This is a genomic window from Mycobacterium ahvazicum, assembly GCF_900176255.2.
In the GTDB taxonomy this organism is placed as follows: Bacteria; Actinomycetota; Actinomycetes; order Mycobacteriales; family Mycobacteriaceae; genus Mycobacterium; species Mycobacterium ahvazicum.
This window is the reverse complement of sequence record NZ_FXEG02000003.1, coordinates 1,022,448-1,136,203: the sequence shown is the minus strand read 5'-3', so window position 1 is coordinate 1,136,203 and position 113,756 is coordinate 1,022,448. Positions and strand designations below refer to the sequence as shown.

Here is a 113,756-nt window from a genome sequence, read left to right as displayed (position 1 = left end):
GCCGTGGCAGGATTTCGCCGGGCAGGAGGATGCCGGGCTGGCGACCATCCTCGACAACGTCACACATCAACGCTGGGCCAGCACGATTCTGTGCGCGGGCGCGGTCATCTCGATTTTCACCGTCACCCTGATCACGATGTACGGCCAAACCCGCATCTTGTACGCGATGGCCCGCGACGGGCTGCTGCCGTCGCGATTCGCATTGATCAACAGGCGCACGTTGACTCCGGTGTCGAACACGGTGATCGTCGCCGTCGCCACCGGGACATTGGGTGGCCTCGTCCCGCTGGACAAGCTGGCGGACATGGTGTCCATCGGCACGCTGACCGCGTTCATAGTCGTCGGGGTCGGCGTGATCATTCTGCGGGTGCGCGAGCCGGACCTGCCCCGCGCGTTCAAAGTGCCCTTTTACCCTGTCACGCCGGTGCTTTCGGTGCTGGCCTGCGGCTACATCCTGTCCAGCCTGCACTGGTACACCTGGATCGCGTTCAGCGGCTGGATCTTCGTGGCGTTGATCTTCTACTTCGGGTGGGGCCGCCACCACAGCGCGCTCAACGAAACCGACTAGCGGTGCGCGGCGGCATTGGCCGCTGCCTGTGCCTGCCGCAGCGTGGTTGCGACGTTGCCGCGGCCGAGGAACATCTCGTCGAAATAGCTTTGCAGCGCGGCGTCTCCGGCCGCGAAGCCCGGACCACCCGGCGCCGGGATGCGCGGGCCCTGCAGGACGGAGAAGAAGGGCTGGACGTCGACGCCGCGCGCCGCCCAGTACTTGAAGTACACCTGCTGGGCCGAGCGCACCGCGGGGATCGCCGCACCCTGATTGCCCAGATAGGCATTGCCTTCGCTGCTGCCCATCCAGGCCAGCACCTGACGCACCGCGTCGGGATGCTTGGTAGCCGAATTACCAGCCGCGGCAATGCCATTGGTGACGCTGATCCGGCCCGCGGGTCCGATCGGCAGCATCGCGATGCCCCAGCGGAATTGGGTGTCACGCGCGATCGCCGCCAGGTTATAGGTGCCGGACTGGAACAGCGCCATCCTGCCGGCGAGGAATTGGTTGCGGGAGAAGTCGCCGTTGGTGTTGGTGTCCGAGGCCGGTGGCGCGACGTGGTCGTTGTTGATCAGGCCGACCACGTAACGGAAGGCCGCGACGGCTTGAGGATTGTCGAACGCGAACTCGTCACCGCGCTGGAACACCCCGCCCGCCGAGCCGATGTAGTTGAGGTAGATCGCCTGGGCGTCATTGGCCGCGTTGTAGCCCCACTGCCGGATCCGGCCGGGGTCGAAACCCGGTGTACCCGCAGCCTTTCCGCCGGCGTCGACGGTGAGGCGGGCCGCGGTCGGGCGCAGGGTGTCGTCGCCGTCGGGATCCCACCGCAGGCTGTTCAGCTGGCCGGGATCGATGCCGGCGGCGGCAAGCAGGTCCGCGTTGTAGTACACCGCGATACCACCGTCGGTCAGCTGCGGCACGCCCCACAGCGAGCCGTTGCGGGTGAACTGGTCGACCACCGCCGGTTCCCAATCCGAAATCGCGTCCGGGCTAAAGGTTTTGCTGATGTTCAGTAACCGGCCGTTGTCGGCGTAGCCGGCGAAGTAGGCATTGGACAGCCAGAAGATGTCGTCGGCGCTGCCGCCCGCGACGTCGGTGCGCAGCGTGTTGAAGTACGTCGCGTAGGCCACCAGGTCGACGCGCACCTCGATATCGGGATGCGTGCGGTTGAACTCCGCGAACGACTGCCGGTAGGCGTCGGCGATCGGCGTGCCCCAGACCCGCACGCGCACCACGATCTTGTTGCCGTGGGGATCGCCGGAATAGTTCAGCAGCATGGCGATGGCGGCCAACAGCACCGCGACCAGTCCCAGCGCACCGGCGGCCAGTGTGGAGGAGCGCGGCCTGTTCACTTGACACCCGAGAGGACGATCGAGGAGACGATGTGTCGCTGGGAAGCGATGAACAGCAGGGCCAGCGGGACGATCGCGATCGTGGTCGCCGCCATCACCAGCGTCCACTGCGCGTTGAAGCGGGACTGCAGTTCGGCGGTCGCCACGGTGAGCACCCGCCACTTGTGGCCGCTGGTGATCACCAACGGCCACATGAAGTTGTTCCATTGCGAGACCACGGTGATCAGCGTCAGCGTCGCCAGCACCGAGCGGCTGGACGGAACAACGACGTGGGTGATGACGTCGAGGGTGTTGGCGCCGTCGAGGCGTGCGGCGTTGACCAAGTCGTTGGGGATCAGGCGAAAGTGCTCGCGCAGCAAGAAGATCGCGTATGGGGAGCCGAACATGAACGGCAGCACCAACGCCCAGAACGTGTTGCGCAGACCCGCCTCGGCCATCATCAGATACATCGGCACCACGGTGACCGTCCCGGGCACCATCAACGTCGCGAGGTACACCCAGAACAACACGTCGCGCCCGGGGAACTCCAGCCGAGCGAACGCGTAGCCGGCCAGCACCGAGAACGTCATCTGGCCGACCAGGATCACCGCCGTCATCAACGCCGTCACCGCCGCGGCGCGCCCGAATCCGGCACCGGCCAGGTCGCCGTAGTTGGCCAGCGTGGGCGGGTGCGGCAGCTGCAGCGGTGTGCCCGTCGCGAACTGGTGCGCCGAGGTGAACGAGGTCAGTAGGCCAAGTGCGAACGGCAGCAACGTGATCAGCGCACCGACGAGCATGCCGGCGTAGATCAGCGCGTTGGCGACGCGGCTAGACGAGGTCATAGGTGATCCGCCGCCGGAAATACAGATGCTGAACGACCGTGACGCCGATCAGGATCACAAACAGCACCACCGCCATCACCGAAGCCCGGCCAATGGCCGCCGAACCGAACGCTTCGGCGTAGATGCGGTGGGCCACCAGGTCGGTGCTGCCGCCCGGCCCGCCGTCGGTCAACGCGTACACGGTGTCGAAAACCTGTGCGGTGCTGACGATCCCGGTCACCAGCACGAAGAACATCGTCGGGCGCAGCATCGGCAGGGTGATGCGCCAGAACCGCTGCCAGGCGTTGGCGCCGTCGGTGCGCGCGGCGGCGTGGATGTCATTGGGAATGGCCAGCAGGCCCGCCAAAAAGGACAGCGAGTTGTAGCCCACATTCATCCAGACGACGACCGCCGACACCAGGGGCAGAGCGAAGGTGGGATCGGAAAGCCACTCGATGCTGTGCCCGAGCATGGTCGCGATCGCGCCGTCGGTGGGCGCCAGGATCCAGCGCCACAGCACCGCGATCGCCAGCGGTGCGCAGATCCACGGCAGCACGAACACCGTCCGGAAAAAGCCGGTGCCAGGCAGCAGCCGGGCCAGCATCGAGGCGACAACCAAGCCCAGCACGGTCTGGGTGGGGACCACGATCGCCACGAAGATCGCGGTGACGAACAGCGAGTGCCCGAAGTCGGAGTCGGTCAGCACCGAGCGCCAGTTGGCCAGGCCGACGAAGCGCAGCGGACCCAGCAAGTCCCACCGGTACAGGCTGAGCCAGATCACCACCAGGATGGGCAGCAGCAGAAAGGTGATGACCCCGAACAGGCTCGGGGCCAGCAACCCATAGGCCAGCACGCTGGATCGCGGCTGACTCCGGCTGGCCATGCAGCTAATTAAAGCGGGCGCTGCCGGGGTTTGGAGTGCACAGTCGTTACGGTGGGAGCCGTGACACCGAATCGGGGGATCGATGCCGACTTCCTCGGCCTGCCGCGACACGAGCTCGCCGAGGCCGCGTTGTCGGCGGCCACGACGGCCGGGGCCAGCTACGCGGACCTGCGAATTCATCGCATCAACACCGAGATCATCCAGCTGCGCGACGGTGAACTCGAGACCGCGGTCGTCAGCCGTGAGGTGGGGTTGGCGGTGCGGGTCATCGTCGACGGCACCTGGGGGTTCGCCTCGCACGCCGAGCTGGCGCCCTCGGTCGCGGCTGAGACGGCGCGGCGCGCGGTGCACGTGGCCACCACGCTGGCGGCGCTGAACACCGAGCGCGTCGAGCTGGCGGCCGAGCCGGTCTACGCCGACGCCACCTGGGTGTCGAACTACCGGATCGACCCGTTCGACATCCCCGCGGCCGACAAGATCGGCGTGCTCGAGGAGTACTCCGGGCGGCTGCTGAGCGCCGACGGCATCGACCACGTCTCGGCGGGACTGACCGCGGTCAAGGAGCAGACGTTCTACGCCGACACCTTCGGATCGGAGATCACCCAGCAGCGGGTGCGGGTGATGCCGTCGCTGGAGGCGGTGACGGTCGATCCCGCGGCGGGCAGCTTCGACTCGATGCGCACACTGGCCCCGCCGATGGGACGCGGCTGGGAGGTGCTTGTCGGCGACGAGGTGTGGAACTGGACCGACGAGCTCGCGCAGCTGCCGGCGCTGCTGGCCGAGAAGGTCAAGTCGCCCAGCGTGACCGCAGGGCCCACCGACCTGGTGATCGATCCGACCAACCTGTGGCTGACCATTCACGAATCCATCGGCCACGCAACCGAATACGACCGCGCGATCGGCTACGAAGCCGCATATGCCGGAACGTCGTTCGCGACTCCGGACAAACTCGGCACCATGCGCTACGGCTCGCCGGTGATGAACGTGACCGCCGACCGCACCGTCGAATTCGGTTTGGCCACTATCGGTTACGACGACGAGGGGGTGGCCGCCCAGAGCTGGGACCTGGTGCGCGACGGCATGTTCGTCGGCTACCAGCTCGACCGGGTGTTCGCGCCGCGGCTGGGACAGTCGCGCTCCAACGGCTGCTCGTATGCCGACTCGCCGCATCACGTGCCCATCCAGCGGATGGCCAACGTGTCGCTGCAGCCCAGTCCCGACGACCTTTCCACCGACGATCTGATCGGCCGGGTGCAGGACGGCATCTACATCGTCGGCGACAAATCGTGGTCAATCGACATGCAGCGCTACAACTTTCAGTTCACCGGACAGCGGTTCTTTCGAATCCGCGACGGCCGGCTGGACGGCCAGCTGCGCGACGTGGCCTATCAGGCCACCACGACGGATTTCTGGAATTCGATGGAAGCCGTGGGCGGGCAGTCGACGTGGCGGCTCGGCGGCGCGTTCAACTGCGGCAAGGCGCAGCCGGGGCAGGTCGCCGCGGTCAGCCACGGCTGCCCGTCGGCGTTGTTCCGGGGTGTCAACGTGCTCAACACCCGGACCGAGGGCGGCCGATGATCACACCGCAACACGTCGTCAACATCGTCTTGGACGAGGCGGCCAAACTGGGCCGCGCCGACGAGACGATGGTGCTGGTCACCGAGAAGGTCGAAGCGACGCTGCGGTGGGCCGGCAATTCGATGACCACCAATGGGCTTTCGCACAGCCGAACGGTCACGGTCATTTCGATTGTGCGCAAGGGCGATAGCGCGTCTTTGGGCACGGTGACGTCCGCCGAGGTTGACCCGCGGGTGATCCCGAGTCTGGTGGCGGCGTCCCAGGACGCGGCCGCCGCCGCGCCGGAAGCCGGCGATGCCGCGCCGCTGCTGGCCGATACCGGGGTGCCCGTCGATTGGGATGCGCCGGTGCCCGGCACCGGGGCCGAGGTGTTCACCGATGTGGCCGCTTCGCTGAGCCGCGGGTTCGCCGGCACCGACCGGCTGTACGGCTTTGCACACCATAGTGTTTCGACGACGTTCCTGGCGTCCTCGACGGGGCTGCGGCGGCGTTACACCCAGCCGACCGGCGCGGTGGAGATCAACGGCAAGCGCGGCGACGCGAGCGCCTGGGCCGGTGTCGGGACGCACGATTTCGTTGGTGTGCAGACGGATTCGCTGCTCGAGGACCTGGCGCTGCGGCTGGGCTGGGCCGAGCGTACCGTGGCGTTGCCGGCCGGGCGGTACGAGACGCTCATGCCGCCGTCGACGGTGGCCGACATGATGATCTACCTGGGCTGGTCGATGGCCGGCCGCGGCGCGCAGGAGGGGCGGACCGCGTTCTCCGCGCCCGGCGGCGGAACGCGGGTGGGGGAGCGGCTCACCGACCTGCCGTTGACGTTGTTCTCCGATCCGATGGCGCCCGGGCTGGCATGCACGCCGTTCGTGATGGCAAGCAGTTCCTCGGAGACGGTGTCGGTGTTCGACAACGGCATGGAGATCAGCCAGGTCGACTGGATCCGCGAGGGGGTGATCAACGCACTGGCCTACCCGCGCGCCTCCGCCGCGAAGTTCGACGCGCCGGTGGCCGTCGCGGCGGACAACCTGGTGATGACTGGAGGGGACAAGGACCTTGCCGACATGATCGCGGGCACCGAGCGCGGTCTGCTGCTGACCACGCTGTGGTACATCCGCGAGGTCGATCCCACCACGCTGTTGCTCACCGGGCTGACCCGTGACGGGGTGTACCTGATCGAGGATGGCGAGGTCACCGCGGCGGTCAACAACTTCCGCTTCAACGAGAGCCCGCTGGACCTGCTGCGGCGCGCGACCGAGGCCGGCGTCAGCGAGAAGACGCTGCCGCGCGAGTGGGGCGACTGGGCGACCCGGGCGGCGATGCCGACGCTGCGGATCCCGGATTTCCATATGTCCTCGGTGAGCCAGGCGCAGTAGTCGTAACGTATCGGGCATGGTGGTTCCCGCTACGGTTCGAAACGGACAGCTGACGCGGTTGGTTTCGCTGGCGTCGCCCGATGGCCGTCTGGTGGGCCTGGTGCGGCGGGTGTGTGCGCAGACGATGTCGTTGCCGCCGCTGCCGGTCGAGGTCTCGGTTTCCGAGCCGGTGTCCGACGTTGAGGCCGTCGTCGCCGAGTTCGCGGAGCAGTTCAGCGCCGACGTGTCCGCGATCACCGTCGAGCAGCGGACGCGGTTGTTCAAGGCGTTGGGGGACAACACCTTTGGTGTCGTGGTGGCGATGTACATCGCTGACCTGGTGCCGCGGGTGCGGGCCGGACTCGAAGCGTTGGATGTCGGTTCGAGCTTGTTGGGTTGGACAAGCGGGCCGATCGAGTGGGATCACGCCACCGACCCGTCCGGTGAGGTGTTCAACGAGTTCCTGCCCTCGGTGGGACGGATGCGCTCGCTTGACCCGGTGACCTCCGAGCTGGTTCGGCTGCGCGGGGCGGCCGCGCACAACTGCCGGCTGTGCAAGTCGGTGCGGGAGAGCAGGGCGCTGGATGCCGGGGGCTCGGAGACGCTGTACGACGACATCGGGCGGTTCGAGCAGTCGGAGCTGATCGACGATCGCGCAAAAGCCGCGCTGCGGTATGTAGATGGGTTAATTTGGACGCCGGCGCACCTCGACGCCGACGTTGTCGCCGAGGTGCGCGCCCGGTTTTCCGAGGCCGAGGCCGTCGAGATCGCCCTCGATGTGATGCGCAATGCCAGCAATAAAATCGCGGTGTCGCTGGGTGGGGACGCTCCCCGAGTTGAGTCCGGAACCGAGACCTACCTGCTCGATGTCGACGGTCAGACGGTCTTCAGCTGAATGTTTCGAACGCATGTGCGATGGATATTCGGTCGTCCATGACAAACAACACGCAAGCCGCACCGCAAGAGACTCCTGAGAAAGACACGTCGGAATGGGTGACCGGCGACGAGCCGATGACCGGGCCGCAGCGCAGTTACCTGCACACGCTGGCTCAGGAGGCCGGCCGGGATGTTCCCGACGATCTGACGAAAGCCCAAGCCTCGGAGCTCATCGATGAGCTGCAGCAAGCGACGGGGCGAGGCGCGGACTAAGCACCACGGCTTCGCCGGGAGTGCGAGCTGGGGCTAAGGTCGAACCCGTTGAATACCAGGGGCGGTAGCTCAGTTGGTTAGAGCCGCGGACTCATAATCCGTTGGTCGCGGGTTCGAGCCCCGCCCGCCCTACTTCAGAGGAGGGCTGTATGACCTCGGCTGATGCTTGACGTTTCGATTCCGGGTGATGCCTGACAGTGTTTCGGTTGATCCTTTACAGCGGTTTCGGCTGATCCTTGACACTCCCTAGATGAGGGAGTTGGGCGTGGCCGACGCGCACCCTCAGCAACCCGCTGGCGGATATTGATCAGCTGGATCTCGTAGGCGTCGACAACGTCGATATCCGGGTGCGCGGACGTTAACGGAGCGATCGGTTCACGGCTGCGCTCGGCCTGCGCCAACTCGGCCGCTAACCGGATGCGTATTTGGTTGCTAAGCATCGGAAGTGGATTCCTGGTGACTGGGTGCTGCGGCCATGGCCTTGGCGTCCATTCCGCCCAGCGAGCCGATGCCGATTTCGGCGTTGTGGGCGTGCGCGAAGTGGTGCAGTCCGAAGACAGCGTCCATGCCGTTACGTAATCCCATGTGGTCTTCGCATTGGTTGACCGCGCGCTTGGTCAGGGCGAGTCCAAATGGTGGCATCGTCGCGATACGTGTTGCCAGGCTGAGGGTTTCGTGTCTCAGCTGTGAGCGGGGGATGACGCGGCTGACCATTCCGATCTCGTAGGCGCGGCGCGCACTGAACCTGTCGCCGGTGTAAAGGATTTCTTTGGCGAAGCGGGGCCCGAGCACCCAGGGGTGGGCAAAGTATTCCACGCCCGGAATGCCCATGCGTACAACGGGATCGCTGAAGAACGCATCCTCAGCCGCCACGATGAGGTCACAGACCCAGGCCAGCATTAAACCGCCGGCGACGCAGGCGCCGTGCACCATCGCGATGGTGGGTTTGGGAATCTCGCGCCAGCGGCGGCACATCCCCAGGTACACCTCCATCTCGCGGGCGAAACGCTGGTCCCCGCCTGGCTTGTCGACGTGGTCCCACCACAACACGGCACGATTGTCATAGCTCACGTCATGGTCGCGGCCCGGGGTGCCGATGTCGTGACCGGCACTGAAATGCTCACCCGCACCGGCCAACACGATCACCTTGACGTCGTCATCGGCGACCGCTCGTTGGAACGCGGCATCGAGAGCGTAGGTCATCACCGAGTTCTGCGCGTTGCGGTAACGCGGACGGTTCATGGTGACCAGAGCCACCCCGGTGATCACTTCATAGGTGACCACGTCGTCTCCGTCTGGCGTATCCATATCGATGCCTTCCGTCATACGCATTGCGGTTCTGATCATCATCAGCTCAGTCCGCAGGCAGATAGGTGCGAGTGTCCATACACCGGGAGTCGTCTCGATCACAGCTGGTGGATTCAGCCACGGCGCGGCACGGTTCACCGAACCTGAAGCATCCCGATTGTTGGGGACGAGGATTTCGGCGCACACGGCGCTGACGTAGCTTCAACGCTATGCGCTTTTCCTGCCGCTTCGAGCGGGCGTGTGCCGCGCCCGTACACGACGTTTACGACTTGCTCATTGACGTAGCGCGATGGCCGGAATGGTTACCGGGTGTGCGGGCCGCTGGCTGGGAGGACCCCGGACCCGCCAGTTCGAGAGAGGGGGCTATCCGCCGAATTACGGTGAGTGGCTTAGTGATGCGTGAAACGATTTTGATCGCCAACCGGCCACACCATCATGCCTACACGATTGTGTCTGGAATCCCTGTCATCGATCATCGCGCCGACGTTCGCATATCCGCTACGCCTAGCGGTTCTCGTATCGTGTGGGAGGCGACGTTTCGTTCGCGGATCCCGTTCGCTGGGCCGCTGATCTGGGCGATGTTGCGCGTCAGTATGCCTCAGATGGTGACAGCTCTGGCCCGGGGAGCCGAATCCGAACCGACGTGACCGTTGTACCGGCAGACCGTGAGGATCAGCCTGGGGAGCTTTGGAACTCGGTGCGGGCGGGCCGAGATTCAGCGGCGTGACCTACATCCGCGCCAGCGTGAAGGGATATGTATAGGTCCCCCCGGGCGACCCGTTACAGCCGGAGGAAAACGACGATTCCAACGAGCCGGCCAGTGTGGACGCATCCCATGAGTAGATGTCGTGGGTGGGCACGACGGGTCCGTAGTAGACGTCACCACAGCGCAGTCCGTCGGGCACGTCGACAGTCAACGTGTAGCGCCCCGCGGTGAACTGCGCGGCACCGTCGTACTCGAATGCCTTGGCCACGGGTTGGGGTATGGCATGCACGCTCACACAGTCACCGGTGCAGGACGAAATCGCCCAGATCCAGGTATGGAAGTCGTATCTACCCTCGATGAGGAGTTGGTAGTTGCCGGTTCGCATCTCGGCGCGGGCCACGGGAGCCAGCGCCAAGGCAGCCAGGGCGAAGACGGCACTCACAATGAGGGTCTTCAAGTTCGCTCCATTCGGCTTGAGGGGCAGGGTCGCAGAACATGTTGCACGAAAAGGCAATTGGCCCGACAGTTCCGGCAGCGACTCGTACCTGCCGCCAGGCGACGGCTCACATATGGGAGCCGCCGTCGACGCGCACTTCGGTGCCGGTGACGAAATAAGCGTCGGGGGAACCGAGCATGGCCACCACGGCAGCCACCGCATCCGGTGCGGCGAAGAGTGATCCGTCGGCCAGCGGCAGGACCGGCTGAACCTTGCCGAATAGGGAAAAGTCCACATCAGCGGGGAGCCCAGGGCCGACGCTCTGCTTGGATTCGCCTGTGCCATCGGTCATTCCGGAGGAAATCGACCCCGGTTGCACGCAATTGAACCGGATACCCTCTTTGCTGAACTCCATGGCCAACGCGTGCGTCATCGCCTGGATGCCGCCTTTGGACGCGGCATAGGCCGACATATAGGGGTGAGCGAAGACCGCCGAGGTGGAGCTGAAGTTCACCACCGCTGGACCGACGCCGTGGCGGAGCGCAGGGATCGCCGCGCGGGTCATTAGGAACGTGCCGATGAGGTTGATGCGGACGACCTGTTCGAAGTCGGTCAGTGTGGTCTCCAAGAAATGAGCCGAGCGCAGGATTCCCGCCGCGTTCACCAGGGTGTCGAGGCCTCCGAGGCTGGTAGTCGCCTGGGCCACGCCGTCGCGGACGGACTGTTCGTCGCCGATATCGACCTGCACCGTCGTGAGCCGGCCATCACAGGGATCAGCTTTGGCCACGGTGTCCTTCAACCCCGACTCGCTGATATCGGCTGCGACAACTCGCCCCCCTTCCTCCAAGATGCGAAGCACAGTTGCCTGTCCGATCCCTGACCCTGCGCCTGTGATGAGAACCCGACGATCCACGTATCTCTGATGACTGTTCACAAGGGGATAGTGCGCGGCGAGACCGGCGATGTCAGGTGGGTGTCCCGGTGGGTGGTCCTCTGTCGGTGACGACGGCAGGCAGGCGCGCGACGCCGGCGTCCCTAACGCGAGGTCGCTGTGGCGATGGAAGGCCTCCCGGTAAGCGGGAGGTTATGTGGCCCACGTCTCAGCAGACTGAGAGGGTTGCTCCTCGACGCAGCTCCGATTGGGTGTCTTGAGGCATCAGCGTGAGCTGCGGTGATCAGCTATTAACGAATGCGAGGAGCCCAAACCGGTGGTAAGTAAAGTGTCTGGCGCTTGGTCGCCGGGGCTTTCGCTGGTCGGCGCGAAGCTGGCCGGTCCCATGCAAGCCATCGGTGGCTTGGTCGCGATGGCGGCGGACGCGGCTAAGTTCCTGATGCGCAGGCCGTTTCAGGGCCGGGAGTTTTTGAACCAATCATGGTTTGTCGCGCGAGTCTCGCTGATGCCCACCTTGCTGGTGGCTATCCCGTTCACCGTGCTGGTTAGCTTCACGCTCAACATTTTGCTGCGTGAACTGGGCGCGGCCGACCTGTCTGGGGCGGGTGCCGCCTTCGGTGCCGTCACCCAGGTCGGCCCGTTGGTCACGGTGCTGATTGTGGCTGGCGCGGGTGCCACGGCGATGTGCGCAGACCTCGGTTCGCGCACCATTCGTGACGAGATCGACGCGTTGGAAGTGTTGGGAATCAATCCCGTTCAGCGATTGGTGGCGCCGCGCATGCTGGCGTCCGGAGTGGTCGCGCTACTGCTCAACAGCCTGGTGTGCATCATCGGCATTTTAGGCGGCTACTTGTTCTCGGTGTTCGTTCAGGATGTCAACCCCGGGGCCTTCGCAGCTGGCATCACCTTGTTGACCGGGGTGCCCGAATTGATTATTTCGTCGGTGAAGGCGCTGCTGTTCGGTCTCATCGCCGGCCTGGTGGCCTGCTATCGCGGCCTGACGATTACCGGCGGCGGCGCAAAAGCGGTAGGCAACGCCGTCAACGAGACGGTGGTGTACGCGTTTATGTCGTTGTTCGTCATCAACGTTGTGGTGACCGCCATCGGTATTCAGATGACGGCGAAGTAGGCAGCACGATGACGTTTCGAGCAGCGTATCCCGGACTGGTCCGTGAAATCACCCGGCCAGTCAGCGCACTGGGCGTCATGGGTGATCACATCATGTTTTACGGAAAAGCCATCTCGGGCGCTCCGTTTGCGGCCACCCGCTACCGGCGAGAGATCGTGCGCTTGTTCGCCGAAATCAGCATGGGCGCAGGCACTTTGGCAATGATCGGGGGCACCGTCGTCATCGTCGGGTTTCTCACCTTGGCCACGGGCGGGACGCTGGCCATTCAGGGATACAGCTCGTTGGGCAACATCGGTATTGAGGCGCTGACCGGCTTTTTGGCGGCGTTCATTAACGTGCGCATCTCGGCGCCAATTGTGGCCGGCATCGGCCTGGCGGCCACCTTTGGCGCCGGCGTCACCGCGCAGCTAGGTGCCATGCGGATCAACGAGGAAATCGATGCGCTCGAAAGCATGGGCATGCGCCCAATTTCGTACCTGGTGAGCACGCGGATCATTGCCGGCATGTTGGCGATCACGCCGCTGTACTCGATCGCGGTCATTTTGTCGTTCGTGGCCAGCCAATTCACCACCGTCGTCGTCCTCGGCCAATCCGGCGGCCTGTATGACCACTATTTCTCCACGTTTTTGAATCCCACCGACTTGTTGTGGTCTTTTCTGCAAGCCATCCTGATGGCCCTGGCCATCCTATTCATCCACACCTATTACGGCTATTTCGCCAGCGGGGGGCCCGCGGGTGTCGGGGTTGCGGTGGGGACCGCGGTGCGAACGTCGCTGATCATTGTCGTCTCGGTGACCTTGCTGGTCTCGTTGGCCATCTACGGCGCTAACGGCAACTTCAACTTGTCGGGCTGAAGGGGACAAAAGCAGATGTCGAACTCCGCTGTGCGCCCATTGCTGGGTCTGGCTGCCCTCGGCGTGATCGGCGTGATCATCGCCGCGACCGCCGTGTTGTTTGAGGGCGGTGCCATCGAATCCGTTCCAGTCACCGTGGTATCGCCTCGCGCGGGTTTAGTCATGAACCCCGATGCCAAGGTGAAGTTGCACGGCGCACAAGTAGGCAAGGTCTCCTCGATCGAGAGTCTGCCGGACGGTCGGGCCGCGATTCACCTGGCAATCAATCCGTCCTGGTTGCACCTGATTCCGGCCAACACCGGCGTCGACATCGAATCGACGACCGTCTTCGGGTCGAAATTCGTGCAGCTGATACCGCCGCGGAACCCCTCCCCGCAGTCGCTGAAGGCCGGGCAAGTACTTGACTCCGACCATGTCACCGTTGAGATCAACACGGTATTTGAGCAACTGGTGTCGGTGCTATCCCAGATTGAGCCGGAAAAGCTCAACGAGACCCTCGGCGCGCTCGCCCAAGCGTTCAGTGGCCGGGGGGACAAGTTCGGCCACACACTTGCCGACCTGGACTCGGTGCTGGCCAAGATCGACCCCAGTCTTCCCACGCTGAGCCATGAATTGGCGGTCGCCCCGCAGGTGATCAATGCCTACGCCGACGCGGCCCCCGATCTGGTCAACACCATCCAGAACTCGACCCGGCTCAGCGACACGGTCGTGGACCGGCAGCGCGATCTGGACACCGCGCTCGTCAGCGCGATCGCGTTAGCCGACATCGGAAACGACGTACTTGCCAGCAACGCACAGCATTTCACTGCCGCCCTTCATCTGCTGGTCCCCACCACCAACTTGACCAACACCTATAACCAGGCCCTCACCTGCGCACTGGGCGGTCTCAAGCCGCTGGCCACCGGCCCGCCCCTACCGGTGCCCGGTGTCTTATTGCTGGATTCATTTCTGCTGGGCACCGAGCGCTACCGCTATCCCCAGAACCTCCCCAAGGTCGCGGCCACCGGGGGTCCGCAGTGTATGGGCCTGCCGGACGTGGGATTTGGGCACCGCCCGCCGTACTTGGTCACCGACATCGACGCGAACCAAGCGCAGTACGGAAACCAAGGAATTCTGTTGAACTCCGACCGTCTCAAGCAGATGCTGTACGGCCCGATCGACGGGCCACCGCGCAACACCCCGCAGCTGGGGCAGCCCGGATGAAGCACGCCGGTGGGACTGCGCTGAAGTTCGGGGTGTTCGCGGTGGTGACCTTGGTCTTGACCGCTGCGCTGTTCGCCATCCTCGGCCAATACCGCACGGGCTCCACGAATGGCTATTCCGCGGTGTTCAGCGATGCCTCTAGCCTCAAATCCGGCGACTCGGTGCGCGCCGCCGGAATTCGCGTCGGAACAGTCAACGGCGTTGCGCTGCAACCGAATAACACCGTGATGGTGAGGTTCGACGCCAACCGCGAAATCGTGCTCACCACAAGCACCCGAGTCGTGGTGCGCTATTTGAACCTGGTGGGGGATCGGTACCTCGAACTGCTCGATGCCCCCGGATCGTCCGGGATTCAGCCACCTGGATCACAGATCCCCATCAACCGCACCGCGCCGGCACTGGACCTCGATTTGCTGTTGGGTGGCCTCAAACCCGTCGTTCAGGGTCTCAATCCCCAAGCGGTCAATGCGCTGACCAACTCGCTGATCCAGATTCTGCAAGGCAGCAGCGGCGACGTGGAGTCGTTGTTCGCTAAGACGTCGTCGTTCTCCAACGCGCTGGCAGACAACGGGCACGTGGTGCAGCAACTGATCGACAACCTCAATGAGGTGGTCGCAACGGTGGCCCAAGACGGCAACAAATTCTCCGGCACCATCGATCGCCTCGAGCAGCTCATCACCGGCCTGGCGCGCGACCGCGATCCCATCGCAGACGCCATTACCGCGCTGGACCACGGAACCGCATCCTTGTCGGATCTGCTTACCCAGGCTCGTCCCCCACTGGCCGGCACCGTTGACCAACTCAACCGTCTGGCGCCACTGCTCGACAACGACAAAGCGCTGCTCGACCTTTCACTGCAGAAGGCACCCGAAAACTACCGCAAACTGGTGCGACTGGGCGCCTACGGCAGCTTCATCAATCAGTACCTCTGCGGGATCTCCCTGCGGGTCACCGACCTTCAGGGCCGCACGGCAGTCTTCCCGTGGATCGTCCAAAACACCGGAAGGTGCGGGGAGCCCTGATGCTGAAATACCGTGGTGCTCAACTTATCCGGTCTGGTTTCATCGGTTTCGTGCTCGTCGTGTTGGTCATCATCATCGGGCTGCAGCCTCGACAGTTGTTGTCGATGGCGACCTCCATCCGATACCAGGCGCTGTTTAGCGAGGCCGGTGGCCTGACGGCCGGCAATGACGTGCGGGTCTCGGGTGTGAAAATGGGAGCGGTCTCTGATGTCGCGCTTAGCCAGGGCAAAGCGTTGGTGACCTTCAGCCTCGACGCGACGGTGCACCTGGGAACGGCCACCACCGCCCATATCAGGACGGGCACACTGCTGGGGGCACGGATGCTCGCCATCGAGCCCACAGGCTCGGGCACCATGCACGGCTCCGACGTCATCCCGCTGAACCGGACGTCGTCGCCGTACTCGTTGACCGATGCCGTCAGCGACTTCACCGCCAACACCGCCGCCACCGACACCGCCACGCTCAACGAGTCATTGGACACCTTGGCCGAAACGATCGAGCGGATCACGCCCCGATTAGGGCCCACCTTTGAAGGACTGAGCCGACTCTCACAATCGTTGAACAGCAGGAATGAATCGTTGGCCCATCTGCTCAAGAGCGCCGCCGACCTCACCGGAATCCTGTCGGTCCGCAGCCAGCAGGTCAACACCCTGCTGCTCAACGCCAACGACTTGTTGGGCGTGCTCAACCAACGTCGCTACGCGATCGTCAACCTGCTCGCCAACACCTCTGCGCTTGCCCAACAACTGTCGGGCCTGGTCGCAGACAACGAAAAAGAACTCGCGCCGACGCTGACCAAACTCAACTCGGTGACCGCGATGCTGGAAAAGAACCGCGACAACATTGCCAAAGCGATCGTCGGCCTGGCGAAATACCAAGTCACGCAGGGAGAATCGGTCAACAACGGCTTCTACTACAACGCTTTTGTCGGCAATCTGATCCCGGCACAAGCCCTGCAGCCGTTCTTGGACTACGCTTTTGGATTCCGCCGAGGCGTCAACGCAGGACAACCGCCCGACAACGCCGGGCCGCGGGCCGAATTCCCCTGGCCGCACAACGCTATTCCCGGAGGACGATGACCGTGAAGGCGAATAAGGCACTGTTCACCAAGACGCTACTGACGGCGTTGGTGGGACTTCTGGTGGCCGGCACCGCATTTCTGGTGCATCACAATGTGTTCGGACCCAAGACCATTACCGCCTATTTCAGTTCAGCCACGGCCATCTATCCCGGCGACGAGGTACGTGTCGTCGGGGTCAAGGTGGGCACCATCACATCCATTGAACCGCAGGGAACCCAGGCCAAGATGACACTCGCCGTCGACGACGACGTGCCGATCCCGGCCGACGCCAAAGCCGTGATCGTAGCGCAGAACCTGGTCGCGGCCCGTTATGTGCAGCTAACGCCGGCCTACGAAGCCAACCGAACCAGCGGGCCCACTATGGCCGACGGGGCCGTGATCGGCGTGGAGCGTACTGCGGTGCCCGTCGAGTGGGACCAGGTCAAAACACAACTGATGCGCCTTGCCACCGAGTTGGGCCCCGCCAACGGATTTTCCACCACCTCGCTAGGACACTTCATCGACAGCGCCGCCAACGCCATGTCCGGCAACGGCGACAAACTTCGCCAGGCCATCACCCAACTGTCCAAGGTAGGCCGCATCCTCGCCAACGGCAGCGGCAACATCGTCGACATCATCAAAAATCTTCAAGTGTTCGTCACCGCGCTGCGGGACAGCAACGTGCAGATTGTCGAATTTCAGGACCGCCTCGCCACCTTGACCAGCGTTGTGGACGGCAATCGCGCCGATCTCGATGCTGCGTTGACCAACCTGTCGTCGGCGGTCGACGAGGTGCGCCGATTCATCGCCGGAAGCAGAGACCAGACCGCAGAACAGCTGCAGCGACTGGCCAACGTTACCCAGAACCTTACCGACAACCGCATGGCGGTGGAAAACCTTCTGCACGTGGCGCCCAACGCAATCGCCAACGGCTACAACATCTATAGCCCTGACTCAGGAACGGCTCGGGGCGCCTTTGCGCTGTCGAACTTCGCCAATCCGGTGGCCCTGGTGTGCTCGGCGATCGGCGCCGTCAAGAACGCCACCGCAACCGAAACGGCCAAACTGTGCGCACAGTACCTCGGCCCGGCGCTGAAGGTAATCAACTTCAACTACCTGCCGATCCCCTTCAATGCGTACCTAGCCAAGTCGCCGAGCCCGCAAAATCTGTTGTATTCCGATCCGAACCTGGCCCCCGGCGGCCCCGGCGGGATCCCTCCGATACCGACCGACCCGCCGGCGGTGTCGGCCTACACCGGCGCCGGCGACATCCCGCCACCCCCAGGATGGGGTATGCCGCCAGGCCCGCCAGGAGCCTACGCGCCCAACGGATTACCCGCAGTCCCCTCCCCGGCACTATTCCCGGGCGCGCCGATCCCCCCCGGGGCGGCCCCGGTTGCGCCACCACTGCCCGGAGCGGCCAACCTGCGCGACATGTTGCTGCCCGCCGGAGGGACACCGTGATCGGATCTGCACCGATGTACCGCCTTGCGGCGATCACGTCGTGGCTTGTGGTCACCGCGACGGGATGCGCGTTCGACGGCCTGAATTCGCTGCCCCTGCCAGGGACTGCCGGACGCGGTCCGGACGCGGTGACCTACCACGTCGAGATCGCCAACGTCGGTACCCTTGAGTCCAATTCGCCGGTGATGATCAACGACGTCGTCGTCGGCAGCGTTGGCACGATGAAGCTGCGCGACTGGCACGCGGACATCGACATCTCGGTACACCCCGATGCCGTTGTGCCCGCCAATGCAGTCGCCAGGATCGGTCAGACCAGCTTGTTGGGCTCGATGCATCTGGAACTCAACCCGCCGCCAGGCCAATCGCCCACCGGCAGACTTGCCCCCGGGGCGACTATTGGTCTGCAACGCTCCACCACCTACCCGTCCACCGAGCAGACGCTGTCCTCGCTGTCGGTTGTGGTCAATGGCGGGGGACTGGGCAAAGTCGGCGGGCTCATCAACGAGTTCAACGCGGCACTGGGTGGCCGCGAAGACAAGATCCGCGATCTGCTCACCCATCTCAACGACTTCGTCGGTGTGTTGGACACCCAACGTGACGACATCAACGCGTCCATCACCGCGTTGAACACCTTGGCCGGCACCTTGTCCGGGCAAAGCCCAGTCATAACCCAAGCGCTGCAACGGATTCCGCCCGCGCTGGATGTCCTGATCAAAGAGCGGCCGCGAATCACGACCGCGCTGGATAAATTCCGGGTGTTCAGCAACACGGCCACCGGCTTAATCAACGCCACGCAAGCTGATTTGGTCACCAACCTCAAAAACCTGGAGCCCACCGTACGTGCGCTCGCTGACGTCGGACCCAGCCTCGACACCGTTTTGGCGTTCGTGCCCCACTATCCGTACCCACAAAACTTCATCGACCGCGCGATCCGGGGCGACTATTTGAACGAGTTCATCACCTTCGACTTCACGATCCCGCGACTCAAAAGAGGTTTGTTGCTGGGCACCCGATGGGGGCAAGAGGGCGCCACGCTGGTGCCCGCGCCGGGAGACCCCTGGTACAGCACCTTCACCAAGGATCCGCTCAACGCCCCGCTCACGGCGCCGCCGACGGCGGTGGCGACGCCTGCGAACGCCGGCCCGCCCGGTCGCGCCGGCACACCAGCGATCCCTGCACAGCACACCGCAGCAGCTATTCCGGCGCCGAGTGACTTCGTGCCCCAAGACGTGGGGGACCGCTGATGTTGACCCGTTTAGTTCGAACCCAGCTGATCATCTTCACGATCGCCTCGATCATCGGCATGACCGTCATGATCGTCGACTACTTGCAGGTGCCCACCCTGCTGGGCGTCGGACGCATGACCGTCACGCTGGAATTGCCGGGAACCGGTGGGCTCTACCGGTTTTCCAACGTGACCTACCGAGGGGTGGAGGTCGGAAAAGTCACCGACGTACAGCCCACGCGTGCCGGCGCGGTGGCCATACTGTCGTTGAACACCAACCCGAAAATCCCCGCCGACCTACGCGCGGCAGTGCTCAGCGTGTCGGCGGTCGGCGAACAGTATGTCGACTTGCAGCCTGTCACCGCCGCAGGGCCCTACCTGCACGACGGCTCAGTCATTCCCGCGGCGCACACGTCAATCCCGCAGGCGGTCGGACCGATGTTGGATCAAGTCAGCACGCTCGTCAACAGCGTGCCCAAGACCAAGATCAGCGGATTACTCGACGAAACGTTCAAAGCATTCAACGGATCCGGCTACGACGTCGGATCCTTGCTCGACTCCTCCGCACAGCTGATCGGCGACATGAACGCCAACGCTGAGCGGTCGCGAGACCTCATCGACGACAGCCGGCCCCTGCTGGACGGACAGGCGCAGTCCGGCGACGCGATCCGCACATGGGCGCGCCGCCTCGCCGGGATCACCCAGCAACTGGTCACCAACGACCCCCAGATACGGACACTGCTGCGCACCGCGCCCGGGGCCGCTGACGAAGCGTCGCGGCTGTTCAACGAGGTCAAACCGACGCTGCCGCTGCTGTTGGCGAACCTGACCACCCTGGGCCAGGTCGGCGTCACCTATCACCCCTCGATCGAGCAACTGCTGGTGTTGCTGCCGCCGACGATCGCGTCCACCCAGTCCTACGGCGCGCCCAAAAACAATCCCACCGGTTACTCGCTGGGCGACTTCACTCTCACCGTCGGTGACCCGCCAGCATGCACCGTGGGATTCCTGCCACCGTCTGCCTGGCGATCACCGGAGGACACCACCGTGATCGACACCCCGGACGGCCTGTACTGCAAACTGCCCCAGGATTCACCCATCGGCGTTCGGGGCGCCCGTAACTACCCGTGCATGGGGCATCCCGGCAAGCGCGCGCCGACCGTCGAAATCTGCGACAGCGACCAGCCTTTCGAGCCATTGTCGATCCGCCAGCACATCCTGGGCCCCTACCCGACCGATCCGAACCTCATCGCACAAGGCATTCCGCCCGATGATCGCGTGAGCTTCGGAGACCAGATCTTTGGACCGCTCGCTGGCACACCTCTAGCGCCTGCACCACCACCTGGCAGCATCCCAGTACCGACTTCTGTTGCAGTGCAACCGAATCCAGCCCCCGGACCGCTGGCCCAAACCGGTCCTTCGCCGGAGTCCAGCCCCGACGCAACGGTGCCCGGCGCAGCGCCGAGCGCATTCACACGCCATGGATCTGGCCCGTCGGTGGCCATCGCGACCTACGACCCACGCACGGGTCGGTATGCCGCCCCCGATGGCACGGTGTATCGGCAGTCGGATCTGGCCACAACCACCGCAACGCGATCATGGAAGGATCTTTTCCCGACATGAGCACGCGCCCACCCGAGGGTAATCGAACCAAACATTATGAGCCGCAAACGATCCGCACGTTGCGGGGAGTAACGATTTTCTCACTGTGGTCCGTCACCATCGTCACACTCGGCGGGATTGTGCCGCAAGCCTGCGCGGCCGACGGCTGGGGCCTCAACGGCACCTACACCGCGACGTCCAACGGAGAGTGGGCCAAGACCAACGAAATCTTCCATAACGAGGCCAGCATCAGAAGCATCTGGACTATCAGCACAACCTGCAGCTATCCCACTGAATGCACCGGCACGGTGGTCAGTGACTGGGGCTGGCGCGCCCCGATCTATCAGACCGGCGGTGTGTGGTTCGTCAAGCACATCGTCGAGAACTGGCAGCCGTGCCCGGATGGCAGCGCGTCGCAAGGGTTGCAGGTCTTCAGGTTTGCCCCCACCAACCCCGACGGCGATGCCGTCGATCCGGCGTCACCGGTGTTGACCGGCGCCGACGAGACGACCGGCATCAGTGGTGCCTGCGGGCGCAGCAAAACATGGTTCATCACCATGCCGTTCAAACTCATCAAGACAGGTTGAGACCAGCAGATGAAGTTGCCCATGCAGCGGGAATATCCGGACTCGTCCGGGCCCAGGGCCGCTGGCCGTCACGTGGTCCGATCGATCCCAGCAGCGGTGCTGACGGTGATGATCGTCGGGGCGTGCCCTGGTGCGCGCGCCTGGGCCGAACCGTCGGCGTGTAACGACCCGTTCTGCGCTCCAGGCATCACCGGAGGGGTGGTGCTGGGCGCGCCCTGCTCGGATACCACCCACTTCGTGTTCGGCACCACCTCGTGGGGGCGGCTGGTGTTTTGCGGGTCTCCGCGCCGTTATGAGCCCAGATACTTCCGTTCGCCGCCGATGTGGGGGGTTAAGGATGAGAACTCCAACTGCGAGGGCTTCGAGAATTCGGTCGCGCAGGCACCCGACGGCCTGTTCCTCACGTGCCTGTCGGTTGACGGTGCCCCCCGCTGGGTCCGTGGCGACACCTAGACCGTCTGGCATGGCGATGGTGAAAGGTGCGGGCGGGCGCCTGGCGCAGTGCGGGCTAGGGGCGACATTGTTCGTGGCGATGGCCTCAGCGGCGACACCGGCTACGCATGCTGATCCGCCGGCTCTGCACCGGGTCACCTACACCGTCAGCGCGGAGCGATCCGCCGCCGCAGACATCTATTTCCGCGACGCTGACCCAGCCAGCTGGGCCGAATACAGCCACAATCCTTACCAATTCAGCCCGAAGGTCGAGGCCAATGTGGGTCCCAGCGCGCGGTGGACCCGTGATGTCTGGCTGGCCACCCCTGACCAGTGGGCGATGGTCAGTGCGACCAGTGGGTTGGCGCCAGTCACGCCAAACTTTCACTGCGAACTTGCCGTGGACGGTGCAGTGGTGGCTACCAACAACGGTGCCAAAGGCGCGTTGTGTTCGCTGCGCCACTGGTGAGCCGCCGAACGACGGGCTCAAGTGACGGCTCACTGAGTGGGAACCTCAGCCGAGGATCGCCTCAAAAGAAATTACCTTGTTTCCTGTCCGCCGCTCAGATCAACCCAACGACCGGGCAGCGCCCATTGCAGCCAGCGGAAACGGAGAGAGGACGGCATATGCCCCCGGCGAATTCGTCTCCGACTCGTGGCGTGAGCCCTGTCGATCTCGACTCGAAGCGGCCCGACGAAGCCCACCTCATTGAAGCCGCCGAGGCGCAAGCTGTCGAAGCCGAAGCGCTCGCTGCCGCCGCGCGTGCCCGCGTCCGGGCCATCCGGGAACGCCAACGCGCTGAGACCACCGACACCGCCTCGCCGCCAATTGCTGAGGCCGGCGCCGACGAGAAGTCGGCACACCCCGAGGCCGAAGAGAGCGCTGACGCCCCCTGTGCCGCAGCCGAAGTCGCCGACCTAGAAATCAGCCCCACCGCCGGGGTGGCCGGTGATAAAAGCCGCAGGCGTGCCGCATCAAAGTGGAAGAGCCGTCGGCTGGCGCGTCCGAAACTAACCACAGTGCTAGGCGGGATCGGAATAGTTTGTGCCGCAGCGCTTCTGGCTATGAGCGCTGTGATGGTCCACCATCACGATCAGCTAGTCGGTAAACGACAACGAGCCGCGGAGTTCGCCGCAGCGGCGCGACAAGTCGTCGTCACCCTGATGTCGATCAACGCTGACACCGCCAAAGCCGACGTGCAGCACATCATCGACAGTTCCACCGGCCAGTTCAGAGACGAATTCCGTGGCGCAGCCGACGATTTCATAAAAGTTGCCCAGAGCGCGAAGGTCTCGACCAAGACGACCGTGCAAGACGCCGCCGTCGAGGCAATGACTGACGACACAGCGGTCGTGCTCGTCGCCGCCCGCTCGACCCTGATCAATACCGCCGGCGCCTCCGAGCAGCCGCGCTCGTGGCGGCTGAGCCTCAAGCTGGCCCGCGACGACGGGAAGATCAAGATGTCGAGCATGGAGTTCATTCCGTGACTATCAGAGACGTCGAGGACCACGACATCACCCCCGTTGAGCAGACGGTAACGGATTCCGGCGACCCAGAAGCCGGCGACGCCGTCTGCGGCGGTTCGAAGGGGTCCTCGGCGGATGCGCCGGTTGACGTGCGCCGCAGTTGGTTACGTCGGGCAATGTCGCATTGGCCGCTGCTCATCATCGGGTCGGTTTTGGTGGCTGCCGCCGCGGTCACCGCCGAGCTGTACTTCGGCCAATTTCGCAGCGACCAGCACGCCGACGATGCCGCCGCGGCGTCGGCGATCCGCGCGGCAACCGACGGCACCGTCGCGCTTTTGTCCTACACGCCGGACAAACTAGACGGCGACCTGGCTGCGGCGAAATCACGCCTGACCGGTGACTTCTTGACCTATTACAGCAAGTTTTCCGAACAGATTGTGGCCCCCGCGGCCAAAACGAAGGCCGTCAACACCCAGGCCACGGTAAAGCGCGCAGCCATTACCGAACTGCACCCAGACTCGGCCAGGGTGCTGGTTTTCCTCGATCAGACCACAACGAGCAAAGACGCGCCCGAACCCGTCCAGACTGCCAGCAGCGTGATGGTGGGTCTGACCAAAGTCCATGGCGTCTGGCTTATTTCGGCGTTCGATCCGACTTAGACCGGCATCGCTTGAATCAGCAAATCCGGCGACCCGGTGCTTCGGCTTCGCTGATGCCGCCCAGAGGGCCGAGAGGTGCGCGGCCGGCGTGTTCGCGGCGCATAGCCACCCATCGATTCAGGTGGAGCCGGGCATCCGTGATCCCGCTGAACGAAACATTCGTCGGCGTAGAGCCGCTCGGCGGAGGACGATGAGCGGTATCACATTTCTCATCGAGGAGAGATTCATGACCGTTTCCGAGACCGCTTCGCGCTACACCGTCATCTCGACGGACACTCATGCTGGAGCTGACCTCCTAGCGTACAGGTCGTATCTGCCGCAAGCCCTGCATGATGATTTTGATTCATGGGCTCAGGACTATGCGAGTCCGTTCGATGACTTGATCGTCGCCACCGCGAAGCGCAACTGGGATCACGAGTTGCGCATCGCAGAGATGGACAGCGACGGGGTTGCAGCAGAGCTGTTGCTGCCCAACACCGTTCCCCCCTTCTTCCCGACATCTCCCAACATCACCATCTCTTTGCCGCAGACTCGAGAAGAGTTTGAACACCGCTGGGCCGGGGTGCAGGCCCACAACCGATGGCAGGTCGACTTCTGCTCGTTGGTACCTGCGCGGCGACGAGGGTTGATCCAAGTGTTCCCCAACGATGTTGACGTGGCACTAGGCGAAATCCGTTGGGGCAACCAGCAAGACTGTTTTGGAGGGGTGTTGCTGCCCCCGGTATCGCCAGGAGACCCCAATGTCGCTCCGCTGTTTCACACGCGCTATGAGCCGATCTGGCAGTTGTGCAGTGAGCTCGATCTGACCATTGTGCAGCATGGCGGTCCGGGAAGTCCGGTGATGCCGATGGATCAGCCGGCATCCAACGCCGTGCTCGTTACGGAGATGGCGCTGTGGGCCCAGCGCACCCTCGGACACCTGATATTGGCCGGGGTTTTCGAACGCTATCCCACGTTGCGGTTCGCTCCCACCGAGCAGGGCACCCTGTGGGTGCAGCAGCAGCTGGCGGTACTTGACGCGATGGTCCCGACGATGAAAACCGCAGCGGGCAACCGCACCTATGGCATGTTCGGCGGATCCTCGGTCGATCAGCTGACCCTGACCCCCAGTCAGTACGTTCAGCGCAACTGCTACCTCGCCAGCGAATTGGGCCCCTTTGACGCACCGATGATCGACTATCTCGGCGCTGACCACATCCTGTGGGGAAGCGACTACCCGCACGAAGAGGGATTTGCGCCCCAATCGACGCTCGCCTTACGGTGGGCTCTGCACGACCGGTCTGAGCAGGAATGCCGAAAGATTCTGGCCGAGAACGCCGCTCGACTCTATCGCTTCGACCTCGACGCGCTGGCACCCATCGCAGCGGAAATCGGGCCGACTGTGGCAGAGGTGCATACGTCGCTGGGAGAAACCGGATATCGCGCCCCGGCCGCGTTCGGCTACCGGCCCTTTGAAGGTGGACTTGCGCTCAAACGCCTTGCCCCTCAACGCGGGTAGTCGTTGTGGTTGGACAAACAAGGATGCCGAGACCCCGATGATCGAGATGCCCGACCGGCCACACTCCTCGAAGCTGTTTGAGCTCGGCTGATGTTTGACACTCCCTGGATAGGGGAGTTGAGCGTGGCCGACTGAAGGTATGCCGCTATGTCGGCGGCGCTTGCCGATGGGGCGTCGATGCAGCACTTCGGCGAGAAGGCGGGAATGCCAACGCGGACGATGAGGCGTCCGGCTCCTGGTCGAGCAGCGAACACTCGTGCTTGCACAGCCGCGGCAGGGGGTACAGACCTGAGCACGATGACACAAACGCCCTACAGCAGCACAGACGACGTCGACCCCTGCGTGCGGGTTTACGGAACCCGGGTCCACAACCTGCGGGGCGTCGACGTCGTAGCGCCCCGCGACGCGCTGGTCGCCTTCACCGGAATCTCCGGATCAGGCAAATCGTCGTTGGCCTTCGGGACCATCTACGCCGAGGCCCAGCGCCGCTACTTCGAATCCGTCGCTCCGTACGCCCGACGCCTGCTCTTGCCCTCTGGGGCGCCGAAGGTCGATGACATCACCGGACTACCGCCCGCCGTCGCGCTACAGCAGCGCCGCGGTTCGGCGACGTCGCGGTCGACGGTCGGCACCGTCACCACGCTGTCGAACCTGCTCAGGATGTTGTTCTCCCGCGCCGGAACTTACCCGCCGGGAACCACGGAACGACTGGACTCCGACGCGTTCTCCCCGAACACCGCGGTCGGTGCGTGTCCCGAATGCCACGGGCTGGGACGAATCCATCGGGTGACCGAAGAGACGCTGGTGCCAGACCCGTCGCTGACTATCCGCGAAGGCGCCGTTGCCGCATGGCCGGGGGCGTGGCAGGGCCAAAACCTACGGGACATCCTGGTCACGCTGGGGTACGACATCGATAGGCCATGGCGGAAACTGCCTAAGCGGCAACGTGATTGGATTCTGTTCACCGATGAGCAGCCAACGGTCGAAATCGATCCCAGCCAGCACCCTGTGCAGGCCGACTATTACTACAACGGCACGTTCTCCAGCGCCGAACGCCATGTCCGCCACACGCTGGCCAACTCCCAGAGCGCGATGATGCGTCGCCGCGTACTGCAGTTCGTCGACAGCGTCGAGTGCCCGACATGTGGCGGTTCCGGGCTTCGGCCGGAGGCGTTGCAGGTGACTTTCGCCGGGCGCACGATCGCCGACTACGTGGCGATTCCGTTGACCGACCTCGCTGATACATTGCGCCCGACGGCTTCTCGGACCGATGCCGCCGCTGCATACGAGTCAACAAACTCCGGTGAGCTGACGGACGTAGCGACCATGATCGCGGCCGATCTCGTGGCACGCCTGCAGGTGCTCATCGATCTCGGCCTCGGCTATCTCACGCTCGGTCGCCGCACTCCGACGGTGTCGCCGGGCGAACTGCAGCGGTTACGGCTGGCCACGCAGCTGCGTGCCGGCCTGTTCGGTGTGCTCTATGTGCTCGACGAGCCGTCGGCCGGACTGCACCCCGCAGACGCCGAGCCGCTCCTCGATGTGCTGGATCGCCTGCGGCGCGCGGGCAATTCGCTCTTCGTCGTCGAGCACGACATGGACGTGGTACGCCGTGCCGACTGGGTCGTCGACGTGGGGCCCGGGGCGGGGGAGTGTGGCGGGGACGTGCTGTACAGCGGGCCGGTGCCGGGCCTCGCCGACATCGAGGAGTCGGTCACTCGTAGGTACCTATTCGAGGAGGCAAGGCCGCTGGCTCGTCAAACTCGGACGCCGTCCGGGTGGCTGCGGCTGCGCGGGATCTCCTTTCACAATCTCAAAGATCTCGACGTGGACCTGCCACTTGGTGCGTACAGCGCGGTCACCGGAGTGTCCGGTTCGGGCAAGTCGACGCTCGTCGTCAAGGTCCTCGGCGACGTCGTGAACAGCCATCACGGCAACGGACGCGCAGCCGAACCGGCCGCAAGCGACGACGACGAAACCGACACCGAGATCGCCGATCTCGATCGTGACGCGAGCATCGGCGTGACGGCAGAAGGTGTCGAGCAGATCAATCGGCTGGTTGCTGTCGACCAGCGTCCGATTGGGCGCACGCCGCGCTCGACACTGGCGACCTACACCGGTTTGTTCGACGCCGTTCGTCACGAATTCGCCGCGACCCCAAAGGCTCGTCGCCGCGGGTGGACGGCGGGCAGGTTTTCCTTCAACGTGGCCGAAGGTCGGTGTCCCACTTGTCAGGGAGAGGGGTTCGTTTCGGTCGAATTGCTTTTTCTGCCAGGCACATACGCCACCTGCCCGGCGTGTCGAGGAGCGCGTTACTCCGACGAGACACTCGAAGTGCGATACCGCGATCGGACGATCGCCGACGTGCTCGCGATGACCGTCGACGAGGCCTCGGACTTTCTTGCCGACGTCACGAAGGCTGCGCGCAGCCTGACCACGTTGCGAGAGGTCGGATTGGGATATCTCCGACTCGGACAGCCCGCGACCGAGCTGTCAGGTGGTGAGGCGCAGCGGATCAAGCTGGCCTCCGAATTGCAGAGGCCGCGGCGAGGACACACCCTCTACGTCCTCGACGAGCCGACCACCGGGCTTCACCCCGCCGATGTGGATTTGCTCGATCGTCAACTGCATCGCCTGGTCGACGCGGGCAATACCGTCGTGGTGGCCGAACACGACATGCGGATGGTCGCGGGCGCGGACTGGGTGATCGACTTGGGGCCAGGAGCCGGCGGCGACGGCGGTCGCGTCGTTGCGGCGGGTCCGCCTACGGAGGTGGCTCGCGCTAAGGACAGCCGCACGGCCCCGTACCTGGCAAAGCGGTTGGTGCCATCCGCTACTCGCTGAATTCTGCCCGGACGAATAAGGCGGTGGCCGTCACGAGGCCTCGGCGTCGGCTCGTTCTTCCCGCAGTCGATCCGTGCTCCGCAGCAGTCGCAACAGAGTGACAAACAGCAACCCGCCCAACATGTTTCCAGCGACGGTGTAGCCGAACCAGGTCAGCCAGTCGAAATAGCCGAACGGTGCGCGACCGGTAATCAATGCGCCGAAAATCAGTAGGGAGTCCAGGATTGAATGAAACAACTGCAGACCAGCGAGCAGGAAAGCAACAGCAACGGCCGCGGCGATCTTTCCCGTCATCGAGTCCGTGCCGTGCTGCATCCGGGTCATCAACGTGATCGCCATACCACCGAGCACGGCCAGCGACATAGTTTGCGCCGACATCGGCGCGGTGGCGAAGTGGGTCGCCGATTCAACGGTCTGGGCGCGCAGCTGAGGAAATCCGACCATGATCAGACACATCACTACCCAGCCGCCAACGAGATTCGCGAACAGGGTCCCTCCCCACAGCTTGAATAGCTGAACGAAGCTGGCGCGCTTGGCCGCCACGGTCGTGACTGGCACCAGGAAACCCTCGGTAAACAACTCACTGTGGCCCAACAGCAGGGCCAAGAAGCCAATCGAAAACGCCAAGCCCGCCAGCAGCGGCCGGTGGGTGGCATCTAGGACCGCCAGGTAGGCAAGCACGCCCAGCGCGACCTCGGTGCCGCCGAAGAAGCCGGTGACCAAAAGACCGCGCCAGGTTCGGTGCAGGCGCTGCGCTCCCTCACTCAGCATCCTGGTGAAAGCATCTTCGAGCTTGTCTTCGATCGGGCTGTTGTGCGAGCCGAGTTGGCGTTGCGTTTCCTCGCTCATTGCGTGTCCTCCAAGTTCGCCGAGATGCAGCAATACCCGCCCAGCGAGGGCAGCGGCCCGCGCGCGCCTGTGAGCCGCCCCACCCGCGAGTGCAGGAGCACCGGGTGGGGCGGCCTCGCTAGAGTCAACGTGCGCCCAAAGGCCGGGAAGCTAAGTACGGCGTTCGCGCATCACACTCATAATTCACAACATGAGGCCCGGACCATCGCGGTGTAGGTTAGAGCGTCTAAGCTTACTCTTAGCTAAGCAATCCGAGTAGCCTTCGTCCCTGGTTAGGAAAGCGCCCATGACGACCACCAAGCCATGGACAGAGTCGCGAGATCCCAAGGCTGCGCCACGCGGCGAGGAAGAACCCCGTCCACCGCGCGCCCAGAAAAAAGGCCTGTTCAGCCGGTTCTGGCTCGTCCTCACTATTGTGGCCGTCGTCGCTCTCTCGGGTTTCATGGTGTACCGACTGCACGGAATCTTCGGGGTCCACGCCGGTTCGTTCGGTGGTGGCACGTCGGGCGAGGTCCTCGACCAGTTCAACGCCAAGACCATCACCCTCCAGGTCTGGGGCTCACCGGGCAGCACGGCGACCGTCAACTACTTAGATGAAAACTCCCATCCGCAGCAGGCCCTCAACGTCACCTTGCCCTGGAGCACAGTCTTGAGTTCAACCAAGCCCGGTATCCCGGCAAACCTGGTAGCGCAAGGAGACGGGAGTTGGATTGCCTGCCAATTCGTTGTGGACAACCATGACGGGCGCGGTGCTGTGATCAAGGGCGCTAATCACTCGCCCCCCAACGAAACGGTGAATGCCTTCGTCTACTGCCTGGACAAGTCCGCATGAGCGAGACCACCGAGGCACCCGCGCCGCGCGTCGATCAGCCACTGATCCCGCCGTTCCTGCCGCGGATGATCCATCGGCTTGCGCTGCCGATCGTCCTGGTGTGGTTGGGCATCGTCTTTGTCACCAACACCATTTCCCCGCAGCTCGAGGTTGTCTCCAAGAGCCAATCGGTGTCGCAGAGCCCCAAGGACGCGGTGTCCTTCCAGTCGATGATGCGCGTCGGATCGACGTTCAAAGAGTTCAATACCGACAGCTCTGCCATGATCCTGCTGGAGGGCGACAAGCCGCTGGGGGCGGACGCCCACCGCTACTACGACGAGATCGTCAAGCGACTCGAGCAGGACAAGAAGCATGTCCAGCACATCCAGGATTTCTGGAGTGATCCGCTGACCGCTGCGGGCTCCCAGAGCCACGACCAGAAGGCCGCGTACGTCCAGGTTTACCTCGCCGGCAACATGGGCAGCGCCATGTCCGGCGAATCCACGGACGCCGTCCGCAAGATCATCGAATCGGTACCCGCGCCGCCGGGGATCAAGGCTTATGTCACCGGGGCGGGTCCGCTGTTTGCCGATCAGTCGCACGCGGGTGAGAAGGGCGTTGCGACAGTCACCATGATCACCTTCCTGGTGATTATCGTGATGCTGCTGTGGGTCTATCGGTCGGTGATCACCATGCTGGTCATGCTGGTCATGGTCTTCATCGAATTGGCCGCGGCCCGCGGTGTCGTCGCGACGCTGGGCAATTACGGCATCATGGGGCTTTCGACGTTCGCCAACAACATGCTCGTGCTAATGGCGATCGCCGCCGGAACGGACTACGCGATCTTTGTGGTCGGCCGGTACCACGAGGCCCGCGGTCAGGGCGAAGACCGCGTGAAAGCGTTCTACACGATGTTCCACAGCACGGCGCATGTCGTGCTGGGTTCGGGGCTAACCATCGCCGGGGCGATGTACTGCCTGAGCTTCTGCCGGTTGCCCTATTTTTCCTCCCTCGGCATACCCTGCGCCGTCGGCATGCTGGTCGCGGTCCTCGCGGCCTTGACTCTGGCACCGGCGATCCTGACCGTGGCGTCGTTCTTCAAGCTCTTGGACCCGAAGCGACAGCTGCAGACCCGGGGGTGGCGACGCATCGGCACCGCCATCGTCCGCTGGCCCGCGCCGGTTCTCGCGGTGACGATTGCCGCCGCATTGGTCGGCCTGCTCGCGCTGCCCGGTTACAAGACGGACTACGACACCCGCCACTTCCTGCCGGCGGACACCCCGGCCAATGTCGGTTACGCGGCTGCCGACCGGCACTTCAACCAGGCTCGGCTGAATCCCGAGCTGTTGATGATCGAGACCGATCACGACCTGCGTAACCCGGCCGACTTCATCGTCCTGGACAAGGTCGCCAAGGCGATCTTCCACATCCCCGGTATCGGCCGAGTGCAGACCATCACCCGGCCGTTGGGCACGCCGCTCGACCACAGCACCCTCGGTTTTCAGATGGGCGCACAATCCGCGGCGCGGCTACAGACGCAGCACTATCAGGAAGAGCAGGCGAGCAACCTGCTGAACCAGGCCGACGAGCTCAAGAAGACGATGGCAACGCTGCATGAGCAGATGCAGGTCACCCAGGATCTGAGCAACACCACGCACGAAACCACCAGGCTCACCAAGCAAACAGTGGAGATCACCGAGAAGTTGCGTGACGACATCGCGAACTTCGACGACTTCCTCCGGCCGATCCGTAGCTACTTCTACTGGGAGAAGCACTGTTACGACATCCCGGTCTGCTGGGCAATCCGGTCGGTCTTCAACGCGCTCGACGGCATCGACCAGGTGGCTGAGAACATCGTGAACCTCAGCGCGAATCTGGACAAGCTGGATCAGATCCAACCGAAGCTGGTGGCGCTGATCCCGCCGCAGATCGAGAGCCAGCAGCACAACCTCGACACGATCATGTCGAACTACGCGATCACCAAGGGTCTCAACGACCAGGCGAAAGCGCAGGCCGACAACGCCACCGCGCAGGGCGACGCCTTCGACAAATCCAAGAACGACGACACGTTCTACCTGCCGCCGGAGGCGTTCAAGAGCCCGGACTTTGCGCGGGGTCTCAAACAGTTCATCTCGCCGGACGGGCACGCTGTCCGGTTGATCATCTCGCATGAAGGCGACCCGGCGACCCCTGAGGGCGTCAGCCACATCGAACCGATCAAGCAGGCCGTGCACGAGGCGATCAAGGGCACACCCTGGGAGGGCGCCAACGTCTACCTCGGCGGTACCGCCGCGACGTACAAGGACATGCACGACGGCTCCAACATCGACTTGTTGATCGCCGGAATTGCCGCGGCCACACTGATTTTCGTCATCATGTTGATAATCACCCGAAGCGCCGTTGCGGCATGCGTGATCGTCGGCACGGTGTTGCTGTCGCTGGGCGCCTCGTTCGGACTCTCCGTGCTCCTGTGGCAGTACATCCTGGGGATCAAGTTGCACTGGATGGTGCTGGCGATGGCGGTCATCCTGCTGCTGGCGGTGGGCTCGGACTACAACCTGCTGCTGATATCGCGGTTCAAGGAGGAAATCCACGCCGGGCTCAAGACGGGGACGATCCGCGCGATGGCCGGTTCGGGCTCCGTGGTCACCGCCGCCGGACTGGTGTTCGCCGCCACCATGGCCACGTTCGCGTTCAGCCCGCTGCGGGTGATGGCCCAGGTGGGTACGACGATCGCGCTGGGCCTGTTGTTCGACACCTTGATCGTGCGGTCGTTCATGACACCGTCGCTGGCCACCTTGCTCGGGCGCTGGTTCTGGTGGCCGCAGCACGTGCGCCCGCGGCCGGCCAGCAGCATGCTGCGACCGTACGGAACACGTACCTCGGTGCGTGAGCTGATCCTCAAGGACGTGGACGAAAACCCACCGGGCGGACTGGTCACAAAGCGCTAAAAGGGTTGACGACAACCTAATTCGGGCTACGGCTCTAATACCTTGCGGCGTTCCCACCAGGGAGCCGATTGCCAAGCATCAGTTCCCTTTTCGACGGTCGCCGCGCGGAAGCGTTCGTCGAGTCTTGCGACAGCCACTCTCAGCCGATGAGCGCGCCGCCCACCGTTGCGCATCATGCTTTCGAGCTGTCCGCGGCCGTCCTCGTGCGCGAGTTCGTCGCAACATGGACAGCCTGCGTGGGGGTTGAATTCGCCTCTACGGGCTCGGTGTTCAGTGAGTTCGACGTATTTGCGCCACTGGGCCAGGTAGCGCAGCGCAGCGCCGTCGTGGCGGGGCCGGCGTCGACGGTGCGGGTTCATCCGCGAGAAATGGCTGTGGCCTCTTCCGGAAATTTATTCACGTCTGAGCGCCGTGACGTGGCGCGGTCGGTGATTGGACAGCCCTGATGCCGTCGAAACGACTTTACCTTGCGACCGGTGATGACGGGAGCAGGTCACGCGGCGGTGAGATGCCTTGCCGTCCGTAGGGGTATGGAGATGGCGAGTTCGGTTCCGGGAGAGGTCGAACGCACGTCGAACTGTCCACCGGAGGCAAGCACTCTCGCGCGCATCGAGGTCATTCCGATGTGGCCTTCGTCAGCTTTTCGCGCCATGGCCGCCTCCGAGATGCCCACGCCGTCGTCGGCCACACGCAGCGAGGCCAGCCCGTCCCAGTGTTGTAACTCGATCCGAACATTTTGCGCCCGTGCATGTTTGATGACATTGTTCGACGCCTCACGCGCAGCGTTGTACAGCACGTCATCGGCCTCGGTGCGCAAGCCATCGGGCCAACTCGACGCGTCGAAATCGACGGTGAGCCCTGCCCGGGAACCGAGGCTTTCGGCGAGAGCGGCCAGGGCTGATTTCAATCCCATCCGCACGAGAACGTCTGGGTGCAGTTCCCGGACCACGTCGCGCAGCAGGCCCGAACATTCGGCGAGCGCCGATGCCACCCGGTCCGCGGCATCGGCCGAACCTTCGCGCACATCCTCGATGTCTTGGCGCGCGACCAGGATGTACTGCAGGGCGCCATCGTGCAGACGCTCTGAGATTGCCTGCCGCTCATGCCGTTCCACTTCGAGTAACTCTTCCAGCAGCTGGCGCCGTTGCCGCGCCAGGTCCGCGATCATGTCCACTCTGGACCGCTGGATGAACGATAAGACAACCGATCCGCCGGCCAGCGCGGCCAAGACGAACGAGCTCAGCAGGATCGACGCCCACGGCTCCTGGTTGGCCGACCTGGTGATCCAGCACGTCAGAACGAATACCGACAAAGTCGGAATCGCCACCGCCGCACTGATCTTGGGATCCAGTTGGGCGGCCGCGATCAACGGAATCAGGAAGAAGCCATTCCTCATCACGTCCGATGTCCAGTCCTGCGGCGACGTCACGCCGGCGAGTATCGACAGGACAGAGACCATCGCGACGTCGGCGGTCAGCATGAGCAGTGGTACCACCGTCCGGGTGGACGTTGTCGTGGGCGCCCGACGTCGCAGCGCCCACGCGGTCCAGCATCCGAGGACGATCACGTACACCATCGGGATGGACACACAGACCCACTCGTAGTGGTCCGGAGGCTCCAGCAACAAGGTCGCAACGACCAACACGATCAGCACCGAGCGCAATCCGAACTGCAGCAGAGTGCCTAGCCACAACGTCCGCCCGACGTCCGGGACAACCTGTTGCGCGCGCAGGTCGACCACACGCTGCTGGTCTCCGGGCATGGGCGGCTCCTGTCGTCTCGCGATGGCGAGATCATAACCGCCGATTACCGGCAAAAATGGACTCTGCGGCAAACGGATTCGGTGCCGGCCAAGGCCCCGGCTCGGGGTGGGCCGGAAGGCTAAGGCCGCGGTGCAGCGGGGGCAGCCGCAGTTCCGCGCATGCAGTCCTGAAACTCAGGACTAGCCGGCGCGAAGTCGAAGCCGCAGTTGCACTCATGAGCTTGCTGCGGGTTGCCCAGCGAATCGCAATACGGGGTGCCGGCCGACGCCGGAGACGCTGTCCACATCACACCAGCGGCCAAGGCCGCCGATGCGGCGCCAAAGGCGGCCATCAATGCTCTCGTCTTCATGCTGGGATTCCTTTTCGTCGAAGACGACGGTATTGCCGCCCCGGGTTCCAGCGGTGACTACATCCGTAGCACCCCGCTAGCCGAATAGTAGGGGCCGCAAGGCCTGCCCGCGATTCGAGATACCTCCCGGCATCGGGGGCGGGCCGCCCGACACGAGAAAATGCCTCCTCCACAGCGCGCTATCGTCTGCTGGTGGCTATACCTCCGCCCATCCGCGCAGCGGTTGCGACAATGCTGGCGATGACGGCGTGCGCGACGGCGCCCGTCGGCAACGCCGACCCGACGGCCCAGCAGTCGCCGTTTCCGACCGGCAAGTCCGGCACGTCGATCCATGTCACGGAGTACAGCACCGCGACCGCCGACGTCACGCTCAACAACGCGACCTGGGTCTCGTCGGGATGCACCAGTCTCGGTGGGGGAGGCTGCAACGTCATCGAGCTCACCATCGTCGGTAAGTCCGATGCACCCTTCAGCTATAGCGAAAGGTCCATCACCGCCGCCTCCACCCCGTGGCGGCAAGACCCCTACCGGGACATCCAGGGCGGCTCGTCCATGGTCGATTACCAGACGATCGGCAAGACGCCGCCGCTGCGCTCGGGCACCGTCACCAACGGCCAAACCGCGCACGGATTCATCGCCTACGACAGCAATGTGAAACAGGGCGATTTTTACATCGAGTTCAACGATCCCAACGCTCCGGCTGCACCGACCCCATTGGCTGGCTGGAAAGTGCACACCTAGCGGGGTATCGGTGAAGCGTTGACGCACATACACATTGGGTCCGCCGGTCCGCGCCAGACCATACTCCAAGAGACCGATCGTCTCATTTTTGCCACCCGAGCCTGAACCAAAGCGATAATGTTCGCTGGCTCGGTGGGATCGTAGACAGTTGCACACCGGAAAAGCACGGGGAGGACGGATGAAGTTTCGTGTGCTTATTGCCGCGGCGGTGATGCTGCTCGCGGCGGCATGCGGTTCGAACTCGACAGGCGGTTCAGGCAGCGCCGGGTCCACCTCCCGCAATCTGGCCACCGCGCCCCCCACGTCGGACGTGACCTTGTCCGAGACCGGTTCCAACAATCTCTACCCGCTGATGAGCTCGTGGGCCGGGGTTTTTCACTCGAGATACCCCAACGTCACGATCAATACCCAAAGCGCGCTATCCGGCGTCGGGATCGCCGAAGCGGCTGCGGGCGCAGTCAACATCGGCGCCTCTGACGCCTACTTGTCCGACGCTGACATCGCCGCGCACCAGGGCCTGATGAACATCGCGATGGCGGTTTCCTCGGTGCACGTGCACTACAACCTGCCCGGTGTCACCGGCCACCTCAAGCTCAACGGCAAAGTACTGGCAGCCATGTACCAGGGAACAATCAAATCCTGGAATGACCCGGCGATTGCCGCGATGAACCCTGAGGTAGAACTGCCGGCCATCCCGGTAGTCCCGTTACACCGCTCCGACGGTCAGAGCAGCGACACATTCCTTTTCACCCAGTACTTGGCCAAGCAAGACCCCGACGGCTGGGGTAACTCGCCCGGCTCCGGCACCACCGTCAACTTTCCCGCGGTGTCGAACGCCGTCGGCGCCGCGGGCCAAGCCGGCATGTTGGGTGGCTGCGTCAAGTCTCTTGGCTGCGTGGCCTACATCGGCACCCGGTACTACGACGACGCTATGGAGAAGGGCCTCGGCGACGCCCAATTAGGCAATGCCTCAGGCAATTTCGTGCTGGCCAGCGCTCAAAGCGTTGACACCGCGGCGTCGGGCTTCGTTGCGCAAACCCCGGCCAACCAGGCGATTTCACTGGTCAACGGACCGGTCCCGGACGGATACCCAATCGTCGGTTACGAATACGCAGTGGTCTACAGCAAGCAGAAGGATCCCGCCGTCGCGCAGACGATTCGGGCTTTCCTGCACTGGGCGGTCACCGCAGGGAGTTCCCCGAGGTACCTGCGCAGGCCGCACCTCTACGCTCAGCCGCTGCCGGGAGCCGTGGCGAAGCTGTCTGACGCCCAGATCGCCACCATCAGCAGCTAGCCGGCGCGACGCTGGCCGATGGTGATCGCATCCGCATCTGCGGTCACGAATTCATCTTCGAAATCTGCGGACGTTGATCTAGCAGGACTATTTCAGCCCCGCGCCACGTTGCCTCTTCGGAGTGCCAGGGCTGTGGCCATGTCTGGATGAACAACACCCTGGCGGGCATTCACGCGCACGAAGGAGTCGAACTCATGAGCACGGGGCCTTTGCACTTCAACGCTTTCATCTGGCCGAACGGCTATCACGAGGCCGCGTGGCGCGTGGTCGACGACGATGTGCGCAACGTCTTGGGCCTGTCCTATTACACGGATATCGCGCGGATCGCTGAACGCGGGTTGATGGACTCGATCTTCTTGGCCGACAACATCGCCATCGCCGAATATCGCGCCACCTACCTGCCTCAGACGCAGTTCGATCCGATTTCGGTGCTCTCGGCGCAGGCGGCGGTTACCGATCGCATCGGGTTGATCGGGACGGGCTCGACGACCTACAGCAAGCCGTGGGAGCTGGCCCGCCGATTCGCGACGCTGGATCACCTCAGTGGCGGGCGCGCCGGCTGGAACATCGTCACCACCGTCACGCCGCTGGCCGCAGCCGCGTTCGGCGAGCGGTTCCACCCGGAGCACGCAGACCGCTACGCGCAGGCCCACGAATTCGTCGACGCCGTCACCCACGTATGGGACAGCTGGGAGGACGACGCGGTCATCGGTGATCGCGAACGCGGCGTGTGGGCAGACCGCGCCAAGTTGCATGCGCCGCGTTTCCACGGCAAGTACTACGACGTCGAGGGTGTCCAGCCATTTCCGCGCAGTCCGCAGGGACACCCGGTGCTCGTCCAAGCGGGACAGTCCGCCGCGGGCGTCGGGCTTGCCGCGCGATACGCCGAGGTGGTCTTCTCCGGGCCGCCCTCACTGGAGGCGGCGGTGGCTTTCCGGGCCAACCTCCATCAGCAGGCCGCGGCCATCGGCCGAAAGCCCGATCAGATGCTGGTCCTGCCCGCGTTGATGATCACCCTCGGCGCCACCGAGGCTGAAGCGCGGGCGCGGGCACAGCGCCTCGAAGACCTGGAGAATCCTGAATTTCGTTGGCAGAACACTCTTTACACGGCGGGACTTGATCCGGATGGCTTCGACCCCGACGCTCCGCTGCCTGCCGAGCTCTGGGCGCAGCGGTCGGCGCCGTCCAGCCGGGCCGAGCAGCTCTTCGCGGCTTCGCGTGCGCGGCCACAGGCTTCCCTGCGGCAGATCGCCAAGGAGGTGACCGGCGGGCTCGCGGGGCAGACACATTTCGTCGGCACGCCCGAGCAGCTGGCCGATCACGTGATCGCATGGCAGGATGCCGGCGCGGTCGACGGGTTCACGATCATGGGATCGACACTGCCGCACGAGCTCACGACATTCGTCGACCATGTTGTGCCCATCCTGCAGCGCCGGGGGCGATTCCGCACCGAGTACGCCGGTTCCACCTTGCGCGATCATCTCGGGCTCGAGCGGCCGGCCAAATAGCCGCTTCCTTACACTTCCTCGCGATCAACGACGAAGCGGACCTGGCAGCATTTGTGAATGTTGCCAGGGCGGAACCCCACGATTTCCGTTTCCACGGTACGGAAGCCAAGGCTACTGAAAATCGAATGCCATTCGCTGACACGCTTGAACTGAAAGCCGAAATTCATATCGACGAGGCCCTGCGCAACAGCATTTCCGAAGAAATCAATGAGCATCAGCGTGCGGAATTGATCCCGGTCATTCAATTTGTTGAATTCAGCTAATTCAGCCTGTTTTCTTACCGCTCCCAGCCGCGCTGGGCGGACGGCGTAGGTATCCTCTTCGATAATCAACCGCCGCGCAACACGCCGCAGATTTGCCAGCAGCGGAATCAGATCGGGCTCATCAACGTGATGGAGCACCGTCTTGACAATCGCACTGTCGAAGGAGTCGTCCGGGTAGGGCACATCAATGGGCGACGACATCTGCCGAAAAGGTAAGGCAGCAGCGTCCTCGCCCCGGTAGTCCATGACGTCTGTGGTGGAGCAGTCAAAGCCGGCACGAGCGATCAGTGCCGCCAAATGACCTCGGCCACAGCCGAAGTCGAGCACTGTGCGGCCTTTGATGGCGTCCGCGAGGTTGTTGAAATCCTGTATCGGCTTGCGCAGTGACTTATACCTCGAGTAGCCCTCGCTGAACCACGACCCGGATCCTTCGGACGTGAAGAACTGCTCATGCACCTCTGTGCATACCTGATATAAATCATGCCCGTCGCTGGCTGCGAGCAGATACTTCCACGCGTTCTGCAGCAGGGTGCTCACCTCGCTGGTGTGGTCAGGGAAGTGAGATTTGTAACTTTTTTCGAACAGGGACGTCGTGAAGTCGAGTGCCGCCGTTCCTTGTTGCAAAGTCTCGTGAATCAACTCGTATTGAGCTTGTTTGGTGGCTGTTGGCACCAAGAAATCCTTTCGTCGCCCACGCTGCAAATGCCTGACGCTGCGTCGTTGGGTAGCGGCAGGCACAGGGCCAAGTGGTTGATTAACGTATGATATCAGGACACTGCAAATTGAACGTATTAGGATAAAGGTAGTTAAATTTCCTTTGATTCGCCTTTACAAAAGCTGGCGACTCGCGTATGGGCAACGACCAATCTTACGAGACGGGGCCTCCCGGTCGCCGCAACGCGGTCTCGAAGAAGCCGTTTGACGTGCGGGTTTCTGCGCGGGACGGCCGAGTGATGCCGGTCTGAACATCGTCGACGCCATCGGCGACGGCAAACCCCAGACCGACCGTATCCGCCCCTTGAACCTCTGGTCGCCGGATCCGAAGCCGAGTGCATGACCGGCTACCGCGCCTGTTTCCTAGGACACACCGTCGGGTGTGCGGACGCTACCCGCATTAGGGTTGCAGTCGATGGCGGTTCTGCACGGCAAACGAGTCTTGTTCGACATCGATGGCACCTTGGTTGACTCAACCGCCACGGTCGAACACTCCTGGGGCACCTGGGCCCACGAATACGGCGTCGACTACGACGAGGTACTGAAGGTCTGTCACGGCAGGCGAACCGAAGACACTGTCGCGCAGTTCGTCGCGCCACAGCAGCGGGCCGCAGCGACAGCCCGGCTACTCGCGCTGCAGGAATCCGCTGATCTGGATGGCGTCTTGGCGCTACCGGGAGCGCATCGGTTGCTCGATGCCCTACCCCTTAGTCATTGGGCGGCGGTGACGTCGGGGCCCCGTTCGTTGATGGCCGCTCGATTGGCGGCGGCACGGCTCCCGGCTCCGATGTTGTTGATCGGCGCGGAGGATGTGGCGTTCGGTAAGCCAGACCCCGAGAGCTACCTCAAGGCGGCCGCCGCGCTGGGCTTCGAGGCACGTGAGTGTCTGGTGGTGGAGGATGCGCCCGCGGGCGTCGGTGCCGGCCGAGCCGCGGGGGCGCAAGTGCTAGCCGTCACGACGACTCACCCCGCGGCCGAACTGGTCGACGCCGACGTCGTCGTGACCGATCTATCCTGCGTCAGCGTCGACGTCACTGACAGTGGTGTCGCCTTGCTGATCGCCTGAGACGCCTTCTGCTCAAGCTGTCCGCGGCCAGAAGCGGTACGCCACCAGCATCGGCACGATCAGCCAGGGCAGGTTGAGTGGCAGGTAGGTCGTCAGGTGTGGCGGACTGTCGGGTCCGAGAAATGTCTGCATGAAGTAGAAGTACATGTTCATCACGGCGCTGACGGCGTAGGCCAGGGCCAGCGTGCCCAGCCACGGCCAGGATTTGAGCTTCCAGACACCGATGGTCAGCACAACAAGCAGCGGAAGCTGAACGAAACCGTCGTACAACAGTGAGGCCTTCAAGGCGGGCGGCATGACGAGGTGCTGCGGTTCCTGCTCGACCGCCCAGGTGTGCAAGGCACGCAGAGGTGGCCACGGGCTGTCAGTGGCGACAGGAACTCCGAGGGCTTCCGGCAAACTCAACAAGGCGGCGTTGATGATGCCGAGCACGAAGGCCGGGAGCAGGAGGTAGTCCAGCCGACGCCGGACAAGGTCGCGCTGCATCTGCTCATCTTGCATGACGGGCGCGATGTTTCGAGTCTGAATCGGGGCGACATCTGCGTCGAGTTGAACACCCACGCGAGTCAAGCAGTCGTTCAAGAGGTTTGGGGTGCGCCCGGCGGTATAGGTGCACTGCACAGGCTTTTAGCCGAAATCGAGTAGCCCACTACTCGTGACCAATGACGATCGGAAATCCAATACTTGGTTTCGTCGGTGCCATTGCCAACAATGCCCGCACCGGCGACACTCCGATCAGGACAACACATCATGCGTCGAATCATTGTCGGAGCATTGTTCTTGAGCGCCATGGCATCGGCCAGTGCGGGGCTTGGCCCCGGCAGCGCCCAGGCCGACCCGTCAACGCACATCTGCAACCGCTTGGGGATGTGCAGCCGAGTTTGGTGTCCCGGCGGTCCTCTGCCGCACCAGGACGTAATTTGGGACATGGATATGTGCCACCACTACTACCGCGGCAGCCCCGGGCAGCCGGGAACCGCGGGCGGCATTCCCGTCGGTGCCCACATCCTGGAGGGAGATCCCGCCCGGGTGAACACCTGCCTCGGAACGCTCATCCGCGTGCCGGGCGGTAAGGTCGGCTGCCGGAAGTAGTGAGCTGTAAATGCTTGGTGGCCATTGTGATTGGGAGCATCGCTCGCCGGTAATAGGCCCAAGGCCGCGCGGGTTCCCGGTTTAGGGGCATGATCTGGGCTATCGGCCGGCGGCGGGCTAGATTACCCGTATGCGAATCGTCCGCCTGGTCGGAGTAGTCCTGACGACCCTGCTGGTGGCCCTGCTGCTGACAACGCCCGCCGGTGCGCAACCGCCGACCAAGCTCACCGATCACATCACCGACAACACCCAGGTGTTGACGGATTCCGATCGGGCGACGATCGGCTCGGCGATCGACCGGCTCTATCAGGATCAGCACGTTCAACTGTGGGTGGTCTACGTCGACAACTTCTCGAGGTATAAACCCGAGAACTGGGCCGACAAAACCCGCACCGCCAGCGGGATGGACGACCACGACGCGCTGCTGGCAGTGGCCACCAATACCAAGGCGTATGCGTTCTCGGTGCCCGGGAAGGTGCGGGGTCTCACTGCTGCCGACTTGAATAGTCTGCGCAGCAACAAGATTGAACCGGCAGTGAGCGCAAAAGACTGGAGCGGTGCCGCCGTCGCTGCTGCCGCCGGGTTGGAACAGTCGGCACCGGCGACCAAACCGCCGGCGCCGAATAAAGCGTCCGGCCCGTCGAACCGGATCTGGCTGTGGATCGCGATCGGCGTCATCGTCGTCGTGGTCATCGTCGTGGTGGTTCTTCTGCTCTATCGCGCCCGGCGTCGGCGCGCCGCACGGCCGGTCGACCATCGCGACGGGCAACGCGTCGAGTCGTTGGTGCAGGCATTGCCCATCGCGGACGCCCGATTGCGCCAAATCGCCGACTACGTCGCCAAGCATCGCGACAACGTCGGTGCCCAGGCCCAGGGCCGATTGGAAGAGGCGAAGCGGCATTTGGCGGCCGCACGCGGCAAGGAAGCGAGCAACGAGGCCGAGGCCCTCGCCCATGCCAACGGGGCATCGACGCTGGCCGCGCAGGCGCAAACGTTGGCAAATGCCGACGTGCTCGCGGCTCATCGCGCACCACGACGCCGGGGCACCACATCTGCGCGATGAGCATGGGGATCGCTGAGTGTCGGCCGGTTCTGACCCGGATGGGGGCCGCCGGACCGTAGGGTTGACGGGTGCTGGCAAACGGGTCCCTGGTCTGCGGTTACCGCATCCAGGCGGTGCTGGGCAGCGGGGGCATGGGAACTGTGTACTTGGCCGCCGACCCGGCATTGCCTCGCAAAGTCGCGCTCAAAGTGTTATCCGCCGAGCTGTCGCGCGATCGGGATTTCCGGGCACGTTTCATCCGCGAGGCCGATACCGCGGCCGCCCTGGCACACCCCCAGATCGTGTCCGTCTACACCCGTGGCCAGACGGACGACGGCCAGCTGTGGATCGCGATGCAGTTCGTGGACGGCACGGACGCCGAGGCCGCTCTGTGCGACGGAACCATGACCCCGCACCGCGCGGTACACATCATCACGCAGGTCGCCCGGGCGCTCGATTTCGCGCACGCCAACCACGTCATTCACCGCGACGTCAAACCCGGCAACTTCATGCTGTCCGGCCCCGTCGGCCCCGACGAGCGAGTTCTGCTGGGCGACTTCGGGATTGCACGCGCCCTGGACGACGTGGGGCTGACGGCCACCGGGGCGGTGGTGGCCACCGTCGGCTACGCCGCACCAGAAGTGCTGTCCAATGGGCGCATCGACGGACGGGTCGACATCTATTCACTGGGCTGCACGCTGTATCGGTTGCTTACCGGCAACACGCCTTTCGCGGCAACCAACGGGGCCGCGTCGGTGATGATGGCCCACTTGTTCCAACCGCCGCCGCGAGCCACCGACGTGGTGCCTTCGCTTCCTTCCGCCCTCGACCACGTGATCGCGGTTGCGATGGCGAAAGATCCGGCCGCCCGGTTCCCGACGGCGAGCGCCCTTGCCGACGCCGCCGTTTCGGCGCTGCACGATCGCAACCGTTACGCGCCACTGCCACCGATACCCAGCGGTGCCGTCAACTCCTACCCGCACACCTCGCAGCCGCCGACGGTGTCCGCGTGGCCGGGATCGCCGCCACCCGGACCGTTCCCGCCACCCGGCCCGGCTCCTAAGCGTCGGCGCGGTCTGATCGCCGCCGCGCTGGCCGGTGTGGTGCTGCTGTTGGCCGCCACGGTCACCGTGCTGGTCTGGCCCGACGCCTCGGGACCAAGCGCTGACTCCCGCCAGGGTGCCGGGTCACCCGGTGTGCCGGTGTCGCCTCCCGGACCGCCGGCCACCAACGTCGCGCCCGCCCAATTGCGCGCCATTTTGCTGCCCGCCGCACAGCTTCCGGTCACGGCCAATGGCGATCCGCTGGTTCTGGAGCAAGACAGCGCCAGCCTGCTCGACGATTCCGCGGAAGTCGATAACCAGCAATGCCTGGGCGCGTGGGCGCCTGCGCAGCAGAGCGTCTACGGGCAAAAGGGTTACACGGGCGTGGCCGTGCAAACGTTGCGTGGCATGAACGAACAGGCCTGGCAAGACAGCGTCACCCAATCGGTTCTCGCCTTCCCCGGCGACAAGGCCGTCTCTGCCCTTACTGCTCAGGAGGGGCAGTGGTCCCTGTGTGGCGGAAAATCCATCACCGTTACCGAACCGGGCGCGCCCGCCAAAATCTGGGACTTCGGCCAGCCGCAGACTACCGCCGGTGTGCTGACCCTGGCGGCGACCCTTCGCGGTGGCGGATCGTGCGACCACGGAATGATGGTGCGCGGCAACGTCTTAGTCGACATTCGCCAATGCCGTGCCGCGGGAGGTGCCGACATCGCCACTTTGGTCAGCGCCACCGCCAACAAAGTGCCTCGACAATGAGGCAACAAGGGGGGACAGATGAATAGTTCCGCGCCGGTCATTGCCCGCCTGTGGGCCGTCGGTGTTACCGTCGCCCTGGCGACATCGTGTACAACGGTGACCGGGGGCTCGGCGCTGCCGCAGAAGACGGGTATCTCGGCCTCGCCGTCCGTCGTCGCCCCGTCCGGTCGCCCGGCGCCGCCGGCCCCCTCGGCCAGCCCTTCGGCCGAGGATCAGATCCGCGAGACCCTGATGGCGTTTCAGGACGCGTACAACACCCAAAACTGGGACGCCTACCTGCAATTGATGTGCACCGCGATGAGAAACCAATTCAGCGGCACCGCAATGAATTACGTCAAGAAGGGCCGTGCCCAGAACGGCGTGACCACGATCAAGAACATCACCAACATCGCGATTACGGGCAACACCGCCGATGCCACGTTCGAGGGTCAGAACGAAACTTTGGGCACTCGCACCGTCAGCTTGCCGTTGAAACTCGAAGACGGATGGAAGATCTGCAAGACGTCGTGACCAGTCACTCAAGGCCCGGGTCGATATGAAAAGTAAACTGCTGCAACCAAACCCGAGTGTTGTCAGTGTGCTACTCGCGCTGGTGCTGGCGGGCTGCAGCCACACCATCGGCGGAGAAGCCGCCCGCGCGCCCGGGTCGAGGTCATCGTCCACGGCGCCGGTGAACGCTTCGATGCTCGACCCTGGGAGCTATCCCGTCACGCCGCAGCCGCCGCTGGGCAATGCCGGCTCCGACCACGCGGGGCGACTGGTCGAGGGCCGTCGTATGGCGGCCTACGTCGTCGGTCCCTGGGAAGTCGAGCCGAGTCTGATTGGCCTGAACTCTTCCGGTCCGGCTGTGATCGCCGAAACCAAGGGGCTGACGCGCGCGGTGTGGGCGCCGATCGGCGGCGGCGCGTACAACTTATCGCTGGTGGTCGGATTCGTTACCGAGCGGCAAAGCCCGGGCCCCAATCCACAGATGGCGCTGCGCAATTCCGTGCTGCGATTCGCCAGCCCCGCGGAGGCCGCGCAGGCGGCGCAGAACATGACCACAGCGGCCCGACATATGCCTCGAGATCCCACCGCCACCCCGATCGTGACCGAGCCAGAAAGCTCGCTGCCCATTCCAGGGCATCCCGACGCCAACGGCACGGTGCTGACTTTCCAGGAGGGCACCCAAACGGTTCGTGAACTGACGGCGCTTACCGCGCGTGGTCCCTATGTACTCGTTCAGGTGGTGCGGTGTGCGGCCGGCACGGACTGCGAAGCCCAGCTCGCTGGGCGCACACTGGATCGCCAGGTTCCGCTCATCGACACCTTTGTGCCAACCGAAGCCGTCGAGTTTCCCACGCTTGCATTGGATCCCACCGGCCTTGTCGCGCGCACCTTGCCGGCGCCGGACGACCAGACCACCTCGATGTCCGGGGCCGCCTACCCGCCGGCGGGCGCGCTGCACCTCGAGGACGACCCGGTGCAGAACGGGCCGCTGCTTTCCGCGGCGGGTGTCGACTTCGTTTCGGTGAACCTGACCACCGTTTACCAAACGAAAGACCCCTCGGCCGCACAGACGCTCGCGCAAGCCTATAGTGATCTCGCTGCTAAAACCCCTGCTGCGCAAGCGGCTTCTTCAGTTCCCGGTCTTCCGGACAGCCACTGCACGCGCGTCGCCGGATCCAACGGCCTAGTGCCCCGCTACTGGTGTCTGGCCGCGGCGGGCCGCTACACGATCAAAACTGTTGCCCGCCAACTCGACAACGTGCAGCAGGAGATGGCTGCCCAGTATCGAATCCTGACGGCGAGTTGATGCAACGGGTAATTTCTTATCCGGCCGCCGCCACAGGAATCGCACCGGCCCCGGGGAAGGTGCTCGCCACCCAATCCGCGAGTCCTTCAGCGTTGTACTGAGGTTGGATTGCCGCGGTTCCGGCCAGTCCCGGCGAGCCGACCAACGGCGAGACCGGCCCAGTCGACACTGCGGCGCCGTTTGCGCCCACACCGACACCGACGCCGACGTTGACTCCGGTGGATCCGCCGACGCTGGCGCCGACTCCGGTGGAGCCGCCGACTCCGACTCCGGTGTTGACTCCGGTGGAGCCGCCCACGCCGACGCCGACGTCGACTCCGGTGGATCCGCCGACGCTGGCGCCGACTCCGGTGTTGACTCCGGTGGAGCCGCCGACTCCGACTCCGGTGTTGACGCCGCTACCGACGCCGCCCGCGCCGACTCCGATGTCGACTCCGGTGGACCCGCCGACGCTGGCGTCGACTCCGGCGTCGACTCCGCTGGACCCGCCCACGGTGGCGCCGACTCCGATGTTGACTCCGCTGGAGCCGCCGACGCTGGCGTCGACTCCGCTACTGACGACGTTGGAGGCGCCGACGTCAACGCCGGACAGGGGTGCGGTCGTGCCGTCCAGAGAGCTGAGTTGTGTCAGCAGGCTTTGGGTTCGGGCGACGGTGTTAGTGGTCGCGGTCTGTGCGACCGCACGGGCCTGGGTGATCGGCCCGCTCGGGTTGGTGGTCTGTGGCGGCTCGTCAAATGAGACCAGGGTGCTCGCCGTGGCGGAGTCGAAAGCGTAGCCATACATGGCGATCGCATCTTGAATCCACATCTCCATGTATTGCGCTTCGGTGGCTGCAATCGCCGCGGTGTTCTGGCCGAAGAAGTTAGTCGCCACCAACAGCATCAGCAGTGCACGGTTGGCGGCGATCGCCGGCGGCGGCACCGTCATCGCGAACGCGACTTCGTATGCGGCCGCCGCGGCATACGCCTGAGTAGCAGTGAGCCAGGCCTCGGCAGCACTGGCGTGTAGCCACGCCACATAGCGTGCGGCCGCGGCCGACATCGCCATCGATGAAGGGCCCAACCATTGCCCGGTCAGCCCCGCAACCTGCGAGGAGTAGCCCGCGGCGGCGGACTCGAGTTCAGCGGCCACTGCTTCCCAGCCTGCCGCCGCGGTGAGCAGAGGCTCCGCGCCGGGACCGGTGTACATGCGCCCCGAATTGACCTCTGGCGGCAGCAACCCAAAATCCATAACCCCGAACCCTTCTGCGAATTACGGAAGCGTCAATATTTGGGCGTAACGGTACCTGACCGGTTCGTCTGAACGTTTAATTAATAGGGACTTACGCCGGCCGCCGAAAAGTGTGGAATGCGTTCTAGGGCAATAAGTTTCGCAGCACCGGCGACACGCTTACGGCACAGTCGGCGCATTCTTTGAATCGCACATGAAATCTGCGCGTACGTTTCGAGGCCCCGGTGCAGCCCGTTCGGGCCCCGACAGAAGAGCAACCGCCTCGGCCCGTCGGGCGTGCGCCTCATGGGCGGCCGACGTGTGGAAATTCAGTGGCCGGGTACCCCGTCGTGCGTATGAGCACAGCACGGACGCAACCGGATCAGGGCGAACTCGACAGCGTGCGGGGGGTCATAGGCGCCATCTCCGAGGCATTCGCAGCCAAGATCGTCGGGCAGCAAGAACTCAGGGAGTCGCTGCTGATCGGCCTGCTTGCGGGCGGCCACATCCTGCTCGAAAGCGTGCCGGGCCTGGCTAAGACCACCGCGGCGAAGGTACTCGCCGAGTCGGTTCACGGCCGCTTCCACCGCATCCAGTGCACGCCCGACCTGCTGCCCCTCGAAGACGTGCTGCGCCTGCAGGACGTGGTGCGTCACGTCCACATGGATCGTGCGCTGATGCTCTATGCCAGCCGACTGGTCGACGCGACCCGCTACCCGGCGCGGGCGTTGCCCAAGCAGATCGCGAGGCTGGTCGACTACGGTGCCAGCCCACGCGCCACGATCGCGTTCTGTAAGGCGGCCCGGGCGCAGGCGGTGTTATCCGGGCGTGCGCACGTGCTGCCCGAGGACATCGCGAAGCTCGCCCACCGGGTGTTGCGGCACCGGCTCATCCTCGGCTTTGAAGCGGCCAGTGCCGATATCACCCCCGAGGTCGTCGTGGACGCCGCACTGCGGGCCGTCAGGGTCCCCTGAGGTGCCAGACGGTCGTCGTGGGTAAGCATCTCAACCGGGCGAAGGCCCACTTCGGCACCGACACCCGCGGCTTGCTCGAGGGTGGCCGCTACACGCTGTTACACACGCGCAGTATGGAATTCGACGATCTACGCCCTTATGTTCCCGGTGACGACGTCCGCGATATCGATTGGAAGGCTTCTGCGCGCTCGGGCAGCGTGCTCATCAAACGGTTCGTCTCCGAAAAGCACCACAAGATCCTGCTCGTCGCCGACGCCGGTCGCAACATGTCGGCTCTCGCCCCGAGTGGGGAGTGCAAGCGCGACGTAGCCGCGCACCTCATGGGTGCGGTGGGGCTGATCGGCCTGCGGCGCTCCGATCAGATCGGCATGGTCTACGGCGACCGCCGCGGCTGCGTCAACATTGCGCAGCAGCGCGGCGAGCCGCACGTCGAGGGACTACTGCATCGCTGGTACCAGCACACCACGAACGAACCTGGAGCCAGTGATATCTGCGGCCAACTCGATTACGCCGCAACGCATTACCGGCACAGCGTGCTGATCATCGTGGTGTCCGACGAACCCGAAATCGATGACCGGCTCCGCACGGTGCTCACCCGACTGCGCGCACGCCACGACATGATGTGGGCAATGGTGTCGGACATGCCCGCGGTGGGGCCCGACGACACGGACGGGTATGACGTCGCCACCGGTCGCTTCGTTCTGAACGGAGCCGACCTTGGCCCGCGGGTCGTCGCTGCTTACCGCCGGGCCGAGCGCGCTCGCCGCGCCCGTCTGGGTGCGTTTCTGACCGGACATGCGATTCCGCACGCAACTGTCGGCGCCAGCAGTGACATCCGGCGTGAACTCGCCGGCCTGACCGAGGTAGCCGCCCGTGCCGGATGACTTGCTGCGCCATGCGTTTGGGCCGCAGCCGTACTCGGCGTGGTGGCTGGTGTGGTCCGTCCTGTTGGTTCTTGGCGTAACCGCTTGGTATGCGTGCCTTTTCGTATGGACGCTGCCGTCGCATCGGTTGCGACGCATCCCCATCGTGCGGCGGGTGCACTCCCGGATCATCCGCAACCGGTTCGCGCGCGGTGTACAGCGTGTCGCCGCCGAGTACGACGCGGGCCGAACGTCGGCGGCGCAGGCGTGTGCGGCCATCGGCCGGACGGTACGCAGTTTCTTGCATCAGGCGACTGGTGAGCGCGCTCAGTACCTGCATATCGACGCGGTGGCCGACGGGGGTCTGGCCGCGGCCGCGCCCCTGCTGGCCCGCCTCGGAGACGGGCAGTTCAACGCCGAGACGCGAGTCGACGTCGGCGAGGTGAGTGCCTCGGCGCAGGAGTTGATCCGCTCGTGGACCTGAAATGGTGGCCGGTAGCGGCCATTGCATCGTCCTGCCTCCTCGCCGCCGTGGCGCTGGCGGCGTTGCTGCCCATGACCGCTGCCCGCAGACAGCTGCGACCGTTGGCCAACGTCGCCCGGCTGACCCGGTTGCCCGAGTACGCAAGAGTGGCTCGGCTTCGTTCACTGTCGACGATCGTGAAACTGGTGGTGCTGACAGTTATGTTCAGCGCTGCGACGTGGGCCGCGGCCCGGCCAAGCCGGGCCGGCAATGATTTTGACGCCATGCATCCCGAGGACATCATGCTGTGCGTCGCGCAGCCGGTAACCGATCCCGCGACGACTGAACTGCTCGACTACTTCGCGCGGCAGACCACCGCTTCGCCACAGACCCAACGCATCGGCCTGACATCGGTGAACCGGCGTCTGGTCCCGTTGACGCGCGATCACCAATACGCGGCCGGTCAATTCAGCGGATACGTTGGCGCCCATGAGGGGCAGTTGACGTCGTTTTCCCCTCCGGTGCCCTACACGGACTATGCCCCCAGCGTGAATGATGTTATCGCGCTGTGCCTCACCGGCTTCACCGCTAACGAACAGCAGGACTCGCATCGGCGCTCGGTGATTTATCTTGGGCCCTCGGAGCTTCGCGCGTCGGGGGAGTCGCGTGCCTCGCTGTTCACCGATAACTCTGTGCGAGAGCTGGCCAAACGTACGGGGGCTCAGGTCAATGTGGTCGACACGGCCCCATCGCCTGCCAGCGGTGCTCTGGTCGCGCTCGCGCAGCAGACCGACGGCCGGTACGTCAGGGCTGGGGCAAAGCCAGTCACCGCGGCACTCAACGAGATTCGCACGCACACTCCGGCGGCGCGGCTCGCGGACGGCACCATCGTGACAGCGGATTTCCGTGATGCACCGGTGATACCGCTGGCGATCGCGTTGTTGTCGGCGGCCGTGCTCTCGGTGGCCCTACTGGTATTGCGCCGATGACGTATCAGCCCGTGCTGCCCTGGCCGATCCTCGCAGTCGTAGCTGGCGCGCTCGCCCTGGCGCGGCTGGTGGCGCTTTGGCGGGTGCTGCAGTCGGCCGGGAGCCGGCGTCTGCGTGCGGTGCTGCGGTGGAGCGGCGTGACCGTGGCGGTGCTGCTGCTGATTGCGGCAACCACCCGTCCAACGATCCGCGACGACCAAAATCGCGCTGGGACAACGGCCGCGGCCGGAGCGAATCTCAACGTATTCCTCGTCGTCGATCGGTCGGCCGCCTCAGGTGTCGAGGACTACGGCGTCGACACTCCGCGCATCGCCGGGATACGCGATGACATCACGGAATTGATCAAGCAGTACCCGGCGGCTCGGTACGCACTCGTCAGCTTCGTTTCGAAGGCCTCGCTGAATTGGCCGCTTTCTGAAGATGTCTGGAGCTTGCGTGCGGCCATCGCGGCTCTCGGCGCCGCCCAGGACGGTGCCGATGTCGACGCCGCCGCACCGGGCAACGTCCTGCGGTACCAGCTGACGCAGGCGCTGCAACAGTATCCGGGTTCGCGCAACGTAGTGCTGTACTTCGGCTCCGGTGCGCCGGGATCGCCCGCGAGGCAGGGCGACCTCAACCTCACGCCACGGTCGGTAAATAGCGGGGCGGTGCTGGGTTACGGCCGCACCGACTCGATCGACGAAGCCGAATTGCGGCAAATCGCAGAACAACTCGAGGTGCGGTACGTACATCGGGACCCTGGTCAGCCCTTCCGGCTCGATCTCCCCGATGCAGCGCGCGGCCTTGACGTCGGGGTCGAACGGGTAGAGCTGTACTGGCTGCCTGCGTTGCTTGCGGCGGGACTGCTGCTGGCCGAGATCTATCTTTCGGTGCGCGAGTTCCGGCGCGGCCGTATTGCCCGACGAGACTTGGCATCATGATGCATAGACCGGCAAGGCTGCGGCTACGACGACGGCTGCTGATCTACTCGGCCCCGGTGACGGTCACGGCGCTATTGGTAATCGTCAAGCTGATTTCGGTTGTGGTAGCCGGTAATTCGGCCGGAACTTCTTTCGAGCACGGTGACGCAAGAGCGGTCCAAAGTGATGCAGAGGTCCTCGGCATCGCCAATGTGGTGGAACCGGCGAAGGCTTCGTTCGCCGCCGGCGCGGCCGCCGTTCTCGACGGCCGGCTCGACGATGCTGACTTTCACTTCTCGGCTGCCCTCGACCGCACCGATGCCGCCCGTTCTTGCCCCGTGCGAGTCGACCTCGAGCTGGTACGCGAAACTCAGGGTGATCAGGCCACGGCGGCGGGGGACCGAGCCCATGCTGACGAACGCTACCGAAGCGCACTGGCCGTCGTCGACGCCGCGCCGCACGACTGTTTCTCGGGCAACAACGACTCGGACCCGCAACGGCGGGCCATTCGGCAGGACACCGCGAACCGGCTGACGAACAAACTCAACGCCGCACCGTCCGCGCTCCCGCACCACCGCCCCCAGTGCTCGCCGCCGTCACACCCGATGGCCGCGAGATACCGCCGCGTCGGCTCGACCCCACCGAAGGCGATCCGCTCGACAAGTTGCAGCAGGTACTGCAGGACGCGGCGGCCACCGCAGGACCGTAAGCGTCTGTCAGGCTTGATGACGTGGACGAATTCCTCGGGCCGGCGTGCCCGTGCGGCAGTGGTGATGGCTATCGCGGGTGCTGCGAGCCGCTGCACGACGGCGAGTCGCAGGCACGATCGGCCGAGGAACTGATGCGGTCACGGTATTCGGCATTCGCCTGTGGAGACGCCGCTTATCTCTTTCGTACGTGGCATCCGCGAACTCGGCCGGCCGACGTGACCGTCGACCCGGGCATCACCTGGACGGGTCTCGAGGTGATCGATACCGTCGCGGGTGGTCCCGACGACGATCGCGGTGAGGTCGAGTTCAACGCCCAGTTCGAATCCGGGGGCCGCGCCGACCGCTTGCATGAGCGCAGTCGCTTCCAGCGCCGCGCCGGCCGGTGGTTTTACCTCGACGCCGTTTCAGACCGCGCGGCGGAAGATGTGTAGCCGCCTTTCGCGTTGACACGCTGTAAGGCTGACCGACAACAGAAATGAGGCACCGCCCATGACCGCAGATCTACCTGGCGAAGCACTGGAGCTGCGTTCGCTGGTGACCTCCGATGGCACGCTCGAGCTTTCGTTGCACGAGGTACCCGTCCCGACGCCCGGCGCCAGCGAGGTGCTGGTGCGAGTGGAGGCCTCGCCGATCAACCCGTCGGATCTGGGTCTTCTGGTTGCCAGCGCCGACATGACCAAGGCCGCGGTGACGGGCACGCCCGAACGCCCCGTGGTCACCGCCTCCCTCGGCGAGGGCGCCCTGGGTGCGCTGTCGGCGCGCCTGGACAAGTCGCTTCCGGTGGGCAACGAAGGCGCGGGCACCGTTGTGGCCGCGGGGCCCTCGGACGCGGCCCAGCCGCTCGTTGGAAAAGCCGTGGCGATCGCGGGCGGCGCGATGTACTCGCAATATCGAGCGGTCGACGCGTCGGCTTGTCTGGTCCTGCCCGAGGGGGCCACGGCCCGCGACGGCGCGTCGTCGTTCGTCAACCCGATGACGGCACTGGGAATGACGGAAACCATGCGCCGCGAAGGACATTCGGGCCTCGTACACACCGCAGCGGCGTCGAACCTGGGACAAATGCTGGTCAAGCTCTGCCTGAAAGACGGGATACCGCTGGTCAATATCGTCCGCAAACCCGAGCAAGAGGAGCTGCTGCGCTCACTCGGCGCAACCCATGTCCTCAACTCCTCCTCGCCCTCATTCGGCACCGACCTCGTCGAGGCGCTCAAAGAGACGTCAGCGACGCTTGCGTTCGATGCCACCGGTGGTGGCACGTTGGCCAGCCAGATCCTCAACGGCATGGAGAAGGCAGCCAATGCGACTGCGGCGGAGTATTCGCGCTACGGGTCGAACGTCCACAAGCAGGTGTACATCTACGGCGCGCTGGATACGAGTCCCACGGTTCTCACGAGGAGCTTCGGCATGGCGTGGGGCGTCGGAGGGTGGCTGCTGACGCCGTTCATTCAGCGCGCCGGCGCGGAGACCTTTGGCCGGTTGCGCGCACGGGTGGCAGCCGAGCTCACGACGACGTTCGCGAGCAACTACACCCGAGAGGTGTCGCTCGCCGGAATGCTGCAGCCTGACGCGTTCAACGAATACCTCAAGCGAGCGACCGGTGAGAAGTTCCTCGTGACGCCGCAGGCGCGGCCCTGAGTCCGTGGAGCGAGTGACGGGATTCGAACCCGTGTGTACGGCTTTGCAGGCCGCTGCCTAGCCGCTCAGCCACACCCGCATGAGTGGTCACAATGCCAGCGCGGGTGGCTAGGGCCCAGTGTTTCGCTCGCCCCGATCATTTCGGTCTAGCGGCGGCGCGGCCGACGACAGTAAGGTCGCAAAATGGCCAACGGTCGCCTTGCTGATCCGGATTGTTGTCTGCGAACCGAGCCTCGGGCGGACCCGCGAATGGTCAACGCTCTTGCGCCGGTGGGTCTCGACGGCAATGCGCCGACGGTGGCACTGACACGCGATGCACCACTCGAGGAACTGCTGGCCTATGCCGCGATGGCCGAGGAGGGGATGGGCGCCGTTCTCGGCCTGTTCGCGGCAGGTGTTCCGGACGCGGGCGGCGTGACCACGACGGCCACGACGATCACCGGCGAGGACGGCAACGATGTGACGCTTTACGTCAGCCGCCCCGCTGCGGATGGCCCATTGCCTGCCGTGGTGCACCTGCACGGTGGCGGCATGGCCATCGCCAGCGCCGCCGACGCAACGTACACGCGGCTGCGCGAGTACATCGCGGGCACCGGCCTTGTCGTTGTCGGCGTCGAGTTCCGCAACTCCGGCGGCAAACTCGGCCCACACCCCTTTCCCGCCGGATTGAACGACTGCGCAGCCGGCGTTCGTTGGGTGGCATCGCATCGCGCAGAGCTCGGCGTCAGCCACCTGGTCGTCGCGGGCGAGTCCGGCGGCGGCAATCTCACTCTGACCGTGGCGCACAAAGCGAAACGCGAGGGATGGCTGCACGAAATCGCGGGCTTCTATGCGCAGTGCCCGTTCATCTCCAACCGATGGCACGAACCCCCCGCGGAGTTGCCTTCGCTACGAGAATGCGACGGCTACTTCATCAGTCTTCAACAGCTGGAGCTACTGGGTTCGCTGTACGACCCCGACAGTGAGAACTCGAACGACCCCACCTGTTTCGCCGGCGTCGCGACCGACGAGGATCTGAATGGCCTTCCGCCACATGTGATCTCGGTGAACGAACTTGACCCGTTGCGCGACGAGGGACTGGATTACTACCGCCGTCTGGTGCGCGCGGGTGTACCCACCGTGGGCCGGTTGGTCGCGGGCACCTGTCACGGCGGCGATCTGATATTCGCGGGTGCGATGCCCGAGGTTTTCGTGTCCAGCATTTGCGATCTCAGCGGCTTCGCCAAGAGCCTCGCTTAAGCGGCCCAGGGCCGACCCGCGAGCGTAACGCCAGGGTGGAAAATCGGCCCGGTTTCCCGCGTGACGTTACGCTCGCGGGAGCCGGCCTAGCCCCCGTCAGAGGCCGATGTAGACCGCCTTGGTGTTGAAGTAGGCTTCGATGCCCTTGCGGCCCCGCTCGCCACCCCAACCCGACTGCTTGTGGCCGCTGATCGGCATCGACGGGTCGGCTGCGAGCGAGGCGTTCACCCAAATCTGGCCTGCGCGAAGCTCATTGACGACGCGGTGGGCCCGGCTGAGGTTCTCGGTCCAGATCGAGCCGGCCAACCCGTAGTGCGTGTCGTTCGCCGCGGCGAGCACCTCGTCCTCGTCGTCGAACGGGATCACACAGCCGACCGGCCCGAAGATCTCCTCCTTGATGAGGCGCATGTCGGGCGTGGTGTCGGTGACGATCGTCGCCTCATAGAAGTAGCCCTTGCGGTCCATCGGCTTGCCGCCGGTGATCACCTGCGCGCCGCCCGCGACCCCGTCGTTGACGATGCCCTCGACGCGCGTGCGCTGCTTGTCACTGATCAACGGCCCGAGCACGGAGTCGGGATCGTCGCTGCCGCCCATCGGCAGCATTTTGGCGAAGCCGGCGAGGCCCTCGACCACCTGGTCGTAGATGCCGCGCTGCACGTAGATGCGCGAGGTGCACGAGCAGTTCTGCCCCGAACCGGCCAGCAGGCCCATACCGGCTCCCATGATCGCCTTGTCGAGATTGGCGTCGTCGAACATGATCAGCGGCGACTTGCCGCCGAGCTCCAATGTCAGCCGCTTGAGATTGCCCGCCGCCGCCTTGACGATCAGCCGTCCGACCTCAGTCGATCCGGTGAACGAGATCTTGTCGATGTCCGGGTGTGCGGTCATCGCCGCGCCCGTCGTCTCGCCGTAGCCGGTGATGACGTTGAGGACACCGTCGGGCAGGCCCGCCGCGCGGAAGATCTCCTCGAGCTTCAGTGCGGTGAGCGGCGTCTCCTCGGCGGGCTTGAGAACCGCGCTGCAACCGGCCGCCAGGGCGGGCGCGACCTTGAGCATCGCGACGAAGAAGGGCCCATTCCACGGAATGATCAGGCCGACGACGCCGACCGGCTCGAGCTGGGTGAACGTGTGGTAGGTCTCCCAGGTGCCGAGGAGGCCGTCGGACACGAGGTTGGCCGACTCGCCGTGGATCTTGCCGACCCAGCCGGCGTAGTACTTCAGCATCTCGACCGCCACCGGGATGATGTGCCGCGCGGCGGTCAGGTTCATGCCGTTGTCTTGGCCTTCGAGCGCGGCGAGTTCGTCGGTGCGCTCCTCGATGATGCGAGCGGCGCGGAAGAGCACGTTCGCGCGGTGCGACGCGGGCGCCTTGCGCCACACCCCCGACTCGAAGGTCTCGCGCGCGCGGGCCACCGCCGCGTCGACGGCCGCCTGATCGGAATCGGGGACCTCGGTGATCAGCTCCTCGTTGGAGGGGTTGTAGACAGCTATGGCGTCAGTCAATGTTCCCGGCCCTTTGCTCGCGTGGCGTCGTTGCCCGACAGAGGTTACGCGCGTAACTAGTCAGTGTCCAGTACGGCTCAGGCGGATTCGCGGACGACCAGCGTTGCGATGTTCCGGGCAGCTGGACGGGGCTCGTCGGGCACGCCGAGCTCGGTCAACACCGCTGTCAGCGCCACCTCGGCGATCGCCGTGCGGTCGAACATGACCGTCGTCAGAGCGGGGACGCTGAAGGGCGACAGGGCGGTGGCGTCGACCCCGATGACCGCGAGGTCGTCGGGGCAACGCAGTCCGGCGCGCCGAATGCCGTCGAGCACCACGAAGGCCACTTCGTCGCTCTGTGCGCAGACCGCGGTGACGCCCGCGTCGTGCAAGTCGCGGACCGGTGCGGCGCTGTCGTCCGGCGTCAACGCGGTCACCACGACGTCGGGCAGACCGTGCTGGTGCGCCGCGCGCCGGACGCCGTCGATCCAGTAGTCGCCAAGAGCGCGCCATCGGCGATCGCCGGAGTAGGCAAATCCGAGGTTGCGATGACCCCGGGAGACGAGATGGTCGACACGCAGCTGTCCGACCGAATACTGCGGGTCGCCGAGCCCCGGCAGGGTGTGCACGCAGATATGGGGGATGGCTGCATCCTTCACGGCGCCAGATGCCTTGCGGCCCAAGGGGAAAAGACTCGTCACAGCGATCGGTTGGAGATGATTGATGGCGTCGGCGACCGCGTCGTCGTGTTCGGTCTCGAACAGCTGGACCTGCATGATGCCGCGGCGGGTCAACTCGGTGGTCATGTGCGTGCCCACCTGCATGGGCATCTCACCGCCGGCGAGCTGCGGCACGATGTACAAGATCACCCCGCTTTTCCCGCGGGCCAGGTTGCGGGCGGCAAGGTTGGGCCGGTACCCCAGTTCGGCTGCGGCACTGTGCACCGCGGCGCGCGTCTGCGCCGAGATGGTCCGCCCGACCGAGTTATTCAGTACGTAGCTGACCGTCGCGGTCGACACGTTCGCCATGCGCGCGACGTCGGCCTTGGTGGGTCTGCCCTTCACGCTCAGATCGACCTCCCAGCCAGCCGTCTTGTGTGACGACTCAGATTACGTCGACCGAGGCGCGCTTCCTGCGCATTCGCTCTGCCCGCGGGTTCGGACACCCATTGAAGTCATGCGGGCTTATGCGAAAGACTCGGTGCGGGCCAACCAGTCGCAGGGCTTCACGTAATCGTTGGTGGTGGACGCAATGAACCGCAGACATGGGTGCGCCGCGCCGCTGGCTCTGGCGGTGATCGTGGTCGCAATCGTCGCAGGTGGGCGGGCGGTGGCGGCACCGGCGATGTTCGCCGAGGCGCCGGGTGTGCCACTCGGCGTGCAGCCGCAGCTGGCATCCGACCCAGCGCAGCTGGCCAAAGATCTCGTCGCTGACGAACTCGCGCTGCGCGACCAAGCGACGCCGGAGTCAGCGCTCGCCGCGGCGGCGCATCGCGAGCAGGCGGCCTACCGGGCCATCGGACGGCATCCGGAATGGGATGCGACCGTCCGGCCACTAGTCCCGGCGTCGTTGATCGATGTCTACGACCGCAACGTCGACGCCCGTCGACAGCTTCAGGCGATGGCGCAAGTGCGGGACACGGTGCCGGCTTGGCGGATCGACCCGCCGGCTCCGCCCGACGAGCTGATGGGTTACTACCGCGCGGCAGAGGCGGAATCGGGTGTCGGCTGGAACTACCTGGCCGCGATCAACCTGGTCGAGACGCGTTTCGGCAGCATCAACGGCGTAAGCACTGCCGGCGCCCAGGGTCCCATGCAGTTCTTGCCGTCGACGTTCGCGTCGTACGGCCAGGGCGGTGACGTCAATTCGCCGCACGACAGCATCATGGCAGCAGCCCGGATGCTCAACGCCAACGGATTTGCCAACGACCGCGATCGCGCCGTCTACAGCTACAACCACGCACACCGATACGTGCAGGCGGTCGACGACTACGCCGCGTTGATCGGGGCCGATCCCGCGGCGTTTGCCACCTTCTACCGCTGGGACGTCTATTACGTCACGACCGCCGGCGACGTGTTGCTGCCCGTCGGTTACGCCGCGTCGGCACCGATCCGCGTCGCGGACTATCTGGCCGACCACGCGCAGTAGCCGCGCGAGTGCAAACCGGATAGTCGACTTAACCGAACCCGCCCGCCCGGGCAAACGTCACAATTGTGGACTATCCAGCGAAAAAGTGGCGACGAGACGTCGGGGAATGGTTGTCTTGAGGGAGCCGCTACGGGCAGCGGTTAGGCGACCGTCTCTGGGTCTGAGCACATTCGGAAGGGATGTCAGTGGTTTTCCGGGCAGACCAGGAGATTGGCCTCGATCTGGCCGCCGTCGACTGGGCGGCCACCCCGCTCGGGCCAGTCGAAGATTGGCCGCAAAGCCTCCGTACGGCCGTCAGCATCCTGCTGTCATCCCGATTCTCGATGTGGATGGCGTGGGGCCCGGAGTTGACCTTCTTCTGCAACGCCGCCTATCGCCGCGACACCCTGGGCCGCAAGTACCCCTGGGCGCTGGGCCGCCCCGCCAGCGAGGTGTGGGCCGAGATCTGGGACGACATCGGTCCGCGGATCGCGAGCGTGTTGGTGACCGGCGAGCCCACCTGGGACGAGGGTTTGCTACTGATCATCGAGCGGTCGGGATACCCCGAGGAGTCGTATCACACGTTCTCCTACAGCGCGCTGCGCGACGAGGACGCCAGCATCGTCGGGATGCTCTGCGTGGTGCGGGAAGACACCGATCGGGTGATCGCTCAGCGTCGGATGGCGACGCTGCGCGACCTGGGCTCGGATCCGAGCGTCGTGCGGACCGAACGTCAGATGCTGGACCACGCCGCCCGACAACTCGCGAACAACCCGTACGACCTCCCCTTCACGATGACCTATCTGTTCGGTGAGCACGGCGAGGCACTGCTGGCCGGGGTCAGCGGAATCGAGCCCGGGCATCCCGCGGCGCCGCAAGTGCTTCCCGCCGGCGGCCTTTCCGACTGGCCCACGGAAATGTTGGCGCAGGGCACAACCCAACTGATCGACCTCGACAACGAAGCACAGGATCTGCCCACCGGCGCCTGGACGGAACCACCCGCACAGGCGCTCGTGGTGCCGCTCCTACAGCAGGGCGGGGATCCAGTCGGCTTCCTCGTGGCCGGGCTGAATCGGTACCGCCAGTTCGACGACGGCTACCGCGGCTTCGTCGAGCTCGTGGCCGGCTACATCGCCGGAGGGATCGGCAGCGCGCGCAGCTATCGGGCTCAGCAACAGCGGGCCGAGGAGCTGGCCGAACTCGACCGGGCGAAGACGGCGTTCTTCTCCAACGTCAGCCACGAATTCCGCACTCCGCTCGCGTTGATCCTCGGACCGGTCGACGAGTTGCGCGGCCGGGCAGCCGGGTTGGACGAGCAGGCCCGCCAGGAGCTGGAACTGGTGCACCGCAACGGTTTACGGCTGGCCAAGCTCGTCAACACGCTGCTGGACTTCTCCCGTATCGAGGCGGGGCGGATGCGCGCCCGATTCGAGCCCGTCGACTTGTCAACTGTCACAGCTGATTTGGCCAGCGTGTTCCGCTCGGCCATCGACCGGGCCGGCGTGGCGTTCACGGTGGACTGCCCGCCGCTCGACGAACCGGTCTATCTGGATCACGAGATGTGGGAGAAGGTGATCCTCAACCTGCTCTCCAATGCGTTGAAGTTCACCTTCGAGGGGACCATCAGGGTCGCGGTGAGCCGCGATGACACCGATGCCGTCGTCACGGTGTCCGACACCGGGGTCGGGGTGCCCGCCGCCGAAATGCCCCGGCTCTTCGAGCGTTTCCACCGCGTCGAGAACGCGCGCGCCCGCTCCACCGAAGGCAGCGGAATCGGGCTGGCTTTGGTCAAAGAACTCGTCGGGCTACACGGCGGCAGCATCTCGGTCGACAGTCAGGAGGGCGTCGGCACCACCTTCACCATCCGCTTGGCCTTCGGCTCGGCCCATCTGCCGAGCGACGAAGTCTCGACGCCACCGGCAGCTCGCACCACATCCGGCGTGATCGCGGAGCCCTTCGTACAGGAAGCCTTGCGCTGGCTGCCCCGCGACACCGGCGCCACAGCGTCCGACGCCGGCAGCACAGCGATGATGACCGCGGTCGCGCCCGCCGGGAAAGACGGCGAACGGACACACGTGTTGATCGCCGACGACAACGCCGATATGCGTGAATACCTGATCAGCCTGATGCAGACGTCCGGCTACCAGGTCACCGCCGTCACCGATGGACAGCAGGCGCTCGACGCCATCCGAGCGCAGGTTCCCGACCTCGTCATCAGCGATGTGATGATGCCCGGGCTGGATGGTCTGCAACTACTCTCGGCGCTGCGCGGTGACCCCCGCACCGCGGCTTTACCGGTGCTGTTGCTATCGGCGCGCGCCGGACAAGAAGCGTCGATCGAAGGCTTGCTGGCCGGCGCCGACGACTATCTCGTCAAGCCGTTCGCCGCCGCCGAGCTGCTGGCCAGGGTGCGCGCCAACGTCGAGTTGTCGCGGTTGCGCAGCCACCACAACCGGTGGCGCACCGCCCTGGTGGATTCGCTGCAGGAGGGATTCTTCGTCTGCGACGAACAGGGTGCCGTCATCGAGATCAATGCCGCGTTCAGCGAGCTCATGGGTTACGGCCCCGAACAGCTGCCCTATGACGCGCCCCACCCGTGGTGGCCGGACGCCGAGACCAGCCCGGAAGCCCACCGCCAAGTTGCGGGGGTCTTCCAACAGCTACTGAACGAGACCCAAGGCGCGTTCACCGCGCCGGTGGTCCACCGGGACGGGCACCGGCTGTGGGTGGCGGCGAACTTCAACCACGTCGAAGACCCGGACACCGGCCGCCGAATCATGGTGGGCACCCTGCGTGACATCACCACCGAGCACTACATCGTGCAGAGTCAGCTCGCCCTGGCTGCGCTGAACCAGCAACTGGCACAAGCGGATACGCTCGACGACACGCTGCAGGGCGCGGTCGGAGAGCTACGCCAGACCTGGAATGCGCGCCGCGTTCTGGCTGCGACGTTTGCTCGCGACGCTCCCCAAGACGACACGCCTGCGCTCGTGTGCGCCGGTGAACCGTGTAACTGGGACGAACTGCCGCCGGGTCACCGGCTGTTGATCGAGTCGCTGCGCGATTCCGATCTGCTGACCACGGTCGCCGAAGAGCCTGGCACAGCGGGCATCTCGCTGCAGCATCCCCGCGGAGTGCTCGTCGTGTGGATCGACTTATCGGAGCAACGCCCGTTCACCTCCGAGGATCACAACCTGCTGAAGGTCTTGGGCGGGCGGCTCAGCCAAGGTCTGCACCGCGTCTATCGGTTGGACGAGCAACGCGAGACCGCGCTGGCGCTGCAACACGCGATGCTCGGTCCGACGAATTTGCCGGGAGGTTTTGCGGTGCGGTATCACCCGGCCAGCCATCCGCTGCAGGTTGGCGGTGACTGGTACGACGTGGTCGATCTCGACGACGGGCGGGTTGCGTTGATCGTCGGCGACTGCGTCGGCCACGGGCTGGCCGCAGCGACGGTGATGGGTCAGCTTCGCAGCGCGTGTCGTGCGCTGCTGCTTGACCGGCCCGGTCCCAGTGCGGTCCTCGCCGGTTTGGACCGCTTCGCCGCGCGTCTGCCCGGTGCCCGTTGCACCACCGCATTCTGCGCCGTGCTCACCCTCGACACCGGAGAGTTGGTGTACTCCAACGCGGGTCACCCGCCGCCGATCATGGTGCACGCCAATGGAACCAGCGAGCAGCTCGATGGTGAACATGGGCTTCCCCTGGGGCTGCGTCCGGAGTGGTCGCGGCCCGAAATTCGCGTGACGATGCCGCCGCGATCGACGTTATTGCTCTACACCGATGGTCTGGTCGAACGCCGCGGCCATTCGATCGACGAAGGCATCGCCAGTGCGACGGATCTGATTCAGGTCGGCCGGGCCCAGTCGCTTGATGAGGTGGCAGACGATCTCATGGTCGGGCTCGAACCTGGTGGCGGCTATTCGGACGACGTGGCCATGTTGCTCTATCGGCAGCCTGCGCCCTTGTCGATGAAATTCGCCGCCGATGTCGATCACCTCGCGCCGAGCCGTGAAGCGTTGCGCGGCTGGCTGACCCAGGTAGGTGTCGAGCCCGACCAAATCACCTATCTGCTCACCGCTGTTGGGGAAGCCGTCGCCAACGCCATCGAACACGGCTACCGCGACCAACGCGAGGGCACCGTCTCGTTGCGCGCGACCGCGGTCGTCGACGCACTGCACGTGACCGTCTCCGACGGCGGCACCTGGAAGACACCCCGCACCATCCCTGGAGCCAACCGGGGCCGCGGCATCGCCTTGATGCGAGGTCTGGTGGAGGACATCACGATTCGCTCCACCGAGGCCGGCACCACAGTTCACTTGTACGCGAGGATCGCCTAATGCCCGCAGAGCTCACGCTGAACACCGACCACGGCCCCGACGGGACGCCCCGGGTGACCGCGACGGGGGAGATTGATCTCAGCAACGTCGCCCAGCTCGTCGAGGCACTCAACACCGCGAGCGCGGGGTCCCGAAGTCCGATCACCATCGATCTCAGCACCGTCAAGTACCTCGACAGCGCCGGAATCAACGCGCTTTTCGACCATGCCGACAAGGTGGACGGGCTGCATGTCGTCGTCCACCGCTTGCTGATTCGAGTCCTTACCATCACCGGCCTGGACAAGGTAGCGACCCTGGAAGCCGCACCAGCAGGCGACGACGGTTAGGAACCGAGTCCTCGCAACGGCTCAGTCGGTAGAGCCCGGGGAAAAGCGGCTTCACTCGGCCGCATCGGCAGGCAGCAGTGAGTGCGCGACGTGTGTGCCCTCGAAACGGAACTGGTGCGCAGGACGCCGTAGCGGCTCGATGGTGTTGTCGGTGTGCACGACGACTCCGCCCCCGGCAGGGATTCCCAGCCCCGTGGCCGCACCGCCGAGCGAGGCAATCGCGCGGGAAAGTCGCGCCCAGCCTTCCCGCTCGTCGTGGGTGTCGATAACCGCGGGGACGAGGTTGAACACCTCGAGCAATTCGGGTCTCGGAGTCTCGACGATTGCGTACTGTCCGAGCTGGACCGCGCCGGCTGATATGCCCACCAGGATCGCACCACGGGTATAGCGGTCCAGCAGCACATCTTTCATTCCGGTTTCCTCGAACGTCCTCCAGCCGAGAGGCACGTCGCCGCCCGCGAGGACGATCAGCTGCGCGCCTTCCAAGAAGGTGCGGTCGTCTGGTCCGAACGACGAATCGACCATGCGGCGGTCCGTGATTCCAATCGCATCCATCCCCGCCTCGAAGATGTCGTAGAACTCCGGACGGTCACCGTTGGAGGCCCCGATGTACGCCGCGCATAGTCGTGTGTCGCGAGCCAACCCGTGAAGTGCCGCCTCGAGCAGTGGGCGACCACGTCGCCGCCAGAACAGCAGCTGACTGTCCGCGAGCAGATACAGCGGTTGGCGCGGTTTCCGATCGGCCTCGGACATGAAATCACCCTATCGGCGAAATGCCCCCGCGCTCGGCTCGGTTTCCAGGCACCGCTTCGGTGCGCGTGCGGGCCGCGCGGCCACGACCAGAATCGTTGTCGCACAGGGAATACGGTGCAGCGCAAGTCGAGTTGGTGGTTACCGGCGGACCGACATTTGCCCGCGCATGGTGTTACGGGTGCATCCATGATGGGAGCGTTAGGTGTAGGTGTCCTAAACTTCTAATCCTTGATGGAACGTGCCAGTCAGCTTCGTCGCTGGCACTGGCCGAACAGAGGGGCTGTCGACCATCGACTGTGTGGTGATTCAGGACCAGGAGCGCAAACCGTCGACGTGGGCGCCCTTGCGCAACCGCGTGTACCGAGGCCTGTTCATCGCCCAGTTCGTCTCCAATATCGGAACGTGGATGCAGGCGGTGGCGGCGCAATGGTTCTTGGTGGAGAACCACAGTCCGGACGTCATCGTGGCACTGGTGCAGACGGCGAGTCTTGGGCCGACGCTGCTCCTGGGGTTGTTCGCCGGCGTGCTCGCCGATCTGTTCGACCGGCGTCGCCTCCTGATATTTCTGCAGACGTATGCCGTACTGGTGGCACTCGCGCTGGCCCTGCTGACGAACCTCGGCCGCCTCACCCCGACCGCACTCTTGATGTTTACCTTGGCCATCGGGTTCGCTTCCGCATTGACCGGACCGGCCTGGCAGGCGATTCAGCCCGAGGTTGTTCCGCGCGAGCAGATACCGGCGGTTTCGGTTTTGGGCAGCGTCTCCGCGAACTCCACCCGAGCTATTGGGCCGGCTATCGGCGGCATCGTCGTGGCCTGGCTCGGCCCCGCGGCGGTCTTCGCGATCAATGCGGTGTCGTTCTCGGCGATCATCGTCGCTTTGCGGGCGTGGAATCGGCCGAAGCAAATCGTGCCGATCGAGCGAGAACGCATCGGCCAGGCCATCATCACCGGGCTGCAATATGTCGAGAACAGTCCGATCTTTCGCAGGATCCTGTTGCGCACAGCCCTTTTCCTGTTTCCCGCGTCGGCCATACTCGCACTTTTGCCGGTTGCCGCCGCGCACACGTGGCACCTCGGCGCCGGTGGCTACGGTGTGGCGCTGGGGGCCATCGGTTTGGGTGCCATACTCGCCGTGATCGCTGCCGAACCGTTGCATGCACGAATTTCGGATAACCGGCTGCTGGCGATCTCTGCCGCGGCGTACGGCCTCGCGCCGGTAGCGGTGGTCTGGCTGCCATTCGGGGCCGCGATTCCGTTTCTGGTGCTGTCGGGGACGGCATGGCTGATCACTTTGACGACGTTGAACGCCGCAGCGCAACTGTCGCTGCCCCGATGGGTTCGGGCCCGCGGACTGTCGGTGTATCTGTTGGTCTCGACCGGATCTCAGGCGCTCGGTGCCTATATCTGGGGCCTGCTTGCCACCCGGTGGGGACTTGACGTCGCGATGCTGTGGTCGGCCGCAGTGCTGGGCGTTGCTGCCCTCAGCGTTGCCGTGCTGCCGCTGCGGCCGTGCACCGGGACGGAGAGTGTCGAGGTTTCCAGCGCCTGGCCGACACCGACGCTGGTGTTCGAACCGTGCCCACAAGATGGACCGGTGCTGGTGGCCGTCCGCTACCAGGTGCCGCCCGAGAACCTCGATGAGTTCATCGAAGCGATGCGGGACGTTAGGCAGTCACGGCTGCGGACGGGCGGCCACAGTTGGCGGCTCTATCACAGCGTCGAGGAACCCAACTCGTTCCTCGAGAGGTTCACCGTGACGTCCTGGAGCGAATTTGAGCGCCAACGCACGGAGCGATGGGTGGATGTCGATCATGACGGCGTCACGAGGGCGGTCAGCTACACCGTCGACAACACCCGGCGACACGAGTACTACGTCGCGTTGCGCACGCGCAAGTGAGACGGCTATGTGGCTGCGCCACAACATAATCGGCAATTATCCGAGCGCCGGGGGCGGTCCCAGCGGCTCGCCGGGGCCTAGATCGAGTTGCATCCACGCGACGTCGTGCCAGCGGTCGTTCTTGAAATAGACACGCGGCCAGGCGCCGATATCCTCGAACCCGAAGGATCGGTGAAATGCGTTGCTGATCTCGTTGGGTTGGGTGATACCGGCGAAGATGCGCCGGTATCCGCGATCGGCGAGCCGGTGCAGCACCTCGGCATAAAGTCTGCGTCCCCAACCCGCGCGGTGACGGTCGCCGCTGATGTAGATGCCCGTCTCGGCCGACCATTTGAAGGAAGGCAGGCTGATCAGCGCATGGCCGTAGGCGAAGCCGATGACCTGATCGTCATGTTCGAGGACGAGCCATTCGTGCGCCCGTTGGGCGCCGGCGATACGCGCCGCCATCTCGTCCGGGCTCGGTGCCTCGAGTTCCCAACTGATCAGCGTGTTCTCGACGTACGGCCGGTAGATCGCAACGCAGGCGGCTGCATCCTGCGGCGTAGCCGAACGCACAGTACCGCTGATTGCTTGCATGCCAGCAGTCTTGCAGCCGCTCGGTTTGCCTGCGAATCGCGGGTCCAGGTTTCGCTGCGTCGTCATCGGCGCACAAGACTTGCGATCACGCAAACGGCCGCCGGGTCATGGACCCGGCGGCCGTATCACGGTTTATCGCAGTATGCGTGCGACGGTGGTCTCCGCGTCGGCTCAATCGCCTGGGCGGAACGAACGTAGTGCAACTCCTACGCCCCACTAATACTCCGTGAGAGTTGAAGGGGCGCAGAGGAAAAAGTATGAGATTTAGCGGCCGCCGCCGGCACCGCCGCCGCGGCCACCACCGGCACCACCACCGCGTCCGCCGCCGGCACCGCCACCGCGGCCACCACCAGCGCCACCACCGCGTCCGCCGCCGGCGCCACCGCCGTGGCCGATGAACATTGTCTCGATGCTGTTGTTGATCATGACCCTTACCCTATCGCCGAATCAGGCATGGCGGCAATACGATTCACGGCGCGCATCGGCACCGGTCGGGAAGTGAACAGAGACCGCAATTCGGTTGAACACAAGGGGTGCGGGGCCGTGGCAGCGTCCGCTGTTCGCGTTGCTCGGGCCCTTTGAACCAGGATTGGGCGAGCCCACAGGTTACGAGGCTGCGAGGACCAAATGGGAGGCTCGAGAAGAAAATCAGGCGATCGACGTGGTTTGCTGTCATTCCTTGCGTGGCGGCCACCCCTCCAACCGGCTGCGCGTGAGATGGCGACGTCAACCTGACGAGCAGCCGAGGCAAAGTTCCGGGCAGCGCGGTAGGGGTCTTGATGAAATCAACAGCGAAAGCTGATGGGCAGGGGCGATCGTCAATCGGGCTCGGCCCGGTTGCTTAGCGGGCGAGCTCGTCGAATCGGGCGAGGGCGGCGTCGAGATCGGACTCGTCGAACATCTCACAGTGGTTGATCAGGTCGCCAGCGACCGTATAGAGGCTTGTCATGCGCCACTCGGCGTAGAAGCCCTCTCGTGACGTTCCCTTAGCCACATGGGTGACGACCGCGCCGAGCTCGGTCAGCCGATGAACGGCCAGAATGTCGAGGCGGTTGCCCACCGAGTCCGCCAGCGCGGCGCGCAGGTACGGCATCAGGTCGCCGGGGCCAATCGTTGTGAGATGCCGATGGTCAACGTCGACGAAATCGTTTGTACTCAACGGCATTTCCCCTCGATTAAGCGCGGCATATCCCTCCACAACAATCGACCACGTATGGGCGTGCACTGCGCCTTCACCAGCGAGGTACCGGGCGTCAAGTTCGGCGAAGGCGGCGGCCATGTCGTCGGAATCGAAGACCACGGTGTCGTGCAGTAGGTCGTCGCCGGCTAAGTCCACGAGGCGCAGAAGTTCGACGACGACCGGTCGATCGGCTTGATCAATGTCGCGGTAACGCTCGCGGCTCAACGAGAGGCGAGACCCTCTGACCGCGATGGCCTCATGCTCCATCCGCCAGCTACTGGGTACGGTCTCGAACATCGACTCGGCGGCCGTCGGCCATGCACGAACCTCGAGGACAGCTCGCAGACCCTCTCGGCGGTCGTCGACTCGGCCCTCCACGCTGGCGAGCGCGAGCATTCCGGCCATGTCGTGCCGGTTGAACGCAGCGGCGAATTGCGCCAAGGCCTTTGTTGCGTCGTTCTCCAGCGGTGGCGCTGGTCGGGCGAGCTCGTCAAATCGGGCGAGGGCGGCGTCGAGGTCGGACTCGTCGAACATCTCGACGCGGTTCAGCAAGTTGCCGTCGATGATGATGACGTTGGTCACGCGCCACTCGACGTCCAAGCCCTCTGGAGTCGTCCCGTTCGCCACATGGGTGACGACCGCGCCGTGGTCAGTCAACCGGTAAACGGCGACAATACGGAGGGAGTTGTTCTCCGTCTCGTCGAAGGCGACATGAAGGTAGTCGATCAGGTCGCCGGGTGCCATCGTTGCCCCACTGCGGTGATCGATGTCCGCGAAATCCGCTGTAGTTGGCGGGATGTCGCCCCGATTGAGCGCGCCATACGCGTCCGTTATGGCCGACCAGGTGTGCGGGTGCGCCGCGGCTTCCCCGGCGAGGTAACGAGAGTCGAGTTCGTCGAAGGCCGCTTCGACAGCGTCGACGTCGAAGACCGCGACTGCTTTAGTCCGGCGTTCGGAATCGATCTCGACGACGTGATAGATGTCGAGCTGAAATGCGTCGGGGTCCTGGGGTTCTGAACCCGATGCGTGGACGAGCATCAGCGCGAGGTCGTTGCCCCGGGTCGCAACAACTTTCGACGTTATGTGCCTGAACCCGACCTCGACTGCCGCCCGCATATCGTCGATCGAGTTTCTCCGGCCGCGTCGAATTCCGGCATTCGCGCCGGGACGGCGATCCTCGATGGAGACGTCGGCGGCCAGGATGTCCGCCATGCCCTCCCAGTCACGTGTCGTCATGTACACCGGAAAGCGCTTGGCTACCCGGGTCGCCTCGTTTTCGAGTTGCCGCGTCGGTGCCTGCAGCTCCTCGAACCTCGCGAGTGCCGCGTCGAGGTCTGTCTCTTCGAAGAATTCGTAGCGGTTGATCAGATCGCCTTCGACCATAAAGACATCGGCCATCCGCCACTCGGCGTAGAAGCCATCTGGTGTCGTCGACTGAGCAACGTGGGTGACGACGGCCCCGCGACCGGTCAGCCGGTGAATTGCCTCAACGTAGACGATGCTTTGCTTTGTATCAACCATCGCGGCATGGAGGAACTCCATCAGATCGCCGGGCGCTAGCATTACCCCGCGTCGGTGGTCGACATCCTCGAAGGTCTGTGTCGTCGTCGGCAATTCGCCTCGGTTGAGCACCTCGAACACCCGTGTGATGGCAGACCACGTACGCGACTGGGGGGCCGCCTCTCCGGCATGGTAGCGAGCATCGAGTTCGGCGAAGGCTGAATCGATGTCATCAGGGTCGAAGGCGACGCGTGCCGATATCCTTTCGTCCGAGTCGATCTCCGTGATGCTGAGCAGCTCGACACCGAATTCGCCGTGCCGCAGTTCGCGATTGGAAGAGCAGAAGCGGGTGAGCGCGAGGCGCTCGCCGCGGATCGCGATAACGGTCAACGTCGTATTCGCCCCGCCGTCTACTGCCAGGGCTTTCATTTTCTCGACCACTTCGTCGCGACCGTGCCAAATCCCCGCATTCACCACGTGCCGACGATCCTCGACCGAACTATCGGCGGCCAACGTATTGGCTACTGCCGGCCAGTTGCGTTGCCCCAAATTTTCCACGAAGCGCTTGTCCATTCGGGTTGCCGCGTTTTCCAGCCGTCGCGCTGGTGGACGCAATTCCTCAAATCGCGCGAGCGCGGCGTCGACGTCGTCTTCTTCGTACACTTCCATCCGTGGTCCGTCGGCAACGAACAAAAGGGTTCGTGCCCACTGCAATTCGTTCCCATGTTTGTCGCTGCCCTCGATGACGAGACCGGACACGATCCCATGGGTATCGAGCGCGTGGGCCACCGTCGTACGGTAGCGAGCGTCGGGCACGAGAGACCATAGCTCTTCGACAGCGTGCGCGAAATCCCCGGGCGCGAAAGGAACTCGTCGATGATCCGTGTACGCGATTTGTCCCATCATCGGCCCCGGCTGGTGACGATTAGCCTCGCCCAGAGTGTCGATTCCCATCTGCCACACGCGCGCATATGGTGCGGCCTCGCCGGCCAGGTACCGACGTTCGAGTTCTTCGTAAGCGGCGTCGATGTCTCCGAGATCGAACGAGACCAGTGCGACGATCCGGTCCTCGGCGTCGACCTCGACGATGGAGAACGACTCTGTGAAGTACGCGTCGGCTCCTTGATCGCGGAACGTGAGCTGGCCGCGGGTGAGGACAAGGCGTTGCCCGCGCAGCGCAATGGGTTTCGACGTTATGCGCGTGGTCCCGACGTCGGCAATTGACCGGATGTCCGCCATCTGGGCGTCTCGACCGTGCCGGACTCCCGCGCCTACCACTCGACGGCGGTCGTCACTGCAGAAGTTGTCGGCGAGTGCCTCGCTGAGACCGGACCAGTCGCGAGCGGCAAAATGCGCAAGGAATTGGTCGGCCACCTTGCTCGCCGCGTTTTCGAGTCGTCTAACGGTCGGGTGCAGTTCGTCGAACCGGGCAAGGGCGGCGTCGATGTCTGCCTCGTCGAAGACCTCTAAGCGATCGATCAGGCTACCGTCGACTGTGAAGACGTCGACGGTACGCCACTCGGCATCTACGCCCTCGTCTGAAATCTCTTGCGACACAGAGCCGATCACCGCTCCGAGATTGCTGAGCCGATGCGCAACCTCGATATACGAAAAGTTCCTGAGTCCGGTTGACGGTTTCCACAACGCGAGTAATGCGGGCAGCCCGCCGGGCGGAAACGACGATCCCTGCCGGTGGTCGATGTTGAACCAATTCGGCGTCGTCACCGGAGGTCCACCCCGGTTGATTGACGTGTAACTGCGTGTGATGGCCGACCAAGTCGCTGCACACGATGCGGCTTCGCCGACGAGGTAGCGCGCGTCGAGATCGTCGAACGCCGCCTCGGTGTCGTCCAGATCGAAGACGACGATCGACACAATTCGCTGGTCTGCGTCGATCTCGACGATGTTGAAGGCATCGTTTTGAACCGTCTCAGGGTCGCGGCCACATGCGCGTACGCGGGTAAGGGCGAGGCGTTGCCCCCGGACCGCCACGACATCCACCATCCAGATCGCGAATCCGAGATCGGCAGCTACGTGCAGATCCTCGATCACGGTTTCTCGACTGCCTCGGTCCCCGGCATTCACGACCCGTCGATGGTCGGCGCCGGTAAGGCTTTCGGAAACAATCCCAGCGGCGGCGTTCCAGTCACGGGCGGCGAAGAACGACCAGAAGTGCTCGTACACGCGCGTTGCCGCGTTCTCGACCCGCTGCGGGTGGTCGCTGAGCTGTTCAAACCGCGTGATGGCAGCATCCAGGTCCGCCTCGTCGAAAAGCTCGCAGCGGTTGATAGATTCGCCCTCTGTCGTTAGTAGGAAGACTTCCCGCCACTCTGCGTCGAAACCCTCTCGCGAGCTGCCATTCATCGCGTTGGTTACGACTGCTCCACGATCACTCAACCGATGCACGGCTTCGATATAGATCTCCGACTTCGCCGTGATATCCCAGGTCGCATGGGTGTATCAAAACAGCTCGCCAGGCGCGAAAGATCTTCCTTGCCGGTGGTCAATGTTCACCCAGTCTGGCGTCGTCGATGGGAGTTCGTGCCGATTGACCGCGGCGTAGGCGGACAGAATAGCCGACCACGTCTCTGCGTGCACTGCCGCTTCACCGGCGAGGTAACGGGATTCGAGTTCGGCAATGGCGGGGTCGAAGTCTTCGAGGTCGTACGTTACGACGGTTGCGATTCGGTCATCGGCGTCTATCCCGACGACGTTGAGGGCATCGTTTTGTGCCGTTTCCGGGTCGTTGCCGCAGGCGCGGGTTTGTGCCAAGACGAGACGCTCCCCGCGAACAGCAAGGGCGTTCACCATCGAGATTGTGAAGCCAACCTCGGCGGCAGCCTGCAGGTCTCTGATCACGACATCGCGGCTGTGTTGAGTCTCGGCGCTCACGATTCGCCGGTGATCGATGCCGATGTAGTTATCGGCCACGGTTTGGGCCACCGCATCCCAGTCGCGAGTCGCCATGTGCGACCAGACATCCCGAAATACGCGTGCGGCCGCATTTTCGGGTCTCGGTGCCTGCGGCTGCACCTCCCGCTCGAACCGGGCATGCGCCGCATCGAGTTCGGCGAGCGCGGAATCGAGATCTTCGACATCGAACGACACCTGCAGCGAAATGCGGCCGTCTGGGTCAAGACCCAACAGATGGAGGAGCTCGTCCTGTGGCGCCCCGGGACTCTCGTCTGCCACGCCCAGAGTCGTTCGGACGAGAGCCAGGCGTTCACCGCGCACGGCGAGCGCTGCACGAGAGCACCGCACTATGCCAATATCCGGGAAACGCCTTGCCTCGCTTGCCCACTCGCTAGGTGAGAGCCCGATCTGCGATAAGCCGACTATCTTGCGACGGCTCTCAACGGAGACGCTAGGGGCGAGCACTTCCTCGACTTCGCTCCAGGCCCCGCGGGAAGCAGCGTCATCCAGCCGGCCGACCGCTCGCACACACGCGTTGTCGAGCCGGTGTGTCTGACCGTGCTCTTCTCGCTCGAATTGCGCCTGCATGGCATCGAGTTCGGCAAGCGCGGCGTCGATGTCTTCGACGTCGAACCAAATCTGCAGCGCGACTTGACCGTTGTCGTCAATGGCGTACAGCTGAAGAAGCTCGTCCTGCGGCGCTCCGGGGCTTGCGTCGGCAGTACTCGTCACCAATCGAGACAGAGCCAACCGCTCACCCCGTGCAGCGACCATGACGTGACTGATCCGGATCGCGCCAGTCTCGAGCTCCCGCCGCATCTCACGGCGCATCACAGCCGACTGCGCTGTTAGGCCGACGATCTTCCGGCGACTCTGGATCAAGACATCCGGCGCGAACAGCCGCTCCAGCTCATCCCAGTCCTGGCGATGGATGGCGGCCATCACGCGTTCGCCCACTCGTATGCATTCGCTGTCCAGTTCGACGCTGGGTGCTTCGGTCAGAGGAGGGGGGATCGGCACGACCTGTTCGCCGAGCAGAGTCCGCGCCAGCTCGGCAAGTGCTGCAGCGCCTTTGCGTTCGTAGAGGGCGACCGCTTGTTCGGCGGCGGCCCGTGCTCCGGCGGTATTGCCGGCGGCGGCCAAGACTGTTGCGAGCGTGAGGCACGCGTCACCGTGATCGACCAGGGCGTCGGTTCGCTCGGCCAACGCCACCGCCACCTCGGCGACGCGCCGAGCTGCTTCGTGGTCAGCGCCGCGAGCCAGCAGGTGCGCCCGAAGTGTGCGCCACCCCATCGACGCCTTCAGCGCATGGCCGGCGAGACATTCACTCTCGGTGCATAATTCGTCCGCTTCTGCAACCCGATCCAGCGCAAGGCATGCCCGGCCCAGAAGCGCCGCGGTCTCGGCAGTGTCGGCGTCGAGACCCATGCGACGAAAGCCGTTGTACGCCTTGCGCAGATGCGGCTCCGCGGCAGCAGGGTCATTGACGATGAGTTCGACGATCCCGGCGAATTGCTCGACTTCGAGCCGTGCGTGACGCAAGCCGAGCTCGGTGACGGTGCGCCTGGCCGAGTCGATCATCCGCCGGGCGGCGGCGGCGCGCCCCCGGAACGCCTCCAACACGGCCTGACACCGCGTCGAGGTGGCCTCGACGGCGGGGGAGTCGGTCGTGATGCGAAGCAGCCGGACCACGTCGAGACACCGTCCGCCCGCCCGCGGAACGGGGTTGGGTCCCCACAACGCCGCGAGTGGTGCGCCCGCCAAAACCGCGTTCACACTGCGGTGTTCGCGCGCCCGCCGCGCCGCGGTCAGCGCATCGTCGAGTGCGATTTCACAGTCGGCGATGCGTCCCAGGCGGGCGAGGCACCCCGCGCGGACGGTGTGCGCCTTGGCTTCTCCGGCGGCATCGTCCAGTTGGGCAAGCTTGGCGGCGGCCGCGCTCAACGCGGATTCGGCCTCGTCCAAACGCTCGGGGTGAATCAACAACGAGAGTTGGCCGTCGAAGCATGCGGCCCACGCCGCGAACCGGGCCGAATCGACGGTCGTTTGCTGCAATTGAGCGACCGCGCCAGCCGCCGACGTCACATCGCCGGCGGCGAGCAGGGCCTCGCAGCGCGCAACCAACAGGTCGGCCGCTTGAGCGTCGCGGTCGGGCAACTCGTCGTCGATTTCTTCCAGCGCATGCAAGGCCTGGTGATACAGGTCGGCCGCGCCCTCGTAGGCAAGTCGCGCCATCGCCTGGTCCGCGGCACGCCGGCAGTAGAAGACGGCCTTCGCCGCGTTTCCCGCCCAGGCACACTCGAAGTAGTGGTGAGCCAGTTCGGCCAACAGTTCGTCGTCGGCGCCCGGCCGCGTCTCCAGCGTCGCGGCGATGCGCTGGTGCAGTCGCATGCGCCGCACCGAGGCCAACTCGGCCAACAGTGACTGGCGGACGATTGCGTGGTTGAACCGGTAGTTGCCGCCGGGTTCTTCGATGACGATGCCGGCTTGGCACGCCTCGTCGAACGCGTCGATCAAGTCGTCTCCGATGACCTGTTCGACCAGTTCCAGGGCGAACCGGCTGCCGACGACCGCAGCGGCTGCCAGAGCTTTGTTGGTCTCGGCTGGCAGCCGAGAAAGTCTGCGGCTCACCGCTTCTCGCACGCCCTGCGGCAGGGTGCTCTGATCCCACACGCCGCCACTTTCGTCGACGTGGCGCAACGCCTCGATCAGGAAGAAGGGGTTGCCGCCGGTGACCGTCGCCAAGGCGTGAGCAAGTTCCTCGTCGTCGTAGCCGGCCTCGGCGACGTAAGCGGTGACATCTTCCTCGTCGAGTCCGCTGAGGCTCAAGCGGTTTGCGGTGCCAGAAGGGGCACCGCGGTGCAGATCGGCGAGCATCGCGGCCAGGGGATGGGAGCGGTCGAGGTCGGTGCTGCGGTAGGTGCCGACGATCTGCACGCGGGCGTGGTCGCCGAAGCGCAGCAGATGGCGCAACAGCAGCAGCGTCGGTTTGGCCGCCCAGTGCAGGTCGTCCAGGATCAGCAGGACCGGCGCGCTGCGGGATGCGATTTCCAGCAGCGCCACGACGGCATCGAAAAGCGCGTAGCGCTCGGTGTCGGGATCCGGATGAGCCCGGGAGACCAGATCGGGCAGGACGTCGGTCAGCCCGGGCGCCAGCGTTAGCAGCGCTTCGACGCCGCGCAGTCCCCGCAGTCGGTCAGCGCCCATGCACGGCACCAGCGAACGCAGCGCCTCGGCGAACGGCTGGTAGGGCGCGCCGAGGTCCTCGTCGCACCGGCCGTACAACACGACCGCTCCTTGCGCATAGGCCCGCTGCGACCATTCGCCGGCCAGTCGTGTCTTGCCGACGCCCGGTTCGCCGGCGATCAGCACCGTCGGCACCCCGCCTGCGAGCGCGGTCTGCCACACCGACAGCAGCCGTTCGAGCTCGCGGCTGCGTCCGACGAACGGCCCGGGTCCGACGAGGACCGCGGGAAGGCCGGGGCGCTCCATCGGCGGTTCGGGTGCGTGCGGTTGGGGCGGGGCCGCGGCGGTTTCGAGTCGCAGCTCGAAAACATGCTCGGGGCGTGCGAGGTTTTTCAGCTGACGCGTCCCGAGGTCGTTGAGCATGACGTCGTCGGCCAGCGAGTCGATGACGAGTTCGGCGGTCGCGCCGGAGCACAGGATCTGGCCGCCCTCGGCCAGCGAGCGCAGGCGCGCAACCCGGTTGACCGCCCGGCCGAAGTAGTCACCGCCGCGAAGCTCGACCTCACCGGTGTGTAGCGCCATCCGGACGCGGATGGGCTCGACAGATGCCCACGGTTCGTGAGCGATTGCGTCTTGCAACTCAATTGCCGCGGCGGCAGCCGCAGACGGCCGCTCGAAGACCGAGAACGTCGCATCGCCCTCGCCACGTGTCTTGATCAGCCGACCGCCACGTGAGGTGACGACCTGTTCGACCAGCTCGTCGTGACGGGCGAGGGCGAACGCCATTCCATCGGCGTCGGCCTCCCAGGCCGCGGTCGATCCCTCTATATCGGTGAGCAGGAAGGTCACAGCGCGTGTCACCGACGGAAGATGCTGTGTGACAGCAACATCCAGTGACGAATCCTGAGCAACGATCGCGGATTCGAGCCGTCTGAGCTCCGGGCCGGGATCGACACCCAGTTCGTCGGCGAGCAGCGACCGCACCCGTTGATATGCCCCGAGGGCTTCACCTTGCCGGCCTGCCCGGTACAGGGCGAGCATCAGCTGCGCCCATCGTCTTTCACGCAGCGGCGCCTCGGCGACGGCGGCCTCGAGGTCGCCGATGACTTCGGCGGCGCGTCCGGTGGCCAGCAGCGCGTCTGCCCGATCCTCGACGAGTGCGGCATGGCTTTCGATCCAGCGCGTCTTTTCGGAGAGTCCCCGCGGGCCTTCGGGGAGTTCGGGGATTCCGCGCCACAGGACGAGCGCCTCCTCCAAGGACGCCACCGCTTGGCTGGTGTCGCCCACGGCAGCCGCATCGCGTCCCGTTTTCGCCGCCGACTTATAGCGCGACGCATCCACTTCGGCGCCGTCGAGCCGCCAGCCCGTTCCCTCGGTGACCACGAGGCCGTCGCCAAGCGCGCGGCGCAGCGCGGAGATGTGGGTTTGCAGGGCCTTGCCGGCGGTGCGCGGCGGATCGTCACCCCACAGCAACTTGATCAATGCGTCGGCGGGCACAACTGAACCGTCGTGCAGCCCCAGCATCGTGAGGATGGCACGCGGCTTGGCGCCCGGGATCGCGACGGTCTTCCCGTCCTGCCGGACCTGGAGAGGTCCCAAAACCCCCAGTTCCACGGTTGAAAGCGTACTCACGTCAACCATCGTCGGAGGAGCAATTCAATACCCGGTCAAGGTCGAGTAAAGGTGCCGCGCCGACGAGTCACGGCTGCCCTTGACTTCAGGGCCAGCTAATACTTCTTACTCGGGCGGTGCCGGCGTCATGGACGCGATGTAGTAGACCTCGTTGCCCTTGGGATATCCGCCGCCACCGGTGGCGATATGGACGTGGTCGTAGTGGTTGGCCGTTTCGTTTCCGAGGTCGGCCGTCCACGCGCCCGAGTTGGGGCCCGGGTAGATCTTCTGTCGCCAGATCACGTGGTTGATGCCCCAGCGCTTGGCATTCGCCAGCGCATACCCGGCGATCTGGTTGCCGAGTTCGATGCCGTCCGGGCTGCCGTGGTCCGGGATCATCACGTCAATCGCCAACCCGTTGGGATGCCACGGCAGTGGATCTTGCCGGTACCCGTAGATGGTCTTGATCTGCGGGAACAGCACGCTGATGACGCGAGCCGCCCAGATGGTCTTGACCTGCAACCGGTCCTCGGAGGCGATGCCGGGCGGTAACGGGAACTGGAAGCCCTGCGCCCCGGTGGGCGCGGTCGCCGCCAGCGCCGCCAACGACTCCGCTTCCGCCGGCGTCGCGACGTGCGGGCCCAGTCCGGTCGCCGGGTCTTTCGGAGGCGGTGCCGCGGTAACCGTCGGGGGCGCGGTCGGGGCCTCGGGGCTAACCGTGGACTTCAGTCCCTGGGCGTAAATCATGCCGGCGGACACGACGAGCGAGGCCGCGATCGCCATCCAGCGGCTTCGGCCGATGGCTAACACGTTCCTGCTCACGCTGAGCACTTTAGTGTCGCGTGCGACGTGTGTGGCGATCTTCGTCGTTTCTTGTCGGTCCGCTACCAACGGATGGTGCCGACCCGGTGCAAGTTATGGTGACTGCTATCGCTTTTCTGCTCTCGCGGCCGCTTTCAGGATGGGGGTAACGGTGTCATCGGATGGCGTAGCGCGCACCGAAGGGGACAGCTGGGATCTCGCCTCCAGTGTGGGAGCGACGGCAACGATGGTGGCCGCATCTCGCGCGCTGGCGTCACGCGAACCGGATCCACTGCTCGACGATCGATTCGCTGAGCCGTTGGTCCGGGCGGTGGGACACCCATTCTTCACCCGCATGCTCGACGGCGATATTCCGCTGGACGACAACGAAATACCCTTGACCGCGCGGCAGCGCTGCGAGCAGATGGCGGTACGCACAAGGTTTTTCGACAACTTCCTTCTTGCAGCAGCCGACAGTGGGATCCGTCAGGCGGTCATCTTGGCGGCCGGGCTCGACGCCCGGGCCTACCGGTTGCCGTGGCCGGCGGGCACGGTGGTCTTCGAGGTGGACCAGCCCGAGGTGATCCTGTTCAAGGGCACCACGCTGGCTCAGATCGGAGCCGAACCCACCGCGGAACGACGGGCAGTCGGCGTCGACTTGCGCGATGATTGGCCTACCGCCTTGCGCGACAACTTCTTTGACACCGCGGCGCCGACGGCGTGGATCGCCGAAGGCCTGCTGCCGTATCTGCCACCGGATGCCCAGGACCGGCTGCTGGACAACATCACCGCACTCAGCGCGCCGCGCAGCATGCTGGCCACCGAAAACATCACCGACATGCGCGTGTTCACCGACGAGCGCGCGCGGGCGCTACGCAGCGGCTGGAAAAAGCACGGACTCGATTTCGACGTCGCCGATCTGGTGTGGGCCGGGCAGCGGCGGCAAGCCGGCGAGCACCTGGCGGGAACCGGCTGGACCGTCACCAAGCACCTCACCGAAGACCTTTACGCCGAAAACGGATTCGAGCTGCCGGATCACGAACTGCTCGCCGAGTTTCGGCGCACCATCAGCTACCTGAGCGCAGAACTGGGCTGACCAAGGCCCCAGGCAGGCCGCTCGGGGCCAGCAAGTCCCTCGAGCAGATCGGCCGCTTCGGCAACGCTCGCATCGGGTTTGCTCATCCGAGTCGCGAATTCGCGGGCTCGGGCCACGCACTCCGGGCTGAGGATCTTGCGTAGGTCGGCCACCAACGATGCGCGGGTCGTGTTCGCAAATCGCCGGGCGGCACCGACCTTCAGCCGGGTGACTTGAGCTCCCCAGATCGTCTGAACGAGGTCCATCGACAGGACCAACGTGGGAACCCCGGCGCGCAGGCCCGCGGCCGTGGTGCCGGTGCCGCCGTGGTGCACGACCGCCCGGCAAGAGGGAAAAATTGCCGCATAGTTGACTTCGCCGACCACCTTGACGTTGTCGAAATGCGGCACCCCGCCGAAGTCGCTCCACCCCGAGCACACCAACGCCCGCTCACCGAGTTCCGCGCATGCCGCGCTGATCATTTCGACCGTTTCGGCAGGGGATTCGACGCGCATGCTGCCAAAGCCGAAGCAGATCGGTGGCGCTGCCGCGGCGATCCACGACGCGACTTCCTCGTCGGCATCCGTCATCAATTCCAGTGTCAGCGCGCCGACGAACGGGCGCTGTCCTTTCCATTTCGCCCATTCGGCTTCCAGGCCGGGAAAGCAAGCGTCGTCGTAGGCCTGGATTTCCAACGATCCACGGTCGGTGATGCGTCGTGAGGCGGGACGAGTTGCCCTGGGCAGGCCCAATTCACGGCGCTGCGCATTCTCGAGATGTTTAGTCATCCGCCACGTCAGCCAGTTGGACACACCCATGGCCGAGCGCACCAATGGCGCGGGCACCATCGGGACAAGCTGGCCGTTCGCCCGGATCGGGACGTAATGCAGGGTAGCCAGCGGTATGTCGTAGTACTCCGCGACGTTGGCCGCGGTTTCCATGAAGCTCTCGCCGGTGAACATCACGTCGGCCCCGTCGGCCAGCGGAGCCAGTGTTTCGCTCATCTGCACCCAGCTGCGGATGACGGAGTCGCGAAGTTCGCGCCACATCCCGATCAGAGCGGGGATCCTCCACGCGTTATGGAACGCAGACGCCCAGAAGTCGCGGTAGGTATCCAGCCACTCCCGCGTGTCGAGGCCATAGCCGACCGCGGTGAGGCCGGCGGCTTCGGCGAAGTCGACGAGATCCGGCGAGACGGCCATCTGCACGTCGTGCCCTCGGCGCAGCAGTTCGCGGCCGACAGCGACTGACGGCTCGATATCCCCCCGAGTTCCATAACTTGCGAGCACAAATTTCATTGCGGATCCCGGATCTTCAGTTGTAGTGCACCTGATCCGACCTCAGGGGGCCATCGGTGGCGGTCGTGCCGGCTCAGCCTAACGTGCTCCGCCAGCAAATTGGAGCAGGTGCTGACCGCGCAGGCGATGTCGCGTTGGTGAGCGGCCACGCCCCGGTCTTCTTGTGACGCATGAGAATCGCGGCGCAACGTCAATGCTCGGCCCCGCGTGAAACACGGTCGCCGCGCCAGCACCATGCGCGCATCGGGATATCGATCGCGTCAACACCGGGAAAGTGTGCCTGCATCGCCGTGCGTGCTGCGTCGAGCGTTTGGGCGCGGTCCTGCGGGGAGGCAATGATCGCCCGGCTGTATGTGGCCAGCATCGCGACGGCGTTCTCGAGGGTCATCGTCCGCACGAACCGGAAGATCTCGCGCTCGATGTTGTGGAAGGTCTGCGGTTCGGGAAGGTCGAAGTGCAGGCGCTGCCGGAAGCGGTCGACCGACTGGACCTCTTCGAGGTCCTGGCCGGGCAGCCGGCCGAGGTCGCGCACCCAGTCCACCTCACGGTCGCGGCTGGTCCAGATCAGGCCGAAGCGACCGCCGTCGCGCAGCACCCGAGCGATCTCGGGCAGGGCTCGTTCGTGATCCATCCAGTGCCACGCCGACGACACGAATACCGCGTCGGCGGCGGCGTCCGGAAGCGGGATCGACTCGCCGCGCCCCTCGAGCGCACGGACGCCCGGGGACCGCTCGGTCAACACCTTGCGCATTCGCGCATCCGGCTCCACCGCGATGACTTCTGCTGCCTTGTCCACCAGGGTGCGGCTGAATAACCCGGTGCCCGCCCCGACGTCGACGGCCACCTGGCACCCGGGCGGCACCAGCCAGTCGACTGCATCCTGTGGCGGCCGCGGCCGCAGTCCGTCATAGTCTTCGGCGATCGATCCGAAAGACATTGCGCGTTCTTGACGATCAGTCACACCGTCACGCTAAACCGCTCACCTGTGTCCGAACTTAGTGATTCCCGTGCGCTGCAAGCGTTTCGTGCAATCGGCTGACGGATCCCCACAGATAGAATTCGGGAACACCCCGTTGCAAGCCCGATCGGTAGATTCCTACGCCGGTGACTGGCAACTCGTCTCCGAGGTATGGGGCCTGAGCGGCCTGGGCCTTACGGAAGAGTTCCCCGGCTGAAAAGGCGGAGCCGTCATCGGCGTCGACTCGCCTTCCTGGTTTGGTGCCTCCGGCCGGTCCGAAGAGTGACAGATACACGCGGGCGACGTTCAGCTCTGCGCCACGCACGCCCGGCCGCCCGACGGGATCTGATGACCACGTGATCGCCGCGTCCTGCAGTGCGGCGAACGGCAGGTCGGGCCGGTGAATTGCCCGCTCGTCGTCGGTGAGGGGATCGGACCGTAGCTGCGTCGCCTTCTCCACCAGTGTGGTGACCGTGGTGAGGTAGTAGGCGATGCGCTTGCGTTGGACGGTGGCGAGGTTTGCCAGGCCCCAGCCATTCTGGTGCGGCCACCAGACGTCGTACATCACGACCTCGCCGTCGTGTAGCAGGACTCGGTTAGGCCGCTCATCGTGCGGGAACCGGAACACGGCTCCGAGTTCGATCGTGGACGCATCCATGCGCCGCAGCGTAGCGGCGATCTTCCGCCATCGCCTTCGGGCCAATGCCGGCCACGACGCAGCCGTCGAATCCGGACCGCAAAGTCTTCGGCTTGACGCACAATGATATTTCCGGTTGCTGGCCAGATGTTGGCGGGGAGGAGAAACCGACATGACCAAGACAATCAGCGGCCCACGATTGCTACGCCCTTGCGCGATAGGTGTATTCGCGGTCGTATTGGCAGGGCTGCCGATGGCCTGGATCGCCGCGCCCGCGATCAGCCGGGCCGACCCGTATTGCGCGCCGGGGTGGGCCTGGAGCGTCGAATTGAACCAGTGCGTGTTCGTGCTTCCTGCCGCAAATGGACCAGGCGGACCAGGCGGACCGGGTGGCCCGGGCGGACCTGGTGGGCCCGGCGGACCGGGCGGACCCGGGGGCCCCGGTGGACCCGGGTTGCCGGGCCACCACTAGACATGTTGTATGACCGCACCGCGACGTCGGGGGTTCAACAGCGCCATCACCGGGGTGTGGAGTTTTCTGGCTCCCGCCTACGACCATCCAACTTTGCAGCAGTGGGTGTATCGCCCGCCCCATGACGAGGTGATCGCGCGACTGCGTGACCACCAATCGCGCAGGATCGCCGACATCGCTTGTGGGACAGGAATTCTGAGTGATCGCATCGAGCGTGAACTGCAGCCCGACGCGATCTATGGGGTAGACATGTCGGACGGCATGCTTGCCCAGGCCCGCGCCCGATCCGATCGGGTGCAATGGCTGCGCGCCCCGGCCGAGCAGCTGCCGTTTGACGACGGCTCACTCGACGCCGTCGTCACCACCTCGGCGTTTCACTTCTTTGATCAGCCGGCAGCGCTCCGGGAATTCCATCGCGCTTTGGCGCCGGGCGGATTAGCGGCCGTGTCCGCGCTGAGTACGCGACAAACGTTGCTTCATGTGTCGACGAATAAATGGAAACCGCAGCACAACGCGTCACCTGCCGAGGTGCGGTCGATCTTCGAGGGCGCCGGGTTCACCGTCGTCGATCAGCACCGGATCCCGCGACCAATCTGGCTCCGGTTCGTTTCGGACGTGATTACCGTCGGTATCAAGTCCTGACGCCGGTCAGGAGATCAGCACGGCGGGGGATCGGCATCCCACTCGGTCATCGTCCAGCCGTCGGACGGATTCCCGGTAAGGATGACGTGACCGACATTGGTCAGTGACTTGGTTTTCAGCAACGACGGATCGGCATTGCGTGCGTTCATCAGCACCCAGAACATGATCGCCGCGCTGTGCGAGAACGCGACCGGATTCTGCTCGCCGCTGTCGTAGATGCGTTGAACGGCTTCGGTGAACCGCGCGTTGAACTCGTTGCCATCCACCGAGCCGGGGATCCGCGCGCTGCGGTCACCCTGCAGCCAGCGCGCCGGAGCGGCGAAGTAGGTCTGCGGGATGTCGGCCTCTGGTGTGCCCTCGAACTTGCCGGCCTCGATCTCGCGCAGCCCGGGCAGCACGGTGATCTGTTCGCCCAGCAATTGCGACGTCGGTGTGGCCGTCTCCTGGGTGCGGATCATCGTCGAGGCATAGACACCGTCGTAATGGTTGGGCGCCAGCTGCGCAGCCGCCACGCTCGCCTGGCAGAACCCGCGGGGCGAAAGTTCAGGGCCCGGGACCGTCGTGTCGATCAATCCCGATGCGTTGGCCGCCGACTGGGCATGTCGCACCAGCGTCAACGTGATAGTGCGATTGCCGGCGGCCCGCGCCGGCGCCCAGCTTGTCGCCAGCATCGCAATGATGAGGATGGCAACGAAACTTCGTATGGTCACCGTGATTTCACGCGCGCGCCGACGTTGGCGATCGTCCGCAGTTTTCACGCGAGAAGTGTAAGTCGTTCCGATCATCCGCGCTGCGCAAGCCCGGCAAACGTCGGCTTGTCACTGCGGGACGCTTGCACACCCGGTCGGCCATCCCACGACGCCCGCCTCGCCGAATGGCGAAACGGGCGTCGTGGTGGGTCGTTGGTCAGCTATTTACAGCGGGATCCAGACTCCGAAGAACCAGAAGCCCCATGCGTTGAATCCGGGATCCCATACGGGAGTTTCCGGGTAGCCCCAGTAGTTGATCGGGCCGTAGTTCCACGGACCCCCTGGGGGCGGAAGCGGACGATCCCAGACCGGCCGAGGCGGCTCACCCGGTCCCCAAGGGGCCGGTCCGTCGCCCCACGGCGCGTTGTTGAAGTAGCCCCGATGGGGATCGCCGTGCCACGGACCGCCGGGGCCACCAGGCCCGCCCGGTCCGTTGAAGCCAGGGCCGCCTGGGTGTCCAGGTCCGCCCGGACCGCCGGGTCCACCAGGTCCGTTAGGACCACCAGGCCCACCCGGGCCGCCGGGTCCACCAGGACCGTTAGGACCGCCGGGTCCGCCCGGGCCGTGCTCGCCCGGGCCGCCGGGTCCGCCCGGACCAGGACCACCGGGGCCGCCCGGACCACCCGGGCCGCCGGGTCCACCCGGGCCAGGACCACCGGGGCCGCCGGGACCACCGGGATCGTTTGGCCCGTTCGGAGCGTGGCCGCCCCCGGGTCCGGGAGCGCCATGGCCCCCCGGGGCCGAAGGTGGTGAACCAGGAGCGGCATTTGCCAAACCGGCGCCCACGCCGAGCGCTGCCGCGCTGAAGGCGCCGGCCAGCGTGCCCGCCGCAATCAGTTGCTTGATTTTCATACTTATTCCCCCCACTCAAATTATTTGGTGGATATTCGAATGCTGACCCCCAACCCACTCGACGCTAGATAGGTTAGCTATGCGTCGGCTGTGACTGGGCCCTGCGAAGCCTTTGGCTGACCCTCGGCCTTAGGCGCCAGTCAGGTTGACCAGCGGACCAAGCGGTTTTGCGTGATTGTCAATACTGCTGTGCGCGTTGATTTTTGATGCGAACAGCGACCGCGCATCCGATGCCCGGGAAAACGAACTGTAACATCTACTGTTGCTCACCTCAGAGGAGGAATCTGGATGAAAGCCCTGTTCGCGCGGAGATTCGCGTGGTGACCGAACCGAACATTCTGGCGGATGACGTCGATGCGATGACGCCCGGGCCGTACTTCATGCGCGACGAAAGTCGTTACGTGCCAACGGCGGTAGCACGCGGTGGGTGGGGCCCGACAATGAGCGGCCATGTGGTCGGTGGCATCCTGGCCGCGGTCCTCGACGGTACGGTCGACGACGCGGACTTGCAGCCTGCGCGCCTGACGGTCGACTTGCCCGCCCCCGCTGCGCTGGAGCCGTTCGAGGTGCACACCAAGGTCCAGCACGAACGCCGGCGATTGCGCCTGGTTGAGGCGCTTCTCATCCAGCGTGGTGAACCCGTCGCGCGAGCGAGCGCGCTGTTCCTGCGGCGGGGTTCGCAGCCCGACGGCAAGGTGTGGTCACAAACCCCGCAGATGCCGCGGCTGCCCGTCGAGCTTGACGGCGACCAGCCGACGCTGTTCCTACGGACCTATGGCTGGGGCGGAGACCTGCAGAATCCCGATCCCGAGTGGGACATGACCGGACCGAAGTACACCTGGCTACATGAAACGCGTCCGTTGATCGACGACGAGCCGCTCACACCGTTCGCTCGCGCCGCGCTGTGTGCCGACGTCACCGCCGCGATCGCCAACTGGGGCACCAAGGCGCTGGAGTTCATCAACGTGGACTACACGCTGACGCTGAGCCGACTGCCCGAAGGACCTCATATCGGGCTGGCCGCGCTGACCCACTACAGCGACGACGGCGTGGCCAACGGTTCAGCCGTTGTCCTGGACCACCTCGGTCCGATCGGCAGCGCGGTGTCGGTGTCCATAGCGCACTCCGGATTTCGACCACCTTCGGACTTGCCGTCGGTCTGATGACGACCGGAACGGACGTCACCTACTGGACGTTGATTGCCGAAGCCGCACTGCGTCAGCCGGATCGGGCACTATTCGCCGACGACTATGGCCGCAGCCTGACCGCTCGTCAGCTGCACGACGCCGCTTGTGTGACGGCGGCGGCGTTCGCCGAACGGGGAATTGGCGCGGGAACCGTGGTGTCCTGGCAGCTGCCGACCACACTCGAGACCGTGGTCGTCATGGCCGGGCTGGCCCGACTCGGCGCGGTGCAGAACCCGATCATCCCGATCCTGCGCGAGCGTGAAGTCGGCTTCATCACTGGGCAGCTGTCGACGGAATTCCTTGTGGTACCTGAAGTTTGGCGGGGATACGATCACGGCGCGCTGGCGCGTTCACTGGCCTCGGCTCAGGGCTTCGAGGTCGTCGCGGTAGACCTGGCAACGCCTCCGCGGGCCGGTGAGCTGCGGTTGCCCTGTGCCGACGCCCATGCGCTCACGACGGCGCCCGGTGGCGACAACCAGTGGATCTACTACTCATCGGGAACTACGGCGGCGCCCAAGGGAATTCGTCATACTGACAGCACCGTGATCGCCGGTTCGCGCGGAATGGTGAGCGCGATGGGTATCACCGCCGGCGACGTGGATCCGATCGCCTTCCCGATCGCCCACATCGGCGGGGCCGCGATGATGGCCGCCGCGCTGATGACCGGTATGCGGCTGGCGCTCTTCGAGGTATTCGATCCGGCCGCGACACCGCTTGCTATCGCGGCACACAGCCCGACGTTCCTGGGCACCGCCACGCCGTTTTTCGTGGCTTTCCTGGAAGCGCAGCGGGCCCATGGCGATAAGCCACTCTTCGGTGCATTGCGGGGTTGCATCGCTGGGGGTGCACCGATCACCGCCGAACTGGGGCGACAGGTCCGCGAGACCTTCGGCGTGGCCGGAATCGCCAACGCCTGGGGAATGACCGAGTTTCCGGTGGCGACCTCACCACCGCTCGGCGCCGCGCCCGAGGTCCTCGATTACACCGTCGGCGCACCGGTACCGGGGGTTAGCGTGCGCGTCGTCGACAACGGCGAGAACGAACTGCCCGCGGGACAGGAAGGGGAGCTGCGACTCAAGGGGCCGCAATGCTTCCTCGGTTACGCAGACGCCGCACTGGACGCCGACGCATTCGACCGCGACGGCTGGTTGCGCACCGGCGATCTCGGGTTGATCGACGCTGACGGCAATGTCCGTGTTACCGGCCGAATCAAGGACGCGATCATCCGCAATGCGGAGAACATCTCGGCCCTCGAGATTGAAAACGTGCTAGCCACCCATCCCGCCGTCGCCGATGTCGCCGTCATCGGAGTCCCCGATTACAGCGCGGGGGAGCGGGTGTGCGCCGTCGTGGTGCCCACGTCCGCCGATGGTGTGTCGTTGGAATCCCTGGTGCAGCACTGCCGTTCGCTAGGGCTAGGCCGCTACAAGCATCCCGAACGCCTCGTCATCGTTGACACCTTGCCGCGCAACCAATTCGGCAAAGTCATCAAGAAGGACTTGCGCGAGGCCTTCGGCCGTCCGTAATCGTGGGCCGAGGCCTTGGGGCGGCACGCTGGAACACGGCGCGAGCCTACAAACCCTTAGGCGCATCGCGGACGGTCTGCGCAACGGACGCATCGCCGTCGAATTCGACGCGGGCCTCGCGCCCGACCGAGAACAGCAGCAGCTCCTCGGGCGCACCGGTCACCGTGACGGCCGGGCCACTGCCGGCTATCAGCACCGTCTTGCCCTCCGGGGTGCGCAACGCGACCCGGGCCGGAACTTTCGCCAGCGTCATCCGGGCCATCAACGGCAGCGTGCGGCGCAGGCGTTTGACCAGGGCGGGCTCCAGGACACGCGGTGCCCAGTTCGGCTGCGCGCGGCGCACGTCCTCGTGGTGGATGAACATCTCTCCAACGTTGGCCACCGGGTCGAGCAACTTCAGCGGCGAGTAGGCCGGCGGACCGGACGCGACCTTGTCCAGCAGCGTGTCCCACTCGGTCCGCCCGGCCACGTCATTTTGCACCTTCTCGGTGTGGCCGGCGAAGAACGGGATCAGGATGCCGGGTGCGGCGTCCGGACGGTATTCGCGAATCACCAGGTGGGCGGCCAGATCTCGCGTCGTCCAGCCTTCGCACAGAGTGGGTGCATCCGGTCCGACGCTGCGCATCGTCTCGACGAGGGCGGCACGTTCGCGTTGTGCAACAGACACCTGGATTCCCTTCACCGGTTGGGCTGGCCTCTTCAGGGTAGGCAGGCCGGACCCCTGCACGGTAACGATTCCCACCTCGGTAAATTTGAATCCCATGAATGCCGGTGTTGAGCAATTGGAATTCCAGGCCGAGGCGCGCCAGCTACTCGATCTGATGGTCCACTCGGTCTACTCCAACAAGGACTCGTTTCTGCGCGAGTTGATCTCGAACGCCTCGGACGCGCTGGACAAGCTTCGGCTGGAGGCGTACCGGAACAAAGACCTCGACGTCGACACGTCCGACCTGCACATCGAGATCGACGTGGACAAGGCCGCGCGCACCCTGACCATCCGTGACAACGGCATCGGCATGACGCGCGACGAGGTCATCGGCCTGATCGGCACGCTGGCCAAATCGGGCACCGCCGAGCTGCGCCAGCAGCTGCGAGAAGCCAAGAACGAGGCCGCATCGGAAGAGCTGATCGGTCAGTTCGGTATCGGCTTCTATTCGTCGTTCATGGTGGCCGACAAGGTCGAGTTGCTGACGCGTAAGGCGGGCGAGAGCGACGCCACCAGGTGGGAGTCGACCGGCGAGGGCACCTACACGATCGAATCCGTGGCAGACGCCCCCCAGGGCACGGCCGTCACCCTGCACCTCAAACCGGAAGACACCGAAGACGAGCTGCACGACTACACCTCGGAGTGGAAGCTGCGGAGTCTCGTCAAGCAGTACTCCGACTTCATCGCGTGGCCCATCCGAATGGAGGTCGAGCGACGTACTCCCCCCTCTCAAGAAGAAGGGGAAGAGGGCGGCGACGAGGTCGTCACCATCGAGACCGAGACCTTGAACTCGATGAAGGCACTGTGGGCCAGGCCGAAGGACGAGGTGTCCGACGAGGAATACAAGGAGTTCTACAAGCACATAGCGCACGCCTGGGACGACCCGCTCGAGGTCATCGTGATGAAGGCCGAGGGCACTTTCGAGTACCAGGCCTTGCTCTTCATTCCCTCGCACGCGCCGTTCGACCTTTTCAACCGGGACGCCCAAATCGGCGTCCAGCTGTATGTCAAGCGGGTGTTCATCATGGGCGACTGCGACCAGCTGATGCCGGAATACCTGCGGTTCATCAAGGGCGTGGTCGACGCACAAGACTTGTCGCTCAACGTTTCTCGCGAAATCCTGCAACAGGATCGGCAGATCAACGCGATCCGTCGCCGGCTGACCAAGAAGGTCCTGTCCACGATCAAGGACTTGCAGTCCGAGCGGCCAGAGGACTATCGGACCTTCTGGACCCAGTTCGGCCGGGTTCTCAAAGAGGGCCTGCTGTCCGACGCCGACAACCAGGACACCTTGCTGCAAATCGCCTCCTTCGCGTCGACGCACAGCGAGGAGGACGCCACCACGCTGGCCGAGTACGTCGAGCGCATGAAGGACGGGCAAGAGCAGATCTTCTACGCCACCGGCGAGACGCGGCAGCAAATCCTGAAGTCGCCGCATCTGGAAGCATTCAAGGCCAAGGGCTACGAAGTCCTAATCCTCACCGACCCCGTCGACGAGGTCTGGGTGGGCACCGTGACCGAATTCGACGGCAAACCGCTGCAGTCGGTGGCCAAGGGCGAGGTGGACCTGGATTCCGACGAGGAGTCGAGCGACGCCGAACGTGAGGAGCGGGAGAAGGAATTCGCCGACCTGCTGACCTGGTTGAAAGAGACTTTGACCGAGCACGTCAAGGAGGTCAGGCTGTCCACCCGCCTGACCGAATCGCCGGCGTGCCTGATCACCGACGCTTTCGGGATAAGTCCCGCGCTCGCGCGCATCTATCAGGCATCCGGGCAGAACATCCCGATCGGGAAGCGGATCCTGGAGCTCAATCCGGACCATCCGCTGATCACCGGATTGCGCAAGGCTCACCAGGAGCGCGCCGACGATCCGACGGTCGCCGAGACCGCGGAATTGTTGTACGGAACGGCGCTATTGGCCGAGGGCGGTGCCCTCGAAGATCCGGCCAGATTCGCCCAATTACTGGCGAATCAGTTGACTCGCACCCTGTAAGCAGGCAACACGATCTCCGTCGGTCGAAATTGCGTGCGATTGAAACTCGTCCGGAGGGGATAAACACATCGCATGCCCACGTTTCGAGCTATCGACCCACACGGCGAGATAGTCGCGGCAAAGAATTTCGACAGCGCAGAGGATGCGCACGCATGGTTTATGGACACCATCGCGGGCCGTTGCGAGCTGGGTTGGCGAATGGAAGTCGACGACCACGGGTCGTGGGCGTTGTTCGACGACACCGGGGGTTTCACCGCCCCGGCGAGCCGTCGTCCAGGCAAACGGCGTACGCCGGCGCCCAGGTGTAGCTAGTCGGCGGCGGATAACCGCTTATCCGCGCGCGTCAGGTGCACGGGGAACTCGTCACCCGGCTCGGGCCACGGCTGACGCGCCAGCATGTCCGCGACGGTGACGTAGCCTTCCTCGATCACCCCGAGTTTGGCGTCCGCGATCCGGTAGCACTGTCGTTGCGTCTGAATGGGCTGGCCCTCCAGAATGACCACCCGCACATCGCCCTCCTCGAACTGACAGCGCCGCTGCAGGGCCTCTAACAATTGCTCGTTGTGCAGGTGGCCTTCGCCGAAGTTCCAGCCGACCAGCGGACCGGCGACGACTTCACCCTCGCGCATCCGGTAGTCGGCTTCGTTGTCGACGGCGCGGGGCAGCAACCCGTTGAGTGCGCGACCATGAGTGTGCATCGACCGGAACGCGCCGGCCTTGTCGATGGTGATCTCGGCGGTCGCCTCGTCGTACAGCCTGGCCAGTTGCTTGGCCGTGAGCGCAGAGCTTTTCACGACGTTGGCTTCGATCTTCTCTTCGGCCCCGGCGCGGAAGCACCAGACGCTGGTCGCCCAGTTGCCGGCGTAGTAGCGCATCGCGGGTAGGAACGAAAATTGCTGAGGGAAAATGTTTCCCAGAATTGGAACGACGGCCAGGGCGACGACGAGGATGGCCAGCAACAGCGGTGACTGAAGGTCGGTGGCGTGAATTGCGTTGTAGTGCCCGAACAAATAGAACAGCGAGAAGATCAGGAATACATTCCACTCCAACGGAACTCCCATCGGGAGGTTGGAAATGATGTTGAGGTGAAAGATCACCATGAAGGCGATCAGGAACCAGGCCCAGCGGTGGCCGTCGGCGAAGAAGACCAGCACCAGGGGCACCAGAAATTCGGCCGTGGTGCCGCCGACATGCGCCATGATTTTCGGCACCCAGGAGGGACGTATGTCGTTGACCGGGTCCAGGTAGAGCCGGTGTTTGACCCAGTTGAACATTTTGCTGCGCAATAGCGGGTGGTTGCTGGTCATCACCGCTACGACATAAGGGAAGTGATGGTTGAGCTTGGAGGTCGCCGCTCCCCACCACAGCGCGAGCATGACGATCTTGAATCCCGCGATCTGATCGGTGAAGGGGAAAAAGAACACGAACAGGGTCAGCCAGTAGTGCTCGCCGCGCGCCGCCAAGAACACCGTTTTGTCACGCAGACCCAGTAAGGCCAGGGCGACGATCGCCGGCACGACCAACATCGGGTCGAGCAGGCCGACGTCGCCGGCCGCGGTGACCGGGCCGCCACGGCCCGGCGAGAGCAGTGCCCAGATGCCGGAGCCCAGCACGATCGCGTAGAGGGCCACGTCGACGATCGAGCGAGTATCCCCGCGGGTGAAGGGAATCACGCGTGGCCAGGGTGGCAGGCGAATCGTCTTGGGCCGCAGCCAGAACAGGAAACCTCCGATCGGAGGCCAGAACCGTGCTGTCAGCGGCCCGGATCCACAGCCCAGACCGAGGACCTCGAACAGCAGCGTGAACACCACGACCTTCTGGTACACGATCGGTTGGGTCCACCACTGCTCGATGCGATCGAGGCCGCCCAGCCCCGGGGTCAACGCGATGACCGCCGCGGCTCCGCCGGCATAGGCGGCCATTTTCAGCACATACAGCAGATAGATCGCCGACGGCGTGCCGAAGCCGTGTTCCACCCAGTGCCGGGTCACCACTTGCATCCGCGCGGACCGAGGCAGCGTGGGCCAGGTGTCGTGGTCGACGTCGGGAAGGTCCGGCGTGATGAATCCCATGATGGCCCCGTTCCGCGTTGAACCTGGTAGGCGATTACTCAATGTAGCGCCACCACGCGATTTGGTCGTGGATGCCTCGATCGAAACTCGATTGGCGAACGACAACACCCATTGCCTTCTGGGGTCGAGCTTGCCGTGCGTCTTCGCTGGCACGTCGCTGCGAAATAGGCTGTCGTGACACGATTGCCATCGCAACCGCGCACGAAATCGCGCAATGCCAAAGCGAATTCAGCAACGCCACTTTTGCGTACTCACGCGATGGCCGTTCGGCCGATGGTTTTCAGCGAGAGGGCGACATGAGTTCAACGACAGAACAGGTAGTGCGCGCGCGCCGTCGCACCCCGCTCAACCGCTCACAGATCGTGGGCTTTTGGGGGGCATGGACCGGTTGGACGCTCGACGGGATGGATTCGTTCATCTACGCGCTGGTGTTGACGCCCGCGTTGACTGAGTTGTTGCCGCGCTCGGGCATTGCCGCGACTCCGGCCAATGTCGGGCTGGTGGGCTCGATTTTGTTCGCCCTGTTCCTGGTCGGCTGGGGTCTGTCCTTCGTCTGGGGGCCGATCGCCGACCGCTTCGGGCGAGCCAAGGTGCTCGCGGCGACGATCTTCACCTTCGCAATCTTCACCGGGCTTTCCGCCATGGCGCAAAACGTCTGGGAGCTTGCCACCTTCCGATTCATCGCGGGGGTCGGGATCGGCGGCGAATGGGCGCTTGCCGGGACTTATGTGGCCGAGGCGTGGCCCGAGGATCGACGCAAAATGGGCGCTGGCTATTTGCAGACCGGTTACTACGCCGGCTTCTTCCTGGCCGCAGCGCTCAACTACACCGTCGGCGTCCAGTTTGGTTGGCGCGCAATGTTTCTGACCGGTGCATTGCCGGTCGTGATCGCCATCCTGATCCTGACGCGAGTCAAGGAGACCGAGAAGTGGCAGCGGGCCGACGCCGGCAGCCCGGTGCGCGTCAACCCGTTGCGCGAAATTCTCGGCGCCCGTTACCGGCGCCGCACCTGGGTGGCGTGCGCGCTGCTAACGATTGCGATCGTGGGCTTATGGGCGGGCACGGTGTACGAACCGACGGCCGTGATTCAGCTCGCGCAGCATGCCGGTCTGGGCAAGAGCGACGCGACCAAGACCGCGTCGTGGGCGACGGGCCTGTTGTCGATCGGAACCATCCTGGGCTGTCTTGTCTTGCCCCTGATCGCGGAGCGCGTCGGACGCAGGAAGACGGCCGCGTTCTATTTTGCCGGAATGGCGGTCGCGATCACCGGCAGCTTCGGCTGGGCGTTTTATCTGCCCAACGGCCTCGGGCCGTTTATCGGGTGGCTGTTCGTGCTGGGCTTCTTCGGCGGTAACTTCGCGCTGTTCAGTCTCTGGCTGCCCGAGCAGTTCGAGACACGGGTGCGCGCAACGGCATTCGCATTCTGCACGTCATTCGGCCGTTTCGTCGGGGCCGGCGTGAACTTCGTGCTCGGCGCCGCGGTACTGCACACGCACACCCTGGGCTTGCCGGTTGCGTTGACGGCGATCGTATTCGTGGTTGGGCTCCTGATCATTCCGCTGGCGCCCGAGACGCACGGCGAGGTGCTGCCGCAGTAGGGGAGTCGTCGCGGTACTCGGCGCGCCAGCCGGGAGTAAACGACCTCGTTACGCAGGTCTTCGAGTCGGTGGCCACCGGCATGACGGTCAGCCGTTCGGGGTGATCGTCAGATGCCGTCGACCTGAAGCAGCGCGTGCATTTTCAGTGTCGACTGGGCGTGGGCGACAAAGCGTTTCCGCGCCTCGCTCAGCTCGGCGAGTCGGGTGTCGACGGCGGCGCGAGTCCGCTGAATGTGTTCGGTGGGAGCATCGGATCGGATGGTTTCGCGGTGGGCATTGGCGGGTTCGACCACTTGATCGGCCGCGTGACGGATCTGCGCGCAGGTGTCCGCCAGTTCAGGAAATCCGATGAGGCTCAGGCTGTCTGCTGTGGCTGACAGTCGCCGGATTTCACCCGCAAGAGTGAGCATATTCTGGGTGAACACGTCGTCGTTGGTGGCGAATGAGCGCACGTTGTACAGGCGGTCGATCTCGAATGCGTGCCCGGCGGCATGCGATCCGAGCTGCAATAGCGTTTCTCGTAACCACTTGTGATGATCGAGCATGCGCGCCGATCGGATGGCGGCGCGGCTGTTCTTGTTGTTGATCATGACGCCGAGAAATGCGGTCGCGGTGACGAGTATCGACCCCAGCAGGGGCAGCCAGGGTATCCACCATTGCGTGTTGTCCATGGTGTGCCAGTATCCCTGGTCCGCGCTCGCGGCAGGACGGGTTTGCAGCGCTCGTCAATAACCGATCGACGCCAGGAAGGAACCGCGCGGCTCTTGGTAGTAACCAAGCGCCATCATGTTCAGCAGGTAGACGACGCGCAGGTCGTGGTCGAAACACCATCGCAACAAGTCGGCGTTGCGCAACGGAACAAGAAATCCGTTCCAGGAGAACTTCTCTGCGTCGGCGATCAACGCCTCGATATCCTCGTTGCTCACGGCGACGGAGTGGCCGGTGAACCCGACATCGGTCGTGTAGCCGGTTATTTGGCCGTCGCGCTCGACGACCTTGGCCGATCCCTGTGCGATCGCATCGCGCAGTTCGCCGCTTCGATCATGGCCGTGCACCTGTAAGCAAAGCTTGTCGCAGTCCGCCAGATCCCCTTCGTGAGCCCTGCGCACGTCAAATCCGTTGATCTGCATCAATAGTGGCTTGCCCTGAATTGCGGCGAGGGGCTCACGGGTTTGAAAGCCCAGCTTGGTGTAAAGGCTCATCGAACGGTTGTGATACGCAACCTGTACCAGCCGCACTCCCGATGCCTGCTGCTGGGCGCTTCGGTCCAGCACGGCCTGCATCAGGGTGCGACCGACGCGGCTGTCCTGGGCATCGGTAGCCACGCTGAGGGGACCGACTCCGAAAATCGCGGAGCGCTCGTCGAGAAAATTGCTGCCAATGATCTGACCATCGGATTCGGCTACGACACTGAAGTATCCGGGGTGAGGCTGCAACGCACCGACGAGATCGTGAGCATGTTGGACCGAGGGAAAGTCCGACGGAAAGTTGTGCCTGGCCGCGATCGCGTTGAACGCCTTGTAGCAGATCCGCGCGGCCGCATTGGTGTCTGCCTGTGTCATGGTGCGTATGCGGGTCATCTGTTGTTCCTCTATCCGTCGCCTGCACTAACGACGCAGCCTACCTAGTTGACCAGCGGCCAAACACCCTGCGGTTGAAAGGTTTACCCTCCGAGAAGGAAGCCAGTTCCTCTCAACGACGCGAAAACACCAGGGGGAGAACCAGGTACGTGTCTAACTGCCGACCACGAAACAACGGCCACTGCTCGACGCGAGCAGTACTTCCTGAACGGCGGACTTATCGATGGCCGGGAATTCGAAGCGATGTGTCTGTTGGCCGGCCGCGATTGCGGCATCTTGAGACTCGTTGGTGCCGTCCTTCTTGCGCACTATTGCCGTGACCTTGTCCGGCTTCGACATGTTCTGCGGCTCGTGGAAGTACCAGACTTCGATGCCCGCCCCGGCTGAATTCGATTGCCAGCCATCGGAGTAATAACACGCAGGATTCCCCTCGGCGTCCGGCGGCGGTGGAGTGCAGATCGACAATCCGACACAATCGGGCGGTGCGCTGCTCGTAGCCGGGGGAGCGACGGTCGTAGTGGCAGGGGGAGAAGCGGCAATGCTGCTGCTGGCCAATGGTTTCGCCGAACTCGAGCCGGACGTGCTCGGGCCGGACGCCTGGTGCGAACCGCACGCCGTCACGGCGACGCAGCACACGCCGATGGTGGCCTTCAATCGGAACATGGGTACCTCTCAGTGGCAGATTTCGCAGGCAATGCCGTCGTTGTCACGGTCAAGAGGAGCCCGATAGCCCGGCTGTCCCCGATAAATCGGAGCCGCACCGGCATCGCAGGCGGCCTTGCAGTTCGGGTAGTAGACGCTCGAACCCGTCGTCGGTGCAGGAGACGTGGTGGTGGACGGCGCAGCGTGGGCTGGGGGCATCCCCGCTATCCCTGCCGCAATAGCTCCCACGGCGAACATCTGACGAAGCATTGGGCAAAGCCTCCCATTAGCCAGGCAGCGTTGGTTGCTAACGAGTACAGAGCTAACACCTCGACGCACTCGCATGGCAAGGGGCGAGCGCCGGGCAGTAGGCCTAGGAGTGGTCGGCGATCCAGGTGGTGGTGAAGCGCTGCACCGCGGGGATGCTGTCAGACAAACCCGCGCCGAGAGTTTTCTCCAGTTTGCCGCCCACCAATGGGATTTTCACGTGCACGTTGACCGCGAACCGCAACTGTGTGCCGGCACCGCTGGGCTCCAGCCATGCTTGTGCGCGGGCCCCGCCTACCCCTGGCGAAGTCGAGACGTTGACCTGCCCGAGAACCTGGCCGTCGCCGTTGGGTTTCCACGTCTCCTCATGGACGAGTTTCAGCTCGCCAGGTGCGAATTTGGCGACCGGTCCGGGCAGCAGCTGGCGTCCCACGTGCTGAGTAACCCGCACTGTCACCCTGCCGGCGGGGTCGACATCCAGCGAGTCCAGTGTGGTGGTCGCGGCGTCCCCCAGGGCGATCCGGGCCAGCCAATAGGCCTCACTACTGAACGCCGCGTGGATTTGGTCAACACTGGCGGGCGATTCGGTCAAGATGTCGAATGAGCGCGGCATAGCATCCCATTCTTACCAAAGTCACTGTCGTTTTGTCGGGCTTGCTCGAATCGCCTGAACGCCAGGGGAACTGACGCGCGATGATTACTGCTTGTCGACTTTGGCCGCGATCTGTTTGGCGGCGCTGACGCCCGCGTCCCCCGGATCCTTACGGCATGCCTCAGTGTCGATCACGACGTTGTTGCGGACCGTCAGCGCTCGCTGACAGGTTTGGCCCATCGACTCGGTGCCCTTGCTCAGGGTCACGCTCACGGTCGTGCTCAATATTCCGTTGCTGTTGGAAACGGGTCCCACCTTCCACTGAATATCCGGTGCGTCCGGGTCGCCGCCGCTGGGAACGGTTTCCTGGTGGTTGGCGCAGGCGGGCCAACGCTGGGCCGACGTGTTGAAGAAGGCGTTCGCCTGGTCGGCGGACGGAAACAACGCCACGAATTGGCTGATGTCCGGGTTCGGATCGGTCGAACCCTCGGGAATCGGCGCAATGTCACGTTCGCCGTGCACCGCGGTGTTGCCGCTGCCCGTGTAAATGGGCGTCAAGCCCACGCCGGTGATGTAGAGGCACTCGGCGGGGAATTTGTATCCCTTGGGGAACACCTCAGTGCTCTTGTCCTCTTGGAGCGTGTCGAACGATTTGTCGTTCTTCGACCCCGTGACGCCCAGAACACTGTCTACCTCGGCGGGAGTGAGCAACAGGCTCGGCAGTGCGGCCTGCGCCAGGGGAGGCTTCGACGAAGTGGTGGTGGTCGACGAAGCTGTGCCACCGCCGTTGCTACCGCCGCAGGCAGCGACCAATATCCCGGTAGTGACGACGGCGGCGGCGACGGCAAATGGGCGCATCGTTGGTGCCTTCCTGCTCGAGTCGACTCGACAGCGTTGCGAGCATGGTGCGCGTCGGCCGGTCAGAGGGTGTTTGCGGATGGAGCATACGACAGCTTCGCGGGTCCTGGGGTGTTTGCGGGCAGCGGGACGCATCCAACACGCCAAGCGAGATGGCAGAGGGAAACGCTGAATTCGTGCGGACGGTGCAACGTCTACTGTTTGTCGACTTTGCCGGCGATCATATTGGCGATGTCGACGCCCACGTTGCCCGGGTTTTGGCGGCACCCGTCGACGTCGATCGCGACGTTGTTGCGTACCGTCAGCGCCCGCTGGCAGGCCTTGACGATGTGCTCGCCATCCTTGGTGAGGTTTACCGACACGGTCGTGCTCAGAACTCCGTTTTCAGTGGAAACCGGTCCGACCGTCCACTGGAAGCCCGGGGAGATCGCGCCGTCGGGAACAGTGCCTTGGCGGTTGGCACACGCGGGCCAGCGCTGGGCAGAGTTGTTGAAGAAGGCGTTCGCCTGTTGGGCGGACGGATACAGCACCACATACTGGTTTGCGTCGGGACTGGACTCAGTCGACCCGCCGGGGGAGGGCTCGGTAATTCGCTCGCCGTGTACCGACGTGCTCCCGCTGTTGGCGAATACCGGTGCGAGGGCAGGTCCGGTGATGTACAAGCATTCCTCCGGGAACCTGAATCCCTTGGGGCCCATTCCGGCGGTTGGGTCTTCTTGCAGCGAGTCGGACACCTTGTCGGTCCTTGAGCCGTTAACCCCCAGAACGTTGTCGACTTCGGCCGGAGTGAGCAAGAGATCCACGAGTGCCATTGGCGCAAGTGCCTGTTTCGACGAAGTCGTCGCGGTCGACGATGGGAAAGAGGTGCCGGTGCCACCCCCGTTGCTGTCGCACGCCGCCGTCAGCATCACGGTGGCGGCGACTGCGGCGAAGGCCGATAGCTGACTCATCATTGAGTGCCTTCCTGCTGCGGTCGACTCGGTGGAGCATACGACAGCGTTCGCCGGCGCGATCAGCGCGACGAGCTGACAGACTCACGGTGTGCCCGAAATCGATTTCGCCTCGGTAGCCCCGATCGTTCCCGTTCGAGATCTCGACATCGCCTTGGACCGTTACCGCCGACTCGGCTTCGATGCCCGCAGCTACGAAGGTCCCCAGCGTTACGGCTTCGTTGACCGCGGCGCGGTGTCGATGCACCTCAGCGAGTGGGCCGAACACGATCCGCTGCGCACGGCATCGAGCGTGTACTTCTATGTCAGCGACGCCGACGCCCTGTACGCGCAGTGGGCCGCGCTGAAGGATCTCGAGGGCCGTTTGGTGGAACCAGTCGATACGCCTTACGGCTTAAGGGAATTCGCCTACATCGATCCCGACGGGACCTTACACCGGATCGGTTCGCGGCGACGCTGATCGCGCGTCGACGGACGGATCGGCGGCCGGGGTTCCGGCGGCCTGGCTGTGTGCCAGCGCCACCGCCGCGGCGATCATCACCGCGACCGAGACACCGAGCGCAACCATGCCGACGTGGTTGGTGCTCAACGTCTCGCCCAGCACGGTGACGCCGAGCACCGAACCGACGAGTGGCTCAGCGACCGTCACCGCGGGCAGCGACGCGGTCAGCGAGCCGGCCCGAAACGCCGACTGCTCCCAGGCCGTCGCGGCGATCCCCAGTACCGCCCACACGTACAACTCGGGGGTTCGCAACAACTCCGGAATGCCGCGGCCGAGTTGGTCGACCACACCCTTGGTCAACACCGAGAAAAGCCCCCACAACGCTCCCGACATGAGCCCCAGCAGCAGCGCGCTGAGCCAGCCCGAGGTCAACCGAGCGCCGATCACACACACGATCAAGGCTGGGCCCAGGATCAAAGCCACGATCGTCCATGTCTTGATGGACCCACGGGGAGTGCCGGCCTGCGGATCCCCGACCGTCACCACCACCGCGACGGCACCAACGAGGAGGAAAGCCCAAATAGCTTGCCAGCGTGAAATTCTGCGGTGATTTGTGGTGCTACTGATGATCAGCGCGAACAGCAGCGACGTCACCGACAGCGCCTGCACGAGAACCACCGAACCCAGGCCGAGCGCCGCAGCCTGCAACCCGAACCCGGCGGCGGCCACGAGACTGCCCAGCCACCAACGTCGATCGCGCAGCAGCCGATGGAACAGCGCCGGGGTGCTGACCGGTTTGTCGGTTACCTGCTGGGCGGATCGCTGTTCCAGGACGTCTCCGATGCCGATCATCAGCGCGGCCGCCAACGCGAGCAGTACCGCGAGTCCGGTGGTTTTCACCTGACGCTCCGGTCAGCTGTTGCGCATGATCTTCAACGCGGTGGTGATCATCGGAATCTGAAGCGGCAGCCGGGCGAAGGCGGCAATGCGCATCGGCCACGGCTTGTTCCACCACAACCGGCACATGTTGACGTTGGCCGGGAACACGCCGATGTACAGCAGGACGGCGGCCAGTGCGGCGAACCGCCGGGTCTGTCGCGGCACCAGCAAGGCGCCGGTGGCTATCTCGGCGACACCCGATGCGTAGGTGTAGAAGCGCGGATCTCCCGGCAGCTCGACGGGGACGATTGTGTCGAACGGTTTGGGGGCGAGGAAGTGCACCGTGCCGACACTCATCAACATCGCGGCGACTCGGTATGCGGCGTTCTGGGCCTCACGCTGGGCTACGGGGGTGGTGGTCATGGACTCATTGTGCTCACGCCGCGCGAACGTCGAGTTATCGGGGGGAAATGTCACAGTCGCCCAACATCTCGACGTTGGCGCACCAGGTGCGATCAAACCCTGTCGGCGTCGGTGAATCGGATGACACCACGGATGTTGCGCCCCTCAAGCATGTCGCGATAGCCGTCGTTGACCTGCTCGAGGCGGTATTCGCGGGTCACCATGTCGTCGAGGTTGATGTGACCTAGTTTGTAGAGCTCGAGAATCGCCGGGATGTCGTGTTGCGGGTTGCCTCCGCCAAAGATGCTGCCCTGCAGGCTTTTCTGGAGCAGCGACAGCCCGGCAAGATTCAGCGTGACATCGGTGTCCAGCACGCCGCCCATCGCGGTGAGGCAGCACACGCCGCCCTTGGCGGTCAGGCCCATCCAGGATTCGACTTCGCTGCCCTCGGTGCGGCCGACGGTGACGATCACCTTGTGGCACATGAAGCCGCGTGTCGCCTCCGCGATGCGACCGAAGGCGCTGGCGACATCGGCGAAAGCCTGTGTGGCGCCGAACTTCAACGCCTGCTCACGCTTCCAATCAAACGGGTCGATCGCGAATATCCTTCGGGCGCCGGCGATTCGGGCACCTTGCAACGCGGCGACGCCGACACCACCGATTCCGATGACCGCGACGTCCTCACCGGGTTTGACCGCCGCGCTGCGGACCGCCGAACCATAGCCGGTGGTCACCCCGCAGCCGACCAGGCAGGCGACTTCGAACGGGATCGTCGGATCGACCTTGACCACCGAGGTGTGATGTACCACCACGTAGGGCGAGAAGGTGCCCAGCAGCGACATCGGCAGGACGTTGTGCCCTCTGGCGGTCACCCGAAAGGATCCGTCGGATACCGATTGGCCCGACAGCAGGCCCATACCGAGGTCGCACAGGTTGCGCAGCCCGGTCTGGCACGGCTTGCATGTCCCGCAGGACGGGATGAACGACATTACCACGTGGTCGCCGACGGCCAGATTCTCGACGCCCTCGCCGATCTCGGTGATGATCCCGGCGCCCTCGTGGCCGCCCAGGACCGGAAAGCTCGGGATCGGGAAGTCGCCGGTCAGCAAATGTTGGTCGGAGTGACACAGGCCGGCCGTCTCGAGCGCAACGGTCACCTCGCCGCGGCGGGGATCGCCGATCTCGATCTCATCGATCGACCACGGCTCGTTCAACTCCCAGACCAGCGCACCTTTGGTCTTCAACGGTCGGCCTCCGTTTTACCCGAAACGCTTAATTGTTAGCGCCGTCACAGACCCCGGCGTACCGAATTTAGACCATTACTATTGCCTATACAGTATTTGATACGATTCGCGTCGTCTGACCGCCCACCGCAGCGAGGTTAAGAACATGGGAACACCCGTCATCGTCGGAGCTGTCCGAACGGCCATTGGCCGGTCGTTCAAAGGGACGCTGGTCAACACACCGCCGGAGACGCTGATCACCGCGGTGCTCCCGGAGGCGGTCCGCCGGTCCGGCGTCGACCCATCAGAGATCGACGACATCATCTTCGCCGAATCGCATTATGGCGGTGGCGATTTGGCCCGCTATGCCGCGACAGCTACCGGTCTCGAGCACGTTCCCGGTCAGTCGGTCAACCGCCACTGCGCGGGCAGCCTGACGGCAATCGGCAACGCCTCGGCGCAGATCGGCTCAGGTATGGAGCGGGTGCTGATCGCCGGTGGTGTGCAGTCGCTGTCCATGACGCCGCTGACGAACTGGCGCATCCCGGGACCTGAACTGAAGTTCGAGGAGCGGTGGATGCCGCCGACGCACGTCGAGACGCCGGATGCGCCCGCCAAGGACATGTCGATCACCGTGGGTTGGAACACCGCGCAGAGCGTCGGCATCACCCGCGAGGAGATGGACGCCTGGGCGGCCCGCTCGCATCAGCGCGCCGTCGCGGCCCAGGACGCCGGCAAGTTCGCCGACGAGATCTTGCCGCTGAAGATCACCCAGTTCGACGGCTCGGTCACCGAGTTCGCCGTCGACGAGCACCCGCGTCGTGACACCACCATCGAGAAGCTGGCCGGCCTGAAGGTGCTGCACCCGGAGATCGAAGGCTTTTCGATCACCGCGGGCAACAGCAGCGGTACCAACGACGCCGCCGCGGCCGTCGCGCTCGTCGACAGCGATTACGCCACGGCCAACAAGCTCAACGTGATGGGCACGGTCAAGGCGTGGGCCGCCGCGGGCGTGGCGCCTCGGGACTGCGGTCTGGGCGCGGTGAAGGTCATCGGAAAGGTGCTGCAGCGGGCCGGCCTGTCCCCGTCGGATGTGGCGCTGTGGGAGATCAACGAGGCGTTCGCCTCGGTGCCGATCGCGGCGTGCCGGGAGTACGGCCTCGACGAGGAGAAGGTCAACTTCTCCGGTAGTGGCTGCAGCCTTGGCCACCCCATCGCCGCCTCGGGGGCCCGCATGGTCACGACCCTGGTCTACGAGCTGGCTCGCCGCGGCGGCGGTATCGGGGTTGCCGCGATGTGCGCCGGCGGTGGCCAGGGCGGCGCCGTCGTCGTCGAGGTCTAAGCGAGTTTCGCTTGCCGAACGTGCTCTGACGGTGAGATTCTGCCGATTTTTGCGTCCTGAGAGCACGTTCGGCGCGTCTCGTTGCCGAGATGTTCAGTTGCAGAACGTGTAGCCGATGAACTCGGTCTGGTGGGTATCGCTGGGCGAGTAGTTGACGAAGTGCACCGCGGGCATCCCTTTGTACTGAGTGTCGATCGGTTGCGCATTGGGCGGCGGGACGTCCTTCGGGAAGGCCATGATCATGTCGCTGAAGATCCTGAGGCCGACCACGCAGATGGCATCCGGACGTGGTTTCTGCGCATTCCACGCATGAACGACAACCGGTTCTGTGAGTTGGGTGCCGGTGGCGCAATTCGGATCGCACAATTTGAAAACGGCGGTTCCGGTCCCGTCGGCGCCCTGCGGTCCCCAAGAACTCCATGACATGTCTTGCAGCGCAACGGCAACGCTCGCGCATCCCAGGACATTGAGCTTTTTCGGACGTGCGCTCGGCTGGACCGACGGGTTGTAACAACCCGGGAGGGCGTAGCTGTCCGGCGGGGCGGGTGGTTGGCTGGTGGACTGGGCCGTCGTGCTGTGTTGGCCCTGGGTCAATTTCACGCCAGCAAAGATCAGCACACCCACCAGTAGAAGGGCCACGACGATGCCGATCGCCGTCAGCCGCCCCCGCGGAATGTGCCGCAACCCGCCCGTCGGAGAGACGTTGCCGCTCACGTTCTCCAGGTTATGTCAGAAGCCGGTGGTGGGTGCCGACTGCGCCAAGCCAGCTGGCACGGTAAATTTGGTCAACGCTACCAACATAGGGAAGTATGAAACTCTCGCGACGGGTTAGGAGTAACCGATGAATGACCACGCACTGGCTGCGCGCTTGGCCACCGAGGCGGGGCAGCTGTTGCTCGGGGTGCGCGAGGAATTCGCCGACGCCGACGCGAGCGATCGGAAAGCGGCGGGGGACAAGCGATCCCATGACTTTCTGATGCAAGCACTCGGCGCTGAACGACCCCAGGACGCCGTGTTGTCCGAAGAGGGCGCCGACGACCCAGTGCGGCTGCGCTCGGAGCGGGTCTGGATCGTCGACCCGCTGGACGGCACGCGGGAATTCTCCGAACTGGGACGCGACGACTGGGCGGTGCACGTCGCGCTCTGGCAGGCCGGTGAGCTGGTCGCCGGCGCCGTGGCGCTGCCGGCCCAGGGTGTCACGTTGGCGACTCCCGACGTGGCCGCCCCGCCCGCCGCCCCGGCCAAGCCGCGCATTGTCGTATCACGAACTCGTCCACCGGCTATCGCGTTGACTGTTCGCGACGCGTTGGACGGCACACTGGTCGAAATGGGTTCTGCCGGAGCTAAAGTCGCGTCGGTCATCCAGGGGCTGTCGGATGTCTACGTACACGCCGGCGGACAGTTCGAGTGGGACTCGGCCGCCCCCGTCGCGGTGGCGCGTGCGGCCGGCTTGCACACCTCCCGCATCGACGGGTCGGCGCTGCTCTACAACCAGGCTGACCCGACGTTGCCTGATGTGGTGGTCTGCCGCCCCGAGCTCGCCGAAGCGGTGCTGGCCGTCACCGGTTAGCGCCGCCGAATTGATGCAGCCCCAGGTGATGTCCGACTGAGGCTGATTATTGCGACCCGCTGTCAGATGAATCTGCCCAACGGTACTACCTGCTGCGGCTTTGCCTTCGGCGCCGACGGCCTTTCGCCTCTTCGGTCCACTCCTTTTCGACGCGTCCGATCTCCAGCGAGAGTTGCATCAGAGTCGGGTTATCGCAGTGGACTTCGTGGGCGGTGCGAAACTTGGCGGCTTCGCCGGTGATCGATAGATGGGGCCGCAGGCCCTCGAACCACTCGTCGCCGACGACGTTGGGCGGGTCGTCGACGCGAGGGCCGCAGGACCACTGTCGGTAGGCATCTCGAGCCCCGGCCAAGCCGCTGCGCCACTGTTGGATCGCTTCGCATCGCTGCGAATGTATCTGGCACCGCATCTGATGCCGGTTGGTGCCGCTTATCGCCATGCCGGGGATCAGGTTGTCGACGGTCGACTTAGCAATGCCCGCGATGCCCATGGCCGAAGCGCCCACGACCGTGCCCATCAGGCCCATCGTCATCATGTCCATTGGCTGATCGTTGCACTCGGGAACCCCCGACAAAAGAAAACTGCCGCATTCGGTGGACACGCCGGCGCTGGTCGCCGCGCCGGATCGGGGGAGTCGATGCCATCGGCACGCCGCGAATGGTTCAATCGGTTGTCCATCGACTTCCTGGGCGGTGCGCGATCATTCCACCGGCAACGTCTGTCCGGGGACCGGCGATCGGCGATGGCGAGGACGTCGCCCCGCACTGTCAGTGCCGAACACCGCGGACCCTTGAGCGCCAATCACGTAAGGAGCAGCAACGATGCGGATCGACACGCACCACCATGCCATCCCATCCTTCTACCGGGACTTGTTACGAAAAGCGGGTGTTGACGAAGCCGGTGGCTGGGCCGTACCGGAATGGAGTCCGGAAAGCTCACTGGTGACGATGGCCGAACTCGGTGTGGCGACGGCAATTCTGTCCGTCTCCACGCCCGGGACCACGATACTTTCCAGCCCCGCCGATGCCGCCGCACTCGCGCGTGACCTCAACGACTACCTGGCTGATTTGGTTGCGGCACAAAGCGATCGGTTCGGGTTTTTCGCGACCATACCGATGCCGCACGTAGGTGAAGCCGTCGACGAGGCCGTCCGTGCACTCGACGATCTACACGCGGATGGTGTTGTGCTCCTGGGCAATAGCGTGGGGACCTACCTCGGCCAAGACGGCCAAGACGATCTTTTTGCCGCATTGGACGAGCGTTCGGCGGTGGTCTTCATCCACCCCAGCGACTTGCCCGGCGCCGCGGTGGCAGGAATTCCGCCATTTGCCGCCGACTTCTTGCTCGACACCAGCCGCGCGGCATTTCTACTGGTCCGCAATCAGATACGCCGCAAGTACCCGAGCATTAAGTTCATCCTGAGCCATGCGGGCGGATTCGTGCCCTATGCCTCGCACCGCATGGCCGTCGCGATCATGGGCGACACCGGCCGCGGCCTGACCGACATCCTGGATGACTTCGCCGGCTTCTACTTTGACACCGCGTTGTCCTCGACCGCCGCGGCGCTGCCGAGCCTGCTCGCGTTCGCGAAGCCCGGGCATGTGACCTTCGGTTCCGACTTTCCCTTCGCACCGACCGCGGCCGCTAAGCTGTTCGCGGCCGGCTTGGAAATCTACCCCGGTCTCGGCGTCGAGGCCCGCACGGCGATCGAGCGCACCAATGCACTGCGACTGTTCCCCCGTCTGGGGACGGCGGCACCGCCGCCCGCGAACTCGGCGGTCGATCAGGTCCGCCACGCGGTCAGCAGAGTCGTCATGCGCGGTATCGCGCGACTAGCCAACACCCGGTGACGGGCTCATAGCAAGGGCTTCTGCCAGGCGAGGACGCGTTCGGCCAGCTCGGGCCCGCTGTCTTCCTGGATGAAGTGACTGGCCCGGATGCGAGCGTGCGGCTGGCCGGTGGCACCGGGGACGTGCTTGATCAGGGGGCGATCCGCCTGCCCCAAGATCGGGTCGCGATCTCCGAAGATGGTCAGGAAGGGTTTCTCCCATCGGCCCAGGGCATCCCAGGCCGCGCGATTGGCCGGAACCGCCGGATCGTCGGGTGACGTCGGCACCAACTGCGGAAAAGCCCGGGCCCCGGCTTGATACGTCTTGTCCGGAAAGGGCGCGTCATAACCGGCCCGCACCTTGGGTGGGACCCTGCGGACGGTGCCCGCCGCGACGATGCGACCGGCGGGCAGCATGGGGGAGTAGCGCGCGAACGCCCGCCACGCCAGAAATCCCGGCGAGGGCTTGCGCTGGGCGGCAGGCAGAAAGCCGTTGGCCACGACGATCCGCGCGATCCGCTCGCCCTGCTCGGCGGCGATGCGCAGACCGATCAGTGATCCCCAGTCCTGGACGAACAGCGTGACTTCCTTCAGGCGGAGACGCTCGAACCACGCCGTCACCCACTCGACATGGCGCAGGTAGGTGTAATCCTCGATCCGGCTGGGCTTGTCGGAGCGGCCAAAGCCGATCAGATCGGGCGCGAGTACCCGATTACCCGCGTCAACCAGCGGCGGAATCATCGTGCGGTACAGGTAGCTCCAGGTGGGCTCGCCGTGCAGCAGCACGATCGGCGGGCCGTCGGCCGGCCCCTCGTCGAGAAAGTGCATGCGCACCGGCGGAGAATCGCTCGCCGTCACGTCAATGTAATTCGCTACGAACGGATAGCCTTCCAAGTTTTCGAATCGGGAGTCCGGGGTTCGCAGCACATCCATATTCAGCTCCTCCGGTGAACGGGCACCCCTGCTAGCCTCTCTCCGCTACGCCACTTCGTCCAGTACGAAATTTGGAGAACCTGGCAGGTCACTAAACTAGCGAATTTATGGCCATCCGGCGCGGCGTTCGGCTGATCGTGGACATCAGCGGCTACCCGGGCTCGGTGCATTGGACCGGATGCCTGTGTCGGAGTGTGTGTTGATAACAGTCGTCGTCATCGAAGCGTCCTGCCGCTGACGCACCAGCGGATGGGAGAACCGCTGCCTGCAAAAGGTGGCTTGCCCGGACGCCTCGGTGCCAAGGCGAGGTTCGTTGCCCGTCATGCTGAGCTTCCGCAACTTGGGCCGCGAAACCCTGGAATTCGTCTTATAGTCGAAAGGCGTTGTCGCGCAGTGTTACTGGGCGTCAACGAGTGCACGGCCCATGCGTGACACGGCCTCGGTGAGAATTGCTTGCGAGGTAGCGAAATTTAGCCGCACGTGGCCGGCTCCGCCACTACCGAACACATGGCCGGAGCTGAGCGCGACACGGGCGTGGTCAAGAAACCAGCGTGCCGGCCCGGACAGGTCGGCGACCACGGCGAGGCCGTTGTCGGCATCCTCGGTGAAGCCGAGACGCCGGCAATCGAGCCACGCCAGGTAAGTGCCCTGTGTGCCTTGATATTTCACTTGTGGAAGGTGTTCGGCGACCAGGTCGCCCAGTAACGTCCGATTGGCGTCCAGACCCCGCAGCAGCGCGTCGAGCCACTCGTCGCCGGTCCGGAAGGCTTCCGCGTGCGCGATGACGCCCAGGTGGCTCGGCCCGTGGCTGACCTCTTCCGGCATCCGCTGCAGATCCGCCGCCGCCTCCGGCCCGGCGATGGCCAGGGCCGCCTTGAGCCCAGACAAGTTCCATGCCTTCGAGGCGGAGGTCAGGGCGAACGCGTCCTCGGCGCCCGGAACGCTCAGGTACGGCGTGAAGCGCGATCCCGCCAGGATCACTGGTGCGTGAATCTCGTCTGCGACCACCCGCACTCGCGATCGCCGGGCGCATTCGGCCACCCCGCGCAACTCGTCGACGGTGTGAACTGTGCCCGTCGGATTGTGCGGATTGCACAACAAGTACGCGACCTTGCGGCCCGACGCGCGCGCCCAAGTAAACGCTTCCTCCAACACGTCCAACGCAATTCGGCCCTCAGGATCGAGCGGCGCCTCGATCACCCGCCGGCCCGAGTGCGACACGAACGCGTAGAACGGCGCGTACACCGGGGGATTGACGACGACCGCATCGCCGGGGTCGGTGATAAGCCGCAGTGTCTCAACGATTCCGAGCATGACGTCTGGGACGATCGTCGTACGGCTGACTTCGAGGTCGTGCCATTGCCAACGGCGCGAAGCGAATTCACCGACGGCCTCGGCGAGTGCGGTGCCCGACGGATAGCCGGTGTCGCCGATGTCAATCGCCGCGTGCAGGGCCTCGGCGACGGTTGGCGGCAGTTTGACGTCCATCTCGGCAACCCACAGCGGCAGGACGTCGGCGGGATGCGCGCGCCACTTCATGCTGGTGCGCAACCGCAGTTGTCCCAGCGTGAGTTCCTCGAGTGGATTGACCGTCATTCCCGCCAGACTAAGCCGCGGGTGCCGCGCGCCGGCTCAGCCGGTCACAAACGCGCCCTTGGGGATCGTCAACGGCAAGTCGATTGAACTCAACAATCCGGGCTCGGCGGCGACGACATAGGGCACGGCGTTGACGACGCGCATGGCGGTGGCGACCATGGCGCCCGCGCCCGAGGTCATGCCCCCGATGCCGGCCTGCCGCGGATCCTTCAGCGTGGCCGCGAGCGTGCAGTCGATATCGGGATCACCACTGATCTGGACGCGGTAGGACAGGTCGCCGATGCCTTCCGGCCAGTCCGGGGCGACGTCGTGTGCCAGTCGCGTGACGTGCTCGATGATGATGGCTTCGCGGCCGTCGACGATCCCGGTGGCCCGCATACGCAGCGCGCCGCACGTACCCGCCTCGACGGTTCCCATCGCGACCTCCAGCGTCCGGTTGGTGACCGCGCGGTCGAAATGCTCACGGACTTCCTGGACTTCGACTCCCAGCGCGTCGGCGATCAACCGGATCTGCCCCTGCCATTCGCCTGCGATCGCGCCCGGGAAGCCGATCCACGGCTGGTAGTCGAGCGGCCGTCCGAAGCCCAACGCGTCGCTCATGATGTCGGGCACGCCGTAGTCGTCGTACAGGCCGATCTCCCACGCGTGAATCTTGTCGATGGACGACGACTGCGTGGACAACACCAACGGCAGATAGTCGGCGGCGAAGCCCGGCTCGATCCCCGAGGCGTAGAGCGACGCCTGGCCCTGCTTGGCCGCGGCGACCAACTGGTCGCGCCACTCGGCAGGTTCGTACGCGTGTGGATTGACCAGGCGCGTCGTGCTCGTCGTGACCACGTTGATTCCGGCCTCGAGCAGCCGGACGTAGTCGGGGATGGCCAGGGCGTCGCGTTCCGGGCCGCTGGCCGCGTAGATCACGCAATCCGGCTTGGACGCGATCAGCGCATCGGCGTCAGTGGTGGCCCTCAGGCCGATCGGCTCACCGTTGGCGAGTTCGCCGGCGTCCTTGCCGTCTTTCTCCGGGGAGTGCACCCACACCCCGACCAATTCCAGGTTGGGGCGCCGATCGATCGCGCGGATGGCGATCGAACCGATTCCGCCCGTTGCCCAAACCACTACCCGCTGAGCCGTCATCTCGTTCCTCCTCAGTTGCGTGCGCGATGAAAGCCGAGGCGGCCGTTGCCCTTACGCCGGCAGTTACCCAACGTTCGAACGGAAGCTAACAGCCGCGAGCCAGCACGGTCAAGGGTTTAAGAGAGTAAGTACTATCCTAAAGAACAAATCTTAGGTTAATGTGCGCATGGGCTGAGAATCCGGACCAGGCGGGCAGCGAGAGTGAATCCGACGACGCTGCGACGGCGTGTCGCGTCGCAGGATTCACACTCGGCGCCGACCACGCTGCCGCTTTACGCCTTCGGCTGAACGTGTAACGTGCATCACAACGTTTAGGCCAGCTAGGAGTTAGCCGTGTACACACTGCGCTTCGACATGCGCGACCCCGAGTGGGCCGCGCCCCCAGCGGATCTCTATGCCGCGGCGCCCGAGATGTGCGCGTGGGCCGAGGATCACGGCGGTCTGGCCGCCGTTCTCTGCGAGCACCACGGCTCCGATGACGGCTACCTGCCGTCCCCGTTCTTGCTGGCCTCAGCGGTGGCCGCGCGAACGCAACGGCTGGCGCTGAGCCTGATCCTTATCCTGCCGTTTTATGAAACCGTGCGCCTGGCCGAGGACATGGCGGTGCTCGACATCATCAGCAACGGGCGCGCGTCGTACATCCTGGCGCTGGGTTACCGGCCCGAAGAGTTCGAGCACTTCGGCGTGCCGATCAAGAAGCGCGGCCGCGTCTGCGACGAGAAACTGTCGCTGTTACGGCGACTGCTGGCCGGTGAAACGGTCGAGGAGGACGGACGGCGCATCACGGTGACGCCGCGGCCACTGACCGCCGGCGGGCCGGGATTGATGTGGGGCGGTGGAACGGTGGCCGCGGCCCGTCGTGCCGGTCGATACGGGCTGGGCATGCTCGGCAATGCAAACGAGCCCGGCATGCAGGAGGCCTACGAGCAGGCCTGCCGTGAGCACGGCCATCAGCCCGGTCCGACGATGTTTCCCGACCGCAACACCCCGTCGGTCGTCTTCGTCGCCGACGATCTGGACCGGGCGTGGAAGGAGATCGGGGAGCATCTGCTGCACGACGTGCAGACCTATGCGGCGTGGAATCCCGGGGACGAGACGACGGCGGGTTTCTCGCACGTGAAGACGGTCGACGAGCTGCGCGCCAATCCCACGTCGCACATCATTATCTCTGTGCCGGAAGCAATTTCGCGGGTCCGTGCCGGTCAGGTGCTCAACTTGTCGCCGTTGTGCGGCGGGCTGTCGCCCGACATCGCGTGGCGGTATCTCAAACGGGTGGGCGAAGAGGTGCTGCCCGAGGCGCTGGGCTGACGGCTACCCGCTCACTGGGGTTGGTTCGGTACCCCCGGGTACAGCTGCTCGGTCGGGCCCGCGGTCACATAGCCGCCCAGCTTCGTAATGAGATGCGGCGCAAAGACCGCGCCGTACACCAGGTGTCCGACGACGATGACGGCCACGACGGACAGCGCCGCGGACTGCCCCCGGCTCTTGGATCTTGCGTCGGCCCACATATCGATGACGTTGCGTCCTTGTTCATCGGTGCGGCCGAGCAAATAGGTGAAGACCATCATCTGGATGCCCATCGCGAGCGAGTCGTACAGCGGGTACTGGTGCTTGGCCCCCTCGAAGATCGCCAGGCCGGGGATCACGTAGCCGTAGTAGAAATTTCCGAGCTGGGCTCCGGTGAACCCGTTGAAAAACAGTGCCCAGCAGAACCCGACGACGAGGCCGACCACCAGAAGAGTAATAGGCTTGCGCCAGTTGAACTTTGCGCTCAGCTGGCGTCCCAGGGCCGCCGCGGTGACGGCGGGCATGATGAAGTAGGAGACGTAGCCGATCGGCACCGCCAACGGCAACCCGCCCCACGTCACGTTCAGCGGCCACCAGGACGGCATGCGGGGCAGCCCCGGCGGGAATTGTGCGTACATCGCCCAGTCGTAGGGTGACTCGATCCACGAGAACGAGATCGCCGAAATGCCCAGCAACAACAGCGGATGGATGCGGCGGCGACGGTAGCTCAAATAGCTGCCGATCACCAGGAAGGTGATGCTCGCCGCGTAGGAAAAGTACTGAGCCCCGGCCATCACCGGCGTCATCCCGGTGTTCACTGGCGGCCCTTTTCGCCGGGCGCGCGCCGGGCCTCGGGATCGAAGCGGAGTACCAGCCCGAAAATCAGGATGATCAGGCCGAACAGCGTGCCTAGCATGATGACAGCGCCCATGGTGTCACCCTTTCGATGATGCGCCTTTTTAAGGTAGTGGATACTATCTTATCGGGATAGTGGATACTATCCCCACGGCGGTGGGTTATGGAGGAGTGGACATCGGTGCCCCAGCGAGCGACTAAGCGGTCGATACCGGCAACGGTGGTGCGTCGGCCCCGCGGAGAGCCGCGCAGGCTGCTGCTCGACGCCGCCCGGGCACTGTTCGCCGGCCAGGACTATCGCAGCACCACCACGCGTGAGATCGCTCAGGCCGCCGGTGTCACTGAGCACCTGCTGTTCCGCAATTTCGGCTCGAAGGCGGCGCTGTTCCGCGAGGCACTCGTCGTGCCCTTCGTCAGCTTCGTCGACGAATTCGGCAAGACCTGGCAGTCGGTGGTCCCCGAGGAGACCGACGAGCAGGAGCTGACTCGGCTTTTCGTATCGCAGCTCTACGACGTGTTCGTCGAACACCAGGGTCTGCTGCTGACGCTGATGGCGGCCGAAAATCTCAGCGACGAGGAAAAGACCGACGCCGGCATCGCCGAGATCCGCAGGGCGGTCACGGTGCTCGGCCAAATCAGCGTCGAGGGAATGCAATTGCGCGGGTTGCGGTCCGACCACCCCGACTTGCCGGCCCACTCCACGGTTTCGATGATCGCGGGGATGGCCGCACTGCGTTCGACCTACTTCGGGGACACGCCGCCCCCGCGGGAGGTGATCGTTGAAGAACTCGTCCAAGCGCTCTTGCACGGCTTCTTGCACCGCAACGACTGAGTTAGGGATCCGACTATGACAAGCGCCAATGCCGTCGAGTTGTATTACGACCCATTCGATGTCGAGATCGACTCGAACCCGTATCCGGTGTGGAAGCGCATGCGTGAAGAAGCGCCGCTGTACTACAACGAAAAATACAACTTCTACGCGCTGAGCCGATACGACGACGTCGTTCGCGAACTGCCGAACTGGGAGACGTACCGCTCCGGCCGGGGCACCACCGCCGATATCTTGTTCGCGAATATCGAAGTGCCACCGGGCATCCTGTTGTTCGAGGATCCTCCGCTGCACGATCTGCACCGCAAGCTGCTGTCCCGTGTCTTCACGCCCAGGCGGATGTTGGCCGTCGAGTCGATGGTGCGGGGATTCTGCATCCGCGAGTTGGACCCCCTGGTCGGCGGGAGCGGGTTCGATTTCATCGCGGACCTCGGCGCGATGATGCCGATGCGAACCATCGGCTATCTGTTGGGCATCCCCGAAGAGGATCAAGAGAAGATCCGCGACCGCAGCGTCGCCAACATCGAATTGTCCAAGGACAGTGACCCGGCTGCCGTGGATGCGAACGTCTTCGCGAATTCCATCGCGCTATTCGCCGAATACATCGAATGGCGGGCCAGTCATCCGTCCGACGACCTGATGACCGAACTGCTGCGCGCCGAGATCGACGAGCCGGACGGGACGCGCCGACCCCTGTCGCGGACCGAGGTGCTGGCCTACACCGCGATGATCGCCGGCGCCGGTAACGAAACCACTGCTCGCTTAATCGGTTTCATGGGACAGCTGTTGTCGGATCACCCTGATCAACGCCGTGAGCTCGCCGCGGACCCGGCACTGATCCCCGGCGCGATCGAGGAGACACTGCGCTACGAGCCGCCGTCGCCGGTGCAGGCCCGCTATGTCGCACGCGATGCCGAACATTATGGTCGCGTGGTTCCCGAGGGGTCGTTCATGCTGCTGCTGAACGCATCCGCCAACCGCGACGAAAACCATTTCACGGATCCGGATCGCTACGACAT

General features: G+C 64.7%; 105 protein-coding genes, 2 tRNA genes and 1 pseudogene (2 of these 108 cut by a window edge). 62 read left to right on the top strand and 46 right to left on the bottom strand.

Annotated elements, in window-relative coordinates; genetic code table 11:
- Positions 1-568 carry the end of an APC family permease gene (locus MAAFP003_RS18055; RefSeq protein WP_096289053.1) on the top strand. It extends 860 nt beyond the left edge of the window, so the window shows 568 of its 1,428 coding nt (coding positions 861-1,428); its start codon lies beyond the left edge, outside the window; the stop codon is at positions 566-568.
- Here the strand turns inward: MAAFP003_RS18055 and MAAFP003_RS18050 are convergent.
- Genes MAAFP003_RS18050 through MAAFP003_RS18040 form a run of 3 tightly spaced genes read right to left on the bottom strand, consistent with a single transcriptional unit; the run spans position 565 to position 3,585 of the window.
- Positions 565-1,902, bottom strand: coding sequence for an ABC transporter substrate-binding protein (locus MAAFP003_RS18050; protein ID WP_096289051.1), 1,338 nt, complete (start codon positions 1,900-1,902; stop codon positions 565-567). The two genes, MAAFP003_RS18055 and MAAFP003_RS18050, sit on opposite strands and share 4 nt — an antisense overlap.
- Positions 1,899-2,723: a carbohydrate ABC transporter permease gene (locus tag MAAFP003_RS18045; RefSeq protein WP_096289049.1), complete on the bottom strand. Its 825-nt coding sequence runs from the start codon at positions 2,721-2,723 to the stop codon at positions 1,899-1,901. The genes MAAFP003_RS18050 and MAAFP003_RS18045 overlap by 4 nt, the downstream gene beginning before the upstream one ends.
- Positions 2,710-3,585 carry a carbohydrate ABC transporter permease gene (locus MAAFP003_RS18040; protein WP_096289047.1) on the bottom strand — a complete coding sequence of 292 codons (876 nt, stop codon included), beginning with the start codon at positions 3,583-3,585 and terminating at the stop codon, positions 2,710-2,712. The genes MAAFP003_RS18045 and MAAFP003_RS18040 overlap by 14 nt, the downstream gene beginning before the upstream one ends.
- A gap of 60 nt (positions 3,586-3,645) precedes the next feature.
- On the opposite strand from MAAFP003_RS18040, the gene MAAFP003_RS18035 reads away from it, so the two are divergent.
- From MAAFP003_RS18035 to MAAFP003_RS18015, 5 genes are all read left to right on the top strand, one after another.
- Positions 3,646-5,163 (top strand): TldD/PmbA family protein, encoded by a 1,518-nt coding sequence (locus tag MAAFP003_RS18035; RefSeq protein ID WP_096291258.1) that lies wholly within the window; start codon positions 3,646-3,648, stop codon positions 5,161-5,163.
- Positions 5,160-6,533, top strand: a complete 1,374-nt coding sequence (locus MAAFP003_RS18030; protein WP_096289045.1) for a TldD/PmbA family protein — start codon at positions 5,160-5,162, stop codon at positions 6,531-6,533. The genes MAAFP003_RS18035 and MAAFP003_RS18030 overlap by 4 nt, the downstream gene beginning before the upstream one ends.
- 16 nt (positions 6,534-6,549) lie before the next feature.
- A complete protein-coding gene (locus MAAFP003_RS18025; RefSeq protein ID WP_096289043.1) occupies positions 6,550-7,407 on the top strand; it encodes a carboxymuconolactone decarboxylase family protein in 858 nt (285 codons plus the stop codon).
- A gap of 38 nt (positions 7,408-7,445) precedes the next feature.
- The gene (locus MAAFP003_RS18020; RefSeq protein WP_096289041.1) at positions 7,446-7,661 is read left to right on the top strand and encodes a DUF3072 domain-containing protein; all 216 of its coding nucleotides are present in this window, start codon (positions 7,446-7,448) and stop codon (positions 7,659-7,661) included.
- A gap of 58 nt (positions 7,662-7,719) precedes the next feature.
- Positions 7,720-7,793 (top strand) — tRNA-Ile (locus MAAFP003_RS18015).
- A 140-nt stretch (positions 7,794-7,933) separates the two neighbouring features.
- Here MAAFP003_RS18015 and MAAFP003_RS18010 read toward each other — a convergent pair.
- Positions 7,934-8,101: pseudogene (locus MAAFP003_RS18010) on the bottom strand (2-keto-4-pentenoate hydratase); the annotation flags it as partial.
- A complete protein-coding gene (locus MAAFP003_RS18005) occupies positions 8,094-8,969 on the bottom strand; it encodes an enoyl-CoA hydratase (protein WP_096289039.1) in 876 nt (291 codons plus the stop codon). The pseudogene MAAFP003_RS18010 and the gene MAAFP003_RS18005, both read right to left, overlap by 8 nt.
- 209 nt (positions 8,970-9,178) lie before the next feature.
- On the opposite strand from MAAFP003_RS18005, the gene MAAFP003_RS30130 reads away from it, so the two are divergent.
- The gene (locus tag MAAFP003_RS30130; protein WP_096289037.1) at positions 9,179-9,616 is read left to right on the top strand and encodes an SRPBCC family protein; all 438 of its coding nucleotides are present in this window, start codon (positions 9,179-9,181) and stop codon (positions 9,614-9,616) included.
- Between the two features lie 81 nt (positions 9,617-9,697).
- Here MAAFP003_RS30130 and MAAFP003_RS17995 read toward each other — a convergent pair whose 3' ends face one another.
- Together MAAFP003_RS17995 and MAAFP003_RS17990 are read right to left on the bottom strand one after the other, a co-directional pair.
- Positions 9,698-10,132, bottom strand: coding sequence for a hypothetical protein (locus MAAFP003_RS17995; RefSeq protein WP_423790909.1), 435 nt, complete (start codon positions 10,130-10,132; stop codon positions 9,698-9,700).
- 106 nt (positions 10,133-10,238) lie between these two features.
- Positions 10,239-11,045 (bottom strand): SDR family NAD(P)-dependent oxidoreductase, encoded by an 807-nt coding sequence (locus MAAFP003_RS17990; protein WP_096289035.1) that lies wholly within the window; start codon positions 11,043-11,045, stop codon positions 10,239-10,241.
- A 343-nt stretch (positions 11,046-11,388) separates the two neighbouring features.
- Between MAAFP003_RS17990 and MAAFP003_RS17985 the strand changes: the two genes are divergently transcribed.
- The 15 genes from MAAFP003_RS17985 to MAAFP003_RS17915 all read left to right on the top strand — a co-directional run bounded on the left by MAAFP003_RS17985 (position 11,389) and on the right by MAAFP003_RS17915 (position 28,049).
- A complete protein-coding gene (locus tag MAAFP003_RS17985) occupies positions 11,389-12,132 on the top strand; it encodes an MlaE family ABC transporter permease (RefSeq protein ID WP_096291256.1) in 744 nt (247 codons plus the stop codon).
- 8 nt (positions 12,133-12,140) lie between these two features.
- Complete coding sequence (locus MAAFP003_RS17980; protein ID WP_096289033.1) at positions 12,141-12,986, top strand: ABC transporter permease; 846 nt, start codon at positions 12,141-12,143, stop codon at positions 12,984-12,986.
- 15 nt (positions 12,987-13,001) lie between these two features.
- Complete coding sequence (locus MAAFP003_RS17975; RefSeq protein WP_096289031.1) at positions 13,002-14,189, top strand: MCE family protein; 1,188 nt, start codon at positions 13,002-13,004, stop codon at positions 14,187-14,189.
- The gene (locus MAAFP003_RS17970) at positions 14,186-15,211 is read left to right on the top strand and encodes an MCE family protein (protein WP_096289029.1); all 1,026 of its coding nucleotides are present in this window, start codon (positions 14,186-14,188) and stop codon (positions 15,209-15,211) included. The genes MAAFP003_RS17975 and MAAFP003_RS17970 overlap by 4 nt, the downstream gene beginning before the upstream one ends.
- Positions 15,211-16,290: an MCE family protein gene (locus MAAFP003_RS17965; RefSeq protein ID WP_096291255.1), complete on the top strand. Its 1,080-nt coding sequence runs from the start codon at positions 15,211-15,213 to the stop codon at positions 16,288-16,290. Before MAAFP003_RS17970 ends, MAAFP003_RS17965 begins: the two co-directional genes overlap by 1 nt.
- The gene (locus tag MAAFP003_RS17960) at positions 16,287-17,735 is read left to right on the top strand and encodes an MCE family protein (protein ID WP_096289027.1); all 1,449 of its coding nucleotides are present in this window, start codon (positions 16,287-16,289) and stop codon (positions 17,733-17,735) included. The genes MAAFP003_RS17965 and MAAFP003_RS17960 overlap by 4 nt, the downstream gene beginning before the upstream one ends.
- A 14-nt stretch (positions 17,736-17,749) precedes the next feature.
- On the top strand, positions 17,750-18,979 hold the full coding sequence (locus tag MAAFP003_RS17955) for an MCE family protein (protein WP_096291254.1): 1,230 nt from the start codon (positions 17,750-17,752) through the stop codon (positions 18,977-18,979).
- Positions 18,979-20,583: an MCE family protein gene (locus tag MAAFP003_RS17950; protein WP_096289025.1), complete on the top strand. Its 1,605-nt coding sequence runs from the start codon at positions 18,979-18,981 to the stop codon at positions 20,581-20,583. The genes MAAFP003_RS17955 and MAAFP003_RS17950 overlap by 1 nt, the downstream gene beginning before the upstream one ends.
- Positions 20,580-21,149, top strand: a complete 570-nt coding sequence (locus tag MAAFP003_RS17945; protein ID WP_243394117.1) for an Rv2253/PknI dimerization domain-containing protein — start codon at positions 20,580-20,582, stop codon at positions 21,147-21,149. Before MAAFP003_RS17950 ends, MAAFP003_RS17945 begins: the two co-directional genes overlap by 4 nt.
- Positions 21,150-21,257: 108 nt before the next feature.
- A complete protein-coding gene (locus MAAFP003_RS17940; RefSeq protein WP_096291252.1) occupies positions 21,258-21,602 on the top strand; it encodes a hypothetical protein in 345 nt (114 codons plus the stop codon).
- Between the two features lie 16 nt (positions 21,603-21,618).
- Positions 21,619-22,050 (top strand): hypothetical protein, encoded by a 432-nt coding sequence (locus tag MAAFP003_RS17935; RefSeq protein WP_207768581.1) that lies wholly within the window; start codon positions 21,619-21,621, stop codon positions 22,048-22,050.
- Between the two features lie 191 nt (positions 22,051-22,241).
- Positions 22,242-23,069 (top strand): hypothetical protein, encoded by an 828-nt coding sequence (locus MAAFP003_RS17930; RefSeq protein WP_243394114.1) that lies wholly within the window; start codon positions 22,242-22,244, stop codon positions 23,067-23,069.
- Positions 23,066-23,707, top strand: coding sequence for a twin-arginine translocation pathway signal (locus tag MAAFP003_RS17925; RefSeq protein WP_243394113.1), 642 nt, complete (start codon positions 23,066-23,068; stop codon positions 23,705-23,707). The genes MAAFP003_RS17930 and MAAFP003_RS17925 overlap by 4 nt, the downstream gene beginning before the upstream one ends.
- Before the next feature lie 226 nt (positions 23,708-23,933).
- Positions 23,934-25,205, top strand: coding sequence for an amidohydrolase family protein (locus MAAFP003_RS17920; RefSeq protein WP_096291249.1), 1,272 nt, complete (start codon positions 23,934-23,936; stop codon positions 25,203-25,205).
- Positions 25,206-25,502: 297 nt separating this feature from the next.
- Positions 25,503-28,049, top strand: coding sequence for an excinuclease ABC subunit UvrA (locus MAAFP003_RS17915; RefSeq protein WP_096289021.1), 2,547 nt, complete (start codon positions 25,503-25,505; stop codon positions 28,047-28,049).
- A gap of 30 nt (positions 28,050-28,079) precedes the next feature.
- Here MAAFP003_RS17915 and MAAFP003_RS17910 read toward each other — a convergent pair whose 3' ends face one another.
- Positions 28,080-28,898: a formate/nitrite transporter family protein gene (locus MAAFP003_RS17910; protein WP_096289019.1), complete on the bottom strand. Its 819-nt coding sequence runs from the start codon at positions 28,896-28,898 to the stop codon at positions 28,080-28,082.
- Between the two features lie 286 nt (positions 28,899-29,184).
- Between MAAFP003_RS17910 and MAAFP003_RS17905 the strand changes: the two genes are divergently transcribed.
- From MAAFP003_RS17905 to MAAFP003_RS17895, 3 genes are all read left to right on the top strand, one after another.
- The gene (locus tag MAAFP003_RS17905) at positions 29,185-29,730 is read left to right on the top strand and encodes an MmpS family transport accessory protein (protein ID WP_096289017.1); all 546 of its coding nucleotides are present in this window, start codon (positions 29,185-29,187) and stop codon (positions 29,728-29,730) included.
- The gene (locus MAAFP003_RS17900; protein WP_096289015.1) at positions 29,727-32,660 is read left to right on the top strand and encodes an MMPL/RND family transporter; all 2,934 of its coding nucleotides are present in this window, start codon (positions 29,727-29,729) and stop codon (positions 32,658-32,660) included. Before MAAFP003_RS17905 ends, MAAFP003_RS17900 begins: the two co-directional genes overlap by 4 nt.
- 146 nt (positions 32,661-32,806) lie before the next feature.
- Complete coding sequence (locus MAAFP003_RS17895) at positions 32,807-33,106, top strand: hypothetical protein (protein WP_096289013.1); 300 nt, start codon at positions 32,807-32,809, stop codon at positions 33,104-33,106.
- Positions 33,107-33,153: 47 nt separating this feature from the next.
- On the opposite strand, the gene MAAFP003_RS17890 is transcribed toward MAAFP003_RS17895, so the two are convergent.
- Positions 33,154-34,422, bottom strand: a complete 1,269-nt coding sequence (locus MAAFP003_RS17890; RefSeq protein ID WP_096289011.1) for a sensor histidine kinase — start codon at positions 34,420-34,422, stop codon at positions 33,154-33,156.
- Positions 34,423-34,653: 231 nt separating this feature from the next.
- On the opposite strand from MAAFP003_RS17890, the gene MAAFP003_RS17885 reads away from it, so the two are divergent.
- The 4 genes from MAAFP003_RS17885 to MAAFP003_RS17870 all read left to right on the top strand — a co-directional run bounded on the left by MAAFP003_RS17885 (position 34,654) and on the right by MAAFP003_RS17870 (position 38,315).
- On the top strand, positions 34,654-34,860 hold the full coding sequence (locus tag MAAFP003_RS17885) for a hypothetical protein (protein WP_096289009.1): 207 nt from the start codon (positions 34,654-34,656) through the stop codon (positions 34,858-34,860).
- Between the two features lie 143 nt (positions 34,861-35,003).
- Complete coding sequence (locus tag MAAFP003_RS17880; RefSeq protein WP_096289007.1) at positions 35,004-35,513, top strand: hypothetical protein; 510 nt, start codon at positions 35,004-35,006, stop codon at positions 35,511-35,513.
- 178 nt (positions 35,514-35,691) lie between these two features.
- On the top strand, positions 35,692-36,807 hold the full coding sequence (gene pstS / locus MAAFP003_RS17875) for a phosphate ABC transporter substrate-binding protein PstS (RefSeq protein WP_096289005.1): 1,116 nt from the start codon (positions 35,692-35,694) through the stop codon (positions 36,805-36,807).
- Positions 36,808-37,001: 194 nt separating this feature from the next.
- Entirely contained in the window at positions 37,002-38,315 is a 1,314-nt protein-coding gene (locus MAAFP003_RS17870) for an NtaA/DmoA family FMN-dependent monooxygenase (RefSeq protein ID WP_165796431.1), read from the top strand.
- Between the two features lie 8 nt (positions 38,316-38,323).
- Here the strand turns inward: MAAFP003_RS17870 and MAAFP003_RS17865 are convergent, their stop codons facing one another.
- Positions 38,324-39,250, bottom strand: a complete 927-nt coding sequence (locus MAAFP003_RS17865; RefSeq protein ID WP_165796430.1) for a class I SAM-dependent methyltransferase — start codon at positions 39,248-39,250, stop codon at positions 38,324-38,326.
- Positions 39,251-39,707: 457 nt separating this feature from the next.
- On the opposite strand from MAAFP003_RS17865, the gene MAAFP003_RS17860 reads away from it, so the two are divergent.
- The gene (locus tag MAAFP003_RS17860; RefSeq protein WP_096288999.1) at positions 39,708-40,358 is read left to right on the top strand and encodes an HAD-IA family hydrolase; all 651 of its coding nucleotides are present in this window, start codon (positions 39,708-39,710) and stop codon (positions 40,356-40,358) included.
- 12 nt (positions 40,359-40,370) lie between these two features.
- On the opposite strand, the gene MAAFP003_RS17855 is transcribed toward MAAFP003_RS17860, so the two are convergent.
- Positions 40,371-40,844 (bottom strand): DUF2781 domain-containing protein, encoded by a 474-nt coding sequence (locus tag MAAFP003_RS17855; RefSeq protein WP_165796429.1) that lies wholly within the window; start codon positions 40,842-40,844, stop codon positions 40,371-40,373.
- A 441-nt stretch (positions 40,845-41,285) separates the two neighbouring features.
- On the opposite strand from MAAFP003_RS17855, the gene MAAFP003_RS29225 reads away from it, so the two are divergent.
- From MAAFP003_RS29225 to MAAFP003_RS17830, 5 genes are all read left to right on the top strand, one after another.
- Complete coding sequence (locus MAAFP003_RS29225) at positions 41,286-41,450, top strand: hypothetical protein (protein WP_165796428.1); 165 nt, start codon at positions 41,286-41,288, stop codon at positions 41,448-41,450.
- A 130-nt stretch (positions 41,451-41,580) separates the two neighbouring features.
- Positions 41,581-42,513, top strand: a complete 933-nt coding sequence (locus MAAFP003_RS17845; protein WP_096288993.1) for a TPM domain-containing protein — start codon at positions 41,581-41,583, stop codon at positions 42,511-42,513.
- A gap of 68 nt (positions 42,514-42,581) precedes the next feature.
- On the top strand, positions 42,582-44,294 hold the full coding sequence (locus MAAFP003_RS17840) for a serine/threonine-protein kinase PknH/PknJ (RefSeq protein WP_243394109.1): 1,713 nt from the start codon (positions 42,582-42,584) through the stop codon (positions 44,292-44,294).
- A gap of 18 nt (positions 44,295-44,312) precedes the next feature.
- The gene (locus tag MAAFP003_RS17835) at positions 44,313-44,804 is read left to right on the top strand and encodes an Rv0361 family membrane protein (protein WP_133160871.1); all 492 of its coding nucleotides are present in this window, start codon (positions 44,313-44,315) and stop codon (positions 44,802-44,804) included.
- Between the two features lie 25 nt (positions 44,805-44,829).
- Positions 44,830-46,089 (top strand): DUF7373 family lipoprotein, encoded by a 1,260-nt coding sequence (locus MAAFP003_RS17830; protein ID WP_096288989.1) that lies wholly within the window; start codon positions 44,830-44,832, stop codon positions 46,087-46,089.
- A 16-nt stretch (positions 46,090-46,105) separates the two neighbouring features.
- On the opposite strand, the gene MAAFP003_RS29955 is transcribed toward MAAFP003_RS17830, so the two are convergent.
- Entirely contained in the window at positions 46,106-47,320 is a 1,215-nt protein-coding gene (locus MAAFP003_RS29955; protein ID WP_207768553.1) for a PPE family protein, read from the bottom strand.
- Between the two features lie 335 nt (positions 47,321-47,655).
- Here MAAFP003_RS29955 and MAAFP003_RS17820 point away from each other — a divergent pair, with 335 nt between their 5' ends.
- The 5 genes from MAAFP003_RS17820 to MAAFP003_RS17800 are packed head-to-tail and all read left to right on the top strand — an operon-like array spanning position 47,656 to position 51,508.
- A complete protein-coding gene (locus MAAFP003_RS17820; RefSeq protein WP_096288987.1) occupies positions 47,656-48,273 on the top strand; it encodes an AAA family ATPase in 618 nt (205 codons plus the stop codon).
- Positions 48,274-48,290: 17 nt separating this feature from the next.
- Complete coding sequence (locus MAAFP003_RS17815) at positions 48,291-49,157, top strand: DUF58 domain-containing protein (protein WP_096288985.1); 867 nt, start codon at positions 48,291-48,293, stop codon at positions 49,155-49,157.
- Positions 49,147-49,620: a hypothetical protein gene (locus tag MAAFP003_RS17810; protein WP_096288983.1), complete on the top strand. Its 474-nt coding sequence runs from the start codon at positions 49,147-49,149 to the stop codon at positions 49,618-49,620. The genes MAAFP003_RS17815 and MAAFP003_RS17810 overlap by 11 nt, the downstream gene beginning before the upstream one ends.
- A complete protein-coding gene (locus MAAFP003_RS17805) occupies positions 49,611-50,588 on the top strand; it encodes a hypothetical protein (RefSeq protein ID WP_096288981.1) in 978 nt (325 codons plus the stop codon). The genes MAAFP003_RS17810 and MAAFP003_RS17805 overlap by 10 nt, the downstream gene beginning before the upstream one ends.
- Positions 50,585-51,508: a vWA domain-containing protein gene (locus MAAFP003_RS17800; RefSeq protein WP_096288979.1), complete on the top strand. Its 924-nt coding sequence runs from the start codon at positions 50,585-50,587 to the stop codon at positions 51,506-51,508. Before MAAFP003_RS17805 ends, MAAFP003_RS17800 begins: the two co-directional genes overlap by 4 nt.
- A gap of 71 nt (positions 51,509-51,579) precedes the next feature.
- Here the strand turns inward: MAAFP003_RS17800 and MAAFP003_RS30030 are convergent, their stop codons facing one another.
- Positions 51,580-51,897, bottom strand: a complete 318-nt coding sequence (locus MAAFP003_RS30030; RefSeq protein ID WP_207768552.1) for a hypothetical protein — start codon at positions 51,895-51,897, stop codon at positions 51,580-51,582.
- Positions 51,898-51,908: 11 nt separating this feature from the next.
- Positions 51,909-52,292, bottom strand: a complete 384-nt coding sequence (locus MAAFP003_RS30025; RefSeq protein ID WP_207768551.1) for a hypothetical protein — start codon at positions 52,290-52,292, stop codon at positions 51,909-51,911.
- Between MAAFP003_RS30025 and MAAFP003_RS17790 the strand changes: the two genes are divergently transcribed.
- Positions 52,218-52,628, top strand: coding sequence for a YchJ family protein (locus MAAFP003_RS17790; protein ID WP_096288977.1), 411 nt, complete (start codon positions 52,218-52,220; stop codon positions 52,626-52,628). The genes MAAFP003_RS30025 and MAAFP003_RS17790 overlap by 75 nt on opposite strands.
- Before the next feature lie 58 nt (positions 52,629-52,686).
- Positions 52,687-53,832, top strand: a complete 1,146-nt coding sequence (locus MAAFP003_RS17785; RefSeq protein ID WP_096288975.1) for a zinc-binding dehydrogenase — start codon at positions 52,687-52,689, stop codon at positions 53,830-53,832.
- A 5-nt stretch (positions 53,833-53,837) separates the two neighbouring features.
- Here the strand turns inward: MAAFP003_RS17785 and MAAFP003_RS17780 are convergent.
- Positions 53,838-53,911, bottom strand: a tRNA-Cys gene (locus tag MAAFP003_RS17780).
- A gap of 104 nt (positions 53,912-54,015) precedes the next feature.
- Between MAAFP003_RS17780 and MAAFP003_RS17775 the strand changes: the two genes are divergently transcribed.
- Complete coding sequence (locus MAAFP003_RS17775) at positions 54,016-55,071, top strand: alpha/beta hydrolase fold domain-containing protein (protein ID WP_096288973.1); 1,056 nt, start codon at positions 54,016-54,018, stop codon at positions 55,069-55,071.
- 96 nt (positions 55,072-55,167) lie between these two features.
- On the opposite strand, the gene MAAFP003_RS17770 is transcribed toward MAAFP003_RS17775, so the two are convergent.
- Entirely contained in the window at positions 55,168-56,574 is a 1,407-nt protein-coding gene (locus MAAFP003_RS17770; RefSeq protein ID WP_096288971.1) for an aldehyde dehydrogenase family protein, read from the bottom strand.
- Positions 56,575-56,651: 77 nt separating this feature from the next.
- A complete protein-coding gene (locus MAAFP003_RS17765) occupies positions 56,652-57,581 on the bottom strand; it encodes a LacI family DNA-binding transcriptional regulator (protein ID WP_096291247.1) in 930 nt (309 codons plus the stop codon).
- A 316-nt stretch (positions 57,582-57,897) separates the two neighbouring features.
- Between MAAFP003_RS17765 and MAAFP003_RS17760 the strand changes: the two genes are divergently transcribed.
- The 3 genes from MAAFP003_RS17760 to MAAFP003_RS17750 all read left to right on the top strand — a co-directional run bounded on the left by MAAFP003_RS17760 (position 57,898) and on the right by MAAFP003_RS17750 (position 63,343).
- A complete protein-coding gene (locus tag MAAFP003_RS17760) occupies positions 57,898-58,701 on the top strand; it encodes a lytic transglycosylase domain-containing protein (RefSeq protein ID WP_243394151.1) in 804 nt (267 codons plus the stop codon).
- Positions 58,702-58,880: 179 nt separating this feature from the next.
- Positions 58,881-63,017 (top strand): SpoIIE family protein phosphatase, encoded by a 4,137-nt coding sequence (locus MAAFP003_RS17755; RefSeq protein WP_096288967.1) that lies wholly within the window; start codon positions 58,881-58,883, stop codon positions 63,015-63,017.
- Positions 63,017-63,343, top strand: coding sequence for an STAS domain-containing protein (locus MAAFP003_RS17750; RefSeq protein ID WP_096288965.1), 327 nt, complete (start codon positions 63,017-63,019; stop codon positions 63,341-63,343). The genes MAAFP003_RS17755 and MAAFP003_RS17750 overlap by 1 nt, the downstream gene beginning before the upstream one ends.
- A 51-nt stretch (positions 63,344-63,394) precedes the next feature.
- On the opposite strand, the gene MAAFP003_RS17745 is transcribed toward MAAFP003_RS17750, so the two are convergent.
- Entirely contained in the window at positions 63,395-64,096 is a 702-nt protein-coding gene (locus MAAFP003_RS17745; protein WP_096288963.1) for a Type 1 glutamine amidotransferase-like domain-containing protein, read from the bottom strand.
- A 298-nt stretch (positions 64,097-64,394) separates the two neighbouring features.
- Here MAAFP003_RS17745 and MAAFP003_RS17740 point away from each other — a divergent pair, with 298 nt between their 5' ends.
- Entirely contained in the window at positions 64,395-65,996 is a 1,602-nt protein-coding gene (locus MAAFP003_RS17740) for an MFS transporter (protein WP_243394107.1), read from the top strand.
- Positions 65,997-66,032: 36 nt separating this feature from the next.
- Here the strand turns inward: MAAFP003_RS17740 and MAAFP003_RS17735 are convergent, their stop codons facing one another.
- The 5 genes from MAAFP003_RS17735 to MAAFP003_RS17720 form a co-directional block, all read right to left on the bottom strand.
- On the bottom strand, positions 66,033-66,572 hold the full coding sequence (locus MAAFP003_RS17735; RefSeq protein ID WP_096291245.1) for a GNAT family N-acetyltransferase: 540 nt from the start codon (positions 66,570-66,572) through the stop codon (positions 66,033-66,035).
- A gap of 264 nt (positions 66,573-66,836) precedes the next feature.
- Positions 66,837-66,998 (bottom strand): hypothetical protein, encoded by a 162-nt coding sequence (locus MAAFP003_RS29220; protein WP_165796427.1) that lies wholly within the window; start codon positions 66,996-66,998, stop codon positions 66,837-66,839.
- 415 nt (positions 66,999-67,413) lie between these two features.
- Positions 67,414-71,616 carry a hypothetical protein gene (locus MAAFP003_RS30125; protein WP_423790908.1) on the bottom strand — a complete coding sequence of 1,401 codons (4,203 nt, stop codon included), beginning with the start codon at positions 71,614-71,616 and terminating at the stop codon, positions 67,414-67,416.
- A 96-nt stretch (positions 71,617-71,712) separates the two neighbouring features.
- Positions 71,713-76,983 carry an ATP-binding protein gene (locus MAAFP003_RS30120; protein WP_480212827.1) on the bottom strand — a complete coding sequence of 1,757 codons (5,271 nt, stop codon included), beginning with the start codon at positions 76,981-76,983 and terminating at the stop codon, positions 71,713-71,715.
- Positions 76,984-77,088: 105 nt separating this feature from the next.
- On the bottom strand, positions 77,089-77,745 hold the full coding sequence (locus MAAFP003_RS17720) for a VldE C-terminal domain-containing protein (protein ID WP_096288961.1): 657 nt from the start codon (positions 77,743-77,745) through the stop codon (positions 77,089-77,091).
- A gap of 190 nt (positions 77,746-77,935) precedes the next feature.
- Between MAAFP003_RS17720 and MAAFP003_RS17715 the strand changes: the two genes are divergently transcribed.
- Complete coding sequence (locus tag MAAFP003_RS17715) at positions 77,936-78,859, top strand: class I SAM-dependent methyltransferase (RefSeq protein ID WP_096291244.1); 924 nt, start codon at positions 77,936-77,938, stop codon at positions 78,857-78,859.
- On the opposite strand, the gene MAAFP003_RS17710 is transcribed toward MAAFP003_RS17715, so the two are convergent.
- From MAAFP003_RS17710 to MAAFP003_RS17700, 3 genes are all read right to left on the bottom strand, one after another.
- On the bottom strand, positions 78,835-80,136 hold the full coding sequence (locus tag MAAFP003_RS17710; RefSeq protein ID WP_096288959.1) for a glycosyltransferase: 1,302 nt from the start codon (positions 80,134-80,136) through the stop codon (positions 78,835-78,837). The genes MAAFP003_RS17715 and MAAFP003_RS17710 overlap by 25 nt on opposite strands.
- 190 nt (positions 80,137-80,326) lie before the next feature.
- Complete coding sequence (locus MAAFP003_RS17705) at positions 80,327-81,097, bottom strand: class I SAM-dependent methyltransferase (RefSeq protein ID WP_096288957.1); 771 nt, start codon at positions 81,095-81,097, stop codon at positions 80,327-80,329.
- A 34-nt stretch (positions 81,098-81,131) separates the two neighbouring features.
- Positions 81,132-81,752 (bottom strand): hypothetical protein, encoded by a 621-nt coding sequence (locus MAAFP003_RS17700; protein WP_096288955.1) that lies wholly within the window; start codon positions 81,750-81,752, stop codon positions 81,132-81,134.
- Positions 81,753-82,212: 460 nt separating this feature from the next.
- On the opposite strand from MAAFP003_RS17700, the gene MAAFP003_RS17695 reads away from it, so the two are divergent.
- Positions 82,213-82,845 (top strand): class I SAM-dependent methyltransferase, encoded by a 633-nt coding sequence (locus MAAFP003_RS17695; RefSeq protein WP_096288953.1) that lies wholly within the window; start codon positions 82,213-82,215, stop codon positions 82,843-82,845.
- Between the two features lie 14 nt (positions 82,846-82,859).
- Here the strand turns inward: MAAFP003_RS17695 and MAAFP003_RS17690 are convergent, their stop codons facing one another.
- Both MAAFP003_RS17690 and MAAFP003_RS17685 read right to left on the bottom strand, forming a co-directional pair.
- Positions 82,860-83,516 carry a histidine phosphatase family protein gene (locus MAAFP003_RS17690; protein ID WP_096291243.1) on the bottom strand — a complete coding sequence of 219 codons (657 nt, stop codon included), beginning with the start codon at positions 83,514-83,516 and terminating at the stop codon, positions 82,860-82,862.
- Between the two features lie 243 nt (positions 83,517-83,759).
- Positions 83,760-84,446, bottom strand: a complete 687-nt coding sequence (locus MAAFP003_RS17685) for a chitin-binding protein (protein WP_096288951.1) — start codon at positions 84,444-84,446, stop codon at positions 83,760-83,762.
- Positions 84,447-84,826: 380 nt separating this feature from the next.
- Here MAAFP003_RS17685 and MAAFP003_RS17680 point away from each other — a divergent pair, with 380 nt between their 5' ends.
- Positions 84,827-85,609: an acyl-CoA thioesterase domain-containing protein gene (locus MAAFP003_RS17680; protein WP_096291242.1), complete on the top strand. Its 783-nt coding sequence runs from the start codon at positions 84,827-84,829 to the stop codon at positions 85,607-85,609.
- A complete protein-coding gene (locus MAAFP003_RS17675) occupies positions 85,609-87,159 on the top strand; it encodes an AMP-binding protein (protein WP_096288950.1) in 1,551 nt (516 codons plus the stop codon). The genes MAAFP003_RS17680 and MAAFP003_RS17675 overlap by 1 nt, the downstream gene beginning before the upstream one ends.
- 46 nt (positions 87,160-87,205) lie before the next feature.
- On the opposite strand, the gene MAAFP003_RS17670 is transcribed toward MAAFP003_RS17675, so the two are convergent.
- The gene (locus MAAFP003_RS17670) at positions 87,206-87,826 is read right to left on the bottom strand and encodes a TIGR03085 family metal-binding protein (RefSeq protein WP_096291241.1); all 621 of its coding nucleotides are present in this window, start codon (positions 87,824-87,826) and stop codon (positions 87,206-87,208) included.
- Positions 87,827-87,920: 94 nt separating this feature from the next.
- On the opposite strand from MAAFP003_RS17670, the gene htpG reads away from it, so the two are divergent.
- Both htpG and MAAFP003_RS29685 read left to right on the top strand, forming a co-directional pair.
- Positions 87,921-89,858: a molecular chaperone HtpG gene (gene htpG / locus MAAFP003_RS17665; protein WP_096288948.1), complete on the top strand. Its 1,938-nt coding sequence runs from the start codon at positions 87,921-87,923 to the stop codon at positions 89,856-89,858.
- 72 nt (positions 89,859-89,930) lie between these two features.
- Entirely contained in the window at positions 89,931-90,170 is a 240-nt protein-coding gene (locus MAAFP003_RS29685; RefSeq protein WP_096288946.1) for a hypothetical protein, read from the top strand.
- Here the strand turns inward: MAAFP003_RS29685 and MAAFP003_RS17655 are convergent.
- Positions 90,167-91,930: a DUF3556 domain-containing protein gene (locus MAAFP003_RS17655; RefSeq protein WP_096288944.1), complete on the bottom strand. Its 1,764-nt coding sequence runs from the start codon at positions 91,928-91,930 to the stop codon at positions 90,167-90,169. The two genes, MAAFP003_RS29685 and MAAFP003_RS17655, sit on opposite strands and share 4 nt — an antisense overlap.
- A 296-nt stretch (positions 91,931-92,226) precedes the next feature.
- On the opposite strand from MAAFP003_RS17655, the gene MAAFP003_RS17650 reads away from it, so the two are divergent.
- Positions 92,227-93,528: an MFS transporter gene (locus tag MAAFP003_RS17650; RefSeq protein WP_096288942.1), complete on the top strand. Its 1,302-nt coding sequence runs from the start codon at positions 92,227-92,229 to the stop codon at positions 93,526-93,528.
- Positions 93,529-93,635: 107 nt separating this feature from the next.
- Here MAAFP003_RS17650 and MAAFP003_RS17645 read toward each other — a convergent pair whose 3' ends face one another.
- The 3 genes from MAAFP003_RS17645 to MAAFP003_RS29680 form a co-directional block, all read right to left on the bottom strand.
- Positions 93,636-94,118 carry a hypothetical protein gene (locus MAAFP003_RS17645; RefSeq protein WP_133160870.1) on the bottom strand — a complete coding sequence of 161 codons (483 nt, stop codon included), beginning with the start codon at positions 94,116-94,118 and terminating at the stop codon, positions 93,636-93,638.
- Positions 94,119-94,253: 135 nt separating this feature from the next.
- The gene (locus MAAFP003_RS17640) at positions 94,254-95,108 is read right to left on the bottom strand and encodes a GNAT family N-acetyltransferase (protein WP_096288938.1); all 855 of its coding nucleotides are present in this window, start codon (positions 95,106-95,108) and stop codon (positions 94,254-94,256) included.
- Positions 95,109-95,261: 153 nt separating this feature from the next.
- Positions 95,262-95,573, bottom strand: coding sequence for a hypothetical protein (locus MAAFP003_RS29680; protein ID WP_243394106.1), 312 nt, complete (start codon positions 95,571-95,573; stop codon positions 95,262-95,264).
- A 73-nt stretch (positions 95,574-95,646) separates the two neighbouring features.
- Here MAAFP003_RS29680 and MAAFP003_RS29675 point away from each other — a divergent pair, with 73 nt between their 5' ends.
- Positions 95,647-95,838: a hypothetical protein gene (locus tag MAAFP003_RS29675; RefSeq protein ID WP_243394162.1), complete on the top strand. Its 192-nt coding sequence runs from the start codon at positions 95,647-95,649 to the stop codon at positions 95,836-95,838.
- Here the strand turns inward: MAAFP003_RS29675 and MAAFP003_RS29670 are convergent.
- From MAAFP003_RS29670 to MAAFP003_RS17615, 4 genes are all read right to left on the bottom strand, one after another.
- Positions 95,781-95,969, bottom strand: coding sequence for an excalibur calcium-binding domain-containing protein (locus tag MAAFP003_RS29670; RefSeq protein WP_341477098.1), 189 nt, complete (start codon positions 95,967-95,969; stop codon positions 95,781-95,783). The genes MAAFP003_RS29675 and MAAFP003_RS29670 overlap by 58 nt on opposite strands.
- 154 nt (positions 95,970-96,123) lie before the next feature.
- Positions 96,124-96,630, bottom strand: coding sequence for a DUF2505 domain-containing protein (locus MAAFP003_RS17625; protein ID WP_096288932.1), 507 nt, complete (start codon positions 96,628-96,630; stop codon positions 96,124-96,126).
- A gap of 84 nt (positions 96,631-96,714) precedes the next feature.
- Positions 96,715-97,467 carry a sensor domain-containing protein gene (locus tag MAAFP003_RS17620; RefSeq protein ID WP_096288930.1) on the bottom strand — a complete coding sequence of 251 codons (753 nt, stop codon included), beginning with the start codon at positions 97,465-97,467 and terminating at the stop codon, positions 96,715-96,717.
- A gap of 194 nt (positions 97,468-97,661) precedes the next feature.
- A complete protein-coding gene (locus tag MAAFP003_RS17615; protein ID WP_096291240.1) occupies positions 97,662-98,417 on the bottom strand; it encodes a sensor domain-containing protein in 756 nt (251 codons plus the stop codon).
- A gap of 100 nt (positions 98,418-98,517) precedes the next feature.
- Here MAAFP003_RS17615 and MAAFP003_RS17610 point away from each other — a divergent pair, with 100 nt between their 5' ends.
- A complete protein-coding gene (locus tag MAAFP003_RS17610; RefSeq protein WP_096291239.1) occupies positions 98,518-98,877 on the top strand; it encodes a bleomycin resistance protein in 360 nt (119 codons plus the stop codon).
- Here MAAFP003_RS17610 and MAAFP003_RS17605 read toward each other — a convergent pair.
- From MAAFP003_RS17605 to MAAFP003_RS17595, 3 genes are all read right to left on the bottom strand, one after another.
- A complete protein-coding gene (locus tag MAAFP003_RS17605; RefSeq protein WP_096288928.1) occupies positions 98,848-99,759 on the bottom strand; it encodes a DMT family transporter in 912 nt (303 codons plus the stop codon). The genes MAAFP003_RS17610 and MAAFP003_RS17605 overlap by 30 nt on opposite strands.
- A 12-nt stretch (positions 99,760-99,771) precedes the next feature.
- Complete coding sequence (locus MAAFP003_RS17600) at positions 99,772-100,161, bottom strand: DoxX family protein (RefSeq protein WP_096288926.1); 390 nt, start codon at positions 100,159-100,161, stop codon at positions 99,772-99,774.
- Positions 100,162-100,253: 92 nt separating this feature from the next.
- On the bottom strand, positions 100,254-101,384 hold the full coding sequence (locus tag MAAFP003_RS17595) for an NDMA-dependent alcohol dehydrogenase (protein WP_096288924.1): 1,131 nt from the start codon (positions 101,382-101,384) through the stop codon (positions 100,254-100,256).
- A 145-nt stretch (positions 101,385-101,529) separates the two neighbouring features.
- On the opposite strand from MAAFP003_RS17595, the gene MAAFP003_RS17590 reads away from it, so the two are divergent.
- Positions 101,530-102,705, top strand: coding sequence for a thiolase family protein (locus MAAFP003_RS17590; protein WP_096288922.1), 1,176 nt, complete (start codon positions 101,530-101,532; stop codon positions 102,703-102,705).
- Positions 102,706-102,798: 93 nt separating this feature from the next.
- Here MAAFP003_RS17590 and MAAFP003_RS17585 read toward each other — a convergent pair whose 3' ends face one another.
- Complete coding sequence (locus MAAFP003_RS17585) at positions 102,799-103,389, bottom strand: hypothetical protein (protein ID WP_207768580.1); 591 nt, start codon at positions 103,387-103,389, stop codon at positions 102,799-102,801.
- Between the two features lie 157 nt (positions 103,390-103,546).
- On the opposite strand from MAAFP003_RS17585, the gene MAAFP003_RS17580 reads away from it, so the two are divergent.
- Entirely contained in the window at positions 103,547-104,275 is a 729-nt protein-coding gene (locus tag MAAFP003_RS17580; protein ID WP_096288920.1) for a 3'(2'),5'-bisphosphate nucleotidase CysQ, read from the top strand.
- Between the two features lie 85 nt (positions 104,276-104,360).
- On the opposite strand, the gene MAAFP003_RS17575 is transcribed toward MAAFP003_RS17580, so the two are convergent.
- Positions 104,361-104,816, bottom strand: coding sequence for a hypothetical protein (locus MAAFP003_RS17575; RefSeq protein WP_096291237.1), 456 nt, complete (start codon positions 104,814-104,816; stop codon positions 104,361-104,363).
- A gap of 280 nt (positions 104,817-105,096) precedes the next feature.
- Between MAAFP003_RS17575 and MAAFP003_RS17570 the strand changes: the two genes are divergently transcribed.
- Positions 105,097-106,125 carry an amidohydrolase family protein gene (locus tag MAAFP003_RS17570; protein ID WP_096288918.1) on the top strand — a complete coding sequence of 343 codons (1,029 nt, stop codon included), beginning with the start codon at positions 105,097-105,099 and terminating at the stop codon, positions 106,123-106,125.
- 5 nt (positions 106,126-106,130) lie between these two features.
- On the opposite strand, the gene MAAFP003_RS17565 is transcribed toward MAAFP003_RS17570, so the two are convergent.
- From MAAFP003_RS17565 to MAAFP003_RS17555, 3 genes are all read right to left on the bottom strand, one after another.
- Entirely contained in the window at positions 106,131-107,036 is a 906-nt protein-coding gene (locus MAAFP003_RS17565) for a haloalkane dehalogenase (RefSeq protein WP_096288916.1), read from the bottom strand.
- Positions 107,037-107,432: 396 nt separating this feature from the next.
- Positions 107,433-108,632, bottom strand: a complete 1,200-nt coding sequence (locus tag MAAFP003_RS17560) for a MalY/PatB family protein (protein WP_096288914.1) — start codon at positions 108,630-108,632, stop codon at positions 107,433-107,435.
- Between the two features lie 36 nt (positions 108,633-108,668).
- Positions 108,669-109,766 (bottom strand): NAD(P)H-dependent amine dehydrogenase family protein, encoded by a 1,098-nt coding sequence (locus MAAFP003_RS17555; protein ID WP_096288912.1) that lies wholly within the window; start codon positions 109,764-109,766, stop codon positions 108,669-108,671.
- A gap of 333 nt (positions 109,767-110,099) precedes the next feature.
- On the opposite strand from MAAFP003_RS17555, the gene MAAFP003_RS17550 reads away from it, so the two are divergent.
- The gene (locus MAAFP003_RS17550; protein ID WP_096288910.1) at positions 110,100-111,074 is read left to right on the top strand and encodes an LLM class flavin-dependent oxidoreductase; all 975 of its coding nucleotides are present in this window, start codon (positions 110,100-110,102) and stop codon (positions 111,072-111,074) included.
- Between the two features lie 11 nt (positions 111,075-111,085).
- Here MAAFP003_RS17550 and MAAFP003_RS17545 read toward each other — a convergent pair whose 3' ends face one another.
- Positions 111,086-111,871, bottom strand: coding sequence for a spirocyclase AveC family protein (locus MAAFP003_RS17545; protein ID WP_423790907.1), 786 nt, complete (start codon positions 111,869-111,871; stop codon positions 111,086-111,088).
- A gap of 218 nt (positions 111,872-112,089) precedes the next feature.
- Here MAAFP003_RS17545 and MAAFP003_RS17540 point away from each other — a divergent pair, with 218 nt between their 5' ends.
- Both MAAFP003_RS17540 and MAAFP003_RS17535 read left to right on the top strand, forming a co-directional pair.
- Positions 112,090-112,740, top strand: coding sequence for a TetR/AcrR family transcriptional regulator (locus MAAFP003_RS17540; RefSeq protein WP_243394103.1), 651 nt, complete (start codon positions 112,090-112,092; stop codon positions 112,738-112,740).
- A 15-nt stretch (positions 112,741-112,755) separates the two neighbouring features.
- On the top strand, positions 112,756-113,756 hold the 5' portion of the coding sequence (locus tag MAAFP003_RS17535; protein WP_096288906.1) for a cytochrome P450. The gene runs 202 nt beyond the window's last position; the window shows 1,001 of its 1,203 coding nt (coding positions 1-1,001); the start codon lies at positions 112,756-112,758; its stop codon lies beyond the right edge, outside the window.

What these genes read in the sequence shown, in the direction of transcription:
- MAAFP003_RS17710 (WP_096288959.1), bottom strand. Translation starts at nt 80,136, where the DNA reads ATGAAATTTGTGCTCGCAAGTTATGGAACTCGGGGGGATATCGAGCCG.
- MAAFP003_RS29955 (WP_207768553.1), bottom strand. Translation starts at nt 47,320, where the DNA reads ATGGATTTTGGGTTGCTGCCGCCAGAGGTCAATTCGGGGCGCATGTAC.
- MAAFP003_RS17755 (WP_096288967.1), top strand. Translation starts at nt 58,881, where the DNA reads ATGTCAGTGGTTTTCCGGGCAGACCAGGAGATTGGCCTCGATCTGGCC.
- MAAFP003_RS30030 (WP_207768552.1), bottom strand. Translation starts at nt 51,897, where the DNA reads ATGGGCTCGGTCCCCCGCCGCCGTGGCCTGATCACCCTGAGTTTCGCG.
- MAAFP003_RS29220 (WP_165796427.1), bottom strand. Translation starts at nt 66,998, where the DNA reads ATGATCAACAACAGCATCGAGACAATGTTCATCGGCCACGGCGGTGGC.
- MAAFP003_RS17570 (WP_096288918.1), top strand. Translation starts at nt 105,097, where the DNA reads ATGCGGATCGACACGCACCACCATGCCATCCCATCCTTCTACCGGGAC.
- MAAFP003_RS17845 (WP_096288993.1), top strand. Translation starts at nt 41,581, where the DNA reads ATGCGAATCGTCCGCCTGGTCGGAGTAGTCCTGACGACCCTGCTGGTG.
- MAAFP003_RS17625 (WP_096288932.1), bottom strand. Translation starts at nt 96,630, where the DNA reads ATGCCGCGCTCATTCGACATCTTGACCGAATCGCCCGCCAGTGTTGAC.
- MAAFP003_RS17970 (WP_096289029.1), top strand. Translation starts at nt 14,186, where the DNA reads ATGAAGCACGCCGGTGGGACTGCGCTGAAGTTCGGGGTGTTCGCGGTG.
- MAAFP003_RS17945 (WP_243394117.1), top strand. Translation starts at nt 20,580, where the DNA reads ATGAGCACGCGCCCACCCGAGGGTAATCGAACCAAACATTATGAGCCG.
- MAAFP003_RS17975 (WP_096289031.1), top strand. Translation starts at nt 13,002, where the DNA reads ATGTCGAACTCCGCTGTGCGCCCATTGCTGGGTCTGGCTGCCCTCGGC.
- MAAFP003_RS17615 (WP_096291240.1), bottom strand. Translation starts at nt 98,417, where the DNA reads ATGAGTCAGCTATCGGCCTTCGCCGCAGTCGCCGCCACCGTGATGCTG.
- MAAFP003_RS17960 (WP_096289027.1), top strand. Translation starts at nt 16,287, where the DNA reads ATGACCGTGAAGGCGAATAAGGCACTGTTCACCAAGACGCTACTGACG.
- MAAFP003_RS18005 (WP_096289039.1), bottom strand. Translation starts at nt 8,969, where the DNA reads ATGGATACGCCAGACGGAGACGACGTGGTCACCTATGAAGTGATCACC.
- MAAFP003_RS17645 (WP_133160870.1), bottom strand. Translation starts at nt 94,118, where the DNA reads ATGATCAACAACAAGAACAGCCGCGCCGCCATCCGATCGGCGCGCATG.
- MAAFP003_RS29225 (WP_165796428.1), top strand. Translation starts at nt 41,286, where the DNA reads ATGGATATGTGCCACCACTACTACCGCGGCAGCCCCGGGCAGCCGGGA.
- MAAFP003_RS17890 (WP_096289011.1), bottom strand. Translation starts at nt 34,422, where the DNA reads ATGCCCGGAGACCAGCAGCGTGTGGTCGACCTGCGCGCGCAACAGGTT.
- MAAFP003_RS17560 (WP_096288914.1), bottom strand. Translation starts at nt 108,632, where the DNA reads ATGACGGTCAATCCACTCGAGGAACTCACGCTGGGACAACTGCGGTTG.
- MAAFP003_RS29675 (WP_243394162.1), top strand. Translation starts at nt 95,647, where the DNA reads ATGCTGCTGCTGGCCAATGGTTTCGCCGAACTCGAGCCGGACGTGCTC.
- MAAFP003_RS17620 (WP_096288930.1), bottom strand. Translation starts at nt 97,467, where the DNA reads ATGCGCCCATTTGCCGTCGCCGCCGCCGTCGTCACTACCGGGATATTG.
- MAAFP003_RS17695 (WP_096288953.1), top strand. Translation starts at nt 82,213, where the DNA reads ATGACCGCACCGCGACGTCGGGGGTTCAACAGCGCCATCACCGGGGTG.
- MAAFP003_RS17985 (WP_096291256.1), top strand. Translation starts at nt 11,389, where the DNA reads ATGCAAGCCATCGGTGGCTTGGTCGCGATGGCGGCGGACGCGGCTAAG.
- MAAFP003_RS17800 (WP_096288979.1), top strand. Translation starts at nt 50,585, where the DNA reads ATGACGTATCAGCCCGTGCTGCCCTGGCCGATCCTCGCAGTCGTAGCT.
- MAAFP003_RS17680 (WP_096291242.1), top strand. Translation starts at nt 84,827, where the DNA reads ATGCGCGACGAAAGTCGTTACGTGCCAACGGCGGTAGCACGCGGTGGG.
- MAAFP003_RS17860 (WP_096288999.1), top strand. Translation starts at nt 39,708, where the DNA reads ATGGCGGTTCTGCACGGCAAACGAGTCTTGTTCGACATCGATGGCACC.
- MAAFP003_RS17830 (WP_096288989.1), top strand. Translation starts at nt 44,830, where the DNA reads ATGAAAAGTAAACTGCTGCAACCAAACCCGAGTGTTGTCAGTGTGCTA.
- MAAFP003_RS17870 (WP_165796431.1), top strand. Translation starts at nt 37,002, where the DNA reads ATGAGCACGGGGCCTTTGCACTTCAACGCTTTCATCTGGCCGAACGGC.
- MAAFP003_RS17650 (WP_096288942.1), top strand. Translation starts at nt 92,227, where the DNA reads ATGAGTTCAACGACAGAACAGGTAGTGCGCGCGCGCCGTCGCACCCCG.
- MAAFP003_RS17600 (WP_096288926.1), bottom strand. Translation starts at nt 100,161, where the DNA reads ATGACCACCACCCCCGTAGCCCAGCGTGAGGCCCAGAACGCCGCATAC.
- MAAFP003_RS17900 (WP_096289015.1), top strand. Translation starts at nt 29,727, where the DNA reads ATGAGCGAGACCACCGAGGCACCCGCGCCGCGCGTCGATCAGCCACTG.
- MAAFP003_RS17920 (WP_096291249.1), top strand. Translation starts at nt 23,934, where the DNA reads ATGACCGTTTCCGAGACCGCTTCGCGCTACACCGTCATCTCGACGGAC.
- MAAFP003_RS17720 (WP_096288961.1), bottom strand. Translation starts at nt 77,745, where the DNA reads ATGGCGATCGCGGCCTCGCTCGTCGTGTCCGCCGGCATGATTTACGCC.
- MAAFP003_RS17835 (WP_133160871.1), top strand. Translation starts at nt 44,313, where the DNA reads ATGAATAGTTCCGCGCCGGTCATTGCCCGCCTGTGGGCCGTCGGTGTT.
- MAAFP003_RS17765 (WP_096291247.1), bottom strand. Translation starts at nt 57,581, where the DNA reads ATGGCGAACGTGTCGACCGCGACGGTCAGCTACGTACTGAATAACTCG.
- htpG (WP_096288948.1), top strand. Translation starts at nt 87,921, where the DNA reads ATGAATGCCGGTGTTGAGCAATTGGAATTCCAGGCCGAGGCGCGCCAG.
- MAAFP003_RS18030 (WP_096289045.1), top strand. Translation starts at nt 5,160, where the DNA reads ATGATCACACCGCAACACGTCGTCAACATCGTCTTGGACGAGGCGGCC.
- MAAFP003_RS17955 (WP_096291254.1), top strand. Translation starts at nt 17,750, where the DNA reads ATGTACCGCCTTGCGGCGATCACGTCGTGGCTTGTGGTCACCGCGACG.
- pstS (WP_096289005.1), top strand. Translation starts at nt 35,692, where the DNA reads ATGAAGTTTCGTGTGCTTATTGCCGCGGCGGTGATGCTGCTCGCGGCG.
- MAAFP003_RS17750 (WP_096288965.1), top strand. Translation starts at nt 63,017, where the DNA reads ATGCCCGCAGAGCTCACGCTGAACACCGACCACGGCCCCGACGGGACG.
- MAAFP003_RS17640 (WP_096288938.1), bottom strand. Translation starts at nt 95,108, where the DNA reads ATGACCCGCATACGCACCATGACACAGGCAGACACCAATGCGGCCGCG.
- MAAFP003_RS17965 (WP_096291255.1), top strand. Translation starts at nt 15,211, where the DNA reads ATGCTGAAATACCGTGGTGCTCAACTTATCCGGTCTGGTTTCATCGGT.
- MAAFP003_RS29685 (WP_096288946.1), top strand. Translation starts at nt 89,931, where the DNA reads ATGCCCACGTTTCGAGCTATCGACCCACACGGCGAGATAGTCGCGGCA.
- MAAFP003_RS17915 (WP_096289021.1), top strand. Translation starts at nt 25,503, where the DNA reads ATGACACAAACGCCCTACAGCAGCACAGACGACGTCGACCCCTGCGTG.
- MAAFP003_RS18045 (WP_096289049.1), bottom strand. Translation starts at nt 2,723, where the DNA reads ATGACCTCGTCTAGCCGCGTCGCCAACGCGCTGATCTACGCCGGCATG.
- MAAFP003_RS17950 (WP_096289025.1), top strand. Translation starts at nt 18,979, where the DNA reads ATGTTGACCCGTTTAGTTCGAACCCAGCTGATCATCTTCACGATCGCC.
- MAAFP003_RS17910 (WP_096289019.1), bottom strand. Translation starts at nt 28,898, where the DNA reads ATGAGCGAGGAAACGCAACGCCAACTCGGCTCGCACAACAGCCCGATC.
- MAAFP003_RS17655 (WP_096288944.1), bottom strand. Translation starts at nt 91,930, where the DNA reads ATGGGATTCATCACGCCGGACCTTCCCGACGTCGACCACGACACCTGG.
- MAAFP003_RS17785 (WP_096288975.1), top strand. Translation starts at nt 52,687, where the DNA reads ATGACCGCAGATCTACCTGGCGAAGCACTGGAGCTGCGTTCGCTGGTG.
- MAAFP003_RS17935 (WP_207768581.1), top strand. Translation starts at nt 21,619, where the DNA reads ATGGTGAAAGGTGCGGGCGGGCGCCTGGCGCAGTGCGGGCTAGGGGCG.
- MAAFP003_RS17880 (WP_096289007.1), top strand. Translation starts at nt 35,004, where the DNA reads ATGCTGGCGATGACGGCGTGCGCGACGGCGCCCGTCGGCAACGCCGAC.
- MAAFP003_RS17855 (WP_165796429.1), bottom strand. Translation starts at nt 40,844, where the DNA reads ATGCAGCGCGACCTTGTCCGGCGTCGGCTGGACTACCTCCTGCTCCCG.
- MAAFP003_RS17775 (WP_096288973.1), top strand. Translation starts at nt 54,016, where the DNA reads ATGGCCAACGGTCGCCTTGCTGATCCGGATTGTTGTCTGCGAACCGAG.
- MAAFP003_RS17980 (WP_096289033.1), top strand. Translation starts at nt 12,141, where the DNA reads ATGACGTTTCGAGCAGCGTATCCCGGACTGGTCCGTGAAATCACCCGG.
- MAAFP003_RS17590 (WP_096288922.1), top strand. Translation starts at nt 101,530, where the DNA reads ATGGGAACACCCGTCATCGTCGGAGCTGTCCGAACGGCCATTGGCCGG.
- MAAFP003_RS30125 (WP_423790908.1), bottom strand. Translation starts at nt 71,616, where the DNA reads ATGAATGGCAGCTCGCGAGAGGGTTTCGACGCAGAGTGGCGGGAAGTC.
- MAAFP003_RS17905 (WP_096289017.1), top strand. Translation starts at nt 29,185, where the DNA reads ATGACGACCACCAAGCCATGGACAGAGTCGCGAGATCCCAAGGCTGCG.
- MAAFP003_RS17820 (WP_096288987.1), top strand. Translation starts at nt 47,656, where the DNA reads ATGAGCACAGCACGGACGCAACCGGATCAGGGCGAACTCGACAGCGTG.
- MAAFP003_RS17700 (WP_096288955.1), bottom strand. Translation starts at nt 81,752, where the DNA reads ATGGATGCGTCCACGATCGAACTCGGAGCCGTGTTCCGGTTCCCGCAC.
- MAAFP003_RS17580 (WP_096288920.1), top strand. Translation starts at nt 103,547, where the DNA reads ATGAATGACCACGCACTGGCTGCGCGCTTGGCCACCGAGGCGGGGCAG.
- MAAFP003_RS18025 (WP_096289043.1), top strand. Translation starts at nt 6,550, where the DNA reads ATGGTGGTTCCCGCTACGGTTCGAAACGGACAGCTGACGCGGTTGGTT.
- MAAFP003_RS17565 (WP_096288916.1), bottom strand. Translation starts at nt 107,036, where the DNA reads ATGGATGTGCTGCGAACCCCGGACTCCCGATTCGAAAACTTGGAAGGC.
- MAAFP003_RS17575 (WP_096291237.1), bottom strand. Translation starts at nt 104,816, where the DNA reads ATGGACATGATGACGATGGGCCTGATGGGCACGGTCGTGGGCGCTTCG.
- MAAFP003_RS17760 (WP_243394151.1), top strand. Translation starts at nt 57,898, where the DNA reads ATGTTCGCCGAGGCGCCGGGTGTGCCACTCGGCGTGCAGCCGCAGCTG.
- MAAFP003_RS17675 (WP_096288950.1), top strand. Translation starts at nt 85,609, where the DNA reads ATGACGACCGGAACGGACGTCACCTACTGGACGTTGATTGCCGAAGCC.
- MAAFP003_RS17555 (WP_096288912.1), bottom strand. Translation starts at nt 109,766, where the DNA reads ATGACGGCTCAGCGGGTAGTGGTTTGGGCAACGGGCGGAATCGGTTCG.
- MAAFP003_RS17895 (WP_096289013.1), top strand. Translation starts at nt 32,807, where the DNA reads ATGAGCGCGCCGCCCACCGTTGCGCATCATGCTTTCGAGCTGTCCGCG.
- MAAFP003_RS17745 (WP_096288963.1), bottom strand. Translation starts at nt 64,096, where the DNA reads ATGTCCGAGGCCGATCGGAAACCGCGCCAACCGCTGTATCTGCTCGCG.
- MAAFP003_RS17940 (WP_096291252.1), top strand. Translation starts at nt 21,258, where the DNA reads ATGATCGTCGGGGCGTGCCCTGGTGCGCGCGCCTGGGCCGAACCGTCG.
- MAAFP003_RS30130 (WP_096289037.1), top strand. Translation starts at nt 9,179, where the DNA reads ATGCGCTTTTCCTGCCGCTTCGAGCGGGCGTGTGCCGCGCCCGTACAC.
- MAAFP003_RS17685 (WP_096288951.1), bottom strand. Translation starts at nt 84,446, where the DNA reads ATGAAAATCAAGCAACTGATTGCGGCGGGCACGCTGGCCGGCGCCTTC.
- MAAFP003_RS29670 (WP_341477098.1), bottom strand. Translation starts at nt 95,969, where the DNA reads ATGCCCCCAGCCCACGCTGCGCCGTCCACCACCACGTCTCCTGCACCG.
- MAAFP003_RS18040 (WP_096289047.1), bottom strand. Translation starts at nt 3,585, where the DNA reads ATGGCCAGCCGGAGTCAGCCGCGATCCAGCGTGCTGGCCTATGGGTTG.
- MAAFP003_RS17690 (WP_096291243.1), bottom strand. Translation starts at nt 83,516, where the DNA reads ATGCTGGCGACAAGCTGGGCGCCGGCGCGGGCCGCCGGCAATCGCACT.
- MAAFP003_RS18020 (WP_096289041.1), top strand. Translation starts at nt 7,446, where the DNA reads ATGACAAACAACACGCAAGCCGCACCGCAAGAGACTCCTGAGAAAGAC.
- MAAFP003_RS17735 (WP_096291245.1), bottom strand. Translation starts at nt 66,572, where the DNA reads ATGCAAGCAATCAGCGGTACTGTGCGTTCGGCTACGCCGCAGGATGCA.